This is a genomic window from Reyranella sp. (assembly GCF_965279465.1).
Lineage (GTDB): Bacteria > Pseudomonadota > Alphaproteobacteria > Reyranellales > Reyranellaceae > Reyranella.
This window is the reverse complement of sequence record NZ_OZ257242.1, coordinates 1,676,530-1,785,905: the sequence shown is the minus strand read 5'-3', so window position 1 is coordinate 1,785,905 and position 109,376 is coordinate 1,676,530. Positions and strand designations below refer to the sequence as shown.

Annotated in this window: 112 protein-coding genes, 2 tRNA genes and 1 riboswitch (1 of these 115 running past the window's edge); of the genes, 50 read left to right on the top strand and 64 right to left on the bottom strand. The window is 65.8% G+C overall.

Annotation, left to right across the window (positions count from 1 at the left end):
* Window positions 1–151 carry the final stretch of an AAA family ATPase gene (locus ACQY8M_RS08740; protein WP_428670900.1) on the top strand. 356 nt of this gene lie to the left of the window's left edge, so the window shows 151 of its 507 coding nt (coding positions 357–507); the start codon falls outside the window, past its left edge; the stop codon is at window positions 149–151.
* A gap of 89 nt (window positions 152–240) precedes the next feature.
* Here the strand turns inward: ACQY8M_RS08740 and gloB are convergent, their stop codons facing one another.
* Window positions 241–1,017, bottom strand: a complete 777-nt coding sequence (gene gloB, locus ACQY8M_RS08735; RefSeq protein WP_428670898.1) for a hydroxyacylglutathione hydrolase — start codon at window positions 1,015–1,017, stop codon at window positions 241–243.
* Between the two features lie 35 nt (window positions 1,018–1,052).
* Between gloB and ACQY8M_RS08730 the strand changes: the two genes are divergently transcribed.
* Genes ACQY8M_RS08730 through ACQY8M_RS08700 form a run of 7 tightly spaced genes read left to right on the top strand, consistent with a single transcriptional unit; the run spans window position 1,053 to window position 5,162 of the window.
* Window positions 1,053–1,829: a class I SAM-dependent methyltransferase gene (locus ACQY8M_RS08730; protein WP_428670896.1), complete on the top strand. Its 777-nt coding sequence runs from the start codon at window positions 1,053–1,055 to the stop codon at window positions 1,827–1,829.
* A 12-nt stretch (window positions 1,830–1,841) separates the two neighbouring features.
* Window positions 1,842–2,774 carry a DUF1932 domain-containing protein gene (locus ACQY8M_RS08725; protein WP_428670894.1) on the top strand — a complete coding sequence of 311 codons (933 nt, stop codon included), beginning with the start codon at window positions 1,842–1,844 and terminating at the stop codon, window positions 2,772–2,774.
* Entirely contained in the window at window positions 2,764–3,252 is a 489-nt protein-coding gene (locus tag ACQY8M_RS08720) for a YbaK/EbsC family protein (protein ID WP_428670892.1), read from the top strand. Before ACQY8M_RS08725 ends, ACQY8M_RS08720 begins: the two co-directional genes overlap by 11 nt.
* A 22-nt stretch (window positions 3,253–3,274) precedes the next feature.
* Window positions 3,275–4,018 (top strand): signal peptidase I, encoded by a 744-nt coding sequence (gene lepB / locus ACQY8M_RS08715; protein WP_428670890.1) that lies wholly within the window; start codon window positions 3,275–3,277, stop codon window positions 4,016–4,018.
* Window positions 4,019–4,030: 12 nt separating this feature from the next.
* On the top strand, window positions 4,031–4,474 hold the full coding sequence (locus tag ACQY8M_RS08710; RefSeq protein WP_428670888.1) for a GNAT family N-acetyltransferase: 444 nt from the start codon (window positions 4,031–4,033) through the stop codon (window positions 4,472–4,474).
* Between the two features lie 36 nt (window positions 4,475–4,510).
* A complete protein-coding gene (locus tag ACQY8M_RS08705; RefSeq protein ID WP_428670886.1) occupies window positions 4,511–4,753 on the top strand; it encodes a hypothetical protein in 243 nt (80 codons plus the stop codon).
* A 1-nt stretch (window position 4,754) separates the two neighbouring features.
* Window positions 4,755–5,162 carry a putative toxin-antitoxin system toxin component, PIN family gene (locus ACQY8M_RS08700; protein WP_428670884.1) on the top strand — a complete coding sequence of 136 codons (408 nt, stop codon included), beginning with the start codon at window positions 4,755–4,757 and terminating at the stop codon, window positions 5,160–5,162.
* On the opposite strand, the gene metW is transcribed toward ACQY8M_RS08700, so the two are convergent.
* Both metW and metX read right to left on the bottom strand, forming a co-directional pair.
* Window positions 5,163–5,774 (bottom strand): methionine biosynthesis protein MetW, encoded by a 612-nt coding sequence (gene metW / locus ACQY8M_RS08695; protein ID WP_428670882.1) that lies wholly within the window; start codon window positions 5,772–5,774, stop codon window positions 5,163–5,165.
* Entirely contained in the window at window positions 5,771–6,919 is a 1,149-nt protein-coding gene (gene metX, locus ACQY8M_RS08690; RefSeq protein ID WP_428675341.1) for a homoserine O-acetyltransferase MetX, read from the bottom strand. Before metX ends, metW begins: the two co-directional genes overlap by 4 nt.
* 82 nt (window positions 6,920–7,001) lie before the next feature.
* Window positions 7,002–7,077: riboswitch (SAM riboswitch) on the bottom strand.
* A 92-nt stretch (window positions 7,078–7,169) separates the two neighbouring features.
* Here metX and ACQY8M_RS08685 point away from each other — a divergent pair.
* The 4 genes from ACQY8M_RS08685 (at window position 7,170) to ACQY8M_RS08670 (ending at window position 10,705) form a co-directional block, all read left to right on the top strand.
* Window positions 7,170–8,021 (top strand): chorismate mutase, encoded by an 852-nt coding sequence (locus ACQY8M_RS08685; protein ID WP_428670880.1) that lies wholly within the window; start codon window positions 7,170–7,172, stop codon window positions 8,019–8,021.
* Window positions 8,022–8,045: 24 nt separating this feature from the next.
* Complete coding sequence (hisC, locus tag ACQY8M_RS08680) at window positions 8,046–9,137, top strand: histidinol-phosphate transaminase (protein ID WP_428670878.1); 1,092 nt, start codon at window positions 8,046–8,048, stop codon at window positions 9,135–9,137.
* A gap of 8 nt (window positions 9,138–9,145) precedes the next feature.
* Window positions 9,146–10,018, top strand: coding sequence for a prephenate/arogenate dehydrogenase family protein (locus ACQY8M_RS08675; protein WP_428670876.1), 873 nt, complete (start codon window positions 9,146–9,148; stop codon window positions 10,016–10,018).
* Window positions 10,019–10,150: 132 nt separating this feature from the next.
* Window positions 10,151–10,705: a gamma-glutamylcyclotransferase gene (locus ACQY8M_RS08670; RefSeq protein WP_428670874.1), complete on the top strand. Its 555-nt coding sequence runs from the start codon at window positions 10,151–10,153 to the stop codon at window positions 10,703–10,705.
* A 66-nt stretch (window positions 10,706–10,771) separates the two neighbouring features.
* On the opposite strand, the gene ACQY8M_RS08665 is transcribed toward ACQY8M_RS08670, so the two are convergent.
* Window positions 10,772–11,392, bottom strand: a complete 621-nt coding sequence (locus tag ACQY8M_RS08665; protein ID WP_428670872.1) for a TetR/AcrR family transcriptional regulator — start codon at window positions 11,390–11,392, stop codon at window positions 10,772–10,774.
* Window positions 11,393–11,546: 154 nt separating this feature from the next.
* Between ACQY8M_RS08665 and ACQY8M_RS08660 the strand changes: the two genes are divergently transcribed.
* From ACQY8M_RS08660 to ACQY8M_RS08650, 3 genes are all read left to right on the top strand, one after another.
* Window positions 11,547–12,701: a trans-sulfuration enzyme family protein gene (locus tag ACQY8M_RS08660; RefSeq protein WP_428670870.1), complete on the top strand. Its 1,155-nt coding sequence runs from the start codon at window positions 11,547–11,549 to the stop codon at window positions 12,699–12,701.
* 269 nt (window positions 12,702–12,970) lie between these two features.
* The gene (locus tag ACQY8M_RS08655) at window positions 12,971–14,122 is read left to right on the top strand and encodes a hypothetical protein (protein ID WP_428670868.1); all 1,152 of its coding nucleotides are present in this window, start codon (window positions 12,971–12,973) and stop codon (window positions 14,120–14,122) included.
* The gene (locus ACQY8M_RS08650; protein ID WP_428670866.1) at window positions 14,119–15,369 is read left to right on the top strand and encodes a DNA cytosine methyltransferase; all 1,251 of its coding nucleotides are present in this window, start codon (window positions 14,119–14,121) and stop codon (window positions 15,367–15,369) included. The genes ACQY8M_RS08655 and ACQY8M_RS08650 overlap by 4 nt, the downstream gene beginning before the upstream one ends.
* Here the strand turns inward: ACQY8M_RS08650 and ACQY8M_RS08645 are convergent.
* From ACQY8M_RS08645 to ACQY8M_RS08635, 3 genes are all read right to left on the bottom strand, one after another.
* Entirely contained in the window at window positions 15,359–15,730 is a 372-nt protein-coding gene (locus tag ACQY8M_RS08645) for a very short patch repair endonuclease (protein WP_428675340.1), read from the bottom strand. The genes ACQY8M_RS08650 and ACQY8M_RS08645 overlap by 11 nt on opposite strands.
* Window positions 15,731–15,921: 191 nt before the next feature.
* The gene (locus ACQY8M_RS08640) at window positions 15,922–16,899 is read right to left on the bottom strand and encodes a proline racemase family protein (protein ID WP_428670864.1); all 978 of its coding nucleotides are present in this window, start codon (window positions 16,897–16,899) and stop codon (window positions 15,922–15,924) included.
* A complete protein-coding gene (locus tag ACQY8M_RS08635; RefSeq protein WP_428670863.1) occupies window positions 16,896–18,059 on the bottom strand; it encodes an acyl-CoA dehydrogenase family protein in 1,164 nt (387 codons plus the stop codon). The genes ACQY8M_RS08640 and ACQY8M_RS08635 overlap by 4 nt, the downstream gene beginning before the upstream one ends.
* Before the next feature lie 46 nt (window positions 18,060–18,105).
* Here ACQY8M_RS08635 and ACQY8M_RS08630 point away from each other — a divergent pair.
* The 4 genes from ACQY8M_RS08630 to ACQY8M_RS08615 all read left to right on the top strand — a co-directional run bounded on the left by ACQY8M_RS08630 (window position 18,106) and on the right by ACQY8M_RS08615 (window position 22,181).
* Window positions 18,106–18,180: transfer RNA gene (locus tag ACQY8M_RS08630), tRNA-Gly, on the top strand.
* Between the two features lie 525 nt (window positions 18,181–18,705).
* Window positions 18,706–19,410 (top strand): hypothetical protein, encoded by a 705-nt coding sequence (locus ACQY8M_RS08625; RefSeq protein WP_428670861.1) that lies wholly within the window; start codon window positions 18,706–18,708, stop codon window positions 19,408–19,410.
* On the top strand, window positions 19,407–20,474 hold the full coding sequence (locus tag ACQY8M_RS08620; protein WP_428670859.1) for a GSCFA domain-containing protein: 1,068 nt from the start codon (window positions 19,407–19,409) through the stop codon (window positions 20,472–20,474). Before ACQY8M_RS08625 ends, ACQY8M_RS08620 begins: the two co-directional genes overlap by 4 nt.
* 435 nt (window positions 20,475–20,909) lie before the next feature.
* Window positions 20,910–22,181, top strand: coding sequence for an enoyl-CoA hydratase/isomerase family protein (locus ACQY8M_RS08615; protein ID WP_428670857.1), 1,272 nt, complete (start codon window positions 20,910–20,912; stop codon window positions 22,179–22,181).
* A 116-nt stretch (window positions 22,182–22,297) separates the two neighbouring features.
* Here the strand turns inward: ACQY8M_RS08615 and ACQY8M_RS08610 are convergent, their stop codons facing one another.
* The 10 genes from ACQY8M_RS08610 to pyrC all read right to left on the bottom strand — a co-directional run bounded on the left by ACQY8M_RS08610 (window position 22,298) and on the right by pyrC (window position 33,644).
* Window positions 22,298–23,518, bottom strand: a complete 1,221-nt coding sequence (locus ACQY8M_RS08610) for a cation:proton antiporter (RefSeq protein ID WP_428670855.1) — start codon at window positions 23,516–23,518, stop codon at window positions 22,298–22,300.
* 215 nt (window positions 23,519–23,733) lie between these two features.
* Window positions 23,734–24,666, bottom strand: coding sequence for a formylglycine-generating enzyme family protein (locus tag ACQY8M_RS08605; protein WP_428675339.1), 933 nt, complete (start codon window positions 24,664–24,666; stop codon window positions 23,734–23,736).
* A gap of 59 nt (window positions 24,667–24,725) precedes the next feature.
* Window positions 24,726–25,679, bottom strand: a complete 954-nt coding sequence (locus ACQY8M_RS08600) for a helix-turn-helix domain-containing protein (protein ID WP_428670853.1) — start codon at window positions 25,677–25,679, stop codon at window positions 24,726–24,728.
* Window positions 25,680–25,773: 94 nt separating this feature from the next.
* A complete protein-coding gene (locus tag ACQY8M_RS08595) occupies window positions 25,774–26,721 on the bottom strand; it encodes a helix-turn-helix domain-containing protein (protein ID WP_428670851.1) in 948 nt (315 codons plus the stop codon).
* A 108-nt stretch (window positions 26,722–26,829) separates the two neighbouring features.
* Entirely contained in the window at window positions 26,830–27,534 is a 705-nt protein-coding gene (locus ACQY8M_RS08590) for a carbonic anhydrase (protein ID WP_428670849.1), read from the bottom strand.
* A gap of 225 nt (window positions 27,535–27,759) precedes the next feature.
* On the bottom strand, window positions 27,760–29,472 hold the full coding sequence (locus ACQY8M_RS08585) for an arylsulfatase (RefSeq protein ID WP_428670847.1): 1,713 nt from the start codon (window positions 29,470–29,472) through the stop codon (window positions 27,760–27,762).
* A 273-nt stretch (window positions 29,473–29,745) separates the two neighbouring features.
* Entirely contained in the window at window positions 29,746–30,333 is a 588-nt protein-coding gene (locus ACQY8M_RS08580; protein WP_428670845.1) for an ActR/PrrA/RegA family redox response regulator transcription factor, read from the bottom strand.
* 25 nt (window positions 30,334–30,358) lie between these two features.
* Entirely contained in the window at window positions 30,359–31,699 is a 1,341-nt protein-coding gene (locus ACQY8M_RS08575) for an ActS/PrrB/RegB family redox-sensitive histidine kinase (protein ID WP_428670843.1), read from the bottom strand.
* A gap of 24 nt (window positions 31,700–31,723) precedes the next feature.
* The gene (locus ACQY8M_RS08570) at window positions 31,724–32,518 is read right to left on the bottom strand and encodes an NUDIX hydrolase (RefSeq protein ID WP_428670841.1); all 795 of its coding nucleotides are present in this window, start codon (window positions 32,516–32,518) and stop codon (window positions 31,724–31,726) included.
* An 82-nt stretch (window positions 32,519–32,600) separates the two neighbouring features.
* The gene (gene pyrC, locus ACQY8M_RS08565; RefSeq protein ID WP_428670839.1) at window positions 32,601–33,644 is read right to left on the bottom strand and encodes a dihydroorotase; all 1,044 of its coding nucleotides are present in this window, start codon (window positions 33,642–33,644) and stop codon (window positions 32,601–32,603) included.
* A gap of 49 nt (window positions 33,645–33,693) precedes the next feature.
* Here pyrC and ACQY8M_RS08560 point away from each other — a divergent pair, with 49 nt between their 5' ends.
* The 3 genes from ACQY8M_RS08560 (at window position 33,694) to ACQY8M_RS08550 (ending at window position 36,499) form a co-directional block, all read left to right on the top strand.
* Window positions 33,694–34,749 (top strand): serine hydrolase domain-containing protein, encoded by a 1,056-nt coding sequence (locus tag ACQY8M_RS08560; protein WP_428670837.1) that lies wholly within the window; start codon window positions 33,694–33,696, stop codon window positions 34,747–34,749.
* On the top strand, window positions 34,746–35,645 hold the full coding sequence (locus ACQY8M_RS08555; RefSeq protein WP_428670835.1) for an alpha/beta fold hydrolase: 900 nt from the start codon (window positions 34,746–34,748) through the stop codon (window positions 35,643–35,645). Before ACQY8M_RS08560 ends, ACQY8M_RS08555 begins: the two co-directional genes overlap by 4 nt.
* Window positions 35,646–35,788: 143 nt before the next feature.
* Window positions 35,789–36,499 carry an MBL fold metallo-hydrolase gene (locus ACQY8M_RS08550; protein WP_428670833.1) on the top strand — a complete coding sequence of 237 codons (711 nt, stop codon included), beginning with the start codon at window positions 35,789–35,791 and terminating at the stop codon, window positions 36,497–36,499.
* A 7-nt stretch (window positions 36,500–36,506) separates the two neighbouring features.
* On the opposite strand, the gene ACQY8M_RS08545 is transcribed toward ACQY8M_RS08550, so the two are convergent.
* Entirely contained in the window at window positions 36,507–37,700 is a 1,194-nt protein-coding gene (locus ACQY8M_RS08545; protein ID WP_428670831.1) for a glycoside hydrolase family 5 protein, read from the bottom strand.
* A 35-nt stretch (window positions 37,701–37,735) separates the two neighbouring features.
* Between ACQY8M_RS08545 and ACQY8M_RS08540 the strand changes: the two genes are divergently transcribed.
* Window positions 37,736–38,917, top strand: a complete 1,182-nt coding sequence (locus ACQY8M_RS08540) for a hypothetical protein (RefSeq protein ID WP_428670829.1) — start codon at window positions 37,736–37,738, stop codon at window positions 38,915–38,917.
* On the opposite strand, the gene ACQY8M_RS08535 is transcribed toward ACQY8M_RS08540, so the two are convergent.
* Window positions 38,874–39,875, bottom strand: a complete 1,002-nt coding sequence (locus ACQY8M_RS08535; protein ID WP_428670827.1) for a hypothetical protein — start codon at window positions 39,873–39,875, stop codon at window positions 38,874–38,876. The genes ACQY8M_RS08540 and ACQY8M_RS08535 overlap by 44 nt on opposite strands.
* Window positions 39,876–39,946: 71 nt before the next feature.
* Window positions 39,947–40,918 (bottom strand): Bug family tripartite tricarboxylate transporter substrate binding protein, encoded by a 972-nt coding sequence (locus tag ACQY8M_RS08530; protein ID WP_428670825.1) that lies wholly within the window; start codon window positions 40,916–40,918, stop codon window positions 39,947–39,949.
* 59 nt (window positions 40,919–40,977) lie between these two features.
* Between ACQY8M_RS08530 and ACQY8M_RS08525 the strand changes: the two genes are divergently transcribed.
* Window positions 40,978–42,204 carry an MFS transporter gene (locus ACQY8M_RS08525; protein WP_428670823.1) on the top strand — a complete coding sequence of 409 codons (1,227 nt, stop codon included), beginning with the start codon at window positions 40,978–40,980 and terminating at the stop codon, window positions 42,202–42,204.
* On the opposite strand, the gene ACQY8M_RS08520 is transcribed toward ACQY8M_RS08525, so the two are convergent.
* Window positions 42,205–43,185 (bottom strand): quinone oxidoreductase family protein, encoded by a 981-nt coding sequence (locus ACQY8M_RS08520; RefSeq protein ID WP_428670821.1) that lies wholly within the window; start codon window positions 43,183–43,185, stop codon window positions 42,205–42,207. It abuts the gene before it with no gap.
* A 72-nt stretch (window positions 43,186–43,257) separates the two neighbouring features.
* Between ACQY8M_RS08520 and rutA (ACQY8M_RS08515) the strand changes: the two genes are divergently transcribed.
* Window positions 43,258–44,340, top strand: a complete 1,083-nt coding sequence (rutA, locus tag ACQY8M_RS08515; RefSeq protein WP_428670819.1) for a pyrimidine utilization protein A — start codon at window positions 43,258–43,260, stop codon at window positions 44,338–44,340.
* Between the two features lie 40 nt (window positions 44,341–44,380).
* Here rutA (ACQY8M_RS08515) and ACQY8M_RS08510 read toward each other — a convergent pair whose 3' ends face one another.
* The 15 genes from ACQY8M_RS08510 to ACQY8M_RS08440 all read right to left on the bottom strand — a co-directional run bounded on the left by ACQY8M_RS08510 (window position 44,381) and on the right by ACQY8M_RS08440 (window position 60,868).
* Window positions 44,381–45,574, bottom strand: coding sequence for an IS4 family transposase (locus ACQY8M_RS08510; protein WP_428659174.1), 1,194 nt, complete (start codon window positions 45,572–45,574; stop codon window positions 44,381–44,383).
* Window positions 45,575–45,984: 410 nt separating this feature from the next.
* A complete protein-coding gene (locus ACQY8M_RS08505) occupies window positions 45,985–46,926 on the bottom strand; it encodes an acetamidase/formamidase family protein (RefSeq protein ID WP_428670817.1) in 942 nt (313 codons plus the stop codon).
* Window positions 46,927–46,937: 11 nt separating this feature from the next.
* Entirely contained in the window at window positions 46,938–47,693 is a 756-nt protein-coding gene (locus ACQY8M_RS08500; protein ID WP_428670815.1) for an SDR family NAD(P)-dependent oxidoreductase, read from the bottom strand.
* A 27-nt stretch (window positions 47,694–47,720) separates the two neighbouring features.
* Entirely contained in the window at window positions 47,721–48,878 is a 1,158-nt protein-coding gene (locus ACQY8M_RS08495) for an ABC transporter substrate-binding protein (RefSeq protein ID WP_428670813.1), read from the bottom strand.
* A gap of 13 nt (window positions 48,879–48,891) precedes the next feature.
* Window positions 48,892–49,725: an ABC transporter permease gene (locus ACQY8M_RS08490; protein ID WP_428670811.1), complete on the bottom strand. Its 834-nt coding sequence runs from the start codon at window positions 49,723–49,725 to the stop codon at window positions 48,892–48,894.
* Window positions 49,722–50,591 carry an ABC transporter permease gene (locus ACQY8M_RS08485; RefSeq protein WP_428670809.1) on the bottom strand — a complete coding sequence of 290 codons (870 nt, stop codon included), beginning with the start codon at window positions 50,589–50,591 and terminating at the stop codon, window positions 49,722–49,724. Before ACQY8M_RS08485 ends, ACQY8M_RS08490 begins: the two co-directional genes overlap by 4 nt.
* Window positions 50,588–51,718: an ABC transporter ATP-binding protein gene (locus ACQY8M_RS08480; RefSeq protein ID WP_428670807.1), complete on the bottom strand. Its 1,131-nt coding sequence runs from the start codon at window positions 51,716–51,718 to the stop codon at window positions 50,588–50,590. Before ACQY8M_RS08480 ends, ACQY8M_RS08485 begins: the two co-directional genes overlap by 4 nt.
* 1 nt (window position 51,719) lies before the next feature.
* Window positions 51,720–52,799 (bottom strand): pyrimidine utilization protein A, encoded by a 1,080-nt coding sequence (gene rutA, locus ACQY8M_RS08475; RefSeq protein ID WP_428675338.1) that lies wholly within the window; start codon window positions 52,797–52,799, stop codon window positions 51,720–51,722.
* 90 nt (window positions 52,800–52,889) lie between these two features.
* The gene (locus tag ACQY8M_RS08470) at window positions 52,890–53,711 is read right to left on the bottom strand and encodes an ATP-binding cassette domain-containing protein (RefSeq protein WP_428670805.1); all 822 of its coding nucleotides are present in this window, start codon (window positions 53,709–53,711) and stop codon (window positions 52,890–52,892) included.
* A 32-nt stretch (window positions 53,712–53,743) separates the two neighbouring features.
* Window positions 53,744–54,700 carry an ABC transporter ATP-binding protein gene (locus tag ACQY8M_RS08465; RefSeq protein ID WP_428670803.1) on the bottom strand — a complete coding sequence of 319 codons (957 nt, stop codon included), beginning with the start codon at window positions 54,698–54,700 and terminating at the stop codon, window positions 53,744–53,746.
* Window positions 54,697–55,539 carry an ABC transporter permease gene (locus tag ACQY8M_RS08460; protein ID WP_428670801.1) on the bottom strand — a complete coding sequence of 281 codons (843 nt, stop codon included), beginning with the start codon at window positions 55,537–55,539 and terminating at the stop codon, window positions 54,697–54,699. The genes ACQY8M_RS08465 and ACQY8M_RS08460 overlap by 4 nt, the downstream gene beginning before the upstream one ends.
* Window positions 55,536–56,546 (bottom strand): ABC transporter permease, encoded by a 1,011-nt coding sequence (locus ACQY8M_RS08455; protein WP_428670799.1) that lies wholly within the window; start codon window positions 56,544–56,546, stop codon window positions 55,536–55,538. Before ACQY8M_RS08455 ends, ACQY8M_RS08460 begins: the two co-directional genes overlap by 4 nt.
* A gap of 146 nt (window positions 56,547–56,692) precedes the next feature.
* The gene (locus tag ACQY8M_RS08450; protein ID WP_428670797.1) at window positions 56,693–58,300 is read right to left on the bottom strand and encodes an ABC transporter substrate-binding protein; all 1,608 of its coding nucleotides are present in this window, start codon (window positions 58,298–58,300) and stop codon (window positions 56,693–56,695) included.
* Window positions 58,297–59,661 carry an LLM class flavin-dependent oxidoreductase gene (locus tag ACQY8M_RS08445; RefSeq protein ID WP_428670795.1) on the bottom strand — a complete coding sequence of 455 codons (1,365 nt, stop codon included), beginning with the start codon at window positions 59,659–59,661 and terminating at the stop codon, window positions 58,297–58,299. The genes ACQY8M_RS08450 and ACQY8M_RS08445 overlap by 4 nt, the downstream gene beginning before the upstream one ends.
* A gap of 184 nt (window positions 59,662–59,845) precedes the next feature.
* Complete coding sequence (locus ACQY8M_RS08440; RefSeq protein WP_428670793.1) at window positions 59,846–60,868, bottom strand: aspartate-semialdehyde dehydrogenase; 1,023 nt, start codon at window positions 60,866–60,868, stop codon at window positions 59,846–59,848.
* Window positions 60,869–60,994: 126 nt separating this feature from the next.
* Between ACQY8M_RS08440 and ACQY8M_RS08435 the strand changes: the two genes are divergently transcribed.
* The 3 genes from ACQY8M_RS08435 (at window position 60,995) to ACQY8M_RS08425 (ending at window position 63,146) form a co-directional block, all read left to right on the top strand.
* The gene (locus tag ACQY8M_RS08435; protein WP_428670791.1) at window positions 60,995–61,951 is read left to right on the top strand and encodes an ABC transporter permease; all 957 of its coding nucleotides are present in this window, start codon (window positions 60,995–60,997) and stop codon (window positions 61,949–61,951) included.
* On the top strand, window positions 61,948–62,844 hold the full coding sequence (locus tag ACQY8M_RS08430; protein WP_428670789.1) for an ABC transporter permease: 897 nt from the start codon (window positions 61,948–61,950) through the stop codon (window positions 62,842–62,844). The genes ACQY8M_RS08435 and ACQY8M_RS08430 overlap by 4 nt, the downstream gene beginning before the upstream one ends.
* A 65-nt stretch (window positions 62,845–62,909) precedes the next feature.
* The gene (locus ACQY8M_RS08425; protein ID WP_428670787.1) at window positions 62,910–63,146 is read left to right on the top strand and encodes a tautomerase family protein; all 237 of its coding nucleotides are present in this window, start codon (window positions 62,910–62,912) and stop codon (window positions 63,144–63,146) included.
* Here ACQY8M_RS08425 and ACQY8M_RS08420 read toward each other — a convergent pair.
* Together ACQY8M_RS08420 and ACQY8M_RS08415 are read right to left on the bottom strand one after the other, a co-directional pair.
* A complete protein-coding gene (locus ACQY8M_RS08420; RefSeq protein WP_428670785.1) occupies window positions 63,132–64,151 on the bottom strand; it encodes an ABC transporter ATP-binding protein in 1,020 nt (339 codons plus the stop codon). The genes ACQY8M_RS08425 and ACQY8M_RS08420 overlap by 15 nt on opposite strands.
* The gene (locus ACQY8M_RS08415) at window positions 64,148–65,185 is read right to left on the bottom strand and encodes an ABC transporter ATP-binding protein (RefSeq protein ID WP_428670783.1); all 1,038 of its coding nucleotides are present in this window, start codon (window positions 65,183–65,185) and stop codon (window positions 64,148–64,150) included. Before ACQY8M_RS08415 ends, ACQY8M_RS08420 begins: the two co-directional genes overlap by 4 nt.
* A gap of 106 nt (window positions 65,186–65,291) precedes the next feature.
* Between ACQY8M_RS08415 and ACQY8M_RS08410 the strand changes: the two genes are divergently transcribed.
* Window positions 65,292–66,980, top strand: a complete 1,689-nt coding sequence (locus ACQY8M_RS08410; RefSeq protein WP_428670781.1) for an ABC transporter substrate-binding protein — start codon at window positions 65,292–65,294, stop codon at window positions 66,978–66,980.
* A gap of 34 nt (window positions 66,981–67,014) precedes the next feature.
* Window positions 67,015–67,572, top strand: a complete 558-nt coding sequence (locus ACQY8M_RS08405; RefSeq protein ID WP_428670777.1) for a glutathione S-transferase family protein — start codon at window positions 67,015–67,017, stop codon at window positions 67,570–67,572.
* On the opposite strand, the gene ACQY8M_RS08400 is transcribed toward ACQY8M_RS08405, so the two are convergent.
* Complete coding sequence (locus tag ACQY8M_RS08400; protein ID WP_428670775.1) at window positions 67,569–68,459, bottom strand: 2-hydroxyacid dehydrogenase; 891 nt, start codon at window positions 68,457–68,459, stop codon at window positions 67,569–67,571. The genes ACQY8M_RS08405 and ACQY8M_RS08400 overlap by 4 nt on opposite strands.
* 123 nt (window positions 68,460–68,582) lie before the next feature.
* On the opposite strand from ACQY8M_RS08400, the gene ACQY8M_RS08395 reads away from it, so the two are divergent.
* Genes ACQY8M_RS08395 through ACQY8M_RS08385 form a run of 3 tightly spaced genes read left to right on the top strand, consistent with a single transcriptional unit; the run spans window position 68,583 to window position 70,257 of the window.
* Window positions 68,583–68,945: a PadR family transcriptional regulator gene (locus tag ACQY8M_RS08395; RefSeq protein WP_428670773.1), complete on the top strand. Its 363-nt coding sequence runs from the start codon at window positions 68,583–68,585 to the stop codon at window positions 68,943–68,945.
* Complete coding sequence (locus tag ACQY8M_RS08390) at window positions 68,942–69,511, top strand: DUF1700 domain-containing protein (protein WP_428670771.1); 570 nt, start codon at window positions 68,942–68,944, stop codon at window positions 69,509–69,511. Before ACQY8M_RS08395 ends, ACQY8M_RS08390 begins: the two co-directional genes overlap by 4 nt.
* Window positions 69,512–69,525: 14 nt before the next feature.
* Window positions 69,526–70,257, top strand: a complete 732-nt coding sequence (locus tag ACQY8M_RS08385) for a GIN domain-containing protein (protein ID WP_428670769.1) — start codon at window positions 69,526–69,528, stop codon at window positions 70,255–70,257.
* A gap of 78 nt (window positions 70,258–70,335) precedes the next feature.
* Here ACQY8M_RS08385 and ACQY8M_RS08380 read toward each other — a convergent pair whose 3' ends face one another.
* From ACQY8M_RS08380 to ACQY8M_RS08370, 3 genes are all read right to left on the bottom strand, one after another.
* Window positions 70,336–72,675: a xanthine dehydrogenase family protein molybdopterin-binding subunit gene (locus ACQY8M_RS08380; protein ID WP_428670767.1), complete on the bottom strand. Its 2,340-nt coding sequence runs from the start codon at window positions 72,673–72,675 to the stop codon at window positions 70,336–70,338.
* 174 nt (window positions 72,676–72,849) lie between these two features.
* Window positions 72,850–73,488, bottom strand: a complete 639-nt coding sequence (locus tag ACQY8M_RS08375) for an NIPSNAP family protein (protein ID WP_428670765.1) — start codon at window positions 73,486–73,488, stop codon at window positions 72,850–72,852.
* A 15-nt stretch (window positions 73,489–73,503) separates the two neighbouring features.
* Window positions 73,504–74,688: a mandelate racemase/muconate lactonizing enzyme family protein gene (locus ACQY8M_RS08370; RefSeq protein WP_428670763.1), complete on the bottom strand. Its 1,185-nt coding sequence runs from the start codon at window positions 74,686–74,688 to the stop codon at window positions 73,504–73,506.
* A 137-nt stretch (window positions 74,689–74,825) separates the two neighbouring features.
* Here ACQY8M_RS08370 and ACQY8M_RS08365 point away from each other — a divergent pair, with 137 nt between their 5' ends.
* The 9 genes from ACQY8M_RS08365 to ACQY8M_RS08325 all read left to right on the top strand — a co-directional run bounded on the left by ACQY8M_RS08365 (window position 74,826) and on the right by ACQY8M_RS08325 (window position 82,607).
* The gene (locus ACQY8M_RS08365) at window positions 74,826–75,503 is read left to right on the top strand and encodes a hypothetical protein (protein WP_428670761.1); all 678 of its coding nucleotides are present in this window, start codon (window positions 74,826–74,828) and stop codon (window positions 75,501–75,503) included.
* Window positions 75,503–76,024 carry a GNAT family N-acetyltransferase gene (locus tag ACQY8M_RS08360; protein WP_428675337.1) on the top strand — a complete coding sequence of 174 codons (522 nt, stop codon included), beginning with the start codon at window positions 75,503–75,505 and terminating at the stop codon, window positions 76,022–76,024. The genes ACQY8M_RS08365 and ACQY8M_RS08360 overlap by 1 nt, the downstream gene beginning before the upstream one ends.
* Window positions 76,025–76,086: 62 nt before the next feature.
* Window positions 76,087–76,938, top strand: a complete 852-nt coding sequence (locus tag ACQY8M_RS08355) for a sulfite oxidase heme-binding subunit YedZ (protein WP_428670759.1) — start codon at window positions 76,087–76,089, stop codon at window positions 76,936–76,938.
* 13 nt (window positions 76,939–76,951) lie between these two features.
* Window positions 76,952–77,755: a molybdate ABC transporter substrate-binding protein gene (modA, locus tag ACQY8M_RS08350; RefSeq protein WP_428670757.1), complete on the top strand. Its 804-nt coding sequence runs from the start codon at window positions 76,952–76,954 to the stop codon at window positions 77,753–77,755.
* Entirely contained in the window at window positions 77,752–78,438 is a 687-nt protein-coding gene (modB, locus tag ACQY8M_RS08345; protein WP_428670755.1) for a molybdate ABC transporter permease subunit, read from the top strand. Before modA ends, modB begins: the two co-directional genes overlap by 4 nt.
* A complete protein-coding gene (gene modC, locus ACQY8M_RS08340) occupies window positions 78,435–79,493 on the top strand; it encodes a molybdenum ABC transporter ATP-binding protein (RefSeq protein WP_428670753.1) in 1,059 nt (352 codons plus the stop codon). The genes modB and modC overlap by 4 nt, the downstream gene beginning before the upstream one ends.
* A gap of 9 nt (window positions 79,494–79,502) precedes the next feature.
* Entirely contained in the window at window positions 79,503–79,853 is a 351-nt protein-coding gene (locus tag ACQY8M_RS08335; protein ID WP_428670751.1) for a winged helix-turn-helix domain-containing protein, read from the top strand.
* A 30-nt stretch (window positions 79,854–79,883) separates the two neighbouring features.
* A complete protein-coding gene (locus ACQY8M_RS08330; protein WP_428670749.1) occupies window positions 79,884–80,963 on the top strand; it encodes a flavodoxin family protein in 1,080 nt (359 codons plus the stop codon).
* A gap of 21 nt (window positions 80,964–80,984) precedes the next feature.
* On the top strand, window positions 80,985–82,607 hold the full coding sequence (locus ACQY8M_RS08325; protein ID WP_428670747.1) for an FMN-binding glutamate synthase family protein: 1,623 nt from the start codon (window positions 80,985–80,987) through the stop codon (window positions 82,605–82,607).
* Window positions 82,608–82,610: 3 nt separating this feature from the next.
* On the opposite strand, the gene ACQY8M_RS08320 is transcribed toward ACQY8M_RS08325, so the two are convergent.
* Window positions 82,611–83,678: a hypothetical protein gene (locus ACQY8M_RS08320; protein ID WP_428670745.1), complete on the bottom strand. Its 1,068-nt coding sequence runs from the start codon at window positions 83,676–83,678 to the stop codon at window positions 82,611–82,613.
* A gap of 110 nt (window positions 83,679–83,788) precedes the next feature.
* Between ACQY8M_RS08320 and ACQY8M_RS08315 the strand changes: the two genes are divergently transcribed.
* Window positions 83,789–85,018, top strand: coding sequence for a PLP-dependent aminotransferase family protein (locus tag ACQY8M_RS08315; RefSeq protein WP_428670743.1), 1,230 nt, complete (start codon window positions 83,789–83,791; stop codon window positions 85,016–85,018).
* 77 nt (window positions 85,019–85,095) lie between these two features.
* Here ACQY8M_RS08315 and ACQY8M_RS08310 read toward each other — a convergent pair whose 3' ends face one another.
* Genes ACQY8M_RS08310 through ACQY8M_RS08285 form a run of 6 tightly spaced genes read right to left on the bottom strand, consistent with a single transcriptional unit; the run spans window position 85,096 to window position 88,591 of the window.
* On the bottom strand, window positions 85,096–85,515 hold the full coding sequence (locus tag ACQY8M_RS08310) for a VOC family protein (RefSeq protein WP_428670741.1): 420 nt from the start codon (window positions 85,513–85,515) through the stop codon (window positions 85,096–85,098).
* A gap of 14 nt (window positions 85,516–85,529) precedes the next feature.
* Window positions 85,530–86,156 (bottom strand): glutathione S-transferase family protein, encoded by a 627-nt coding sequence (locus tag ACQY8M_RS08305; RefSeq protein WP_428670739.1) that lies wholly within the window; start codon window positions 86,154–86,156, stop codon window positions 85,530–85,532.
* Between the two features lie 14 nt (window positions 86,157–86,170).
* A complete protein-coding gene (locus ACQY8M_RS08300; protein ID WP_428670737.1) occupies window positions 86,171–87,367 on the bottom strand; it encodes a serine hydrolase domain-containing protein in 1,197 nt (398 codons plus the stop codon).
* A 3-nt stretch (window positions 87,368–87,370) separates the two neighbouring features.
* A complete protein-coding gene (locus ACQY8M_RS08295; protein ID WP_428670735.1) occupies window positions 87,371–87,829 on the bottom strand; it encodes an SRPBCC family protein in 459 nt (152 codons plus the stop codon).
* Entirely contained in the window at window positions 87,826–88,452 is a 627-nt protein-coding gene (locus ACQY8M_RS08290; protein ID WP_428670733.1) for a YceI family protein, read from the bottom strand. The genes ACQY8M_RS08295 and ACQY8M_RS08290 overlap by 4 nt, the downstream gene beginning before the upstream one ends.
* A gap of 1 nt (window position 88,453) precedes the next feature.
* A complete protein-coding gene (locus ACQY8M_RS08285; protein ID WP_428670731.1) occupies window positions 88,454–88,591 on the bottom strand; it encodes a hypothetical protein in 138 nt (45 codons plus the stop codon).
* 152 nt (window positions 88,592–88,743) lie between these two features.
* Between ACQY8M_RS08285 and ggt the strand changes: the two genes are divergently transcribed.
* Window positions 88,744–90,351 carry a gamma-glutamyltransferase gene (gene ggt / locus ACQY8M_RS08280; RefSeq protein WP_428670729.1) on the top strand — a complete coding sequence of 536 codons (1,608 nt, stop codon included), beginning with the start codon at window positions 88,744–88,746 and terminating at the stop codon, window positions 90,349–90,351.
* Between the two features lie 147 nt (window positions 90,352–90,498).
* Here ggt and ACQY8M_RS08275 read toward each other — a convergent pair whose 3' ends face one another.
* Entirely contained in the window at window positions 90,499–92,088 is a 1,590-nt protein-coding gene (locus tag ACQY8M_RS08275) for a flavin-containing monooxygenase (protein WP_428670727.1), read from the bottom strand.
* 51 nt (window positions 92,089–92,139) lie between these two features.
* On the bottom strand, window positions 92,140–92,478 hold the full coding sequence (locus ACQY8M_RS08270) for a YdhR family protein (RefSeq protein WP_428670725.1): 339 nt from the start codon (window positions 92,476–92,478) through the stop codon (window positions 92,140–92,142).
* Window positions 92,479–92,600: 122 nt separating this feature from the next.
* Here ACQY8M_RS08270 and ACQY8M_RS08265 point away from each other — a divergent pair, with 122 nt between their 5' ends.
* Window positions 92,601–93,509 carry an LLM class flavin-dependent oxidoreductase gene (locus tag ACQY8M_RS08265; protein WP_428670723.1) on the top strand — a complete coding sequence of 303 codons (909 nt, stop codon included), beginning with the start codon at window positions 92,601–92,603 and terminating at the stop codon, window positions 93,507–93,509.
* Window positions 93,510–93,533: 24 nt separating this feature from the next.
* A complete protein-coding gene (locus tag ACQY8M_RS08260) occupies window positions 93,534–94,472 on the top strand; it encodes an LLM class flavin-dependent oxidoreductase (protein ID WP_428670721.1) in 939 nt (312 codons plus the stop codon).
* Window positions 94,473–94,490: 18 nt separating this feature from the next.
* Here ACQY8M_RS08260 and ACQY8M_RS08255 read toward each other — a convergent pair whose 3' ends face one another.
* Genes ACQY8M_RS08255 through ACQY8M_RS08245 form a run of 3 tightly spaced genes read right to left on the bottom strand, consistent with a single transcriptional unit; the run spans window position 94,491 to window position 97,986 of the window.
* Window positions 94,491–94,676, bottom strand: a complete 186-nt coding sequence (locus ACQY8M_RS08255; protein ID WP_428670719.1) for a hypothetical protein — start codon at window positions 94,674–94,676, stop codon at window positions 94,491–94,493.
* 19 nt (window positions 94,677–94,695) lie between these two features.
* Window positions 94,696–96,363: a flavin-containing monooxygenase gene (locus ACQY8M_RS08250; RefSeq protein ID WP_428670717.1), complete on the bottom strand. Its 1,668-nt coding sequence runs from the start codon at window positions 96,361–96,363 to the stop codon at window positions 94,696–94,698.
* Between the two features lie 60 nt (window positions 96,364–96,423).
* A complete protein-coding gene (locus ACQY8M_RS08245) occupies window positions 96,424–97,986 on the bottom strand; it encodes an acyl-CoA synthetase (RefSeq protein ID WP_428670715.1) in 1,563 nt (520 codons plus the stop codon).
* Between the two features lie 72 nt (window positions 97,987–98,058).
* Here ACQY8M_RS08245 and ACQY8M_RS08240 point away from each other — a divergent pair, with 72 nt between their 5' ends.
* Window positions 98,059–100,359 (top strand): xanthine dehydrogenase family protein molybdopterin-binding subunit, encoded by a 2,301-nt coding sequence (locus ACQY8M_RS08240; protein ID WP_428670713.1) that lies wholly within the window; start codon window positions 98,059–98,061, stop codon window positions 100,357–100,359.
* On the top strand, window positions 100,356–100,949 hold the full coding sequence (locus ACQY8M_RS08235; RefSeq protein ID WP_428670711.1) for a DUF938 domain-containing protein: 594 nt from the start codon (window positions 100,356–100,358) through the stop codon (window positions 100,947–100,949). The genes ACQY8M_RS08240 and ACQY8M_RS08235 overlap by 4 nt, the downstream gene beginning before the upstream one ends.
* Here the strand turns inward: ACQY8M_RS08235 and ACQY8M_RS08230 are convergent.
* Window positions 100,946–101,170, bottom strand: a complete 225-nt coding sequence (locus ACQY8M_RS08230; RefSeq protein ID WP_428670709.1) for a hypothetical protein — start codon at window positions 101,168–101,170, stop codon at window positions 100,946–100,948. The two genes, ACQY8M_RS08235 and ACQY8M_RS08230, sit on opposite strands and share 4 nt — an antisense overlap.
* Window positions 101,171–101,376: 206 nt before the next feature.
* On the opposite strand from ACQY8M_RS08230, the gene ACQY8M_RS08225 reads away from it, so the two are divergent.
* Together ACQY8M_RS08225 and ACQY8M_RS08220 are read left to right on the top strand one after the other, a co-directional pair.
* Complete coding sequence (locus ACQY8M_RS08225; RefSeq protein WP_428670707.1) at window positions 101,377–101,952, top strand: TIGR00645 family protein; 576 nt, start codon at window positions 101,377–101,379, stop codon at window positions 101,950–101,952.
* A 631-nt stretch (window positions 101,953–102,583) separates the two neighbouring features.
* Window positions 102,584–102,772, top strand: coding sequence for a hypothetical protein (locus ACQY8M_RS08220; RefSeq protein WP_428670705.1), 189 nt, complete (start codon window positions 102,584–102,586; stop codon window positions 102,770–102,772).
* 96 nt (window positions 102,773–102,868) lie between these two features.
* On the opposite strand, the gene ACQY8M_RS08215 is transcribed toward ACQY8M_RS08220, so the two are convergent.
* The 9 genes from ACQY8M_RS08215 to rsmI all read right to left on the bottom strand — a co-directional run bounded on the left by ACQY8M_RS08215 (window position 102,869) and on the right by rsmI (window position 109,350).
* Window positions 102,869–103,147 (bottom strand): PepSY domain-containing protein, encoded by a 279-nt coding sequence (locus tag ACQY8M_RS08215; RefSeq protein WP_428670703.1) that lies wholly within the window; start codon window positions 103,145–103,147, stop codon window positions 102,869–102,871.
* A 188-nt stretch (window positions 103,148–103,335) separates the two neighbouring features.
* On the bottom strand, window positions 103,336–103,578 hold the full coding sequence (locus ACQY8M_RS08210) for a hypothetical protein (RefSeq protein WP_428670701.1): 243 nt from the start codon (window positions 103,576–103,578) through the stop codon (window positions 103,336–103,338).
* 843 nt (window positions 103,579–104,421) lie between these two features.
* A tRNA-Arg gene (locus ACQY8M_RS08205) sits at window positions 104,422–104,498 on the bottom strand.
* A gap of 668 nt (window positions 104,499–105,166) precedes the next feature.
* Window positions 105,167–105,637: an alternative ribosome rescue aminoacyl-tRNA hydrolase ArfB gene (gene arfB / locus ACQY8M_RS08200; protein WP_428670699.1), complete on the bottom strand. Its 471-nt coding sequence runs from the start codon at window positions 105,635–105,637 to the stop codon at window positions 105,167–105,169.
* Window positions 105,634–106,188 carry an ankyrin repeat domain-containing protein gene (locus ACQY8M_RS08195; RefSeq protein WP_428670697.1) on the bottom strand — a complete coding sequence of 185 codons (555 nt, stop codon included), beginning with the start codon at window positions 106,186–106,188 and terminating at the stop codon, window positions 105,634–105,636. Before ACQY8M_RS08195 ends, arfB begins: the two co-directional genes overlap by 4 nt.
* A gap of 10 nt (window positions 106,189–106,198) precedes the next feature.
* Window positions 106,199–107,161 (bottom strand): glutathione synthase, encoded by a 963-nt coding sequence (gene gshB / locus ACQY8M_RS08190; RefSeq protein WP_428670695.1) that lies wholly within the window; start codon window positions 107,159–107,161, stop codon window positions 106,199–106,201.
* 57 nt (window positions 107,162–107,218) lie between these two features.
* Entirely contained in the window at window positions 107,219–108,064 is an 846-nt protein-coding gene (locus tag ACQY8M_RS08185) for a SirB1 family protein (RefSeq protein ID WP_428670693.1), read from the bottom strand.
* A gap of 3 nt (window positions 108,065–108,067) precedes the next feature.
* Entirely contained in the window at window positions 108,068–108,433 is a 366-nt protein-coding gene (locus ACQY8M_RS08180; protein ID WP_428670691.1) for a YraN family protein, read from the bottom strand.
* A gap of 2 nt (window positions 108,434–108,435) precedes the next feature.
* Window positions 108,436–109,350 (bottom strand): 16S rRNA (cytidine(1402)-2'-O)-methyltransferase, encoded by a 915-nt coding sequence (gene rsmI / locus ACQY8M_RS08175; RefSeq protein ID WP_428670689.1) that lies wholly within the window; start codon window positions 109,348–109,350, stop codon window positions 108,436–108,438.
* Window positions 109,351–109,376 lie beyond the last annotated feature (26 nt).

The window sequence follows — 109,376 nt, the reverse complement described above, 5'->3', positions numbered from 1 at the left end:
GCGCTGGCGCCGGGTAAGCAACCGCAACGACGCCCGGGGCGAGACCTACCGCGTGACCGTCACCCGTCCGATGTTCGATTTCATCGAGTCGATCTGGCAACCCCCGTCGACCGACGAGATGGCCGCCCTCGACGGCGTAAGAGTGGCTTGATGATTCGCATGAGGACCCAATGCCATCCCGGCCGCGACACCGACCCTCGCGTTCGATGATGTCGCCGCGACCACTAATGGCAACGCCAACTACCGGAACACGTCCTTCCGGTGACGCACTTCGGCAAACACCTGGATCGGGTCGCCACCGGGCATGCCGACGGCGTTCTGGACCGACGGCTGGTCCGCGCGCAGGAACGGGTTGGTCTGCTTCTCCTCGCCGAGCAGGCTGGGGACCGTGGCCTCGCCGCGGGCGCGGGCGGCATTGACCGACGCCGAGCGCGCCATGAGCTGCTGGTTGTCGGTCTCGATCGTCACCGCAAAGCGCGCGTTCGATTGCGTGTATTCGTGCGCGCAATAGACTCGCATCTCGTCGGGGAGTGCACGCAGCCGCTCCAGCGACCTCCAGAACTGTTGGGGCGTGCCCTCGAACATCTTGCCGCAGCCCAGCGCGAACAGCGTGTCGCCGCAGAACAGCGCCCGCTGTTCCTTGAACGCATAGGCGCAATGCCCGATCGTATGGCCCGGCACGAAGATCACCTCCGCCTCGGCCTCGCCGAAGCGGTAGCGGTCGCCGTCGTCGACCGTCACGTCGATGCCTGGAATCCGCGCCTTGTCGCGGCCCAGTCCGACGATGGTGCAACCCGTCGCCTCCTTGATCTCGCGGTTACCGCCGACGTGATCCCCATGATGATGTGTGTTGAGGATGTGCGTGATCTTCCAGCCGCGCTTGTCGGCCTCGGCCAGGACCGGGCCGGCAACGGCCGGGTCGACCACACCCACGGAGCCGCTCTGTGGCTCGCGCATCAGCCAGACGTAGTTGTCGCTCAGGACCGGAATACGGACGATTTCGAGGCTGGTGCTCATTGGTGGGTGCCTTTGCAGGGTGCTAGACTGGCAATATGTGGACAGACGTCCTCGACCTCAACGAGTTCTACGCCAGCAGCCTGGGCCAGACCACGGTCCGCCTGCTGCGGGCTCGGCTGCGCGAGGTATGGCCGAGCGTGCGCGGCGAGACCGTGCTGGGGCTAGGCTATGCCGGACCGTTCCTGCGGCCCTTCATGGAAGAGGCCGAGCGGACCCTGTCCTTCATGCCCGCCCCACAGGGCGTGACCCGCTGGCCGCGCGAGGGCCGCAACCATACCGCCCTGGTCGACGAGCTCGACCTGCCGCTGCCCGACCGCTCGGTCGATCGGGTCCTGCTGATCCACGCCATCGAATGCACCGAGCAGGTGCGGCCGTTCCTGCGCGAGATCTGGCGGGTCATGGCCGACGGCGGCAAGCTGATCACCATCGCGCCGACTCGTGCCGGCCTGTGGTCCCAGCTCGACCGCTCGCCTTTCTACCAGGGCCATCCTTACTCGCCCGGGCAGGTCGCCGCCCTTCTGCGCGCCAACATGTTTGCGCCGATGCGCCAGACCCGCGCGCTGTTCATGCCGCCGACCCGCTCGCGGCTGGCAATGCGCATGGCGCCGGCGGTCGAGCGCTTCGGTCATCGCTGGCTCGGCCGCTTCGCCGGCGTGAGCGTCATCGAATCGGGCAAGCAACTCTATGCCGCCATCACCGAGCGCACGGCCCAGCCCGAGCTCGCCGTGGTGCGGCCCAAGCTGCGCATTGCCCATTCGCGCGACACGCAAGCCGCGCGCAACTCAGAGGACGGCGAAGCGCCCGCTTCCTGATACGCTCTTCCGATGAACATCGACCCCAAAGTCATCGCCCTGCTCGGCTTCGGCGAAGCAGGTTCGGCCATCGCGCGCGGCCTTGCAGCCGAAGGCGGCTGGCGCGGCCCGTCCCAGCCCGGGGACAACGCCCCACGACGCCTGATCGCCATCGACCCCGCACTCGACAAGGACGCGCGCGGCGCGGCGCTGGGCAAGGAGGCGCACCGGCTCGATGTCGCCATTGCCGATCGCTATACGGAGGCACTCAGCGAAGCCGATCTCGTCATCTGCGCGGTGCAGGGCGATCATGCGCTCGAGGCTGCGACCTCGGCTGCGCCGTTGCTCAAGAAAGGCGCGCATTATCTCGATCTCTGCACCGTCACCGGCAAGATGTCGGACGAGGACCGTGCGCCGATCGAGGCCGCGGGCGGCCGCTACATCGACATTGCCGTCATGGGCGGCTTCTTCAAGAGCGGCATCAAGGCGCCGATGCTGGTCGCCGGCGAGGACGTCGAGCCGGTCGTCGCCTGGATGAATGCCAACGGCTTCAACACCAAGGTATTGGGGACCAAGCCCGGCAACGCTTCGTCGGTGAAGATGCTGCGCTCGGTGATCGTGAAGGGCATCGAGGCACTGGCGGTCGAGTCGTTCGTCACCGCCGAGCGGCAGGGCATCCTGAAAGAGGTGATGGGCTGCCTGGGCGACATCGATGCCGGGACTTTCGCTGGCTCGCTCGCCATGCTGACGCAGACCCATATCGTGCATGCGCATCGCCGCTGGGAGGAGATGGGCCTGGTTGCACGCACCTTGCGCGAGACCGGCGTCGAGCCGCTGATGACCGAGGCGATCGAGAGGAGCCATCGTCGCACGGTCGACGCCCACGTCGCGCCGGCTGACGGCAAGGTGCCGCCGCTCGACGAGGCGCTGAAACTCCTGTCAGAAAAGGTCGTCCGTGGCCTCTGACGTCTTCGAGCGGATCGTCGCGCTGCTGACCGAGGCCAAGGCGAACTTCAGGGTGATCGAGCACGAGGCCGAGGGTCGCTCGGAGAAGATCAGCGTCATCCGCGGCAACCGGCCCGACCAGGCGGCCAAGGCTATGGTGCTCGACGTGCGCGGGGGTGGCGGCGGCCGCCGCCATGTGCTCGCCGTCCTGCCCGGCAGCCGCAAGCTCGACTTCAACGCCGTCGCCGCCCTGTTCGAGGCGCGCAAATGCGGCTTCGCCTCGCCCGACACGGCGCAGGCGCTGACCGGCTGCGTCATGGGCGCGGTGCCACCATTTTCCCTCAATCCCGATCTAACCATCGTGGTCGAGGAGGGCCTGCTGGCGAACGAGACCTTGTTCTTCAACGCCGGCCGGCTGGACCGCTCGATGGAGCTCGACACCAAGGACTGGATGGCCGTGGCCAAGCCGCGCGTGGCCAGGATCGCAGCGCAAGCCTGACGGCCGAGGAGATTTTTCCGCCATGACCGACGATCCGTCCTCCCTTCGACAGCGCGCGATCGGCTGGGCGCGCCAGCTGCCGTCGATCGCCATCGCGCTCGGCCTGGTGCTGGCCGTGCGCACCGTGGTCGCCGAGCCCTATCACGTACCGTCGCCGTCGATGGTGCCGACGTTGCTGGTCGGCGACGAGCTGATCGCCAGCAAGTTCGCCTACGGCTGGGGCAAGTATTCCTCGCCGATCGGCCTGATGCCGGATTTCTCCGGCCGGCTGTTCGGCCATGCCCCGAAGCGTGGCGACGTCGTCGTCTTCCGCCTGCCGCGCGATCCCGCGACAACCTACGTCAAGCGCCTGATCGGCCTGCCCGGCGACCGCATCCAGATGCGGGAAGGACGGCTCTACATCAACGATGAGATGGTGCCGCGACGGCCGGCCGGCACCTTCGATGGCGACGCGCGCTACGTCGAGACTCTACCCGGCGGGCGCGAGCACGAGGTCGTCGAGATCTCCGACACCGACCGGTACGACGACACGCCGGTGTTCGTCGTGCCGGAGCGGCACTACTTCATGATGGGCGACAACCGCGACAATTCGCTGGACAGCCGCATCTCGTCCGCCGAGGGCGGAGTCGGCTTCGTGCCGGAAGAGAACCTGGTCGCCCGCGCCGACCGGCTGCTGTTCTCGAGCGACCCGTCGGTCGGCTGGCTCGACGTCGCCGCCTGGCCGCATGCCTTCCGCCTGGCGCGCCTGTTCGGACGCATCGAATAGCGACACGAGCGGATGACGAGCGCCTGGCGTTTCGGCGCCGCGAGCGAGGCCGATTTCGAGCCGCTGCTGGCGCTGCGCATCGACGTGATGCGCGAGCATCTCGAGCGCGTCTTCCGCTACGATCCCGAGCGCGCCCGGCGCGTCTTTCGCGAGCACTTCCATGAGCCGGGCCTGCGCCTGATCCTGGCCGGCGATGCGACGATCGGCTGTGTCGGCTTTCGCGTCGGTGCCGGCGAGATCAGGCTCGACTCGTTCTATCTCGACCGCCGGCATCACAATACAGGCCTCGGCACCGCGATCCTGAAGGTCCTGCTGGCCGAAGCCGATGCGCTCGGCCTGCCGATGCGCCTCGAGGTCCTGAACGGCAGCAAGGCCGACCGCTTCTACCTCCGCCACGGCTTCGTAAAGCTCTCCGAAGACACCATCGAAGGCACCTATGAGCGGGCGGTGCGTTAGGCGGCACTTTTCTATATGCTGGCCATTATGCGCTCCATGACCGTCAGGGAAGCAAAGGCCTCGTTCGACCGCATGCTGGAAGCAGCGAAGCGCGAGGGCGTGGTGCTGCGTGACGACGGCAAGGATGTGGTCACGATCGTGTCATCCCGCGAATATGCGCTATTCCGCCAATGGCGGGTCGACGGCCTGCTCAAGGCGATGGACAAGCTTGCCGCGGAAGCTGCCGCCAATGGGCTGACCGAGGAAAAGCTCGCGGAGCTGTTGAAGCAGTCCGACTGACGTGGCTCTTGTCTTCGACACCAACGTCCTGATCAGTGCGGCGCTCCAAGCGGTATCGATCCCTTCTCGTGCCGTTAGGCATGCCGTCCGGGCTGACACAATTCTGGTATCGACTGCGACACTGTCCGAACTCGCCAGAACGTTGGAACGATCGAAATTCGACCGATATGTGAGCCTTGCGGCGCGACGCGAATTCGTTGTCTTCGTCCACATGGCGTCGCGGATGGTGGAGATCGATAGATTGATCCGCGCGTGCCGGGATCCGGCGGACGACAAATTCCTCGATGTTGCGGTCAACGGGGGAGCCGAACTAATCGTAACCGGCGATGCCGACCTGCTCGCGCTTCATCCCTTCGAAGACGTCGAGATCATTACGCCTACCGCCTACCTCACGCGGGTTGGCGGTTGATCAATCCCTTCTCAACATGAAGACCGCCTGCTCGCCGAACAGGTTTCCGAGCAGCGGCGGCAGGTTGATCGGGCGGCTGTTGCGGTTGAGCACGATCGCGCGCTCGATCCGCACGCCCATGTCGCGGCACAGCGCGCGGAAGTCGTCGATGCTGCAGAGATGGATGTTGGGCGTATCGTACCACTTGTAGGGCAGAGATGCGGTCTCGGGCATGCGGCCGCCGAACACCAGGCGCAGGCGGACCTGCCAATGCGCGAAGTTGGGGAACGAGACGATCGCGCGCTTGCCGATGCGCAGCATCTGCTTCAGCACCTCGCGCGGCTCGCGCGTCGCCTGCAGGGTCTGGCTCAGGATCACGTAGTCGAAAGCATCGTCGGGATAGGCGTGCAGGTCGGTGTCGGCGTCGCCCTGGATCACCGACAGGCCGTTGGCGACGCAGGCATTCACGCCGGCCTGGCTGAGCTCCATGCCGCGTGCATCGACGCGCTTGAAGTCCGTCAGGTAGGCGAGCAGCGAACCGTCGCCGCAGCCGACGTCGAGCGCTCGGCCGCCCGGCTGCACCATGTCGGCGATCAGCTGCAGGTCGACGCGGATCGGGGCGACGACGCTCATTTGAGACCCCGCGCCGAGGCGGCGCCTTTGAGAAAGCCCGACAGCGTGCGGAACATCTCCGGCTCGTCGAGCAGGAAGGCGTCGTGGCCCTTGTCACTGTCGACCTCGACAAAGGAGACGTTGGCCGCCGCCGCGTTCAGCGCGTGCACGATGTCGCGGCTCTCGTGGGTCGGGAACAGCCAGTCGCTGGTGAAGGACATCAGGCAGAAGCGGGTCGTCGAGCCCTTGAAGGCGTTGGCCAGAACGCCGCCATGCGCGCCCGCAAGGTCGAAATAGTCCATCGCTCTCGTGATGTAGAGATAGCTGTTGGCATCGAAACGATCGACGAAGGTCGAGCCCTGGTGGCGGAGATAGCTCTCGACCTGGAAGTCAGCGTCGAAGCCGAAGCCCAGCGCGTCGCGGTTCTGCAGAGTGCGGCCGAACTTGCGCTGCAACGCCTGCTCCGAGAGGTAGGTGATATGCGCGGTCATGCGCGCCACGGCGAGGCCGCGCGCGGGATTGGTCGCGTGCAGGCGGTAGTCGCCGCCATTCCAGTCGGGATCGGCCATGATCGCCTGGCGGCCGACCTCGTGGAACGCGATGTTCTGCGCCGAATGGTGCGCGGCGCAGGCAATCGGCACGGCCGAGAAGACACGCTTGGGATAGCTCGCGGCCCATTCGAGCACCTGCATGCCGCCCATCGAGCCGCCGATCACGCAGAACAGGTCGGGGATGCGCAGGTGATCGAGCAGGGCCGCCTGCGCGCGGACCATGTCGGCGATGGTCACGACCGGAAAGCGCAGGTTCCACGGCTGGTTGCTCCCCGGGTCGCGCGCCGACGGCCCGGTCGTGCCCATGCAGTGGCCGAGCACGTTGATGCAGATGATGAAGAAGCGCGCCGGGTCGAGCACCTTGCCGGGGCCGACCAGGCTGTCCCACCAGCCTTCCTTGCCTGTCACCGGATGGCTCTCGGCAACAAACTGGTCGCACGTGAGCGGATGGCAGATCAGCACGGCATTCGACTTGTCGGCATTCAGCATGCCGTAGGTCTGGTAGGCAATGCGGTACGGCCCCAGCTCGACGCCGCAGTCCAGGCGCAACGGCCGCTCGACGCCCAGGACCGCGTGGCGGCATTGGGCGAGCGCCTTGCGTTCGGCTTCGGTCAGATCCTCGAGCACCTGCTGCGCCCCAACCTGCTGCTCCACGGCCGCTCCAACGAAAAAGCCCCCGACCGGAAGGGCGGGGGCTTTTTCAAGCACTCCGACCTTTTAGCGAGGATTAACGTGGCCGCAAGCCGGTCGGCTCAAATTCCACGGGGCCTCTCTATAGGGTCGTTGGCGGGCGCACGCAAGCGCCGCTTTGGCGCGCTTGTTTGCCTTTACGCGAGGCAGCCGGACGTAGTATCGCCGCAGCTCCATGGATGCACCCAAGCTGAATGCGTTGCGGCAGGAAATCGACGCCATCGATGGCGACCTGCATGGCCTGATCCGCCGTCGCGCATCGCTGGTCGGCGAGATCACGGCCTCGAAGCCGCCGGGCGGACTCGCGCTGCGGCCGGGCCGCGAGGCTACGGTGATGCGCCAGCGCCTCGCCGCACACGACGGCGCCTTCCCGGCCGCCGCCGTCTATCGCATGTGGCGCGAGATGATGAGCGCGTTCTCGCTGATGCAGACTCCGGGCCTCAAGATCGCCGTCTGCCGGCCGGCCGACCAGCCGGGCTACTGGGATCTCGCGCGCGACCATTTCGGCTGCCAGGTGCCGCTGCTCGGCTACGAATCGCCGATGCAGGTGCTGGCCGAGGTGCGCGCCCATCCGACCACCATCGGCGTCGTGCCGTCGCCGATCGAGACCGATACCGCCCCGTGGTGGCCACTGCTCGCCAGCGGCGAGCCGACCCTGCCCAACGTCGTGGCCCGCCTGCCCTTCCTGGTGATGCCCAATGCCCGCGCCCGCGGACTCTCCGCGCTGGTGCTGGCCCGCATCGAGCCGGAGGAAAGCGGCGAGGACCGCGCGCTGATCTCGGTCGAGGTGCAGGAAGGCATCAGCCGCAACCGCATCGCCGGCGCCCTGACCAAGGTCGGGCTACCCGCCTTCTCTTCGGCTATGGACCAGGTCGTGGCCGGCGTGCATCACTATCTGCTCGAGCTGCCGGACGTGATCGGCGACACCGATCCGCGCCTGCGTGCGCTCGAGACGGCCCTGGGGCTGAACCGCGGCAGCGTGGCCGCACTCGGTGCCTATGCCGTTCCCGCGACCGCGCGGACCTGATCGGCTTTCAACAGGAGACTGGCCATGACCGCGCTTACCCCGCGTCCCGGCATCATGAAGATCGCGCCCTACGTTCCGGGCAAGGACTCGGTCGACGGCAAGGAAACGATCGCCAAGCTGTCGTCCAACGAGGGCGCGCTCGGTCCGTCACCCAAGGCGATGGCGGCCTATGCCAAGGCAGCGGCCGAACTGCACCGCTATCCCGATGGCGCGTCGGAGAAGCTGCGCAACGCGATCGGCCGGCATTACGGCCTCGATGCGGCGCGCATCATTTGCGGCTCGGGCTCCGACGAGATCCTGAACCTGCTGGTGCGTGCCTACTGCGGGCCGGGCGACGAGCTGCTCTACAGCCAGTTCGGCTTCCTTATGTATCCGATCAACGCGCTCGGCGTCGGCGCCACGCCGGTTGCGGCGCCGGAGAACGACTACCGAGCCGATGTCGATGCGATGCTGGCCAAGGTCACGAACAAGACGCGCGTCGTGTGCCTGGCCAACCCCAACAATCCGACCGGCTCGTACGTCACCAAGGACGAGGTGCGCCGCCTGCAGGCCGGCCTGCCGAAGGACGTGCTGCTGGTGATCGACGCGGCCTATGCCGAGTATGTCAGCCGGAACGACTACGAATCGGGCGTCGAGCTGGTCGACCAGGCCGAGAACGTGGTGATGACCCGCACCTTCTCGAAGATCTACGGCATGGGCGGATTGCGGCTCGGCTGGATGTACGGCCCGGCCGGCGTCGTCGATGTGATCAGCCGACTGCGCCAGCCGTTCAACGTCAACCTTGCGGCGCAGATGGCGGGTATCGCGGCGCTCGAAGACATCGCCCACACCGATGCGAGCCGCACCAACAACGACATCTGGCTGCCCTGGCTGTCGGCCGAGGTGAGCAGGCTCGGGCTCAAGCCGCTGCCCAGCGTCGGCAACTTCCTGACGATCAGCTTCGGCTCGAAGGAGCGCGCCGCCGCCGCCAACGACTGGCTGATGAGTGATGGCCTGATCCCGCGCATGATCGCCGGCTACGGCATGCCCGAGCACCTGCGCATCACCATCGGCACCGAGGCCGAAGTGAAGGCGGTGCGCGACTCGCTGCGGCGCTTCGTCTCCAACCACAAGTGACCCAGCCGATGTTCGAGAAAATCGCCCTGATCGGCATCGGCCTGATCGGCGGCTCGATCGCACTGGAAGCACGCAAGCGCGGGCTGGCGAAGTCGATCGTCGCGGCGACGCGCAGCGCAGAGACGGCGGCCACCGCCAACCGGCTGAAGCTGGTCGACCACTGCGGCACCGATCTTGCCGCCGCGGCGAAAGACGCCGACCTGGTGATCGTCTGCACGCCGGTCGGCGCCTGCGGCCCGGCGACGAAGACGATCGCGCCGGCGCTCAAGCCCGGCTGCATCGTGTCTGATGTCGGCTCGGTGAAGCAGACCGTGATCGCCGACATGGCGCCGCACATTCCGGCCGGGGTGAATTTCGTGCCGGCCCATCCGGTTGCCGGCACGGAGAATTCCGGCCCCGAGGCGGCTCTGCTCGATTTGTTCCAGGGGCGCTACTGCATCCTGACGCCGCTGCCCGACAGCGACGCTGCTGCAGTCGACAAGCTCGAGGCGTTCTGGAAGGCGCTGGGCAGCGAGGTCAACCGGCTCGACCCGGCGAACCACGACCGCATCCTCGCCATCACCTCGCACCTGCCGCACCTGATCGCCTACACGATCGTGGGAACGGCGGACGATCTCGGCGGGCATCTCAACAGCGAGGTGCTGAAGTACGCGGCCGGCGGCTTCCGCGACTTCACGCGAATCGCCGCGTCCGATCCGACGATGTGGCGCGACGTGTTCATGAACAACAGGGAAGCGGTGCTCGAGGTGCTGCAGCGTTTCCAGGAAGACCTCTTCTACTTGCAGCGCGCCATCCGCTGGGGCGAGGGCGACAAGCTGTTCGACCTCTTCACCCGCACCCGCGAGATCCGCCGCGCACTGATCCACCTCCATCAGGCGTGAGTGCCTCATGCGAGCGCGCCACTTCAGTGGCGCCACCTTTGGTCTGCTGGGAGCGCGGCTCTCCAGAGCCGCTCTTCAGATTGCCACATTCCATGAGCGGCTCTGGAGAGCCGCGCTCCCAGCACCCCGATCATGGCCACTAAAACGACTAAAGCTGGCGCCAATGAACCTCCCCTTTGGGTCTTCGCCTACGGCTCGCTGATGTGGAATCCGGGCTTCGCGGTGCGCGAGACGCAGCCCGCGCGCCTGCACGGCTTTCATCGCGCCTTCTGCATCTACTCCGAGCACTATCGCGGCACGCCGCAGAAGCCTGGGCTCATCCTCGGCCTGCTGGCCGGCGGCTCATGCCGTGGCCTTGCCCACCAGCTGCCGGCAAAGGACTACGACGCCGTGCGTCGCTATCTCTGGACGCGCGAGATCGAGAATGACGGCGTCTATGTCGAGGAGACCCGGCCGATCCATCTCGCCGACGGCCGCACCGTGCTGTCGCTGGTCTATCTCGCCGACCGAGCCCATCGCCAGTTCGCCGGCAAGCTGCCGCTCGCCAAGGCCCTGGAACACGTGCGCCAAGGAACCGGCGCAACCGGCACGAACATCGAATACGTGCGCAATACGCTCGCGCATCTGCGCGAGCTCGGCCTGCGCGATAACGGCCTGGAAGAGCTGGCGAGAAGAGCCATCTCATAGGAGCGCGCCACTCCAGTGGCGTTCACAAATCCGAGCGCCACTGGAGTGGCGCGCTCCTATGAAAGATCACTTGCCGTTGAAGATCGCCTTGACGATGAAGCGCCATTCCTCGCGGGCCTGCTCGACCGTGAGGCCGAGCCGCTCGCGCAGCACGATCCAGCTCTCGGGCGTCAGCGCCATCGCGAGTGCGTTCAGGGTGCGCTCTCGATTCTCGCCGGGCAGCGTCGTCAGCTCCTGGCCGAAGCATTCGGCGAGCTGCTCGCGGTTGTCGGTGTACATCTGCGTGACCTGCTCGCCCGCTTCCGACGAGCGGCGTTGCAGGGTCTCGACGAAGGTCCACATCGGCAACAGCTTCTCGTAGTTGCCGGCGCGCTGGCCGATCACCTCCGAGATGCGCTCTTCGAGCTCGCTGTCCGCCGAAGCCGGCTGTGCCTCGGCCCCGCGCAGGTTCGTGAGCACACGGCCCAGCACGGCGACATAGAGCTCGGCGGTGTCGGCGAAGTGCTGAAACACGGTGCGCGCCGACACCCCCGCCAGCTTGGCGATGTCGCGCACGATCGGCGCAACCTCGCCCTCCATCGCAAGCGTCAGGGTTGAGGAAACGATCGCCTCGCGCGTGCGGGCAACACGATCGCCGCGGCCGGCATGTTGCAGTTGCGGCTGCGTTCCCGACAGTTCCATTTCCATTTTTCTGATCCTCAGGCGAATGAACGCAATTCGATGATTTATCTTGGCCCTTCCCTCTCGCAAAAAAAAGAAGAAACAGCGCCCTGCAACGCATATACAGCGATGCGACAAAAGCATCAGACGTAAGTCTTTCGTAAGCTTTCAGGGGTGCGGCATGGCAGAGAAAAAAGTCACAGCGGCATCGCTCGCAGCCCAGGCCATGGGCTGGGTCGATCCGGTGACCAAGGCCGTCGTGCCGCCGATCCATATGGCGAGCACCTATCAGCGCGACGAGGATAACGGCTATCGCTCCGGTCGCATATACGCGCGCGCCGACAATCCGACCTTCGACCAGGCCGAAGCGACCCTGGCGGCGCTCGAGGGCGGCGCTAAGGCTCTGGTCCTCTCGTCCGGCATGAGTGCGGCGACCGCCTGCTTCCTCGCCCTCGCCCCTGGCGACCACGTCGTCGTCCCGAAAGTCATGTACTGGTCGCTGCGCAACTGGCTCGCCAGCTTCGCGACGCAATGGGGCCTCGAGGTCGAGTTCGTCGATGCCGACAGGACCGACGCCATCGCCGCCGCTGTCCGGCCGAACACGACCAAGCTCGTCTGGCTCGAAACGCCGGCCAACCCGACCTGGGCGGTCAGCGACATCGCCGCAGTGGCCGAGATCGCGCACGAGGCAGGTGCGCTGCTCGCCGTCGATTCGACCGTGGCCACGCCGGTGCTGACCCGGCCGATCGAGCATGGTGCCGACATCGTCATGCATTCGGCGACCAAGTACCTCAACGGCCATTCCGACATCATCGCCGGCGCGCTGGTCGGCGCGCGCGACGATGCGCATTGGGCGAAGCTGCGCGCGATCCGGGCCCAGCTCGGCACGATCCTGGGCCAGACCGAGGCCTGGCTGCTGATGCGCGGCATGCGCACGCTGTTCCCGCGGGTCCAGTGGGCCTGCCGCTCGGCCGAGACGCTGGCCCAGAGGTTCGCGGCGCATCCCATGGTCGAGGAAGTGCTCTATCCAGGCCTACCCTCTTTCGCGGGACACGCCGCGGCAAAGAGGCAGATGACGGGTGGTTTCGGCGGCATGCTCTCGGTCCGGGTCAAGGGCGGCGAGCGCCTGGCGATCGCCACCGCGGCTCGCGTCGAGCTGTGGAAGCGCGCGACCTCGCTCGGCGGTGTCGAAAGCCTGATCGAACATCGCGCCAGCATCGAGGGTCCCGGCACGCCCTGCCCGCCCGACCTGCTGCGGCTCTCAGTCGGCGTCGAGGACAGCGGCGATCTGTACAACGACCTCGACCAGGCACTCAGGCGTGCGCACAATTCATAGGAGCGCCCCACTCCAGTGGCGCGTCCTCTCAAGCTCATTGGACTGCAGGTTTCCAGGCAGTACACCGTCTTGAGCGCAGGATGCGTCCGGTCCGGGAGTCAACACGGCGCGTTGCAACGCACGAGGGCTGGCGTATCCTCCTGAGATAGGAGCGACAGCTCCATAGATCGGCAGACTGCTCCACGCATGAATTCTTGCGACCGCCAATGATCCCGGGACTTCGGACCTACGGCGTCAGCGCGAGGGCGCGCCGCCCTCTCGTAGATTACATGATAAGCGCTCTGCTCGACGCGGGCTGCAAGATCATTCACAGCTCGTCGCCGGACCAAGCTCCCTTTATCGTTGTCTTCGAGACCGCGACCCGCGAGCGGATGGGTATCGTGGCCTACGCTTTTCTGGCCACGCGAACCCCAACTAAGAACCGTCCTGCCGATGAGAGAAGCTTCCAGATCAAGTATGGCGGCAAGGCAAGCTACGCCGCCGACAATACGCATGAGCTCTGGCAAGATCCGATGGGCATGTTCACGACGTTGCTCGTCGGGATCGAACCCGAAAGCGGCTTGTGCGTTTCGGCCGACCCGATAGTCCATAGCCCAACCAAGTTCTTCATCAGGCTCGAGTTCAAGGATGAGCATGCCGAGGCTACATTCGACCAAGGTTGGCATGCGTGGCAGCGGATCAAGCGAAATGCGTCAGTCGACGGGCTTCGTGTGGAGACACTAGTCGGCACGATGAAGACCAAGTTTCTGGACCTTATCCGCTTTGAGCGGGCCGCTCGCGGCCTGGATCCGGGCAACCGGCTGATTCTGGCCGAAAGCCAGAGCCTCGCGTTGCCAACATCGCGTGTGCGTCGACCTGATGAAGACGCCGGAGTCATGCAAATGGCCGCCGAACATCCTCTCGTGAAGCAGTTCGGGATGGCCTCCAACGAGATCCTCGACCTCATCGCCGGGGCGCGTCGGCTGAAGATGGCTGTTCGTGGGTGGGTCGCCGAGGAGCATTTGCGAGGCGCGCTCGCCGAGGTGCCGGGCGTCACCCATTGCGCGCGGCTCGATGGAGAGGGTGGCCCCGACCTTGAGATCGGATATCGGCACGGCCCATTGCTGACCGTGGAGTGCAAGAACGTCGCGCGCGAGACTGATTGTTTCGGCAATCCGAAGATGGACTTCCAGCGCACGCGGGCAGCCAAGGGCGATCCGTGCTCGCGCTACTACCGACCGGCAGAGTTCGACATCGTCGCTGCTTGCCTTCATGCCGTTTCGGCAAAGTGGGACTTCCGCTTCGCACTACCGGGCGCACTGCCGCCGCACAAGACATGCGCGGGCCGCATTGCCAGTAACATTCGCGTGGATAACCACTGGCTTGCTGACGTTCGGGAGATGTTCCTGCGGGCTTATGCAGCTAAAGGTGTGTCGGTATGACTGAGCTTACCGCGATAAGCCTGTTCACTGGCGCCGGAGGGCTCGACTTCGGGTTCGAAGCGGCGGGTTTCCGCACGGCCGTCGCCCTAGAAGTCGACGATCGTTGCTGCGCCACGCTCCGGCACAATCGGAGCTGGCCGATCATCGAGCGCGATATTGCCGCCGTGCCAACGAAGGAGCTGCTGGATCGCGCCGCACTGCAGCCCGGCCAAGCCGACGTGCTTATCGGCGGCCCACCATGCCAACCCTTCTCGAAATCCGGATTCTGGGCAACTGGTGATGCCAAGCGGCTCGACGATCCCCGGGCAACGACGCTGGAAGGCTACTTGAGGGTTCTAGCGGAAGCCCGCCCTCGCGCGTTCCTGCTCGAGAATGTCGAAGGGCTGGGTTTCAGAGGGAAGGACGAAGGTCTTCAGCTCATCCACGCCCGTCTTGCCGCGATCAACGAAACGCATGGCACGCAGTATCGGGCGACGATCGCCATCCTGAATGCTGCAGACTACGGCGTGCCACAGCTCCGGAGGCGGATCTTCGTCATCGGAGCGCGCGACGGAACGCAATTCAATTTTCCGGCAGCCACCCATCGTCCAGCTAGCGAGGATATCGCTGCCGAGGCAGATTGGACTGACGCTCGTCCTCGCCATTTGACTGCCTGGGACGCGCTGCACGACTTGCCCGAACCCAATGATCCCGACGTGCAATTGAAGGGGAAGTGGGCCGAGCTGTTGCCCACGATTCCGGAGGGAAACAACTATCTTTGGCACACGGACCGGGGTGGTGGTGAACCACTGTTCGGATGGCGTCGTCGGTACTGGTCATTCCTGCTGAAGCTGGCAAAGGATCAGCCTGCGTGGACCATTCAGGCGCAGCCAGGCCCGGCCACGGGCCCGTTCCATTGGAACAACCGTCGTTTGACAATGCGTGAGATGGCCCGCTTGCAGACATTCCCGGACGATGTCGAGATTCTGGGCACGATCGCCGACGCGCAACGGCAGCTTGGAAATGCCGTTCCGTCTCACCTTGCTGAGATGCTGGCACGCGCGATCGCTTGGCAACTTCTCGGCGCAAGAGATTGGCCCCCGCCAGTAAAGCTCGCCATCCTGCCCGCAAAGAACGGCCCACTCCATCCGGCAGTGACCCTGCCACTTCCCTCGAGATTCCTCGCCTTGCGGGGTAAGCACGAAGCTCATCCCGGGACAGGCAAGGGCAAGCGAGCCGCCGCGCGCATGCTTGCGCCTAGCGAATAGGCACCCTGCGAAGACGACGGGCCAGAGCTTGTCGGTCTTTCGTCTCGCACTCCCAGACGACGAACACGCGCCAACCCGCGGTCTTTAGGGCGTCCTTCGCTCGCACATCGCGCTCGGCATTCCGTGCCAACTTCGGCAGCCAGTATTCGGGACGCGCGCGCGGGAGCTTGGCGTGCTTGCAGCCGGCATGCTGGTGCCAGAAGCATCCGTGCACCAGAACGGCAGCCCGGTGCCGGGGCAGGACAACATCGGGTGTGCCCGGAAGGTCGTGCCTATGCAGGCGGAAGCGCAGGCCCATTGCGTGGAGGACCCGCCGTACAGTCAGCTCCGGGCGGGTGTTCTTCTTGGTGATGGAGCGCATTATACGGGAGCGCAGAGGCGAGATCGCAGTCGCTAGCGTGCTGTTCTTGCGGCTCATATGCATGTTCCGGCAATCGGCTCCGTTCCTTCCGGCTCGCTATCCTACTCATATAACCTGTCGTCCTGAGCGAAGCGAAGGACCTCACGCCGGCCCCAGAATCGCTTATCGTTCCGCCAGATCCTTCGCTTCGCTCAGGTTGACAGGCTGAAGCCGTCGCGCAGCGGATCGTCCGGATCGAACCGGAACCGCGCCTCGCTCGTGAAGTGGGCGACGCCGCCGACTTCCACGATCACCGCCTTGCGCGGGCCGACCCGCGGCGCTTCGCGGACTGCCGTTCCGGTGAAGAGCGACCCGGTGCAGCTCTCGAACCGGCGTTGATCGCCCAGACGCGCCTGACGCCGCGCCACCTGCAGCGCCATTCGCGCCGAGACTCCGCTGCCGGTCGGGCTGCGATCGATCTGCCGGCCGGCGAAGATGCAGACATTGCGGCTGGGCGTCTCGGCACCGTCGCCGCGGTCGGTCAGGATCGTGCCGTAGAGGAAGGCGAGATCGGGTTCGTCGGGATGCTCAATCGGCACGGCCTTCGAGACCGCCCGCGCAATCTCCTCGCCCGCATCGACGATCGCCCGCATCGGCGACCGGTGCAGGTCGAGGCCGATCGTATCGGCCGGCAGGAAGGCATAGAACGCGCCGCCATAAGCGACGTCGACCGTCACCGGACCCCAGGTCGCGGTCGGCGCGATGCGGTCGAGCGCGTAGGCAAAAGACGGCACGCTCTCGAAGCGCACCCAGCCGTCGGCCGCGACGCTTGCCACCACGAGGCCGCACGGACATTGCAGGCGTACCGTCGGGCCTTTCACCCGCCCGCTCTCGACCGCCCAGCGCGCGAGCGCGATGGTCGCGTGGCCGCACATCGTCGACCAGCCCTCGTTGTGCATGAACAGCACGGCGAGATCGGCGTCGGAATGATCGGGCTCGACCAGCAGCGCGCCATACATGCCGTCATGGCCGCGCGGCTCGAGCATCAGGCCGCGGCGCAGGTGATCGAAGCGCTCCTTCGCCTCGCGCCGCTTGTCGAGCAGGGTCCTGCCCGCGAAACGCGGCCAGCCGTCGACGACGATGCGCGTCGGCTCGCCGCCCGTGTGCATCTCGACGGTCGAGAGGATCACCCGAAGATCTGCGGCAGAGCCGCGCCGATCCGCTCGTTCATCATCTCGATCGACCCGTCGGTGTAGGCGGCGATCTTCGCACCGGCGAGGTGGCGGGCCAGCGGATAGTCGGCGCGCAGGCCGTTCGCACCCATCGCCTGGATGCAGTCGGCAATGCGCTGCACCGCCATGTCGGTCGCAAACTTCTTGGCATAGGCGGCGGGGAGCACCGCGTCCTGGCCCGCGTCGATCAGGCGCGCGGCGCGATAGGTCAGCAGCCGCGCCGCTTCGAGATCGGCCGCGGCGTCGACCAGCTTCCAGCGCACGCCCTGATGATCGATCACCGCCTGGCCGAAGGTCTTGCGCTGCTGCGTGTAGCGCACCGCCGTCTCGAGCGACGCCTGCAGCATGCCGCAGCACATGGCGGCGACGTAGGCGCGCGCGCCGTTGATGCCGGCCAGTGCCGCCTTGAAGGCCGCGCCCGGCGGATGCAGCACGGCCTCGTCCGGCGCGATGTAGTCGACCAGCCGGAAACCGCCGACGCCGATCGCGTGGCCGCCATGCAGCTCGAACGGCGGCTCGCGATGGAAGCCCGGCCGCTCGGCCTCGATCGCGAAGCAGGCGATGCCGCGATAGCCGTGGCTGCGGTCGGTCTGGGCATAGGCAACGGACAGTCCAGCGACGGCCGCATTGGTGATCCAGGCCTTGGCGCCGTTCAGCTTCCAACCGCCCTCGATCTGCTCGGCCTTCATCTCCAGGCCGCCGAAGTCGCTGCCCACGCCGGGCTCGCTCAGGCCCGCGCAGCCGATCAGCTCGCCGGTCAGCAGGCGCGGCAGAAGGCGTGCGACGTGTCCGGGCTGGCCGTCCCTGGCGAAGCGCGCACAGGCATTGTGGTGGTTGATCAGCGCGAAGGCGAAGGCGAAGTCGGCCTTGGCGATCTCCTCGAACGCGCGCAGCTTGCAGGAAAACGAAAGCCCCTGGCCGCCATGCGTCTTCGCCAGCTCGATGGTGTTGAGCCTGACGGCGCAGGCAGCCCGGATGGTTTCGAGCGGATAGCGCCGCTCCCATTCCCAGCGAGAGGCATTGGGCGCGACATGATCGGCGGCGAAGGCCTTGGCCTTGGCGACGACGGCGCGTTCTTCGGGCGTCAGGGTCTCGTCGAGCATGGGCCTGAGATACACGATTGGACCTTGGCGGCGCCAGCGGGCGCGCTAGAATGGCTCCTGCGCGGGTGTAGCTCAGGGGTAGAGCGTCGGCTTCCCAAGCCGTAGGTCGCGGGTTCAAATCCCGTCGCCCGCTCCAGATTCTCTTACGGAAGCGTTCAACTTGGAACGGTCCCTCGGGGCCGTTTTCTAATTCCCCATCCCGAAGATCAAAATCAGGATGGATGGGGAGGCAATAAGCCGGTCATAGCGGACGTGCGGCTCTTCGTTAGCCGGATAGCGCCATTGATGCACCGATAGTGCTGACATTCCCGAAGACACGCTGTAACACGTCGAGACGTTGACCTTGTTGGCTCCTGGCGACCGCCACCCGGCCGATCAAGGTGCAATTGACAGGGCTAACGAGGGAAGTGCCTGAAGTCGGCCAAACCTTGATCTCAAGCCTCGAACGGAGCGCCGCCTTTCGACGTGAATTCGTCAAGCCATTGTCAAATTGATCCGCAAGGAGGCCCGGAACACAATTTGGCAATTCCAGAGACTGATGTCGCCTGAACTCGCCATCCAGTCCGGCAAGCTCGCAGCCCTAGTGACCATTGGCAGGACCCACGTTCCCTGTTGAGTTTGCGGGAAACCTCTATATGTTTCTGCCCATGTGGAGAGACAAATGCGTTTTATCCTTGTTGGAGCCAGCCATTCTGTCGCGATACTAGAGGCGGCCGAGGCCAGCGGCATACCAGTAAGATTCTTTCATATAAAGAAAGCAATCTCGAGATCCACTCCGGGACCTGTTCTTTCTCCCAAGTTGAGATCGTCGTTGGACAACTGCAGCGACACAATATTCTCATCAATTGGTGGAAACGCCCACAACAATTTCGGTCTAATAGAGCACAGCAAGCCATTTGACTTCATACACCCGGACTTTCCCGCCTTGCGTCGCCCTGGCGCCAGCGGATTTGAGTGGATTCCCTATTCCGCAATAAAGGACCGGATGAAGAAAGCGGTTGGGCTCTGGTTGGATAGTTTAAGAACTTTAGCAGAGCTTTACCCAGGGAGAGTTAAACACCTCGAGTCTCCTCCCCAGATCGAAGACGAAACATTCATTCGCAACCATCTGCATGCTCGGCGGCTACGCTATCTAGGCAACAAGCCATATCAGATATCGGATCACCATCTTCGCTATAAGCTGTGGAGACTAAATTCGGATATCTTTGCCGAAAGTTGCAGGGAATGCGGCATTGAATTTATTCCGGTGCCACCTGAATCGATGGACGGGAATGGTTTTCTACGTCCTGACTTTTGGTCCAACCCGACGCACGCAAACGCCGCCTACGGAGCCCTGGTAATCAAACAAATGGTGGACGCGCAATGAAACATCCATATTCCAACGCGCCAGCCTACCGTCGATGGAGCCGTGCGATGGGCGGCGTATCGCGGGAGGATGTTGATCCGGTTGTATCATTCCCCTTCAAGATCAGTCGTTCCGACAATATCGTTACCGCGGGAAGTTGCTTCGCTCAACACATAGCAAGATATCTGACCAAGGCTGAATTCCAGCATTACGTTGCCGAGCCAGCGCATCCACTGCTGTCACCCGAGATAGCCGAAGCACATAACTACGGAATGTTTTCCGCGCGCTATGGCAATATCTATACCTCACGGCAATTGCTTCAGCTGCTCGAACGAGCCTATGGCAAGTTCACCCCTGAAGAGGATAGCTGGGCGCACGGAGATCGATTTGTCGACCCGTTCCGCCCGTCGATCAATCCGGATGGCTTCCGCACGGTAGAAGAGCTGCGGCTTGACCGTGACCAGCACCTCACCAAGGTGAAACTCGCCATACGCCGGGCGAAAGTTTTCGTCTTCACACTTGGTCTCACTGAGACATGGAGCAACAAGAAGGACGGATCTGTATACCCAGTATGCCCGGGCGTCTCCGGTGGCGTTTTTGACCCGGACAAGTACGGATTGCTTAATTTCAGTGTAAACGAGGTCGTGGCGGACATGAAGCGCGCGATACGCATAATGCGCGCGAAAAACCCCAAGGTCCGTATTATCCTGACGGTTTCACCCGTGCCGCTCGCCGCCACGGCAGAGGATCGTCATGTGCTGGTCTCCACGACAGTCTCCAAAGCTCGGCTGCGAGTGGCAGCGGACATCCTGTGTCAGGTTCTGCCAGACGTGCACTACTTTCCTTCATTCGAGATCATCACCGGGCAGCATTCCCGGGGAGACTATTTCGACGACACCCTTCGGAATGTCACGGATGATGGCGTCGAGCACGTAATGAGCCTGTTCTTCCGGCATGCGACAGACCAAAGCAGTGCTCCTCCGATACCGAGAAGGAAGAGATCGTCCATCGTTGCAAGACAAGACAGGCAACGGCAACGCGTGTCGGAAGTGCTTTGCGACGAGGCGCAACTGGATGTCGCATAGTCCGGGGTAACCGTCCTCGAACGGGAAACTGAACCGAAGACACATTCCGGCTCATTGGCGTGCTCTCCAATACCGTGTCGGATCGGTCGCGCGGCGTCGCGATTGACTGGTCCGGCATCTGTCGTGCCCCGATCGCGTCGGGTTGGCACGGCGGCGGTAGCCGTCAAGCCTAGCAATCGGCGACTGTTCGTGCGGTCGGTAGTCCTTCGGCATCGGTTATGGCGAGTGGCGGCAGCCGGTCCACAATAGGCACGTGATATCGGCTCGATTCCGGAACGCCACCGACCCGGCGCAGCACGCCGTCACGAGCGGGCTTTGCGCCGAATCTGGCCTGGCAGGCGCTTCATGCTCCACGAATTTTTTCGGCCTTCTCACCTGGAAGGAAGAGTAAGAATCCCGCTTCAGGACCGACATGTTCAGAAAAGGAAGGTCTCCATGGACACGGCCGTGGCAGCGCCGAAAACAAGCGACGACTACAACGCCGATGTGGCGGCCTTTTCCGCCTTTTGGCGCGGCGCGCCGGACAAGCAGGCCGCACGCGAAGCCCGCCATGCTTTCCTGCGTCGCCATGCGCGCACGCTCTACGACAGGCTGACCGACGGCCGGCGGAAGTTCGTGCGCGTCGAGCGGCTGGTCTACGGCGCTGCCGCGGCAGTGCCCGGCCTCGCGCCGACCAAGGCCGAAGTCGACGCCGAATCGGAGCTCAAGCAGGCGGACAAGCAGGGCGTCGAGATCGACCAGGGCATCCTCTCCAACCAGTTCCTCGCCGACCCGGAGTGCGGCCGCCATCTCTGCCACGCCATGCTGCTGCCGCGCGAGGAGTCGGTCGAGGCGCTGGCCAGGTTCCGGCGCGACGGCGTGCTCGATCTCGGCACGGCGCGGGTCGAGCGGCACGGCAAGGCCGCGGTGCTGCTGCTGTCCAACAAGCGTTTCCTCAATGCCGAGGACAATGCGACGCAAACCGCGACCGAGATCGGCGCCGACGTCTGCATCCTGGACCCCGACAGCCAGGTCGCGGTGCTGCGCGGCGACGTGGTGCCGTCCGGCAAGTATGCCGGCCGCCGCGTGTTCAACGCCGGCATCAACCTGACGCATCTCTACCACGGCAAGATCCCGTTCCTGTGGTTCCTGATCCGCGACCTGGGTTTCGTGAACAAGATGTTCCGCGGGCTGGCCAAGCCCGATGTGCCGCCCGACGAGGTCTCGGGCGATTCGATCGAGAAGCTCTGGATCTCGGCGGTCGAGACCTTCGCGATCGGCGGCGGCTGCCAGATCCTGCTTGCGACCGACTTCAACATCGCCGCGCGCGACGCCTACATGACCCTGCCGGCGCGCAAGGAAGGCATCATTCCCGCGATGGCGAACCTCCGCCTCGCGCGCTTCGTCGGCGACCGCATCGCGCGCCAGGCGATCATGTACGAACGCCGCATCGAGTGCGATTCCGACGTCGGCCGCATGATCTGCGACGAGGTCGTGGCGCCGGACGAGATCGACGCCACGATCGAGCGGGTGATCGACCGCCTGACCGGCTCGGGCGCGGTCGGCGCGATCGGCAACCGCCGTGCGCTGCGGCTCGCCGCCGAGCCGTTCGACCTCTTCCGCCAGTACGCCGCCCTCTATGCGCGGGAGCAGGCGCGCTGCCATTTCAGCCCCGCCCTGATCTCCAACCTTGAACTGTTCTGGAACGCCCAGAACAGGAAGGCGTAGCGTACCGGCGCCGCCGAGAGCCTTTGAATCTCTCTTACTTACTGCTGGGAGCGCGGCTCTCGTGGGCGCTAGCTTTGGTGCGACCTGCCCGCTACGGCGGCTCTCGACGTCCGGCCTTATGCTCTTTGGGTGAGCGCCATCCGGCGGGCGAATCGCTGTGTGAGCAAAGGCCCTAAGGTTGAGCTTACAACAAGCATCACCAGAACGGCGTTGAACATTGGCTTGTCGAGAAGCGGCTTCCCCGCCGCATTCGTCGTCTGCAGAGCCACCAAAGCCGCCGCCAGGGTCGCTGCGACCTGCGGCAAGGTAAGCGACCACATAGTTAGCCGCGCGTCTCCGCAATAGCCGAAGCTTCGACCCGCGAGCTCTGCGGCCAGCCATTTGCCAACCAGCAAGGCAGCAATTATTCCAGCTCCGGTCCAAAAATGGTCAACGATGCTTTGGACGAATAGAACCGGGTCGATCACGAACCCGGTCACAAAGAAGAAGATTGGAACGAAAAAGGCATTGCTCAGGAACTCGAGCTTTCCGGCAGCAGGTTTGTCGTGCACGGCCGAATTCACCGCAAGACCGGCGAGGAAGCTGCCGACGATTCCCGGAAGGTTGATCGCTTCCGCCAGTACCGCAGCCGTCGCAAGGATTGCCAGCAGGAGAATGAAGTAACCGCCTTCTTCATCTTCCAAGCGACGGAGGAGTCGTGCCCCGAGACGGCTGAGGCCGAAAAGTATCACGGGCACGAACACCGCAATCTCCACGAGTTGCAGCAATAATCCGCTCACGGTGAAGCCACCCACAAAGATCGGGACACAGATGGCAAAGACTACCAGGGAAAGCGTGTCCGAAAGCACCGTCGCTCCGACGGCGATCACCACGGGTTCAGAACCGGTCAGCCCCAGCCGAGCGACGATCGGGACGGCCAGCAATGTGTGAGAAGCCAACAGAGAGCCGATCACAACGGCTGGCACAACTTCGTAGCCTAGAGCAAGCGCAACGCCCGTACCCAGGAGCAACGGCATGCCGGTCGTGAGCACCCCAAAGATTATGGACCTTACCCGCTTCTGTCGAAACAGCGCGAGGTCGATGCCAAGTCCGGCGAAGAACATCAGCAACAGCTTGCCCAACTCTCCAAGAAAATCTGCGATTGGCCGTTGATCCTTGAAAAGGTCCAACACACTTGGTCCAAAAGCGACACCTACCAGCAAGAGACCCACGACGTCCGGTACGAGCGCGCGTCGACAAAGTCGTGGCACAATCACGATGAGTGCCATTCCGATTGCAAACTTGGCTATCGGGGGCAATGCACCCATATGGGCGCGGATGAAGTCAAAGGCGGACATCAACAACGCGCACCGATGTCATTTCGAATGAGTAGTAGCTACTGACAGAACCCGGCTGGAACGCCGAACATGCGCGTCAGGGGAGTGCAGCGCACGGCGATGCGTTGATGTGCCTGCACCGATGGGCTGACGGCGTGTCGTGTCGTTCAGTTCTTCGTTCCTCAGGCTCGCCCCCGTGCTGGTGCGCCGTGATAGCGGGGAGCCTTTCCGCGCAGCTATGCAGATTCGGCAACATCGCGGCTCCTCGACACACAGCGAAACCCGACATGGCTCGTCGATGTATCGACCGGCTCGGCATGACGCGCGGCCGGACGGTAACGGCGGCAGTAGTTCGGGGCGCAGAGATGCGAGCCGCCCTTCAGCACCTTGCGCGGGATACGGACATTCGGCTCGCGAGGGTCGTAGCTGCCCTTCATCGGCGCGCCACGCGGGTTCTCCGGAATGCAGCACGCCTTCGGTGCGTCGGCCGTGTGGCGGGCCGAGTACCAGTCGGCGGTCCATTCCCAGACATTGCCGATCATGTCGAAGACGCCGTAGCCGTTCGGCGGAAAGGCGCGCACAGGCGAGGTGCGCGCCCAGCCATCCGACTTCTCGTTTTCAATCGGGAAATTGCCTTGCCAGGTGTTGGCCATGTGCCTTCCCTCTGGCGTCAGCTCGTCGCCCCAGGCGAACTCGGCGCCTTCCAGCCCGCCTCGAGCGGCGAATTCCCATTCGGCTTCGGTCGGCAGCTGCTTCCCTGCCCATCTCGCATAGGCTTCGGCGTCCGTGTAGGCGATCTGCACCACGGGATGCTCGTCGAGCCCGCCGATGTGACTACCCTTGCCGCGCGGGCGCTTCCAGGTCGCGCCGAAGGTGAAGCGCCACCACTGGGTCCAGTCGCGCAAATCCACGACCTTCTTCGGTGGGGTGAACACGAGACCACCCGCCTTGAGCATATGCGGCAGGGCGTCGGGATAATCCTTGGGATCGGGATCGAGCTCAGCCCAGGTGACATACCCGGTAGCGCTTACGAAGGCACGGAACTGTGCGTTGGTGACCGGCGTCGCATCGATCCAGAAAGGATCGACGCTGACACGATGCGACGGCGCTTCCTCGGGATAGTGCCCATCGGAGCCCATGCGGAACGTGCCCGCTGGAATCTCGATCATTCCGGAGAGTGTTGCGCGTTCCACCACATCTTCCCGAAGGGACAAGTCACGGTCGGCTTTCATGTCGAAGAAGCGCCCTTCGGTCGCGCCAGGGTTTCCAGGGGTGCTTCACCGAAAAGCGCCCGATAGGCGACGGCGAACCGGCCGGGATCCGAGAACCCGATAGACCGTGCGATCTCGGCGACGCCGGTCACACCCCTGTCCGCATCACGCAACGCCGAGCGTGCCAGATTGAACCGGCGCAGGCGAGCATACTCCATCGGACTGCAGCCCAGAAAGTCCGCGCAATAGACCCGCAAGGTCCGTTCGGGCACGCCTACAGCCGCGCAAAGTCCAGGCAGCGACAGCCCAGGCCCGCCTCCCGCCAGAGCTTCCTCGAAACGTACCATGGCGGCGGCGCGCCGATTGCGTGTGGCGAACCGTCGATCAGGCTCCGCGGAGCCCAGCGCCGTCACGACTGCATGTATGAGGTCCTGCTCGAGCGCGCGGGCGACCTCGGCGCTTGCCAACAGCGCTGGTTTCCCTCCCGCGAGATGGGCTCCCTGCGCGATCAGCCGCCGCAATCTTGCGCCGCTGCCGGTGCACGGATGCACAAGCCCGTAGAAATCGAAAGAGGAGCTGCCGCCGAGCAGGGCACGGCGATGGCGTGCCAAGTCCGACGATGAGAGCAGGAGCAGACCCCAGTGCGCGGCACCCGTCACCCGCTGGTAGAATTGGTCACCCGGCCGATGCAGCACCAGACCGTTGCGCTGCAATGCAATTCCGTTCCACACCAACGAAGGCTTGCGCGAAAAGCTAAACGAGATCGCCACCGATGCCGGCGGTAAGGAGATGAACGCCAGACGAGGCGCGCCTTCCTCGACCACGAGCAGGCGGAGACATCGCATGTCGATCCATGACAGCCGCGCCGCGAACCGCGCACGGCCGGTCACGACAAAGCGGACCTCGGCGCTCGCGAGGCGAGCGCTAAAGTCGTCCGGGTCAGCGAAGCTATCGGTCCCGAACCCTGCCATCCACCTTCCGCTCGCGTGCGGGCGACCCCCTTTTCGCGGGCAGTATGGTCCCCCCCTCGAGCTCGGCTATGCAAAAACGGAAGGCCGTACCTCACTACGCAACTTTTCGGCGTAGCGATTCGGATGGTAGTTCGCCGAACAGCCCGCGGTACTCGACGGAGAAGCGGCCGAGTTCCCAGAAGCCATGCGCGGTTGCAACTCGCGTGACGGTGATCGCCGCGGGCTCGGAACGCAGGAGCATTTGGCGTGCCAGATGCATCCGTCGGAGCCAGAGATAGCGCACGGGGCCGACGCCCAGCGCTTCCTGGCAGCAGGTGCGTAGCGTGCGTTCGGACGCGCCAACCGCCGCGCAGATCTCCGGGAGATAGACGGGTTCGTCATGCTTCGCCTCGAGGAACTCGAGAAAACGGCAGACGATCTTCGCGTGCTGCCGGGGCTGCCGCCGTCGCTCGCCCGCTGCATTGGCCGTCAGTGCCGCGACCATGGCATGCGTGAGCTGCTGTTCCAAGGCCTTCGCCACGCCGGGCATCGCAAGCGTCTCGGCTGCCGTTCTGGCGAGTTCGATCGCTTGTGCGTGGAGCACCCGAATGTGCGCAAGCAACGCGGGCAGTACCCGAAGAAGATAGGTATCCGTCGGACAAGTGAGTTCGCGACCAGCGATCGCCTCCCCGGCGGCTGCGAGATCGGCATGCGCAAGGGACATCGCCCCCCAGTCATAGGCTCCGTCGGCGCGCACCACGCTCGTGGCGCCCACGCCGAACACGGCGAAGTCGTCCGCCTTCATTTCCAGCCCGCCGAGCCGCGAGGGGGTCTGCCCATCGGAGACGAAGTTCACCACCGCGCGCTTCATGTCCATCGTAGAGCGAGAAATTCTCGGCAGGTTGTCGGAGCCTGACTGAATCCACAGTCGATCGAAATCGACGCGCGCCAGTTCGGCCCGGAAGTCGCCGCGGCCGAGCGACAGGATGGTCGCGTGGCTGGCGCGGACCTTCTCCTGGTAGGCATCGGGATCGGTGAAGGTAAAGACCCGGCTCTGTGCCATTGTCGGCCCCCGCGCGTATCTCCAGTTTAGTCCTTCAACGTGGTATGGCGGCTGACACTATTGGCGTTCGCGAGGAGCTAGCCAAGGATATTCGCGGTGTCTCATCACCTAGACCAGCGCGACCTTACCGGTGGCCAGGTTGTAGACGGCACCGACGATGCGAAGCTTCCCTCCGACAACGAGGTCGGCGAGGATCGGCCTGGCCTCGACGAGGCGCTGGACGGTGTAGCGCACGTTCGCGACGGCGGCCCGCTCGGGCAAGTCGTCGCCCGACTCCTTGAGGACAGGCGCAATTCCGGGCTTCATGGCCCGCACGAGATCGGCGATGTGGCCGGGCAAGTCATTGCCCTTTTGCAGCGCGCCGACCGTGGCATTCACGGCGCCGCACGCCGTATGACCAAGGACCATGACGATCTTCGTTCCGAGAACGGCGGCGCCATACTCCAGGCTCGCAAGTCCATCGGGCGTCATGAAATTGCCGGCGACACGCACCACGAAGAGGTCGCCCGGCATTCGGTCGAAGGCGAGCTCGGGCGCGACCCGGGAGTCGGCACAGCCCAGAATGGCCGCGAACGGCGCCTGGCCCTGCGCCCGAGCCGCGCGGCTGGCGGAGAAATCCCGCTCGTTCAACCGGTTCGACGCATATCGCTCATTTCCTTCCAGCAGGAGGTTGAGCGCCGCATCGGGAGTTTCGGCCGCTCTGACGGGTTGCGACTTTGCTGGGCCGATGCAGGTCGTGACCGCCGCTGCAGCCAGTCCACCGCCCAAGACAAGGCGTCGGGACAAACCGCGCGCAAAGCAGGCATTGCACATCGCCGGAGCTCCTTCATCGCGACATCTGAGCTATTGCAAGGCTGGCGCCGCAACCAACCTCGTATCGACGGGTGTCTGATTGCATTCGGGCGCTAATCGAGGTGAGCAAACCGCCGGAGGCGCAATGCGCTTCCGGCCGCGAAGGCGGTGATGACCCGCTTTGCGGCGCCATCAATCGGCGGGCGCCACTTCCCTGGCGCCCGCCGTTATGGCTCGGCACACCAGCTATTCACTCGGGTTGCGGTGTCCGTCTTTCTTCATCCGATCCAAAATGGCCGACAAGTTGTAGCTCGATGGGTCCTGGAGCGGTGGGAATGCGGCGTAAGACTCGAGCTCCTTCGTCCACAGCAACTGGCCGATCGGCAGGATGTTCCAGTTGTAAAGGTAAGCGGTGCTCGGACCGGCTAACGCGCCGCCATATCCCATCGTGGTCTTGTCTTGGGTGGCGACAGCGATCTCGAAGGGGTCGCGCAGAATGTTCCCAATCTGGGTCCAGTGATAGGTCGTGGCCCCTGTTATTCCCCCTGTCGAGGTATCGGGGAACATCGTGTAGTAGAACTTCCAGTTCTTGTATCGAACGGCCGACGGTACGGGGCCGGTGTAATAGAAGAACGTATCCCGCGCCGATTTCTCGCTCTTCCCTTCGAGATAATCGCGCTGATCGAAGCCATCGAGCGTCGTCTTGACGATGCCGGGGTACGTGCCCGCTTCGATCTGCTTCTTCAACGCGTCGCCCTTTGGTCCGCCGGCGGCGTTCACCAATGTCGGCAGCCAATCGAGGGACGCAAACATTTCCTTCTTGACCGTGCCTGGCTTGATGTGATTCGGCCAGCGCACGACGAGCGGCGCGCGCATGCCGCCTTCCCAAGTGGTGAGTTTTCCGCCTCGGAATGGAGTCGTGCCGCCGTCTGGATAGGTAATGACTTCCGCACCATTGTCGGTCGTGAACACGACGATCGTGTTGTCGAGCTGGCCCATATCTTCCAGCTTTTTCAGCACGTAGCCGATGTTGTCGTCCATCTGCTTCATGCCGGCTTCGTTGATGCCCCAGTCCTTGCCGCCCTTCTCGCCCATCATGTCGAGGTACTTCGGCGGCAACACCGTCGTAATGTGCATACGCGCAGGGTTGTACCAGACGAAAAACGGCTTGTTGGTCTTCTTGGGATCGTTGCGGTCGAGATAATCGATGACCTTCGCCGAGATCTCCTCGTCCACGGTCTTCGAGCGCTCGAGCGTCAGCGGCCCCTCGTCCTGGCAGGTCTGGTTCTTCGCCGTTCCATCGGAAGACTTGCAAGCGAGAACCGGACGCGGCGGCGTCAGGCAGGTCGCGGTTCTGGGATCCACCGCGCCCGGGACCTCGGGAAGACCCGGTATTGGCGTGTTCCTGCACGGCGGAGCGATGCCCTGTTCGGCAGGGCTCTTGTTGATGTCGAAGAAGCTGACGCCCTGCATGGCGTCGAGGTGATACAGATAGCCCCAGAATTCGTTGAAGCCGTGCGCGGTCGGCAGTGCGTCGGTGTGATCGCCCAAGTGGTTCTTGCCAAATTCACCGGTGTTGTAGCCAAGGTCGTTCAGGAACTTGGCGAGCGCCGGCGTCCCTGGCTGCAGGTAGGACGGGCTGCCAGGAAGCTGCGGCGGGATCATCCCAGTGCGCAGCGGATGCATTCCGGTGAAGAAGGAATTGCGGCCCGCGGTGCAACTCTGCTCCGCGTAGTAGTGCATGAAAATCGCGCCTTCGTTGCCGATACGGTCGATGTTCGGCGTTTCGCCGACCATCAGCCCGCGATGGTAGATGCTCGGCTGCATCCAGCCGATGTCGTCTCCCATGATGAAGAGGATGTTGGGCTTCGCCGGTGCCTGGGCGCCGGCAGGTGATGTCGCGAGCACAGCTGCCACGGCAGCACTGCTTGCGGAGAGGAGCAGTCGCTTAAGGTCCATCTCTCGAACCTCCTTTGGGCTGACGAAACATGAGGGCACAGCGCACCGGATGAGTCGGATCGCTGCGCAGGATCACTGAGGAACCAGCGATGCGTGATCGTCCTCTCGCACCGTGCGAGCGGCTATGCATTTTCGGCAAAGTGGGATGTGGAGCACGCGGCCAATGACGACGGTGCTCAAGACACGCGCGCGCGTCAGCACTTACGAGGCGGAGCGTTCTCCCAACGTCGAAATGCCGATAGAGTCCGGGTATTCGACGGTGCTGCAGCCCGGCTAATGCTCCCTGGGCGCGTGCTTGCCCAGGATGCGCTGCAACGTGCGCCGGTGCATGTTGAGGCGCCGCGCCGTCTCCGAGACATTGCGGTCGCACTGCTCGAAGACGCGCTGGATGTGCTCCCAGCGCACCCGGTCGGCCGACATCGGGTTGGAGGGCGGCGGCGGCAGCTTGCGGCCGTGCGCGGTCAGCGCCTGCTCGATGGCGTCGGCATCGGCCGGCTTGGCGAGATAGTCGACCGCGCCTTCCTTTACCGCTGCGACGGCGGTGGCGATGTTGCCGTAGCCGGTCAGCACGACGATGCGGATGTCCGGCCGCGCCTGGCGCAGCGGTCCGACCAGCTCGAGCCCGTTGCCGTCGCCCAGCCGCAGGTCGAGCACGGCGAACGCCGGCGGCCGCGCGGTCTGGGCCAGCGCTTCGGCGACCGACCCCACGGCCGTCACAATGAAACCACGCAGCTCGAGCGCGCGCGCGATCCGGTTCCGGAATGCCGCATCGTCGTCGGCGATCAGCAGCGTCCGGTCCTTGGCATTCGTCGCGCCAACCAGGATGGGCGAGACTGGGCGGGGGGCGCCTATGTCACTCATGACCTCTCCTTGGACATTTTCGCCGCTATGTAGCCCTGAAGACCGGATTTGGCCAGCGCACCGCCACGGCGGCTCCCCCCGGCCCCTCGCTGCGATTTCCGAAGCTCACCGAGGCGCCGGTCCGTTCCAGCAGCGTCTTGGCGATAAAGACCCCCAGGCCCATGTGGCCTTCCACACCTTGCCGGGTCGAAATGAAGGGTGTCCCGAGTTCGTCCAGCAGGGCCTCGGAGAAGCCGGGCCCATCGTCCGACACCTCGACCTCCGACCATTCCGTGGTCCAGCGCGTGGCGATATGAATCTCCCGGTTTGCAAAGGACACGGCGTTCTGAACGATGTTGCCGATGCCCTGCAGGATCTCCGGGCTCCGCAGCTGGATCGGCGCGGTGGTCGGCACGGCTTCGCCGATCGGCCCCGCCTCGAAGGTGATGGCAATGCCCTCGCGCTGGTAATTCTGCGCGGCAGCTTCGATCAGTGCCGGCAGCGGCACCAGCACATAGGCGTCCGATACGTCGCCGGCCGGATCGACCGACAGCCGCGCCAGGATGGAGCGGCAGCGCTCGGACTCGGCCGCCAGGAGCTCGACATCCTCGCGCAGCGGATCGTCGGGCTCGACCTCGCGCAGCATCTCCTTGGCGACGACGGCGATGGTCGACAAGGGCGAGCCGAGCTCGTGCGCCGCCGCCGCCGCCAGCGCGCCCAGGGCCGACATGCGCTGCTCCTGGGCCAGAGCGGCCTGTGCGGCCAGCAGGGCGGCGTTCATCTGGCGCGCTTCTTCCGCCAGCCGCCAGCCGTAGAGCGTGACCAGAAGGGTGGTGAGGCTGAGGCCAACCCAGGCGCCGGCCTGGTAGATGTCGGGCAGTTCCGGCGGCGTGCCCGTCCAGGGCAGTGGCTGATGCAGCACGCCCAGCAGGCCGATGCTGACGATGGTCAGCAGCGACAAGGCGATGTTGCTCGCCAGCGACAGGATGGTGGCGCCGATCGCGACCGGCGCCATTAGCAGCAGCGAAAACGGATTGGTGAGACCGCCGGTCAGGTAGAGCAGCACGGCGAGCTGCACGATGTCGAAGGCCAGGAAGATCGTGGCCTCGCGGTCGTCGATGCGCGCCGAGGCCGGACGGCCGAGGCTGACCGCGAGGTTGAGCAGGGCCGACAAGGCGATGGTGCCGCCGACCGGCAGCAGCGGCAGGGTGAAGCCCAGGCCCCAATGGACGACCGACACGGTGAAGAGCTGGCCAGCGACGGCACCCCAGCGGATCAGCACCAGCGTGCGCAACCGCACGCCGCCACGCGGCGGCAGGCCGGGGCTGGACGAGGCCAGCGGCGCTGGACCGGCGGGCGGCGAGGATTGCTCGACGCGCGCGGCCATAGGCTATGCCTCGATCATGAGGGGCTATTCCTCGATCATGAGATGCTTGCGATGCACCGTGATGAAAAGCGGGATCTTGCGCTGCTGCGTGCGGTCGGGCGGTTCCTTCACCAGCCGGCCGATCTCGCCCAGGATCAGCCCGGTGATGGTCGGCAGCGGCAGCTCGCGCGCCTCGTCGAGCTTGACCCAACGGATGTCGCCCATCTCGCTCGAGTGGCGGATCTCGCCACTCGCGTCCTCGGCCCGCGCCATGAAGAAGCGCGCGTTGAAGCGGCGCGGCCGGCCGGGTGGCGTGACGGCGCGCGCGATCAGGTCGAGCGAATCGAGAGCGGGCGCCAGGCCCTGATCGAGGAAGCCCTTCCAATGCTCGCCATAGTCCTTCTTCGGCGCACCGCCGGCGAGCGGCTTGCCGAGGATCAGGCCGCTCTCCTCGAAGGTCTCGCGGATGGCCGCGACGCCGAGCGCCTTGGCGCGCTGCTCGCTCGCGGCATGCAGCAGCCGCTCCTTGACGTGCGGGTCGAACGGCGTGGCGACCGGGACATGGGCATCGGGCTTGTCAACGCGCCCGCCCGGAAAGACGTAGCGGTTCGGCATGAAAGCCGACTTGGCCGCGCGGCAGCCCATCAGCACCTCGGGCGTGTCGCCCTTCATGCGCACCAGGATCAGCGTCGCGGCATCGCGCGGCCGCATGTAGGGGTAGCTCTCCTCGACCTTTTCGACCGGCCGCTCCTGGCCGGGCGTCAGCGGGATATCGCCGTGGACATAGCCTTTGTCGGTGCCGCGTACGACGGCGCCTTCGGGGATGGTTGGTTTGCTCATGGGCAAGACGATAAAGCATATGTCGCCCCGAGCGAAGTGAAGGACCTCAACCTCCACCACAGACTCGGTGATCGATAGGAAGCTAGAACGACCACCCCACTGCCGTATCCGGCCGGAACACCACGATGCTCTTGTTGCCGCCGGGTACCTCGACCTGCTCCGGCGCTTCCATCGGCTTGGCTTGCAGGGTAATGCGCGCCTCGTTGGGTGGCAGGCCGTAGAAGCGCGGGCCGTTCAGCGAGGCGAAGGCCTCGAGCTTGTCGAGCGCGTTCTCTTCCATGAAGATCTGGGCATAGACCTGCATCGCCACCGGCGCGTTGAACACGCCGGCGCAGCCGCAGGCGCATTCCTTGGTGTCCATCGTGTGAGGTGCGGTGTCGGTGCCGAGGAAGAATTGCGCGCTGCCCGAGGTCGCCGCCTTGCGCAGTGCGAGACGGTGCTCCTCGCGCTTGGCGATCGGCAGGCAGTAGAAGTGCGGACGGATGCCGCCCTTGAAGATCGCATTGCGGTTGTAGCTGAGATGATGCGGCGTGATCGTCCCGCCCAGCCGGCCGGGATGGGCCTCGACGAACTGCACGCCCTCGCGCGTAGTGATGTGCTCGAGCACGACCTTCAGGCCCGGATGGCGCTTCAGCAGCGGCGCCAGCACCTTGTCCAAAAACACCGCCTCGCGGTCGAAGATGTCGACCTCGGGATCGGTGACCTCGCCATGCACCAGGAGCGGCATGCCGGCCTTCTCCATCGCCTCGAGGCCGCGGGCGATCGCGTCCATCGAGGTCACGCCATGGGCCGAGTTGGTCGTGGCGTGGGCCGGATAGAGCTTGGCGGCGACCCACACGCCCTCCTCCTTGCCGCGCGCCAGCTCGGCCGGATCGGCGCCGTCGGTCAGGTAGCAGGTCATCAGCGGCTCGAAAGCCAGCCCGGCCGGAACCGCTCTGCGAATACGCTCGCGATAGGCGGCGGCCTCGGCGACCTTCGTCACCGGCGGCACCAGGTTGGGCATGATGATGCCGCGGGCGAACTGGCGCGCCGTGTGCACCGCGCAGGCAGCCAGCATCGCGCCGTCGCGCAGATGGACGTGCCAGTCGTCGGGCCGGCGGAGAGAGAGCGTCGTGGGCTGGGACATATGCGTTTCTACGCTTGCTCCCGCACCCCCTCCAATGTTGATTGCGGGCATGACCGACCTGAAAGATGCCATTGCCTTCGCCCAGTCCATCGAGTCCAAATGGGCGGCGGACATGAAGATGCCCGACGGGCAGTTCGTGATGACCTGGGATTCGGGCGAGAAGGCGCCGGACGACGAGATGCTGGGGCCTGTGGCCCACCGGGGCGGCCATTCCGGCATCGTCTATCGCGGCGGCAAGCTGCTGGCCGAATGGGGCGACACCAACCGCGCCGACATGACCTTCAGCGTCGCCAAGAGCTTCCTCTCTCTGCTGGCGGGCCTCGCGGTCGGCGACGGGCTGATCCGGAGCCTCGACGACAAGGTCGCCGACTACAAGCTGGATGACGGCTTCGCCAGCGCGCAGAACAAGGACATCACCTGGCGCCACCTGCTGACCCAGACCAGCGAATGGTCGGGCACGCTGTTCGGCAAGGAGGACCGCATCGACCACAACCGCGTGGTCGGGCTGCAGGTCGCCGAGGGCCCCAAGGGCACGCGCCGCGCGATGAAAACGCCGGGCAGCTACTACGAATACAACGACGTGCGGGTGAACCGGCTGTCGCTCTGCCTGCTGCAGCTCTTCAAGGAGCCGCTGCCATCGGTGCTGAAGCGTCGCATCATGGATCCAATCGGCGCCTCGAACGGCTGGCGCTGGGAAGGCTATCGCAACTCGACGGTGACGATCGACGGCAAGCCGATGGTCTCGGTTCCGGGCGGCGGCCACTGGGGCGGCGGTATCGTGATCTCCGCCCGCGACCTCGCGCTGATGGGCCTGCTGGTGGCGCAGGGCGGCGTCTGGAACGGCCAGCAGCTGCTGCCCAAGGGCTGGACCGCGGAGCTGGTGAAGCCCTGCCCCGTCGCGCCGTTCTACGGGCTGATGTGGTGGCTCAACACAGACCGGCGCCAGTTCGCGGCAGCCTCGGAGCGCAGCTACTTCGCCTTCGGCTGGGGCAGCCACATCGTCTGGATCGATCCGGACAACGATCTCGTCACCGTGCTGCGCTGGGTCGAGCGCAAGCAGGCCGGTGGATTCGTCGACCGTCTTCTGGGTGCCCTCAAGCAATGAGCATCGACTACTCTGCCGTCCCGCGCATGCCGGACGGCCGCACGGCCCTCGAAACCATCGAGGCCGTCGCCGCCACCGCGCGCACCGTCAAGGTGCCGATGGGCCCCAGAAGCGCCGGAGGAAACGGCCAGCAGATGTGGCACATCTGGGGCGAAGGCTCCGGCAAGCCCGCGCTGCTCCTGTTCCACGGCGGCTCGGGCTCGTGGATCCATTGGATCCGCAACGTGCAACCGCTGTCACAGCATTTCACGGTCTACGCCTACGACGCGCCGGGGCTGGGCGACAGCGACCCGCCCGACGACGTGCGCGACATCTGGTCGGTGACGCACTGCGTCGATCACGCCGTACGGGAATTGCTGCCGAAGGACGAGAAGTTCTTCCTCACCGGCTTCTCGTTCGGCGGCATGGTGTCGGGCCATCTTGCGACGCTGATGCCCGAGCGCATCAGGCGCATCGTGTTCGTCGGCGCCGGCGGGCTGAAGGCGACGCGCAAGCCGACCGAGAAGCTGCATAAGCTGCTGCCCACGATGGCGCCGCAGGTGCTGGCCGACGAGGCGCGGCGCAATCTCGAGCTGCTGATGCTGCACGACCCCAAGAACGTCGACGGCGTCGCCATCCACATGCAGATCATGAATACCACACGCGCCAAGACGCGCAGCCGCGACATGGGCATCGCCGGCGCGCTGTCGAACGTGCTGCCGCAGGTGAAGACGCCCTTCACCGGCATCTGGGGCGAGTTCGATTCGACGACCTATCCCTACATCCAGGAACGCATCGACCTGTTCACGGCGCTGCAGCCGGACTTCCGGATGCACCTCATCCCCGGCGCCGGCCATTGGGTCGCCTACGAGGCGGCCGACGCCTTCAACGCCAAGCTGCTCGAGGTGCTGCGCTAGTGCGCACCGTCGAGCCAAAGGCACCGTGTCATCCCGAGCGCAGCGAGGGATCTATGGAACCAAGTGCATAGATCCCTCGCTGCGCTCGGGATGACACGATCCTGCAATTGCGGACGGGGCTCGGAAGGGCCACGCTGCGGAACATGAAAACCGAAGTCACCGAGATCGCCGACAAGATCTATCGCCTTTCGACCCTGGTCCCTCAGATCGGGCCGAACGGCTTCACCTTCAACCAGTTCCTGGTCGACGCCGACGAGCCGCTGCTGTTCCACTACGGCCATCGCGCGATGTTTCCGCTGATCAGCGCGGCGGTGAAAAGCGTGATCCCGCTCGACAGGCTGCGCTGGACGACCTGCAGCCACGTCGAGGGCGACGAATCGGGCGCGATCAACGAATGGCTGGCGGCGGCGCCCAATGCCACGCCGGCGCACGGTCAGGTCGGCATCAACATCTGGGTCACCGACATGGCCAACCGCGCGCCGCGCGTGCTGAAGGACGACGAGGTCATCGATCTCGGCGGCAAGAAGGTGCGCTGGCTCGACACGCCGCACGTGCCGCACAACTGGGATGCCGGGCTGATCTACGAGGAGACGACCGGCACGCTGTTCAGCAGCGATCTCTTCACCCAGATGGGTCCCTGCGAGGCGACGACAAGCGGCGACATCGTCGATGCCGCGATCGCCACCGAGAAGGCGATCCCCTACATGCCGAGCACGCCGCAGGCCGAACCGACCTTGCGCCGGCTCGCTGCACTGTCGCCGAAGACGATCGCCCTGATGCACGGCCCGACCTTCAAGGGCGACGGCGCCGCTGCTTTGACGGCGCTGGCCGAGTACTACGCAGCAAAGCACTGACCTTTCATTACGGCGCTGCCTTCAACCCCAGCGACTCGAGATAGCTCCAGCGCACGGTCGCGTTCGGCAGGCGCATGCCGTCGAGATATTGGGTCAATGCCCGCTGGATCAACGCGTCGGACGGTTTCACCGCAGTACGGCCGTCGGCGAAGGCGACGATCTCGTTCCAACCGTCAGGACGCGGGATCGAGACGACGGTCGAGGGCGTATCGAGGTTCTTGTAGGTCCAGAACGACCAGCCGATGCCGTGCGTCTCATGCAGCGCGCGAAACTGCTCGTTCCATTCATCGGTCAACTCGCCGGTCTCGCCGAGGAAGAGCGGCACGTTGTAGCGATTCGAGAAGTTGAGATGGCGCTGGATCGAGTCGCGCTCCGTGCTCGCCCAGAATGAATGATAGGTGTAGGCAAGATTGTCGGTGAAGGGTGGGCCGAACATGTCGAAGCTCGAGCTCCACTGCCCACCGGCAAGGATCACGACACGCCCTGGATCGACCGAACGGATCGCCTCGGTCACCTTCCTGTAGAACGGCTCGAGCCTTGGATTGAGCGTCGCCACGTCATGATAGGGCGCGATCGGCTCATTCAGGATGTCGTAGCCCAGGATCGCCGGATTGCCCGCATAGCGCCTGGCGATCGCCTGCCAAAGGGCGACGGTGAGGGCGCGATGGCGCGGCACGTAGAACATCAGCGGGTAGCCCGGCCCGTCGTCATGGTTGATGCCGGTCTGGCCGCCGGGTGCGGCATGCAGATCGACGATCGCGTACAGGCCGGCCTCGCGCACCCAGCCCAGCACGCGATCGAGCAGTGCCCAGCCGGGGCCGGTCATCGAGCCGTCGGCCGTCATGAACAAGCCCCAGTGCAGCGGGATGCGCACCGTGTTGAAGCCGACCGACTTGATGAACCGGATGTCGTCCTCGGTGATGTAGCGCTCGCGGAAATCGGTCCAGAACACGCGCGCCCGTTCGGGACCCAGCAGGCGCTCGAATGCGCCGTAGATCTGATTCGGTGCCTTGGCGACCTCGAACTTGAACATGTAGCCTTCGGGCATCAGCCAGTTGCCGAAGCTGATCCCCTTGATGTGCAACACCTTGCCATCCGGCGCGACGAAGCTCCTGCCTTGCGTCCGGACCAGTCCGGTCTCGGCCGTCGCCGGGACAGCGAGCGAGAGCACGATCATCAGTGCAACAAGCAGCGAACGCATGACGCAACTGTAACAGACGCATATTGTCGGGCCGCATGATTCTCGCCGCCTTCCTGTTGCCGGTTGCCGTCGTCGTCCTCGTGATTCTCATCCAGCGCTTCGGACTGCCTGTGTTCCTCGCATTGATGACGATAGTGGCGGGCTACGGCATCGCCGCGGACATGACCTTCCAGTCGATCGGCAAGGCCTTCGGCCTGGGCTTCGCCGCGACGCTCGAACAGACCGGCCTGCTCGTCATGGCGGGTGCGCTGGCGGGAATGCTCGCCATCAGCCAGCCCTTGCGCGGACCGATGGCGGGCGCGGCCGGCGTCGTGGCCGGACTGGGCGGGACGGCGGCCGGCGGGCTCGCGCTGCTGCAGCCGGCAGGCAACGGAGCCCCGCGCCGCGCCATCGGGCTGGCGATGACGTTGCTCATCGTTCACGCGCTCGTGGTGCCTTCACCGCTCGCCGTCGCGGCCGCCTCGGTCACCAAAGCAGATTTGAGGACGATGGCCTTCGTCGCCATTCCCGTTGCTGCCATCGTCGCCGTCCTCATCTGGCTGCTGGTCACCCGCGGCGATCCGACCCGTGGCGCGCTGCCGGTCACGTGGCTGGCGATCGCGATCCCGCTCGCGCTGCTCGTCCTCCAGTCGATTGCCCAGATGCCGAGCGAGCCGCTCGGCAGAGGCGGCGCGCGCGAGTTCTATACCGGCATCAGCCGGCCGTTGATCCTCGCCGTGCTGGCGATCGCGCTGGCGCTGGTGCTCTCGCGCCGCTGGCAGCCCGCGGTGCTGGCCGACACGCGTTGGGCGCCCCTGCTGCTGACGGTCGGTGCCGCCGGCGGCTTCGGGCGCGTGCTCGACGAGACCGGCATGGCGGAACTGCTGGCAGAGCGCGCGCTCGATGCGCGCCTGGGCCTGCTGGCGCCGTTCCTCGCGGCGGCGATCGTCAAGACGATGCAGGGCAATTCGTTGAGCGCGGTGCTGACCGCCTCGGGCATGATCGAGCCAATGCTGCCGGCACTCGGGCTCGACAGCGCCACCGGCCGTGCGCTCGCAGCCGCCTCGGTCGGCGCGGGCTCGATCGCGATCTGCCACGTCAACGACCCTTTTTTCTGGATCGCCGCCCATATGGCAGGGCTGCCGCCACTCGGCGCGCTGCGTGCGATCGCGCTGGGCAGCCTGGCGGTCTCGCTTACTGCGCTGCTGCTTCTGTCTGCGGTTCGTCTGGCACTGTGAGGCCGGCGCGGTGGATCTGGGCGGCAAGCAGGCACAGGCATCCGGCAACCTCGCAAAGCGGTGCGACCGCCGCCTGAAGCATGTCCGCGCCGACAACGGATGAGCCTTGCGTCAGGTGGGCTTGCGACAGGGCATCCTCGGTTTGCTTCAGTAGCCAGCCGAGCGGCAGGCTGGCGCCGTTCAGCCAGGGCACGTCATGGCGTAGCCAGACGTCGAGATCCATCGCCAGCTCGTGAGCCGCGTCGCGCGCCGAGGCGACGTCGAAGGCCGCGGCCAGGAGCTGCGCCGGCTGTTCGGGCTTCGCGGGCGCAGCGGGCACGTAGAGGAGCAGCGGAGCATCGATCAGGGCGGCACAGAACTGCAGCAGCGCCGGATCGCGATCGTCGCCCATCACCATCTGGCGGATGCCGCGCACCAGGCCCGGCAGGTGATGCTGCCGTCCCTGCCGCACCAGGGTGGCGAGATCGGCCAGGACGTTGGCCGCCTGACCGAGATCGCCCAGCCAGCGTGCCGCCAGCGCTTCGGTCGCGCCGCCGCGGTCGGAGAACAGCGCGGCGATCTGCCGACCCCGCAGATCGCGGGCGCGGGCATTGTCGACGTGATCGATCGGCGCCGCCGTCTGCTCGACCTCGGCTGGCGCCACGACGCCCTGCGGATCGAATTCACGGCTGCTGCCGATCACCTGTCCCGACGCCGCGACGACCATGTCCGTGCCGCGCCAGGTCACGTTGACCTTGAGAATGGTAGGCGCGCGCAGGCGCAGGTGCACCGTACGCACCACGATCGGCTGATAGCCCTCGCGCTCGAGCGCGACCCGCAGGCGGCCGGACGGCTTGCCGCGGACCACCAACGTACGCTGACCGTCGCTCTTGCGCAGAAGAGTCTGCGTGACCGCCGGCGGCCAGGTGCTGATCTGCAGTTCGGCAAAGAGGCTGCCGTCGGCCAGGCTGTCGACCATGGTTCCTCGGATCGGTTGGTGAAGGAAACCTATGGCCCGGCACGGCCGCCGGCTTTGCGCTGGATCAATCGTCAGTCGAGCTTCACCCCCGACGCCTTCAGGGCCGGCTCCCACGCCTTGCGGTCGGCGGCGAGGAACTCGGCGAAGCCAGCGCGGCCGGCGGGCGGCAGGTCGAGGCCGAGATCGTCCTTCCAGCGCTTCTGGATCTCCGGATTGGCCAGCGCCTCGCCGATTGCGGCCTCGAGTTTCGCGATGATCGGCTCGGGCGTGCCGGCCGGCGCGCCAAGCCCGTACCATGATGTCGCGACATAGCCCGGCAGCGTCTCGGCGATCGCCGGAATGTCGGGCGCGGCGGCAGAGCGCTCGGCTGAGGTGACGCCCAGGCCCTTCACCTTGCCGCCGCGCACCTGCGGCAGCATCGAGGGCATGTTGGCAAACATCATGTTGACCGTGCCGGCGATCAGGTCGCCGTAGGCGGCGCCCGCGCCCTTATAGGGCACGTGGATGATGTCGACGCCCGCCATCACCTTGAACAGCTCGCCGCTCAGATGCAGCGAGGAGCCGGGACCCGACGAGGCGAAGGAATATTTGCCCGGCGCCTTCTTGCAGAGTGCAATCAGCTCCGCGACGGTGTTGGCCGGCAAGTTGGCAGTGACGCCGAGCAGGTTCACCAGCAGCGCCAGCCGCGACACCGCGATGATGTCCTTGTCCGGATCGTAGGGCAGCCTGCTGTAGAGCTGCGGATTGATGGTGTGGCTCGCCACCGAAATGAGGCCCAGCGTGTAGCCGTCGGGCGCGGCGCGGGCGATCTCGACCGTGCCGATGTTGCCGCCGGCACCGCCCTTGTTGTCGACCACGAAGGACTGCCCAAACGTCTTGCTGAGCTGGTCGCAGATCAGCCGGCTGACGCCGTCGGTGCCGCCGCCCGGCGCGAAGGGCACGATGAAGCGCACCGGCTTGGCGGGCCACGCTGCCTGCGCGCGCGCCGCCTTCAGCGGTGTCGCGGCAGCAAGGCTGCCAAGCATCAAATGACGGCGCTTCATCGATTTCCTCCTGAATTCTTCTTGGCTGCAGCATATCTGCGGCGATAGCGTGCGACCCAATGAATTCGCCGGAGGACGCACCGACGGAACGGCAGCCCGCGGTGCGAGAGTTGCTGCGCAAGCCGGACTTCCTGCGACTGTGGCTGGTCGGCGGCTTCGCCAATGCGATGCGCTGGCTCGAGCTGCTCGCCTCCAGCCTGTTCGCCTTCGAGGTCACGGGATCGGCGCTGGCGGTGACCGGCGTGGTGGCTGCACGGCAGTTGCCGCAACTCGTGTTCGGGGCCTTCGCCGGCGCGGTGTCCGAAGCGGTCGATCGCAAGCTGATCGTCATGTTGGCCCTGCTCGTTCCGGCCGCCGTTTCGACCGTGCTGGCGACGCTCGCGACTATCGGGCACCTGGCCTTGTGGCACATCGCGTTGGGCAACCTGGTGGCCGGCACAATGTGGGCGACCGAGATGTCGACCCGCCGCCGCATGGTCGGCGAGGCGGCCGGGCCCCATCGCATCATACCGGCAATCGCGCTCGATTCGGCGACCGGCGCCGCGACCCGCATGATCGGCCCGCTGCTCGGCGGCTTCGCCTTCGAATGGCTGGGCATGAAGGGCGCCTACACGGTATCGGCTCTGGTGCAATTCGCCTGCGCCTTCGCCCTGGCGGGCCTCACCCATCGACAGATCACGCGCCGCCTGGCTCTGGGGCGCATTCCGGCCGACATCGCCGAGGGGTTGCGCTTTGCCCGCACCAAGCCGCTGATCCTGCTGGTGTTCGGCGTCACGATCGTGACCAACGCCTTCGCCTTCTCCTACCAGGGACTGGTGGCGCCGCTTGGGCTCGCCGAGTTCCACGTCTCGCCCGGCCTGGTCGGCCTGCTGGCGGCCGCGGAGCCGCTTGGTGCCCTGCTTGGCGGCGCACTCATCGCGGCCGGCGTGCTGCGCATGGACCGCCGGCTGCTGTTCGCCGGCGGCTCATCGCTGTTCATGGTGATGCTGCTCGTGGTCGCGCTCTCGTCGTCCTACTGGCTCGCCCTCGCCGTCCTGATCATCGGCGGCTTCGGCACGGCGGGCTTCAGCAACATGCAGACGACGCTGATGCTGACCGAGGCGCCAATCGAGATGCGCTCGCGGTTGATGGGAATCGTCACGGTCGGCATCGGCACCGGCCCGCTCGGCGTGCTGCTCGCCGGCACGATCGCCCGCGAGCTCGGGCCGCGCGGCGCCGTATTCGTGATGGCGAGTCTGGGACTGGCCGCGACCCTTGCTCTCGTCGTCGCCCTGCGGCGGCGCTGATCAGGTCGTCTTCAGCAGCAGCTTGCCGGCAACCTGGCGGCCTTCGAGACGGCGGTGCATCTCGGCCGCCTGCGCCAGCGGGAATACGCCCTCGATCGGCACCTTGAGCCAACCTTCCGACAAGCCTTTCAGGCAATGTGCGACGCCGGCCTCCCATTCAGGCGAGCGCTGGTCGACATGGCCGAGATGCAGGCGGGTGAAGGTCTGCGAGCGCGGCAGGATGCGCTCGCGGATATTCTTGAACGGCTGGCCCTCGGCCTCGCCGATGCTGATGATGTGGCCGAGCGGGCGGACCACGCCGAACACGCGGTCGAGCATCGAGGCGCCGTAGGAATCGATCGCGAGATCGACGCCCTTGCCGCCGGTGAAGTCGAGCACCGCCTTCTCGAAATCCTCGGTCGCGTAGTTGATCACCCGCGAGGCGCCGTAGTCGAGCGGCCGCCTCTCCTTGCCGGCAGTTCCGGTCGTGCCGATCACCTTGACGCCCGCATGCACCGCGAGCTGGGTGACGGCGAGGCCGACACCGCCGCCGATCGCGCTCACCAGCACCGTGCTGCCGGGCTTCAGCCGGCCGTGGATGGTGTGGAGCATGTGATAGGCGGTCAGCGCCGTGATCGGGAAGGCGGCGCCGACATCGAGCGGTACATCGTCCGGCAGCTTGATCAGGCCGGCGGCACCCGCCACACATTTCTCGGCATAGCCGCCGCCCTTCTCCGGAAAGGTCGCGACCCGGTCGCCGACCTTCACGTTGGTGACGCCCGGGCCGAGCTTCGACACGGTGCCCGAAACCTCGAAGCCCATGACCAGCGGATAGACCATGGGATGCGGGTAGATGCCCTGGCGGACCTGCGTGTCGGCCCAGTTGCAGCCGGCATAGGCTGTGTCGATCACCACCTCGCCCGGACCCGGCACGGGATCGGGCATGTCGGCCAGCACGAGCTGGTCGGGACCGCCTTTGTCATGGATGACGACTGCCTTCATCGTATGCTTCCCTGGACTGAATTGGCATGGTGCTTGCTTAATTCACACGTTCCCGCTGTGTAGGAGAGTGTCATGGATATCGGTGTGTTCATTCCGATCGGCAACAATGGATGGCTGATCTCCACGACGTCACCGCAATACATGCCGACCTTCGAGCTCAACAAGCAGATCGTGCTGAAGGCCGAGCATTACGGGCTCGATTTCGCGCTGTCGATGATCAAGTTGCGCGGTTTCGGCGGGCAGAGCGAGTTCTGGGACCACAATCTGGAATCCTTCACGCTGATGGCCGGCCTCGCCGCCGTCACCAAGAACATCCAGCTCTATGCCTCGGTCGCGGTGCTGACGATTCCGCCGGCGATCGTGGCGCGCATGGCGTCGACCATCGATTCGATCTCGAACGGCCGCTTCGGCATCAACATCGTCTCCGGCTGGGCCAAGATGGAGTACGAGCAGATGGGACTGTGGCCGGGCGAGTCTCACTTCGCCAAGCGCTACGACTACAGCACCGAGTATGCCACGGTCCTGCGCGAACTGTGGGAGAAGGGCTCGTCCGACTTCAAGGGCGAGTACTTCAAGATGGAGGACTGCAAGCTCAGCCCGCGTCCGCAGGCCGACATGAAGATCGTCTGCGCCGGCCAGAGCCCGCGCGGCATGGAGTTCGGCGCGACCTACGGCAACTACAACTTCGTTCTCGGCAAGGGCGTCAACACCCCGACCGCCCACACGCCAACCAACCTCGCCATGCTCGAAGCCGCGAAGAAGACCGGTCGCGACGTCGGCAACTACGTGCTGATGATGGTGATTGCCGACGAGACCGACGAGGCGGCGATGGCCAAATGGAAGCTCTATAACGAGGGTGCCGACATGGGCGCGCTTTCCTGGTTGACGGGCGAGGCGAATGCCGATCCCAACGCTGCCGACGACGGCACGGCAAAGCGGATCTCCGCCCCCGAGGGCGCGATCAACTTCAACATGGGAACCTTGGTCGGCTCCTACGCCACGGTGGCGAAGCTGCTCGACGAGTGCGCCACGGTGCCCGCGACCAAGGGCATCATGTTGACCTTCGACGACTTCCTGATCGGCATGGACCAGTTCGGCCAGCGCATCCAGCCGCTGATGAAGACCCGCGCGGATCGGCTCAAAGTCGCAGCCTGAGGCGTCTGAAGCTTTGCCTCCCCCGCTCGCGCTGTTGGATTCACACATTTCGAAGCCCGAGGGTGGTGCCGTATTTGATGTCGTTGAACTTTGCGAGACCGATGCGCATGAGCTTTGGCCCGGGCTTACCGTAGTAGCCGGTCCAGCCGCCGAGGCGGGCGATGACCCAAGCAGCGAAGGCCAAGCTGCCTGTGGGATGGGGATTGCGTTGGCGCGCAGTCTTGCCTTCGAGCCTTGCCGAGACGGCCTCGAGGATGGGCCGGTCGTCGGGATCGAAGGCATCGCCAAGCTGTCGATCGGTGTTGCCGTCGCGGGCCTGCACGAGTTGCTTGATTGTTACGGAGGCAATCGTGGCGGCGGCGACGAAGTTGATCATGGCCTGCGGCTCGCCGATGTCGGCGTCTTCGATGTCGAAGCCAGCGGTCTTGAGGGTGCGGAAGAACTCCTCGATGGTCCAGCGCTGGCGATACAGGTCAATGACGCGCCGTACCTGGCCGCACTCTGCGACCGGATGGGTCGTCAGCAGTCGCCAATGTATCGGCTTGCCGTCGGGCGGTGTCGAGATCTCGCGGACATCGACCAGCGTCAGGCCGACTGTCGCAGGCAATGCCGGATCGGCGCCATGCAATGGCCGGCGCAGAGCCACCGGCGCAAAGCGCAGGGCCAGTTCAGCGTGACGCTTTGCTCGTCCGGGGGCGGCCGGGATGGTCGTGGCGAAGCGGCCCTGCTCGGGTTGGCCGTCAATCATCCCGAACAGCAAGCCGTCCGCCGGCTCTTCGGTCAGCCGTTCGATCCGCCGGTTCTGGCAGGCGCGCACGATCAGATGCACGTTCGCCGGCCGGCGCGCGAACAGCTCGTAAAAGTCGCTCTCGCGGTCCGATACCACCGTGATGCAGCGCGCCTCGGCCAGAACCTCGCCGGCCTGCTGCGCTCCCTCGATCCAGCGACGCGACTCCTTGGCCGCCGTCGTCCGTCGGCGCCGCGGCGCCAACTCGGCCCGGCCGCGGTTCCACACCTGCATCGACACCAGGCCGAGCAGTCCGCCGCTCCCCGCTTCCACTGCCAGCACCGGATGAAGCAGCAAACCGCTCAGCACACCGCCCTTGCCGACCGCGCCATAGCCCGCCTGCCGGGCCCGACGGCCGCCCAGCACCAGTTCGCTGGTATCCTGGATCGCGACAACATCGCGCCCTGCGACGCGCTGCGCCGTCAGCGCACCGGCGTGCCGCGACATCGCCCCGGCCGTCACCGACCGGTTGCGCAGAAAGCGGGTGAACTGAATCTCACGGGCCCGCGTGCCGCCAAGCCGACGGATGCAAGACCCAGGATCGCCAACCAGAGCCGCGTGCAGGCAGGCCCCCCTTTTTCCAGGCGGCGGTCGCCAAACCGCCCCAGTCCGTACTCCACAACAGACATCGACTTCTCCCATCGCCAAAACGGCTTCAGGGAATCGACGTTCTGCCTCCCGCGCAACTACGATGTGTGAATACGATAGCCCGCTCGCGGGGGAGGTGTCAGCGTCTTACGCTGACGGAGGAGGCATTGCACACGGCCTTGCCTTCCGACCCCTCCGTCGCGGATTACCGCGACACCTCCCCTTCGGGGAGTCCGCGAAGGGGAGGAAAGCTTTGAGAATAAGCGCTTCTATTCCAGCACGATCCGCGGGAAGTAGAACGAGACCACCCAGTTCGGCACATCGACGATCGAGCTGATGCGCAGGTCGGCGCAAACGCTGCACAGCATGTAGGCATCGATCGCCGAGTAGCCGTAGCGCCTGCCGAGCAGGTCGATCATCTCCGATACGGCCGTGCGCGCGCCGGTCATCAGGTCGGGGCCGATGCCGGTGGTGACCTCGTAGCCCTTCTTGTCGAAGTGATCCGTGATGGGCCCGGGCGTGGTGTAGCGCGGCATCTTGAGGTTGGCGCCCTTCACCAGCTCGAGCTTCAGCGCCACGTCGATCGGACTTTCGATCGCCGTGCCGCAGACCTCGCCATCGCCCTGCGCGGCATGGGTGTCGCCGACCGAGAACAGCGCGCCGTCGACCTCGACCGGCAGGTAGAGCTCGACGCCCTCGACGATGTCGCGCACGTCCATGTTGCCGCCGACATTGCGCGGCGGGACGATGCTGTGCAGGCCCGGAGCGGCCGGCGCGAGGCCAATCGTGCCGGGGAACGGGCGCAGCGGCACACGCCCGCCCGGCCCGTACATCGCGGGCGTGAGGCCGGGGTCGTAGTTCCAGTGATGGATCTTGGCGTCCGGGAACTGGTCGGCGAGCAGCCCGAAGCCCGGGATGTTGGCCGTCCAGCCCCAGCCCGACGGCTTGAAGTTCAGCACCGTCACCTTGACCGCGTCGCCCGGCTTGGCGCCGTCGATGAAGACCGGCCCGGTCACCGGGTTGACGCGACCCAGATCGAGCTTGGTGACATCGCCCGCGGTCGAGGTCTTAGAAAGCTGGCCCGACGAGGCGTCCTTGGTCTCGAAATGGATGGTCTCACCCGGCGCGATCTTCAGGACCGGCGGGAAGGCGTTGTTCCAACCGTGATGGAAGTGATCCCGATGGATCGTATGTTTGGGATGGCTATGCATGGGAGATGCTCCTACACGGCAACCGTGAGGGCGCCATCGATCACGAGGTTGGTGCCCGAGATGCGACTCGCCACCGGGCTGGAGAGGAAGATCACGCCGTTGGCCACCTCTTCCGCCGTGCCGAACTTGCCGGTCGGATTGACCTTCACGGTCGAGGCGAAGAGGTCGGGCATGTTCTTCTCGATGTTCTGCCAGATGCCGCCGTCGAAATAGGTGTTGCCGGGCGACACGCAGTTCACGCGGATGCCCTTGCCGACAAGCTGGCGGCTGAGGCCCTTGGCGTAGTGGATCAACGCCGCTTTCATCGCGCCGTAGGAGCCCGCTGCGAAATCGACCTCGAAGCCCGAGACGCTGGAGATGAGCACGATCGAGGCGCTCGACGACTCTTCGAGAAACGGCACGGCGGCGGCCACGGCGTTCACCGTGTGCATCATGTCGGTCTTGAACGACTTCTCCCAGGTTTCGGCCGAATCGCCCACTGCGAGCGCGCTCACATTGCAGACGAGTGCGTCGATGCCGCCCAGCTCGCTGCCAGCGCCGGCAATCCAGCTCTTCAAGGCATCGGCGTCGGCGACATCGAGCGCGCGACCGAACGCCTTGACGCCCTTTGCCTTCAACGCCGCGACGGTCGCCTCGACCTCGACCGCGTTACGCGCGCAGAGCGCCACATCGGCGCCCTCGCTGGCGAATGTATCGGCGATCGCGCGGCCGATACCCTTGCTGCCGCCGGTGACGACAGCTTTCTTGCCCTTAAGCCCAAGATCCATACGGCCCCCGATCAGGCGGCTCAGAGATCAGGCCGCCAGGAATTCATTCCACTTCTCCGTATAGTACTCCAGATTCTTCGGCCGGGTATTCCAGACATAGACGCGCTTGGCGCGCTCCTCGAGCGAGCCACCGTCGCGGCCGACACCGCCATAGACTTGCTTGATCAGCTCGGGCTCGAGGTACTTGTCGTAGCCGGCGGAGGTCGAGAAATAGCCGATCTTCGACTGCTGCGCGCCCGGATAGCCGTCCATCCAGTAGTTCAGCCACTCGTATCCAAGGTCGACATTCTTGGAACTGGCGGCAATGCCGTAACCGTTGCACCAGGCGCGGTAGCCCTCCTTGGCGACGGCGTAGTGCACGGGAATGCCCTTGCCCGAGACCTCGACGATGACCGGCCACCAGGCGTCGGCGATCCAGACCTCCTCCGAGGCCATCAGGTTCACCAGCTCGCCATAGGCCTTCCACATGGCGCGGAAATGGCCCTCCTTCTTCTTGTCCTTGAGGAAGAGGATGACGGTATCGACCTCCTTTTCGGTCATGCTGCTCATGTCGACCGGCTTGAACAGGCCGAGCGCCTGCATGCCCATGGCGGCATTCAGCATGCCGAGCCAGTCGATGCCGTACATCGCAACCTTGCCGCGATACTTCGGATTGAACAGGTCGCCCCACGACAGCGAGTTGTTCTCCGCCTGGATCTTGCCGGCGTTGTAGCCGATCGAATCCATCTGGAAGAACGCAGGCATGAACGAGATCTTCGTCCTCGCGTCATCCAGGTACATCATACGACCAGGATTGGCGCCGAGACCGAGCGGCGCCCCAGGCGCGGCCTGGCCATCCTTGAGCAGCGGATGCATCTTGTCCCAGCCCTTGAGCTTGGACGTCTCGATGGGAAGCAGCAGCTTCTCGCTGTTGGCGTATGCCGCGAACGGCGCATCGAGCAGCACGCAGTCGACTGGCGCGGTGCGCATGCGGTCGACGCGGGCCTGGGTCGAAGGGCTGACGAAGGGCCGCGGCGTGACGCTGGTGCGCTTGGCGAACTCGCCCAGGATCGCGTCGCGCATGTCGTAGCTCGCGCCCGCCAGGAAGATCTGCTTGGACTGCGCTGACGCGGGCGTGAGGATCGACGGAGCGGCGAGCGCAGCGGCTCCCGACGCGGCGAGCAGCGAACGGCGTTTGATCAGCATGGCCTCTGTCTCCTTAGGTCTTTCGATACGAGGTCGATCGCCGCATCGCCCACAGGGCCGACGTGCAGAACAGCACGGCGATCAGGGAAAAGACGGTCGTGGTGGTGCCGATGGCGTAGATCTCGGGCGTGAGCTGCCGATCGAGCTGACCCATCACGGCAAGCGGCAGCGTCTGGTCCGGCCCGGTGGTGAACATGCTGCGCGGATATTCGTCGTAGCTGAGCGAGAAGCCGAACAGGCCGGCGCCGATCACGCCGGGCAGGATCAGTGGCAGGGTGATGCGCCGGAAGGTAGTGATCCGCGAAGCGCCCAGGGTCAACGCCGCCTCCTCGATCCGCGAGTCGAAGCGGTTGAACACTGCGAGCATGGTCAGAAAGCCAAACGGCAGCGTCCACGAGACATGAACCAGGAAGGTCGTGGTGTTCCAGGCAAGCTCGACGCCCAGCAGGCGCATCATGATGGCGAAGCCGAAGCCGACCAGGATACCGGGCGCCATGATGCCGAGCAGCATCAGGTAGAAGAAAGCGCTGTTGCCGAGGAACTTGCCGCGCATCGCCTGCGCCGCCATCACGGAGAGAACGATGGTGGTGAGCGCGCAGGCCGCCGCGAGCAACGAGGAGCGCACCAGCGGCGGCTTGAAGTCGTTCATCACCGTCGCCTTCCACAGCTCCTCGTACCAATGGAAGGAGACGCCGTTCATCGGAAAGGTCGTGCCGCCGGTCGGGCCGGCGAAGGACAGCAGGCCGAGGGTCAGGATCGGCAGCCACTGATAGGCGAGGAAAATCACGGTGATCACGCCCAGCGCCCAGCCGACGAGGTTCGACCGCAGCTTCCAGTCGAGCTTCATCGCTCGGTCCCGAGCCGGCGGATATCGACCACCTTCATGGCGGCGATCACGCCAATCAGCATGCAGGCCATCAGCAGGACGGCAACGACGGACGCCGCGCGATGCTGCGAGCCTTCGTAGAACAGCAGCACGAGGTTGGGCAGCATCGCGTGCTTGTTACCGCCGACGGTGGCCACCGTGGCGAAGTCGGCCATGACGTTGAGGAAGACCAGCACCTGGCCGATCACCACGCCTGGCAGGGTGAGCGGGAAGACGATACGCCAGAACACGACGAGCGGCGGCGCCTTGAGCGTCATTGCTGCCTCGCGCAATTGCGGCGCGATGTTGTTCAGCATGTAGATGACCGGACCCGCCGCCATCATTGTATAGAGCGAGACCTGCGCCAGGCTGATGCCGAAGCGCGAATAAAGGAAGGCCTCGACCGGCGAGCGCGTGGCGCCGGTGAACATCAGCGCCTGGTTGATCACGCCATTGACGCCGAGGAACGGAACCCAGGCGATGCCGCGGATCAGCGTCGAGGTCCAGAATGGCACGACGAAGGCCAGGAACAGCACCAGCCGCCAGGCCGGATGCTTGACCTTCATGGTCATGAAGTAGGCGATGGCGTAGCCGACCACACCGGTCACGGCCATCAGCATCACGGTATGCGTCACGGTCGACAGCGCGAGCTGCAGATAGGTCTTGTTTGCGAAGAACTTCGCGTAGTTGTCGAGCGTCAGCGGGCTTGCCGGCGAGAAGCTTCGCCCACCCCACAGGGAGACCCAGCCGAGCAGCACGATCGGCACGACCACCACGCCCAGCATCCACGCCGCCGCCGGAACAGCCAGCCAGTAGCTGGCGGCGGAGCGGACGCGGATCGTGCTCATCCGGCGCCGCCCGTATGGAGCACCGCGTCCTCGGGACGCCAACCGAGCTCCGTCACCTGCCCGGCGGCGATGCGCGCGGCCTGGGCACCGAACTGGTCGTATTTCAGGATTTCGCCGTCCGGCCGCTCGAAGATGTGCCGGCGAACCGAGCCGAAATACTCGACTGCCGTGCAGCGCGCCGTCAGCCGGTTCAGATGGCGGTCGCCGACCATGTCGGTGATGTTCTCCGCCCGCACCGAGAACGACACGGTCGAATCGATCTGCCCGGAGCCGGGTACAAGGAAGCTACCCGAAGGCGTATCGACCTTGAGCACGCCATCGGCCGACTGAACCACCTTGCCGTGGAAGACGTTGTTGCCCTGCACGAAGCTCGCGACGAAGGCCGTCGCCGGTCGCTGCAGGATCTCCTCCGGCGCGCCCTGCTGCTCGATCTTGGCGTGGTTCATCACTACGACGAGGTCGCCGAGCGAGAAGGCCTCGTTCTGGTCGTGCGTCACCCAGATGAAGGAGATGCCGGTGCGCTGCTGCAGGAGCTTGAGCTCGAGCATCACCGTCTCGCGCAACGAGTAGTCGAGCGCACCGATCGGCTCGTCGAGCAGCAGGATGCGCGGCTCGGTGATCATGGCGCGGGCCAGCGCGACCCGCTGCCGCTGGCCACCCGAGAGGCTGCCCGGTTTGCGGTCGGCAAGCGCGGCGATCTCGAACGACTTCAGCACCTGCTGCACGCGCTCGGCGATCGCAGCCTTGGGCTTCTTCAGCATCTCCAGCCCGAAGGCGACGTTCTTCGCCACCGTCATGTGCGGGAACAGCGCGAAGTCCTGGAACATCATGGCGATGTCCCGCTCCCACGGCGGGTCCTTCGTGACTTCCTTGCCGCCGATCAGGATGTCGCCGTCGTCCGGCTCCTCGAGCCCGGCGATGCAACGCAAGCTCGTGGTCTTGCCGCAGCCCGAGGGACCGAGCAGGCAGACGAACTGGCCCTTCGCGACCTTGAGCGAGACGCCATCGACAGCGATGAAGTCGCCGTATCGCTTGCGGATGCCGCGTAGCTCGAGGTCGAGCTGGGGTCGGGCAATCGCCGGCAGTGCCGCCTCGCCTCCCGTCACCGTGTGGGCCAGCGTGTCCACTTCAGGCAGCCAAGGCGATGTTCTGGCGGCTGCGCATCAGGGGCTGGATGCGCTGGCCGAACTGCTCGATGCCGATCACGAAGTCGTCGAAGGTCAGCATCACGCCCGCGAGCCCTTCGATCTCCGACATCTCGTCGAGCAGCCGTGCGACCGTGGCGTAGGAGCCGATCAGGCGCGAGCCGCCGAACGGCACACCGGTCCGGCGCTGGATGCGGCCGGCGGTCGAATTCTCCGACGCGTTCTTGTCGCCGCTCGCCTGGGCGCGGCTCCATTCGACCGCCTCGTGATCGGTGCCGGCGACATAGTGCTCCCACTTGGCCATCGCCGCTGCGTCGGTCTCGTCGGCGATGATCATGGTGAGCGCCAGCGCCTTGGTGTTGGTGCCGGCTGCGGCGGAGGCCGCCTTCAGCTTCGTCACCGTTTCTGCGCAGTCGTTTGGATCGTTGATCTTCCCCGCGCCGCTGCAGAAATTGTAGGCACAGAATTTCGAGGCGAAGGAGATGCCGGGATCGCTGGTCCCCGCGCAGATCAGGGGAATCTGCCGCGAGGGCAGTGGGCCCAGGCGGCAATCGTTCATGGTGTAGAATTTTCCCTTGAGGTCGGAGTGGCCGGTCGCCCACAGCTCCTGCATCACCGTCGCGTACTCGGTGAGCAGGTCGTAGCGGTGCTTGTAGTGCTCCTCGCCCGGCCACAGGCCCATCTGGTCGTATTCCGCCTTCTGCCAACCGGTGACGAGATTCACCCCGAAGCGACCGTGGCTGATCGAATCGATGGTCATCGCCATGCGCGCGCACAGCGCCGGCGGCAAGGTGAGCACCGCGACGGTCGCCATCAGCTCGATGCGCGAGGTGATCGAGGCGAGCCCCGCCATCAGAGTGAAGGATTCGAGATTGTCATCCCAGAAGCGCGATGGGCCGCCGAAGCCGTGCAGCTTGATCATCGACAGCGCGAAGTCGAAGCCATATTTCTCGGCGCGCAGCACGATCTCCTTGTTGAGATCGAAGCTCGGCGTGTATTGAGGCGACGTCGTCGAGATCAGCCAGCCGTTGTTCCCAATCGGAATGAAGACGCCAATCTCCATCATGCACCTCAACGTGATCGTTATACGCTGCGATGCAGCAACTCCTATGCCACCCGATACGTGCGCGCATTTTCCGATGAAGGCTCGCGCCTAGGCGCGACGCGCTGCACCGACGGAGGCAGTCTGCACGGCAGGGAGTCCATCGGACGTGCGTCGTCCGGTCAGACGCGGCGCTGCATTCAACAGTTCGCGTGTGTAAGAATGTGCCGGCTTCGCGAAGACATCCTTCGCGGCTCCCATCTCGACGATCTTTCCGAGATGCATGATGGCGACGCGATCGGAGAGACGCTCGACCACCGACAGGTCATGGGAAATGAACAGGTAAGTGAGGGAAAATTGTTTGCGCAAATCCAGCAGTAGATTGAGCACCGTCGCCTGAACCGACATGTCGAGGCCCGACGTCGGCTCGTCGAGAATCAGGACGCGCGGCTGCAATAGCAGGATGCGCGCGAGCGAGACACGACGCAGCTGGCCGCCCGAGAACTCGTGCGGGTAGCGCCGCGCCGATTCCGGATCGAGGCCGACCGCCGAAAGCATCGCCCGAACGCGCTCCATGCGCTCGGCCGCGTCCTTCGCGCCCTGGATGAGGAGTCCCTCGGCAAGCGTGCGGCCGATGTTCCACCACGGATCGAGCGCGGCGCCGGCATCCTGATGGACATACTGGATCGCCTTGCGGGCACGACGCGCGGCGTCGGGCGGCAGGCCGGCGACGCTCTTGCCGTCGAGCAGGATGTCGCCGGCGGTCTCGCGTTGCAGGCCGAGGATGGTGCGCCCAAGCGTCGTTTTGCCCGAGCCCGACTCGCCGACAAGCGCGAGAATCTCGCCCTCGTTCAAGTCGAGGCTGACGCCGTTCACCGCCTTTGTCGGCAGCACCGTCTTGCGCAGAAAACCGCGTCGGCCGCCGAGCAGCACCGACAGGTCGCGCACGGACAGGATCGGCTCTCTCATGAATATTGGACGCAACGCACTGCGGCGCCTGAACGCGCACGGCCATGTGCCGGTGTGGCTTCGCGACAGATCGGTCGCACATCGCCGCAACGCGGCGCGAACAGGCAGCCGGCCGGTCGCGCCAAGGGCGACGGCACCATGCCCGGAATGCCGACAAACGAGTCTGCGCGGTCGGGATGGCAGGCGAGCAGCGCGCGCGTGTAGGGGTGGGACGGCGCCTCGAGGATCGACTGTACGGTGCCGGCTTCGACCGTCTGGCCGGCATAGATGACACAGAGGTCGTCGCACAGCTCGGCCACGACACCGAAATCGTGGGTGACGAACAGGAGGGAAATGCCGAACTCGGCGACCAGCTCGCGCAGCAGCAGGAGAATCTGGTGCTGCGTCGTGACGTCGAGCGCTGTCGTCGGCTCGTCGGCGATCACCAGGCCGGGCGCGCAGGCGAGGGCCGCCGCGATCAGCAGGCGCTGGCGCTGCCCGCCGGAGAACTGGTGCGGATAGCGTTCCAGTGCGTTCGCCGGGTCGGGCACCTGCATGCGGCCGAGCAGCATGACGAGGCGTGCGATGTGGTCCCGCCGGGTGCCCGGCGCGTGCCAGCGCATCGCCTCGAGAAGCTGCGTGCCGATCTTGAAGACGGGATTGAGCGCCTGCAGCGGGTCCTGCGGAATGAACCCGATGCGGCTCGCCCGCACGCGCTGGTTCAGCTCCTTCTCGGAGAAGACCAGCAGGTTCTCGCCCTCGAACCAGACTTTCCCCGCATCGACCGAGGCGCCTCTCGGCAGGATGCCCATGATCGCGCGGATCAGCGTGGACTTGCCGCAACCCGATTCACCGACGACGCCGACGATGCGGCCGCTTTCGAGCGTCACGCTGACATCGTCGAGCACGCGCGCAATGCCCTCGTCAGTGCGAATCGAAACCTTCAGACCGTCGACATGGAGCGCGGGAATCATCGCGAGCGCCGGATGCGGGGGTCGACGATGTCGCGCAGGCCGTCGCCCAGCAGATTGAACCCCATGACCGTGATCAGGATCGCGAGGCCGGGGAACGTCGCGTACCACCAGGCGCGCGGCAGGTAGGTGCGGCTCTCGGCGATGGCGAGGCCCCAATCGGGTGCCGGCGGGGTTGCGCCCATGCCGAGGAAGCCAAGCACCGCCGCGACCAGGATGGTGAAGCCGAGCCCGATGGTGGCGCGCACGATCACCGGCGACAGCGCATTGGGCAGGATATGCAGGAAGACGATACGCGGCGTGCTCGCGCCGACTCCGCGCAACGCATCGACGAAGACGGCTGACGAGAGCCGCCGCGTCTCGGCATAGACGATGCGGGTGAAGAACGGCCAGTAGGTCAGCGACAGGGCGAGCATGGCGCTCTCGATCGACGGCGACATGAGCTGCGCCAGCGCGAGCGCCAGCACGAGCTGGGGAATCGCCAGCACGACGTCGGTGATCCGCATGATCGTTTCGGAAAGCCAACCGGCGCGATAGCCGGCGAGCAGGCCGAGCGGCACGCCGACCAGCATCGCCACACCGACGACGGTGAGCGCGATCGTGAGCGCGCCCCTGGCGCCCAGGATCACGCGAGAGAAGATATCGCGGCCGAGATTGTCGGTGCCGAAGGGATAGGCTTCGCTCGGCGGCTTGAGCCGGCGCAGCAGATGGGACGCGGACGCGTCGCCTGGATAGGGTGCAATCAGCGGGCCGAACACCGCCAATATCAGCACGAACAGGACAATCGCCAACCCGAGCATCGCCGGAACGTCGCGCGACAGCTTGTGGAGGATCGCGCTCACCCCTGCTCCATCAGGCGCGGATCGAGCAGGCCATGCACGACATCGACCAGGATGTTGACGATCGCATAGACGGTGCCGACCAGCAGGGTCACCGCCAGCATCACCTGCTTGTCGCCGGTCAGGATGGCCTGCACAGTGTAGGACCCAATGCCCGGCCAGTCGAAGATCGCTTCGACCACCACGCCGCCGGCGATCAGGCCGCCGAACAGAAGGCCGATCTGCGTCACTGTTGCCGTCACCGAGTTGCGCAGGATGAAGACCCAGACGAGGCGCAGCCAGCGATAGCCCATGGCGCGCTCGTAGAAGACGAAGTCCTGCTGCAGCGTATCGAGCACGCCTGCGCGCGTGAAGCGCACAATGGTGGCGAGGCCGCCCAGCGACAACGTCACCGCCGGCAGCACGAGATGGCGCAGGTGGTCGAGGTAGACGTCCCATCGCCCGGCGAGCAGCGCATCGAGCGACAGGAAGCCGGTGACCCGCGGCGGCCGCGTCATGGTCGAGGTGAGATCGCCGCGCAACGGCAGCCAGCCGAGGTCCATGGCGAAGAAGAGCTGCAGCATGATCGCGAACCAGAAGGCGGCAACGGCGATGCCCAGCACCGAGAAAACGCGCAGAACATAGTCCGGCCAGGTGTTGTGGTTCAGCGCAGACAGCACGCCGAGCGGCACGCCGAGCAGGATCGACAGCGTGAGCGACGCGAAGGTGAGCTCCAGGGTGGCCGGCAGGCGTTGCAGGATGTCGGTCGCGACCGGCCGCCGCGAGAAGACGCTCTCGCCGAAGTCGAAGGTAACGGCCTTGCCGACGTAGACGAAGAACTGCTCCCAGATCGGCCGGTCGAGGCCGTACTGCGCACGCAGCCGCGCGATCTGCTCCGGCGTGCCGGCATCGCCCGCCATCGCCACGGCGGGATCCGATGGCACGCTATGGATCAGCAGGAAGGTGATCAGCAGCAGGCCGGCGAGCGACGGCAGGACGAGGATGCAGCGCCGGAGGACGAACCGCAGCATTCTAAGCGAAGCCCCGAAAAAGGCGGTCTCGATGCCACTGCATGGCGCACTGTGTCATCCCGAACGAAGTGAGGGATCTATGGCCGGTGTTGGCATAGATCCCTCGCTGCGCTCGGGATGACACCGTGTTCTCGTGCTCAATCATCTCACGACGCGAGCGTGATCCAGCGCACCTCCGCGCCCTGGCCGACGGTGCAGAAGCGCCGGCCCTTGACCCGCTTGTTGAAGCCCTGGAGCTGCATGGAGTTGTAGATCCAGATGTCAGGGCTGTCGGCCATGATCTTGCGGATCGCTTCCTGGTAGATCGGGTCGCGCTCCTCCTGCTTCACCGTCGCCCGCGCCTTGCGCAGCAGCGTGTCGACCTCGGGATTCTTGTAGTAGGCCGAAGCCTTCCACGTGCCGTGGAACTGGCTGTCGTACATCTGGCCGACCCAGTTCTCGGGATCGACGAAGTAGGTCGAGACCCAGTGGACCCACATGTCGGGCGTCGTCTCCGGTTTGGCGGCGGCCGCGGTCAGGGTCGACCAGATGCTGCCGACGACCTTGAGGGTGATGCCGATCTGCGCCAGGTCGGCCTGGAAGAGCTGCGCGCCCTGCACGCTCTGCTCGTTCTCGGACTGCACATGGATCTCGAAGGCCCGCTTCATCGGCGCGCCCTCGGCGACGGCCTTGGCGTAGTACTCCTTGGCCTTCTTCAGGTCGTAGTCGTAGCCCTTGGCGTCCTTGGGGATGCCCCAGAGATTGTCCGGCATGGGGTAGGGGTCGCGCGTGGCGTAGCCGCCCAGGATGTCGTTGATGAAGCCCATGTAGTTGAAGGCATGGGCAAAGCACTTGCGGGCATTGACGTTGTCGAACGGCGGTTTGGTGTTGTTCATGCGAATGACGAACGTCTTCATGACGACGTCTTTCTGCACGAAGGCGATCTTCGAGGCATTGATCTGCTCGACCTGATCGGCCGGCATGTTGCCGTCGGTGCAGTCGACCGAGCCGTTGAGCAGCGCCAGCAGGCGCGTCGAGCTTTCCTTGGCCGGCCGGTAGGCGATCTTCTTCACCGGCTTGGGATTGTCACCCCAGCCCATGAAATGGCCCTCGTTGATCTCCATGTCGAGGTATTCGAGCGGCCGGTAGCCGGTGGGAACGATCTTATAGGCGCCCGAGCCTGCGCCGTTGGAAGCGAGCCAGCTCTTGCCCCAGTCGTTGGCCTTCACATTGGGCTCGATCGCGCGCGGATTGACGATGGAGATGCTGGGGATCGCCGCGAAGAACGGCGCATAGGCGGTCTCGAGCTTGAAGCGCACGGTGAGCGGGTCCACCGCCGTCACGTTCTCAGGCTTCAGGATCTTGAGGAACGCGCCGGCCGGCGCCAGCGCCAGCGCCAGCACGCGGCGGAAGCTGTAGACCACGTCGTCGGCGGTCAGCGCGCTGCCATCGTGGAACTTGACGCCGGGCTTGAGCTTGAACTCCCAGGTCAGGCCGTCGTCCGACACCGTATGGCTCGCCGCCAGCCACGGCACGATCTGCGGCGGGTCGTTCTCGTAGCGATAGAGATTGTCGTAGGCGTTCAGCATGATCCCCTGCATCGGCACGTCGTAGACCTGATGCGGGTCGAGGTTGATCGGCAGCCCGGCGGCGGTGATGAAGGTCGAGGCATCCGCCGCCTGGGCGGTGCGCACCGAACCGAGGGCAAGAGGGCCGGCGACGAGCGCGCCGGCCGCAAGTCCGCCGACCTGGCGGCGGCCGAGCACGCGGCTCATTGAGCGGCCCCGGCGAGGCGTTGCAGGTGATGACGATTGATCGGCTTGGGAAGGCCGAGGTTTTCACGAAGCGTCATGCCTTCATACTCCCTGCGGAAAAGCCCCCGGTGCTGCAACTCGGGGATCACGAGGTCGACGAAGTCCTTCAGCGAGCCGGGCTGATAGGCCGGCATCACGTTGAAGCCGTCGGCCGCGCCGTCCCTGAACCAGTGCTCCATCTCGTCGGCGACCTGCTTGGGCGTGCCGATCGACAGCACGTGCCCGCGCGGGCCGGCATTGGCGAGGCAGAGTTCCCACAGGGTGAGCTTGTCGCGCCTGGCTTGTTCCAGCAGCAGGCGCTGCCGGCTGAGCGGGCCGTTGGTGTCGGGCATTTCCGGCACCGGCCCATCGAGCGGCAGCTTGTCGAGATGATGCACGCCGATCGTGTGCTCGAGCACCGAGAGCCCGACCGGGACCTGGATCAGCGACTGGAGATAATCGTACTTCTCCTGCGCCTCCGAGGCCGTGGGGGCGACGACCGGGTAGAAACCCGGCATCACCTTGACCTCGTCGGGCGAGCGGCCAAAACGCGGCAGGCGTGCCATGACGTCGGAATAGAACTCCTTGCCCTGCTCGAACACGGTCTGCGCGGTGAAGACGACCTCGGCGAGCCGGGCGGCGACATCGCGACCCGTCCCCGACGCCCCGGCCTGCACCAGCACCGGGCGGCCCTGCGGCGAGCAGGCGACGTTGAGCGGCCCGCGCACCTGGAAGTGCTTTCCCCTGTGGTTCAGCACATGCATCTTCGCGGTGTCGTAGAAGAGCCCCGACTGCTTGTCGCGGACGAAGGCATCCTCGTCCCAGCTGTCCCACAGGCCGAGGACGACCTCGGCGAACTCGACCGCCCGCTCGTACCGATCGGAGTGGGACATGTGTTCGTCGCGGCTGTAGTTCAGCGCGTCCTGCTCGTTGTTCGAGGTGACGAGGTTCCACGCTGAGCGGCCGCCGTTGATCTGGTCGAGCGAGGCGAACTGGCGGGCGAGCGTATAGGGCTCGTTGAAGGTCGTGGTCGAGGTGGCGACGAAGCCGAGATGCCTGGTCACGGGAGCCAGAGCCGACAGGACCGTCATGGGCTCGAACTTGACCACCTTGCCCATGCGGCCGCGCGCGTCGGCGCTGCCTTCCAGATTGACCGCCGCGGTGTCGGCAAGGAAGAGGAAGTCGAACTTGCCCCTCTCGGCGAGCTGCGCAGTCTCCACCATGTCGGAGAAGCTGGTACCCGAATGATAATGGGCATCGGGATGCCGCCATGCGGCGACATGCTGACCGGTCTCGTGCACGAACGCGCCGAGATGCATCATACGTTTGGCTGGCGTGGACACCCTTCGCTCCCTGCGGCTGTTTTGCGGACAGCGTGGAGCATCACGCAAGTTCCGTGCCGCAGGAAGGGACCGAAGCCTTGGAAATCCCGGTCAGGATGGCGGTGTCATGATCTTCCGGACCGCGAGCCTCTGGCTCGCTCAGGATCATGAGCGAGCCAGAGGCTCGCGGTCCGGAAGAGGAAGACTACTCGGCGGCGAGCACTTCCAGCTTGGCGAGCTCCTCGGCGATCTGCACCGCATTCCAGGCAGCGCCCTTCAGCAGCTGATCGCCGGCTACGAACAGTGCCAGGCCATTCGGGTTGGTGAGGTCGCGGCGGATGCGGCCGACATGGACATCGAGATCGCCGCTCGCCTCGATCGGCATCGGGAAGTGATTGGTCGCCGCATCGTCGACCAGCTTGACGCCCGGCGCACGGCTCAGCAGCTCGCGCGCCTCCTCGGGCGACATCGGCGCGTCAAGTTCGAGGGAGATCGACTCCGAATGGGCGCGCAGCACGGGCACGCGCACGCAGGTCGGCAGAATCGCAAGGTCGGGCGCGTGGAACATCTTGCGCGTCTCCTCGACCACCTTGTTCTCTTCGTCGTTGTAGCCGTTCTCTGCAATCTTGGTGTTGTGCGAAAAGACGTTGAAGGCGATCTGGTGCGGGAACACCGAGCGGGTGATCTCCCTGCCCTCGGCGAACTCGTGCATCTGGTCCTCGAGCTCCTGCATCGCCGCGGCGCCCGCGCCCGACGCCGACTGGTAGGTCGAGACCACGATCTTGCGGATGCCGACGGCCTGATGGATCGGCCACACCGCCGTGCACAGGATCGCCGCCGTGCAGTTCGGGTTGGCAATCACGCCCTTATGGCGCTTGAGGTCGCCTGGATTTACCTCGGGCACGACCAGCGGCGTGCTCGGGTCCATGCGGAAGGCCGACGAGTTGTCGATCACCACCGCGCCCGCGGCCTTGGCTGCCGGCACGAATTCGCGGCTGCGCGTGGCGCCGGCCGAGAAGAAGGCGATGTCGACGCCCTTGAAGGACCCGGCGGTCAGCTCCTCGACCGTGTACGGCTTGCCTTTGTATTCCAGGGTCTTGCCGGCCGAGCGCTTGGACGCCAGCAGCTTCAGGCTGGCGACGGGGAAGTTGCGACGCTCCATCACGCGCAGGATTTCGACGCCGACAGCGCCGGTTGCGCCGACCACGGCAATGTTCTGGGGCCTCATGACACCGACCTTCGGTTTGGCAATAACACTGGCCGTCGTTTTATCCGGCCCTATGATGGCCAACAACAAGAACGGGCCTAATGGCCCACGATAGACGGCCTAAGGGAGGCGGCACTTTGAGGCGAAATGTATAGCTACATTGCCCGCAGGCTGGCGTTCGGCCTGCTCACCGTGATCGGCGTATCGATCATGGTGTTCGTCATCATGCGCATCCTGCCGGGTGATCCGCTGGTCGCGATTTTCGGGCCGGACGGCTTCACCAAGCTGAGCGAGGAGCAGCGCGCCAACTATATGCGGGAGCTCGGGCTCTCCGACCCACTATGGGTGCAGTATCTGGCCTGGATAAGACAGATCGCGGAGGGCAATTTCGGCCGCTCGTTCTTCCGCTCCGAGAGCGTCGCGGACATGCTGGCAAGGCGCGCACCACTGACCGCCCAGATCGCCCTCCTCTCAGTGATCATTTCGTGGGTGGTGGGTATCCCGGTGGCCATCATCAGCGCGCTCAAGCCCAACACCATGGCAGACAGCGCCGCCCGCTTCATCAGCATCCTGTTTCTGGCGGTGCCCGGATTTTGGGTCGGCATGCTGATCGTGCTCGGCCTGCTTTTCTGGTTCGGCTATCGCGCACCCCTCACCGGCGCGTCGCTGTTCACCGATCCCTGGGCGAACTTCGAGCTGGTGATCGGGCCGGCGGTCGTGCTCGGGCTGGGACAGGCCGCCTACATCGCACGCATGGGCCGGTCGAGCCTGCTCGAGGTGATCCGCGAGGACTATGTCCGCACCGCCCGCGCCAAAGGGCTGAACGGAAGGCTGGTGATCGCCTGGCATGCCCTGCCCAACGCGCTCCTGCCGGTGATCACCCTGTCGGGCGTGCTGATGGGCCTGGTGCTGGCGGGCTCGGTGCCGGTTGAGCGCGCCTTTGCGACGCCGGGGCTGGGCTTCGCGATGTTCATCGCCGTGAGCGAGCGCGACATCTTCGTGATGCAGAACCTGGTATTCCTCTACGCTGCGGTGTTCGTCCTGCTGAATATCCTGATCGACGTGGCGATCGCATTCCTCGATCCAAGGATCCGGCTCCGATGACCACCACGATCGCCACCGCGCTGCCCGCGCCGCCGTCACGCCTGCGCACCGCGTGGCGCGGCTTGGGATACTTCTTCCGCCGCGCGCCGCTGTCGGCGTTCTGGGGCGTGATCGCAGCCCTGATCGTCGCCATGGCGGTCGCGGCCCCCGTGGTCGCGCCCTATCCGCCGCTCAAGTCCGACTTCCGCGCGATGCAGAAGCCGCCGAGCGAGAAGCACTGGTTCGGCACCGACCAGATCGGCCGCGACACGCTCTCCCGGGTAATCCACGGCAGCCAGACCTCGCTCACAGTGGCGTTCGGCGCGGTGCTGTTCGGCACGACCCTCGGCGCGCTGTGGGGCCTGGCCTGCGGCTATTTCGGCGGCCGCTTCGACATGGTGAGCCAGCGCATCATCGAGTTCCTGCAATCCTTCCCCGACCTGATCCTCGCCATGGCCATCGCCATGGCGCTGGGCGGGGGGATCACGACGGTGATCGTTGCCATCGCGATCACCCGAATACCGTTCGGCGGCCGGGTCATCCGCTCGGTCGTGCTGTCGCTCAAGGAGATGCAGTACGTCGAGGCCGCCCGTGGCATCGGCGCCTCGCACGCGCGCATGATGTTCCGACACATCCTGCCGCAATGCGTGGCGCCCTTCCTGATCCTGGCGACCACCCATCTCGGCGTCGCCATCGTGATCGAGGCGTCGCTCGGCTTCCTCGGCGTCGGCATCCCGCCGCCGATGCCGACCTGGGGCAACATGCTGTCCGACGCGCTGAACGCCGGCCTCGTTCCGCCTTGGTGGCTCGTCCTGTTCCCCGGCCTCGCCATCACCCTGACGGTGCTCGCCTTCAACCTGCTCGGCGACGGCATCCGCGATCTGCTCGATCCAAGGCTGAGAGGCTCGGTCTGAACTCATGCCAGCTTGAATTTCAGACGTGTCGTCTCATGTCTCTCCGACCGAGACGCGGAGGGGCCATGCCTGTCGTCACCGTTCAAATGGAAAAGGGTCGTCCGCTGGAGATGAAGCGGGCACTCGCCGATGGCGTAACCACAGCAGTCGCAGGGGCTCTCGACGTGCCGGCCGATTGGGTGACCCTCATCATCAATGAGGTCGAGCGCGAGAACTGGGCGGTCGGGGGCCGGCTGCAACTCGACAAGCTCGGCCCCGGCTACGGCATGATCGGCGTCGACACGTCGTCAGTTCGCTCCTAGCGGGAACTTCACGCCACCGTCGTGCAGGTGGCAGGCGGCGACGTGGCCGGGCACGAGCTCGCGCAGCACGGGCACGTCGACCTTGCAGCGTGGCATGGCGTAAGGGCAGCGGGCGTGGAAGTGGCAGCCGGGCGGAGGGTTGATCGGGCTCGGCACATCGCCCGTCAGGATCACGCGCTTGCGGGTTCGCGCGCTCGCCTTCGGGATCGGCACGGCCGACAGCAGCGCCTCGGTGTAGGGATGCAGCGGCATCTCGAACAGGCTCTGCCGGTCGGTCATCTCGACGATGCGGCCGAGATACATCACTGCGACCCGGTGGCTGATATGCTCCACGACCGCGAGGTCGTGCGCGACGAACAGGTAGGAGAGGCCGAACTCGTCCTGCAGGTCCATCAGCAGGTTGATGATCTGCGCCTGGATCGAGACGTCGAGCGCCGACACCGGCTCGTCGCCGACGATCAGGTCCGGGTTGAGCGACAGCGCGCGGGCGATGCCGATGCGCTGGCGCTGTCCGCCCGAGAACTCGTGCGGATAGCGATGCGCCGCCTCGGGCCGCAACCCGACCCTGTCGAACAGGCTGGCGACTTTCTCGCGCCGCTCGGCCGACGTGCCCATCTGGTGCACCACCATCGGCTCGCCGACGATCTCGCCCGCCGTCATGCGCGGGTTCAGCGACGCATAGGGATCCTGGTAGATCATCTGCATGCGCCGCCGGTAGGGCAGCAGGTGCGGGCCGTCGAGATGGGTGATGTCCTCGCCGCCGATGCGCACCGACCCTGAGGTTGGCTCGAGCAGGCGCAGGAGCGTGCGGCCGACCGTCGACTTGCCACAACCGCTCTCGCCTACCAGCCCCAGCGTCTCGCCGCGACCAATGCTGAAGGACACGCCGTCGACGGCGTAAACCTGGCCGGAGACCTTGGAGAACACGCCCTTGTGGATCGGGAAATGCTTCTTGAGGTCATTCACCTCGAGAAGGGGGGCCTCGAGCAGGGGTGCGTCGGTCACGTGGCCTCCCAGCAGGCTATGAAGTGGCCCGGCCGACGTTCTTCGAGGGGCGGCGCCTCAGCCCGGCAACGATCGGTGGCGAGTCCGCAGCGCGGCGCGAAGCTGCAGCCTTTCGGGAGATTGAACAGCGACGGCACCATGCCCTTGATCTCGTTGAGCCGCGTGCGCCGCGCGCCATTGCGCGCCACCTCGTCGAGATGCGGGATCGAGCCCAGCAGCCCGACCGTATAAGGATGGCCCGGCGTGTCGAACAGCGTCGCGGCCGGCGCCTCCTCGACCTTGCGGCCGGCATACATCACCACCACGCGGTCAGCATTCTCCGCCACCACGCCCATGTCGTGCGTGATCAGGACGATGGCGGTGCCGTAGGTTTCCTGAAGGTCGCGCATCAGGTCGAGGATCTGTGCCTGGATGGTGACGTCGAGCGCCGTGGTCGGCTCGTCGGCAATCAGCACCTTGGGATTGCACGACAGCGCCATCGCGATCATCACCCGCTGGCGCATGCCGCCGGAAAGCTGGTGAGGATAGGCGTGCGCGCGCTTCTCGGGTTCGGGGATGTAGACGCGCCGCAGCATCTCGACGGCCCGGTTCCAGGCCTCCTTGCGCGACAGCCCCTGGTGCAGTGCGATGGCCTCGGCAATCTGTCCGCCCACCGTGTAGAGCGGGTTGAGGCTGGTCATCGGCTCCTGGAAGATCATCGAGATCTCGTTGCCGCGGACCTTCTCCATTTCCGGATCGGAGAGATCGAGCAGGTTTTTGCCTTCGAAGCGGATCGCGCCACCGACGATGCGGCCCGGCGGATTTGCGACCAGCCGAAGGATGGAAAGCGCCGACACGCTCTTCCCGCAGCCCGATTCGCCGACCACGCCCAAGGTCTCACCGGCCTTCAGCGCATAGCTCACGCCGTCGACCGCGCGGACCGTGCCGACGGTAGTGAAAAAGTGCGTCTGGAGGTTGTCGATTTCCAGCACCGTGCGCGCCGGCACAACGGCCGGCTCGCCCACGACGCGCAGCGCCGACTGGCGAGAATTCAATGCGAGACTCCCTATGAATGGCCTGTTAGTTTTGGTCCACGATGATGGACAAGCCATCACAGCACATTGTGCGTGGTCTGCAAAAGACCAAATGGGAGGAAGCGTCATGGACAACGGTAAAGAGCGTACCGGCGTAAATCGTCGTGCCTTCGTCAAAGGCTCGGCGGCATTAAGTGCAACCGTCTTCGGCATGCCGTGGCAGGCCCTGGCGCAGGGCGTGCCCAACGAGTTCGACGGCTCGAAATTCCAGCTCAAGGCACCGGAGCCCAATGCCAAGCCGGGCGGCGTCATGAAATACGCCATCACCTCGCGCCCGCCGCATTTCGACATGCATCAGTCGGGCACGATCAACAGCCTGGGCAGCCAAGGCTGCATGTTCGACAACCTGGTGCGGCGCGACCCGCGCGATTCGGGCAAGACCATCATTCCCGATCTCGCCCACAGCTGGGAGATATCAAAGGACGGCAAGACCTACACATTTCATCTGCGCGAGGGGGTGCAGTTCCACGACGGCGCCGACTTCACCTCCGACGACGTAAAGGCAACCTACGACCGCATCCGCAAGCCGCCGGCCGGCGTCAGCATCCCGCGCTCGACGCTGTTCACGACGGTCGAGGAGATCACCACGCCGGACAAGAAGACCGTGGTGTTCAAGCTCTCGGAGTCCAGGCCCGCGAGCTTCATGATGGCGGCTTTCGCCAGCGGCTGGAATACGATCGTTCGCAAGAAGACGCTGGAAGACAACCAGTACAACCTGCGCCGAGTCGTCGACATCCCCGGGACCGGCCCGTTCAAGAGCAAGCGCCGGGTCGAGAACGAGATCTGGGTGATGGAGAAGAACGCCAACTACTGGAACAAGGGCCTGCCCTATCTCGACGGCATCGAGTTCTATCACGCGCTGCCGTTCTCGCCCGAGCTGGGCTCGGCGATCCTCTCCAACCGGGTGGACTACGCCCGCATCGTCGATCCGGTCACGTCGCGCAAGGCCAAGGCAACCCCCGGAATGTCGTCGACCGACTTCTACCAGAGCGTCATCCAGGGCACCTGGATGAACAGCAAGAAGAAGCCGCTCGACGATCCGCGGGTCCGCCGCGCCATCCATCTCTGCCTCGACCGCCCCGTGCTTGTCGACGTCGTGAAGGACGTGGCGCCGATGATGATGGGCGGCATGATCTACCCGTTCTCCGAGTTCGCGACTCCGATCGACCAGCTCAAGAAGCGGGTAGGCTATCAGGACGACACGACCGCCGCGGTCAAGGAAGCCAAGTCCCTGATGGCCGCTGCCGGCTACGGCAGCGGTTACAAGGGCTCGCTCGACTACATGGTGCGCGAGGTGGCGACCTTCAAACTGTGGGCGCAGGCCGTGCAGGCCATGTTGCAGCAGGGTCTCGGCCTCGACGTGAAGCTGCGCACGGTGGTCGAGTCGGTGTGGTTCGACGACGTCAAGTCGGGCAACTTCGATCTCGCGGTCGGGGCGGTCGTTTCGACCCTGCTCGACCCGTCGGACTACTTCAACGCGTGGTACAAGAAGGACGGCCCGCAAAATTACGGCTTCTGGGACAACAAGACCGTCAACGATCTTCTGCCCCAGATCGACCGCGAGGTCGACGCCAAGAAGCGCCTCGACCTGATCCGCAAGGCCGAGGACGCGATGGAGCAGGACCCGCCGGTGCTGCCGCTGTCGTGGGAGAAGATCAACGATGTCTGGTACAACTACGTGAAGGGCCACAATCCGAAGGAATACTTCGGCATCTACGATTGCGTCCGCTTCGACACGTTCTGGCTGGACAAATAGCAGCGGCAGCCGCCATCGTCGGGGGATGATCATCTTGTATCTCTCCCCCGGTTCGAGCTCGATGGCGACGCACATCGCCCTCAATGAAGTGGGCGCGCCCTTCGAGACGCGCCCGCTGACATTGCAGAAGGGCACGCGTGCACCCGAATTCCTCAAGATCAACCCGAACGGCAAAGTGCCCGCACTCGTGGTGGACGGTACCGTCCTCACCGAGGTGGCAGGCACGCTGTTCTACCTGGCGCGCGCCTTCCCGCAGGTCGGCCTGATGCCCGCCGGCGCGCTGGGCGAGGCCGAGGCGGTTTCGTGGATGTCCTTCGCTGCCTCGATCCTCCATCCGGCGGCCGGCCAGGGGCCGGAACGGGTCTCGGAGGTCTGGCGCATCGCCGAGCAAAAGCTTGCCGGCAAGGAATGGTGCGTCGGCGGCAAGTACTCGATCGCCGACATCCACCTCTTCCGTCTCTACTGGCGGTTCAAGGACCGGTTCGGGCTCAAGCCCGCCGACCACCCCTCCGTTCAGGCGCTGCACGACCGCATGCTGCAGCGTCCCGCGGTCAAGAAGACGATCGAGGCCGAGGCGAAGATCGTCCCCTAGCCTTTGGCAGCGAGATCGATCGCGCGGCGATACATCGTCATCGCCGCCTCGGGCGTATTGTAGCCCGCGTGCGACGTCAGCGTGACGTTATCGAGCGCGAGCAGCGGCTCGTCCGGCGCCGGTGGCTCTTTGGAGAAGACGTCGGTCGCGTAGTGGCCGACATGCCCCGACTTCAGCAGCTCGATCAGCGCCGGCTCGTCCACCACTCCGGCGCGTGCCGTATTGACGACGATCACGCCCCGCTTGGCCTTGCCGAGCCGCTCGCGGCTCAGGAAGCCGCGCGTTGCGTCGTTCAGGCCGAGATGCAGGCTGATGATGTCCGCCGTCGCCAGCAGCTCGTCGAGCGCGACCGTTCCCGGCTTGGGCGTACGATTATAGGCGATCACCTTCAGGCCGATGCCGGAGGCGATGCGCGCCATCTCCGCGCCGATGCCTCCCAATCCGACGATGCCCAGGGTCTTGCCGCGCAGCTCCATGCCCTGCATCGGACGCCAGCCGCCGCCACGCATCATGCCATGCATGGTCGCGATATGGCGCGCCGCTGCGAACACCAGCCCCATCGCATGCTCGGCCACGGTCGTATCGCCATAGCCGCTGATGGTCGAAACCTTGATGCCGAGCTTCTGCGCTGCCGCGACGTCGACGAAGCTCGATGCGCCCGTGCCGAGGAAGACGATGTGCTTCAAGTCCTTGCACTTTTCCAGCGTCGGGGCGCTGAAGTAGGTCGCGTCGTTGATCACCGTGTCGTAGCCCGCCGCCCTCGCCGGCACATCCGCCTCACCGACCGGGCCCATGGCGACCGTTATCGGAATGTCCCCGGCGCCGTGCACCTTTTTCCAGACTGCGTCGATATCGGGTGTCGAGTCGATGAACAGCGTCTTTGGCACCTTGGCAATCCTCCGAGTGGATATTGCTTCTAGCACGCCGCCGCAGTCCGGACTCGACAACTCGGCTCGGCGCCACTACCTTGTTGTACAAGGTACCATGCAACAGGTGAGGGTGAAGGTGTCGTGAGCGAGTCGCTGCTCGTCCAGCTTCGCAAGGGAGTGCTCGACATGTGCGTGCTGGCCATGCTCGCGCAGCAGGACGGCTACGCCTACGACATCGCGAGCCGCCTCGCCGAGGGGATCGGCATGGGCGAAGGCACGATCTATCCGCTGATGCGGCGCATGCAGGCCGACGGGCTGGTCAAGACCTACCTCGAGGAATCGAGCAGCGGCCCGCCGCGCAAGTACTACCAGCTCACCCGGGCCGGCCATGCCGCCCTCGCCGCTCAGCAGGCCGAATGGAACGGCTTCGTGGCGTCGGTGGCCAAGGTGCTGTCCGACGCCAAACCTTCAACGACCGCGAAGACTGCCGGAGCTGGCCGATGACCAAAGCCGAATTCCTCGACAGATTGAGCCGCCGCCTCACCGGTCTCCCGCCGGACGAGATCGACGAGCTCGTCGGCGACTACGCCATGCATTTCGCCGAAGGCATGGCCGCCGGCCGCAGTGAAGCCGAGATCGCTGCCGCATTGGGCGATCCACAGCGCCTCGCGCGCGAGCTGCGCGCCGAGGCGGGCTTGCGGCGCTGGGAGACGGCGCGCACGCCCGCCAATTTCTTCGGCGCGATGGCGGGCTTCCTGGCGCTGATCGCCGTCGACTTCGTCTTCCTGTTGCCGCTGCTGGCTGCGCTGGCGCTGGTCACCTTCGTCGCCGGTCTGGCGATGCTCGGCCTCTGCATCGCCGGCTTCGCCCTGACCCTGAAGCTGTTCCATCTCGATCACGGCCTGTCGCTCGGCTACCTGACACGCATCCTGAGCGGGGTCGGGCTGCTGGGACTGGGCGTCGGCGGCGGCGCGCTGCTCCTGATGGCGATCGACTACGTCGTTCGCCTGCTTGGCCGCTTCGCGCGGTTGCATTACGCGCTGCTCGCGCGCACCGACGCCACGGCCTGAGCAGGAGAGCCGCCATGTCCACCCTCGGAAAGATCGCTCTTGGCGGGATCGGCGTCGGTGTCGTTTCGCTGTCGCTTGCCTGGACCCTTGGCGGGCGCGAGCTGGGCCAGATCGTCGCCGAGCGCGATTTCAGCTGGCGATCGTGCAATGCCGGCAAGATCGCCGTCGCTGCGTCGGAGCGCCGCCTGCCCTGGAACGGAGACGGCACGTTCAGGCTCTCACTGTCGATGCCGGTTCGCCTCGTGCCCGGCACGGGCAACGATGTCGTGCTGCGCGGGGCACCCGAGACGATCGCACATCTCGACCTCAAAGGCGGACGCCTGCGGGCCGACTGCCGCAACCTGACGGATCGGCAGACGATAACGGTCGAGCTGCCATCCCGCGCCTTGCAAGATGTACGGCTCTCGGGTTCCGCCACAGCCACCATCGGACCGCTCGACCAGCCGGCTCTCGCGCTCACCGTCATCGGCAGCGGCAACGTTCAGGTCAGCGGCACGATCGAGCGCATGTCCGTTACGATCCGGGGCTCAGGCGACATCCGGCTGAACGACGTGGTCATGAAACACCTGACGGCCAGGATCGCCGGCAGCGGCAATCTCGAAGCCGCCCCGAAGGAAGAGGCGGACATCACGATCGCGGGCTCCGGCAACGTTCGGCTTCTCAGACGGCCGACCACCCTGAATACCCGGATCGCCGGCTCGGGCCGCATCACCCAGCCGCCGGTCGAGGCAGCCGACCGGAAGTAGCTGCTCATGCGCTTCCGGACCGCGAGCCTCCGGCTCGCTCATGCGCACGAGCGAGCCGGAGGCTCGCGGTCCGGAAGACTATGACTCATGCACGCCGTTCAGCACCCGCCAGATCTTCTCCGGCGTCACCGGCATGTCGATGTGGGTGATGCCGACCTCGGACAGGGCGTCGACCACGGCGTTCATCACCGAGGGCAGCGCGCCGGCGCAGCCCGCCTCGCCGCAGCCCTTCACGCCGAGGCGATTGGTCTTGCACGGCACCGAATGGGTCTCGATCGAAAAACCCGGTGCGTCGGTTGCGCGCGGCAGGGCGTAGTCCATGAACGAGCCGGTGATCGGCTGACCCTGCTCATCGAAGCGAGCGTGCTCCATCAACGCCTGGCCGATACCCTGCACCACGCCGCCATGCGCCTGGCCCGCGACCAGCATCGGATTGATGACCGTGCCGAAGTCGTTGACCATAAAATAGCGCACCACCTCGATCGTGCCGGTGTCGCGGTCGATCTCGACCTCGCAGACATGGCAGCCGTTCGGAAACGAGAACGGCGGATTGTCCGAGATGTGGCTGACGTTCAGCGACTGCGGGATGTCCGGCGGCAGGTTCAGCCCCTGCCGCAGCCGCTCCGCCAGCTCGAGCACGCCGATGCCGCGATCCGTGCCGGCGATGGTGAAGCGGCCGTCGGCGAACTCGATGTCGACCACCGCCGCCTCGAGCACGTGCGCGGCGATCTTTTTGCCCTGCTCGATCAGGATGTCGCCCGCTTCGAGGAAGGCCTGGCTCCCGACCAGCGCCGACTTCGAGCCGCCGGTGCCGCCACCGACCTTGAGCTGGTCCGAATCACCCTGCAGCAGCCGGAACTTCGTGACCGGGATGCCGAGCTGTGCGCCCAGAACCTGGGCGAACGGCGTGGCGTGGCCCTGGCCGTAGTCGAGCGTGCCCGACAGCATGGTGATGGTGCCGTCGTCCTCGAACCGGATGCCGCCATACTCCTTGCCCGGCGGGCCGGTGACCTCGAGATACTGGCCGATGCCGCGGCCGCGCAGCTTGCCGCGTTTGGCGCTCTCGGCCTTACGCTTCTCGAAACCGCGCCAATCGGCGACGGCCACCGCCTTGTCGAGGATGGCGGTGAAATCGCCCGAATCGTAGTTCATGCCGGACGGCGCCTTGTAGGGCATCTGCTCGGGCGCGATGTGATTGCGCCGCCGCAGCTCGATCCGGTCGATACCCATCTCGCGGGCAGCCGTATCGATCAGCCGCTCCATGTAGTAGTTGCCCTCGGGCCGACCGGCACCGCGATAGGCCGCGATCGGCGTCGTGTTGGTGAATACGACCAGCGAATTCACCTCCATCAGCGGCGTGGCGTACACGTCGATCAGGTTCTTCACCGAGTTGCCGGTCGCCGGCATCGGCGGGAAGATGTAGGCGCCGGCATTGGCCGTGCCGCTCAGCCGAACGGCGAGGAACCGGCCGTCCTCGTCGAGCGCCAGCTCCGCCACGCGCTGGTGATCGCGGCCCTGATTGTCGCTCAGGAAGCTCTCGGAGCGCTCGTCGGTCCACTTAACCGGTCGCCCGAGCTTCTTCGCGGCGAGCAGCAGGGGCCCGTATTCGGGATAGAGCTGGCTCTTCATGCCGAACGAGCCACCGACATTGCCGGTCAGGATGCGCACCTTGTCGGGTGTCGTCTTGAGGACGTCCTTGGCCAGGCCGCCGCGCAGGCCCATCACGCCCTGGCAGCCGACCCGCAGCACCCAGCGGCCGCTCTCGATCGAGCCGATCGCCGAGCGCGGCTCCATCGGGGCGACGACGACGCGGTTGGAATTGATCTCCAGCCGCGTGACGTGGGCGGCTTCGGCGAAGGCCTTCTTCACGGCTTCGGCGTTGCCGTAATGGAAGTCGAGCACCAGGTTGCCCGGCGCCTCGTCATGAATCTGTACTGCGTCCGCAGCGAGCGCCTGGGCCGGCGTGGTCGCCGCCGGCAGCTCCTCGATCTCGGGCTCTACGACTTCGGCGGCATCCTTGGCCTGTACGGCCGTCTCGGCGACCACGCACGCCACGACCTCGCCGACATAGCGCACGCGGTCCTTGGCCAGAGAGTGGCGCGGCGGCGATTTCATCGGCGACCCGTCGCGCTGCGGGAAATTCACGGCGCACTTCATCGGCCCGAAACCCGCAGCCTCCATGTCGGCATAGGTCAGGATCGCGAGCACGCCGGGCATCGCTGCGGCTGTCGTGCTGTCGATGCGCTTCAGGATGCCGTGCGCATGCTTGCTGCGGACCATGACCGCGTAGGCCTGGCCCGGCAGGTTCTGGTCGTCCGTATAGCTGCCCTTCCCGCGCAGAAGGGTCGGGTCCTCCATCCGCGACACGGGCTGGCCGACGCCGAACTTCATCAAGGAAAAGGCGGTGTCGTCGAACATGTCCATTACGCTACCCCTTCAAGAACTTTCCTCCCTGCGCGACGCGCGGGGAGGTGTCGCGGTCATCCGCGACGGAGGGGTCATGGGCCACGGACTGCGGCCATGACCCCTCCGCCCTCGTATGACGAGGGCACCTCCCCTTCGCGGACTCCGCGAAGGGGAGGAACGAAAACTCTACTTCAACGGCGAGTAGTTCGTCGGCAGCAACAAGGTCGAGAACATCGACTGCAGCTTGGCCGGGCCCTTGGCGAGATAGGCCTGCCACGCCGGGTCCTTCATCGCGTCCGAACGCGCCTTGAACCGCTCCTCGAGGTTCTTGTAGCGCCACATGTGGAGCCACTCGTTGGGCTGCGGGAACTCGCCCGTCCACGCACCCCAGATCGGCGAATACTTCTCGCGCGCCGCCTGGACCTCCTTGAAGTCCTTGCCGTACTGCACGGCGCCGCCAAGGTTGCAGGTATAGATGCGCAGCTCATAGACGTTGCCCGTCGTGCCGTCGGAGGGCTTGATGTCGACCACCGGGTTCATCAGGCGCAGGTCCTGGCGCTGGACGCAGGTCTTCACGATCGGAACGTACTTCTCGGTCCAGTCCTTGTTCTTCTGCAGCTCGTTGCGCAGGCGGGTGCGCTCCTCGTAGCTGTCGTACTTCCAGAGATGCCAGATCTGGTTCAGGGCGCCGAACTCCGACGTCCAGTAGCCGTGGTTGACACCGTAGTTGTTGCCACGGGCCGGCCGGCCGATCGTCTCGGCAGCCTTGAGATATTCCGGCATCTTGCCGGGAATGAGTGTGTAGGTACGAAGCTCGTAGACCATCTCGGTTTTCCCCTCTTAAGGATGCGGGTTCTTCGGCGGATGCGCCTTGACCGCCTCCTCGTTGATGTCGGCACCCCAGCCCGGCCGGGTCGGCACGATCAGCTCGCCATTCTCTATGACTGGTGGATGCGTGACCAGATCGTCCTTCCACGGCACGTCGTCGATATCGATTTCCATGATACGGAAATTGGGCATCGCGGCGCACAGGTTGGCGCTCATGAGGGTCGACATGTGGCCATAGAAATTATGCGGCGCACAGTTGATCTCGTACGCTTCCGCCATGGTCGAGATCTTGTAGGACTCGGCCAGCCCGTTCCACGGCACGTCGATGATCGACACGTCGATCGAGCGGTTCTCGAAGAACGGCCGGAACTGGCGGCGGCTGAACAGCGATTCGCACGAGGCGATCGGCATCGAGGCGCGGTCGCGGATCAGGCGCAGCCCCTCGGGATCGTAGGAGTCGATCTCGAGCCAGAACAGGTTGTACGGCTCGCAGGTCCGCGCGACCTTGATGTAGCCTTCGGTTTTGAAGTTGAAGTTGGTGTCGAGCAGGATGCCCATCTCGTGGCCCGCGCCCTGGCGGAACGCCGCCAGCCCGTCGCTGATCGCCGCAAGCGTGGCGCCGTCGGCATTGAGCTCCGGCCCGCCCGGCGTCCGCCCGAAGCCCGGCTGGTGCATGTTGGCCGGGGTGAGGTCGAAGCGGAAGATATTCGTCTTCAACGCCTTGAAGCCGCGTTCCTTGACGTGCTTGCCGAGCTTGACCACGTCATCGAGCGAGCGCACCGGCTCGACGCCCATCATCTCGGCATTGCGGAATCGATAGCTGCCGCAATGCGACCAGTAGAGCGGCAGCCGGTCGCGCACCTTGCCGCCGAACAGCTCGTAGACCGGCACGCCGAGCGACTTGGCCTTGACGTCAAGCAGCGCATTCTCGACCGCCGCCATGGCCTGCTGGTTGATGCCGCCCGGCGCCTGGCGGGTGATGGCATACTGCATCGACATGATGCGCTCGATCGCCCGCGGGTTCTCGCCGATCAGGCCGGCGGCCATGCGGCGGATCACGGCGGTGATGCCGGCGCTGCCATAGCCCTCGTTGTATTCAGACCAGCCGACGATGCCGTCGTCGGTGGTAATCTTGAGAAACGAGAAATCGCGCCAGCCGGCGTCGCAATGCAGATCTTCGATCTTGGCAATCTTCATGGTGTTTCCTCCGCCTGGACAGACTAGCGCATCGTGTCCGGCCTGGTCCCGTCAGATCGCGTCATTTGCGCTATGTTCGAATGACCGGCACCGAAAGGAGACTTCTGCATTTGAGGCAAGCAGCGTAGACTGAGGCCATGCCTCTGCACGGCAAGGGAATGCTGATCGTGTACAACGAGGTGAAGCCGCCCCACGAGCGCGACTTCAACGAGTGGTACAATCGCGAGCATATCGACGAGCGGGTGAACCTGCCGGGCTTCCATCGTGCCCGCCGGTATGTCGCGGTGCGCGCCTCGCCCAAGTACCTTGCAACCTACGAATGCGATACCGTCGCCGATCTGGCGACGCCCGGCTACCTTGCGCTGCTCGCCAACCAGACGCCATGGAGCCAGGCGGTGATCGCCCGCTTCACGTACTTCCGGCGGCTTACGCTCCGCATCCAGATCGACCTGGCACACGGCGCGGGCGGGGCACTCACCACAGTGCGCTTCGTGCCCGATCCGGCCATGCACGCACCGTTGCTCGACTGGTTGCGCGAAATCCTTCCGCGCGCGATTGCCTTGCCCGGCATGACAGGCGCAGCCGTTGCAGAGAACGACCTGGAGATCGCCAACGCGCCCCTGCAATCAAGGAGCATGGACAATCCTCGGGCGGACGAGGTCGAATGGGTGGTCCTGCTGGAAGGTTCGGATCCCGCGGCGACGGGAGCGGCGGCCCGCTCGCTGTTCAAGATGGCCGCCCTGAAGCCATTCGGCACCCGAACGGCGCCGGTCGTCGGCACCTACCGCTTTCTGTTCGGCAACGACCGGCCGTGATGCTGCGAGCCGCCCGCCTGACGCTGCGGCGTTGGCGGGAGACGGATCGCGACGCCTTCGCCGCGCTGAATGCCGATCCCGAGACGACCTGGGATCTTGGCGGACCTCTCGACCGAGCCCAAAGCGACGCCAAATTCGACCGCTATGTCGCGGCCTTCGAGAAGCGCGGCTTCTGCCGATGGGCACTCGAGGATGCGCAGCAGCTTTTCCTGGGTTACGCGGGCGTGATGCCGCGGCCGCCGGATCATCCGCTCGGCCCTCATATGGACATCGGCTGGCGGCTGGCGCGGTCGGCGTGGGGTCGGGGCTACGCGACGGAGGCGGCAGCCGCGGCCCTGCTCGACGTGTTTACCAGGATCGGCCTCGGCGAAGTGCTGGCCTACACCTCACACGACAATGCGCGATCGCAGGCCGTCATGCGACGTCTCGGCCTGCAGCGCGACCCGGCGCGCGACTTCTCCCACATGTACGACGGCAGGCCGTGGCATGGCCTGGTCTGGGCTGCGCGACCTGTGGCGTGATTGCGGCAGGTGCTGACGCAAGTTTGAGCGCCTCGTGCGCGCCGATACTCTAGAGTTGGCCGATGTCTATCGTGAAAGTGGTCTTCTGGCTGCGTCTGGTGACGCTGATCGGGCTTTGCCTGCCCGCCCTCGACCTGGCGTGGCGCTGGTACAGCGACGATCTCGGCGCGCGCCCGGTGACCGAGGCGACCCATATCACCGGCGACTGGGCCGTCGTCTTCCTGCTCTGCTCGCTGGCGCTCACGCCCGCGCGCAGCGTCTACGACTGGATGCCGCTGACGCAAATCCGCCGCCGGGTCGGCGTTGCCGCCGCGCTCTATGCCGGCCTGCACTTCTTTATCTACGTGGCCGACCAGAAATGGGACCTCGTCGTGGTCGCGCTGGAGATCGTGAAGCGCTTCTATCTCACGATCGGCTTCGCAGCGCTGCTGGTGCTCGCAGCGCTGGCCATCACCTCGACCAACGGCTGGCAGCGGCGGCTGCGGCGCAACTGGAAGCGCCTGCACTGGCTGGTCTATCCAGCCGCCGTGCTGGCCATCCTGCATTTCTTCATCCAGTCCAAGGCCAATGTCGGCGAGGCGACAGTGGCGGCCGGCCTGTTCGCCTGGCTGATGATCTGGCGCTGGATGCCTACGACGCTGCGTACACGCTGGTTCGGCCTGCTGCTGCTCGCGGTCGGCGCGACCGTGGCTGCCCTCGCCTTCGAGATCGCGTGGTACGGGCTGGTGAACCACGTCGATCCGATGCGCATCCTCAAGGCCGACATCGATCCCGACCTCGCGCCCCGGCCGACGCTGAAAGTCCTGCTGGCCGGGCTCGCGGTCGTCGCGCTGGCCGGACTGCAGCGTCTCACCTTCTTCCTCAAACGCCTCTGGACGAGTCGCTATATCCGAGGGACTATACCGACGTCCTGAAGGGAGGCCGTGTATGGGTTTGTCGATGAAGCGCCGCGAATGGCTGGGTCTTGCCTTGGCGACGGCCGTGGTGCCGGCAGCGGCGGCACGGGCGCAGGCTCGCAGCCTTGTGGTCTTCGCCGCTGCCAGCCTCAAGAACGCGCTCGACGAAATTGCCAGCGGCTGGGCCAGGGACACCGGCAAGCCGATGCCCAGGATCTCCTACGCGGCGAGCTCGGCGCTCGCCAAGCAGATGGAGCAGGGCGCGCCGGCCGACCTGTTCATCTCGGCCGATCTCGACTGGATGGACTATGTCGCCAGGAAGGACCTGATCAAGGCCGATACCCGCGTGAACCTGCTCGGCAACAAGATCGTGCTGATCGCGCCCAGGGATTCGAAGGCCACGGTCGAGGTGAAGCAGGGCTTCGACCTCGCCAAGGTGCTGGCCGGCGGCAAGCTCGCCATGGCGAATGTCGATGCCGTGCCGGCCGGCAAGTACGGCAAGGCCGCGCTCGAGAAGCTCGGCGCCTGGGATGGCGTGAAAAGCAACGTTGCCCAGGCCGAGAATGTGCGCGCGGCGCTCGTGCTGGTGGCGCGGGGCGAAGCGGCCCTCGGCATCGTCTACGCAACCGATACTGCTGCGGAGCCGAACGTGAAGATCGTCGGCAGCTTTCCCGAGGATTCCCATCCGCCGATCATCTATCCGGCGGCGGTGACCAGGGAGGCGAAGTCCGCCGACGCCAGGCCGTTCCTGGACTACCTCAAGACGATCCAGGCGCGACCGGCCTTCGAGAAGCAGGGCTTCACGGTTCTGGTGAAATCCATCACCTCGGCATGACGGAGGAGGAATGGACGGCGGTCCGGCTCAGCCTGCTGGTCGCCGTCACCGCGACGGCGGCGAGCCTGCCCCCCGGCGTCGCCATCGCCTGGCTGCTGGCGCGCCGGCGGTTCTGGGGCAAAGGCCTGCTCGACACCGTCGTGCACCTGCCGCTGATCATGCCGCCGGTGGTGACCGGCTATCTGCTGCTGATCCTGTTCGGCCGGCGCGGCCCGATCGGCGCCTTCCTCGACCAGACGTTCGGCATCGTGTTGGCCTTCCGCTGGACCGGCGCGGCGCTCGCCTGCGCGGTCATGGGCTTTCCGCTGATGGTGCGCGCCATCCGACTTTCGATCGAGGCCGTCGACACGAAGCTGGAGAGCGCGGCGGGCACGCTGGGCGCCAACCCGATGTGGGTGTTTGCCACCATCACCCTGCCGCTCTGCCTGCCCGGCGTGATCGCCGGCGCGATCCTGTCCTTCGCCAAGGCGATGGGCGAATTCGGCGCCACCATCACCTTCGTGTCGAACATTCCGGGCGAGACGCAGACCCTGCCCTCGGCGATCTACACCCTCACGCAGATCCCAGGCGGCGACGCCGGCGCCTTGCGGTTGACCGCAGTGTCGATCGCGATCTCCATGGCTGCCCTCCTCGGCTCGGAACTCCTCGCTCGCCGCATCGGCGCCCGGCACCTGGCGGCATGAGCCTCGACATCGACATCGAGCACACGCGCGGCACCTTCCGGCTCGCCGCGCGCTTCACGTCGCAGCCGGGTGTGACGGCTCTGTTCGGCCGCTCGGGCTCGGGGAAGTCGAGCCTGGTCGACATCGTGGCCGGCCTGATCAAGCCCCAGCGCGGCAAGGTCGCGGTCGACGGACAGACGCTGGTCGACACCGCGCGCGGTGTGTTCGTCCCGAAGCACCGGCGCCGCATCGGCTACGTTTTTCAGGACAGCCGCCTCTTCCCCCATCTCACCGTGCGCCAGAACCTGCTCTATGGACGCTGGTTCTCGCGCGGCGATGGCGGCGCCGCAGGCGACTTCGGCTCGATCGTCGACCTGCTGGGCATCGCCGCCCTGACAGAGCGTAAGCCGGATTCGCTGTCGGGCGGCGAGAAGCAGCGGGTGGCGATCGGCCGCGCGCTGCTCGCCCATCCGCGCCTGCTGCTGATGGACGAGCCGCTCGCCTCGCTCGACGAGGCGCGGCGGGCGGAAATCCTTCCCTACATCGAGCGGCTGCGCGACGGGACGGGGGTACCGATTCTCTACGTCAGCCACTCCGTCGCCGAGGTGGCCCGGCTCGCGACCACGGTCGTCATCCTGAGCGAGGGCAAGGTCACCGCGGTCGGGCCGGTGCTCGACATCCTGCCGCTCGCCGACGCGAGCGACGGCGGCAGCGTGCTCGAAGCAGTCGTGGCCGGACACGACGAGAGGTTCCAGCTCACCGCGCTCACGTCGGCAGCCGGCGAGCTGCAGGTGCCGAAGCTCGCAGCCGCCGTCGGCGCAAGCGTACGCGCCTACATCCGCTCGCGCGACGTCATGCTCTCGCTGCAGCCGCCACAGGACATCAGCGCGCTGAATGTGCTGGCCGGCAAGGTCGTCGGGATTTCCGAGAGCGGCGCACAGGCCGATGTCCGACTCGACTGCAACGGCACCACTCTCATGGCCCGCCTGACCACAAAATCGGTTCAGCGCCTGGCGCTCGCCCCCGGGCGGCCGGTGTTCGCCGTGATCAAAAGTGTTTCCTTCGAGCGTAGCTAGGAGCCAACGATGCCTCGTCTCAGCATCCGCATCGATTTCGACGACGAGGGCCGGCTCGGCCCCGGCAAGGTCGCCCTGCTCGAGCAGATCGAAAACGAAGGCTCGATCTCCGCAGCGGGTCGAGCCATGAGCATGTCCTACAAGCGAGCCTGGGAGTTGGTGTCCGAGATCAACCGCACCTTCGAGGAGCCATTGGTCACTGCCCAGACCGGGGGCCGGGCGGGCGGCGGCGCCGTGCTGACCCCGCGCGGCCAGGAGCTCATCCGCCATTACCGCGCGATCGAGCGCAAGGCGCTGTCCGCGACCGCCACGCACCTCAAGGCCCTGCAGGCGATTTCCCGGAGCCCGCGCCGGGCCTAGGCGTTATCCTCCCCTGGCCAGGGAGGTCGTATGGCAAGAATAACCGTCCGCAAGGGCATGCCGAGCGTCCAGCTCGACAAGGCGCAATTCGCCGAACGACTGAAGCAGCGGTTCCAGGATCCGGCATTCGAGCCGCTGCAGGCCGAGATCGGCAAGATCGTCGACGCCGCCTGGGACGTGTACGACGACAGCCGAAAGGCACCTTACACGCGGCCAGCCGGGTCTGGTTACGCCGATCCCGCGTACGAGCTGTCGGTCGAGTGGCTGGCGCAGCGTGATGCGATCCATGAAGCCGAGCGGCGGCAGAAATCCCCCTCGTCGAAGTCGCGCATCCTGCTGATCGACGGCTCGCCGCGCAGCGACCAGACCTGTCCGGGCGAGATGTCCAAGAGCTTCCGGCTGATGGAGATCGCCGAAGAGGTGATCGCGCGCGAGCCCGATTTCGAGGTCGAGCGGCTCGACCTAAACCGGCTGACCTCGGAGTTCGGCCGCCACATCCATCCCTGCAAGGCCTGCGTGTCGACCGCGATGCCGCTCTGTCACTGGCCGTGCTCCTGCTACCCCAACCATTCGCTCGGCCAGACCAACGACTGGATGGGCGAGATCTATCCCATGTGGGCGGCCGCGCACGGCGTCATGATCGTGACACCGGTGCACTGGTATCAGGCACCAACTGTACTGAAGGCGATGATCGACCGCCTCGTGTGCGCCGACGGCGGCAATCCGGACCCGACTTCGACCTCGGGCAAGGACCCGGAGAAGGCCAAGGAGATCGAGATGAAGGGCTGGGATTTCCCGCGCCATCTCGCCGGCCGGGTATTCTCGGTCGTCGTGCATGGCGACTCTGCTGGAACCGAGAACCTGCGCCGCTCGCTGTCGGACTGGCTGGGCGACATGGGCCTGATCGGCGCGGGCCACGCCGCCGAGATCGACCGCTATATCGGCTACTACGAGCCGTATGCCGAAAGCCATCAGGCACTCGACGCCGACCGCGCATTTCAGGAGGAGACACGCAACGCCGCCCGTGCCTTGGTGGCGGCGGTCAAGCTGATGCGGAGCGGCCGTCTGCCGAAGCCCGATTCCGGGCTGCCTGATCCAAGACCGAAATAACGTCCTCCGGGGGGAGCGAAAATGTCCAGACTGTTCCTGATGTTCGAGATTCGATATCTGCCGTTCGTCATGGCGATCGTCCTGAGCGCGGCTTTCGCCGTGGCGCTGGCGCTGCATCCAAATCACATCTGGCTTTGGATCGGCTTCGGCATCGCCGTCTTCTTCCTCGCGGTCGGCCTGCGCGACCTCTGGCAGAAACCTAGCGCCGTTCTGCGCAACTATCCGATTGCCGCGCACCTGCGCTTCATCCTCGAATCGATCCGTCCGGAACTGCGGCAGTATTTCTTCGAGGACGAGAAAGACGGGCTGCCGTTCAGCCGCGACAAGCGCGCCATCGTCTACCAACGTGCCAAGCGCGTGCTCGACGTGCGTCCGTTCGGCACGACTTACAACGTCTATGAGCCGGGTTTCGAATGGATCAGCCATTCGATGTCGCCGACGGCGCCCAGCAAGGAGCCGTTCCGCGTCACCATCGGCGGACCGGATTGCACCAAGCCTTATTCGGCGTCGGTGTTCAACATCTCCGCCATGAGCTTCGGTTCGTTGTCGGCCAACGCGATACGCGCGCTGAACGGCGGCGCCAAGCTCGGCGGCTTCGCGCACGATACCGGCGAGGGCGGCTACAGTCCCTATCACCGGGAGGGCGGCGGCGACATCGTGTGGGAGATCGGCTCGGGCTATTTCGGCTGCCGCAATCCCGACGGCACCTTCTCGGCCGAGAAGTTCGCCGCGACCGCCTCCAACGAGCAGATCAAGATGGTCGAGCTTAAGATGAGCCAGGGCGCCAAGCCCGGCCATGGCGGTATGCTGCCCGCGCCCAAGGTCAGCGTCGAGATCTCGCTGACACGGGGCGTGCCGACCGGCCAGGACTGCATCTCACCCGCGCGCCATTCGGCCTTCTCGACTCCGATCGAGATGATGCAGTTCATCGCCGAAATGCGCCGCCTGTCAGGCGGCAAGCCGGCCGGATTCAAGCTTTGCGTCGGCCACGAATGGGAATTCCTGGCGATCTGCAAGGCGATGATCGAGACCGGCATCTATCCGGACTTCATCGTGGTCGACGGCAAGGAGGGCGGCACCGGCGCCGCGCCGCTCGAATTCATCGACCATCTCGGCAAGCCGATGCGCGAGGGCCTTTCCTTCGTGCACAACGCCCTGATCGGTATCGGCGCGCGTCAGCGCATCAGGCTCGGCGCCTCGGGCAAGATCATTTCGGGCTTCGACATTGCGCGCGCCATGGCACTCGGCGCCGACTGGTGCAACGCCGCCCGCGGCTTCATGTTCGCCGTCGGCTGCATCCAGTCGCTGAGCTGCCATACCGACAAATGCCCGACCGGGGTGGCGACCCAGGACCCGGACAGGCAGAAGGCGCTGGACGTCGAGGACAAGCTCCATCGCGTCGCCAACTTCCACACGGCGACGATCCACGCGCTGGCCGACCTCACTGCCGCTGCCGGACTCGATCATCCCAACCAGTTCCGGCTCGTTCACATCTCCCATCGGGTGTCGCGCAGCGACGTGGCGACCTTCGCCGATCTCTATCCGAGCCTGCGCGAGCGGGAACTGCTCGACGGCACGAACAATCCGCGTTGGCGGACTCCGTGGGATATGGCCGACGCCAGGTCGTTCCGCGCCAACGCCTGAGGGTCACCGCGGTCCGACGCCAAACAGGCCGGCGAAGGTTTCGCGCCCGATACGCACCGGCGGAGACGACGTGCCGCGCCGGAACCTCAGCGTCCAGGCCGAGAAGCCGGACATGAAAAAGCGCGGTTCGGCGCCCGCAACGGTATCGCCTTCGTCGGCACCTGTGCCGATTGCCTGCGGATACCAGCTGCCATCCTCGACGATCTGTAGCGGCGGTGACCAGCCGGCCGGATCGCCGGGATCGGCGTTGAAGGTGATGTAGACGCCGCGCTGCACGATGTCAGCATTGCCGTCCTGCGTGCGGTTCAGCAGCATGACGAACAGGTCGAGGGCGCGATTGTAGTGGACGGCCGGCCCCCAGTAGGCGGCCGGGTCTCGGTGACGCCAGCCGCGTGTCACGGCAAAGAGCGGCGTCGCCTCGTCGCCCTGCCACTTCCCGTCGCGCCAGAATTCGAGGCCGGCCGGCTGTTCGCGCGCGGCGACCCGGTAGCGCGCCACCGAGACGCCCTGCCAGCTTTCGTCGGGCAGGTAACAGGAATAGTGCAGGTAGAACCATTGCCCGGCGCGGTCCGGCACGACGCAGAAATCGCCGTAGCCGCCGGCCAGGAAGCCGTTGGCGAAGCTGCAGTCGGCTTCTGCCAGCGGACGGCGTAGGAGATCGCCGAGGAAACGCCAGCTCCGGCCGTCGTCGTGCGAGACAATGGCGCCAATATGCGGCAGGAAGAGCCGCCGGTCGCCGGGTGCCAATTCCTCGGCATGGTACCAGCCGAACAGGGGACCGTCGGGCGCCCGCCAGACCGACTGGATCCACTTGCCCATCTCCGGTGCAGGATCGTCGATGAACCGAACCGGCGACCAGGTGCCGTCGGGCCATCGGCCGGCTGACGCGCAGCGCAGCGTGTGGCCGCGCGGCTGGTAGTGCGACACGAAGGCCAGCGTGTTGCCGACCGTACGCAACAGCGGCGAATTCGAATCCGTGCGCCTGAGCGGCGGCACGTGAAGCTTGAGGGGTTCCGCCGGCACCAGGTCGACGACCCAAGGATCGCTGGGTAAGGGATCGCAGATCGACATGCCGCAGCATCGCCGCGGGCTGCTGATCGGCCATGATCTGAATCAAGTTGCCAAGACGGCGGACTTGCCCCAGCAATTACCCCACAAGGAAAAGCGTTCGAGGAAGCCCGATGACTGCACCGTTCGATGTCGCACCCCTGCTCGCGCCGGGCACACCCGCGCCCGCCGCCAAGTGGAACGGCTTCCCGAAGTACAATTTCGTCGGCGGCCATAACGATGCCGAGAACGTGCCCGTCGATGCGCTGATCGAGGCGGCGACCAGTGTGTTGCGGCGCGAGGGACCGACGCTGGCGACCTACGGGTTGAACAGCGGCCCGCTCGGCTACCGGCCGCTGCGCGAGTTCCTGTCGGCCAAGCTCAAGGGCCATGCCGGCATCGAGTGCTCGCCCGACGAGATCCTGGTCACTTCGGGCTCCCTGCAGGGACTAGACCTCGTCAACACGCTGCTGCTCGGCAAGGGCGACACGGTGTTGATCGAGAAGGAAACCTATGGCGGCGCGCTGACCCGGCTGGCCAAGTTCGGCGTCAATATCATCGGCATCCCGCTCGATTCGGACGGCATGCGCATGGATGCGCTGAAGGCCAAGCTCGAGGAGCTCAAAGCCAAGGGCATCAAGCCGAAGTACATCTACACCATCCCGACCGTGCAGAACCCGACCGGTTCGATCATGCCCGAGGCGCGGCGCAAGGAGCTGATCGCCATCGCCCGTGAATACGGCGTGATGATCTTCGAGGACGAATGCTACTCCGACCTCGTCTGGAACGGAGAGCGGCCGCGTTCGATCTACTCCCTCGCCGGCGGCGATGGCGTGATCTTCGTCGGCTCCTTCTCCAAGTCGATCGCTCCGGCCCTGCGGGTCGGCTACATCGTCGCCAAATGGGAGATCCTCGCCCGCATCCTCGGGCTGAAGCAGGACGCGGGCTCAGGCGCGCTCGAGCAGATGGTGCTGGCGGAGTTCTGTGCCAAGCACTTCGCCAGCCACGTGCCCAAGCTCAACAAGGCACTGAGCCATAAGCTGCAGGTGCTCCGCGAGGCGCTGGCCGAGCAGTTCGGCACCGCGGCCGAGTTCGGCGATCCGCCGGGCGGCATCTATCTCTGGATCAAGCTGCCCGACAACGTCGACACGGTGAAGCTGGGCCAGGCCGCGCTGGCCGCGGGCGTGTCGCTCAATCCCGGCCCCGAATGGTCGACTGACAAGGAATACGCCCGCAGCCGGCTGCGGCTTTGCTTCGCCAACCCGGACCCCGAAACCATCAAGAAGGGAGTCGAGGTCCTGGCCGAAGTCTGCCGACGCGAGTTCGGCGTGCCGCTGCGCAGCGCCAACATCGACAAGGCGTAGAGCACGACGCATCTCGCTTCCCTCTCCCGCGCGGCGGGGGAGGGAGGCTAAATGAAGTCAATTTCTGAGGTTCAGCCTCAGCCCATCGGCTTGGCGTTGATGACCATCCATGACATGCCGAACTTGTCCGCGACCATGCCGAAGCGGCTGGCAAAGAAGGTCTCGGCGAGCGGCATCTGAACCTGCCCGCCCTGTCCAAGCGCCGCGAAGAGCTTGTCGGCCTCGGCGTCGCTGGTGGCGTTGATGGTGAGGGTGACGCCCGAGAAGGTCGGCTTGCCGTCGCAATTGCCGTCGGACAGCAAGATCGACGAATCGCCGACCTTGATGCAGGCATGCATCACCTTGCCGTCGCTGCCCGGCGGCATCATCGACTTCTGGTCGGGCGGCATGTCCTTGAAATGCATCAGCATCTCGACCTTGGCGCCGATCGCGCCCTTGTAGAACTCGATCGCTTCTTCCGACTTGCCGCCGAAATACAGATAGGGCTGCACGTTCATTGTTTCTCCTCTGGCTAGGGTTGGGCAGGTGCATTGTCGCGAAACACCTGCATCTGTGCCTCGAGCGCTCGCCCGAAGGCGGGACGCGCCTCGCAGCGCTTCCGGTAGGCGTCGAGCACTGGGAAGCGCGCGAGCGTGCCGGAATCGACCAACTCGCGCAGCACTGCGGTCATCATCAGGTCGCCGGCAGTGAAGCGGCCCTCGAGATAGTCCTTGCCGTCGAGCCAGGCCGAGAGAGGTTCCAGCCGCCGGTTCAGCAGCGACTCGGCCTGCACCCTGCTCTCCTTGAAATGGATCAGCATCTGCGCGTAGGGCTCGATCGAGTTGAGCGCTGCGATCACCCACGCCGTGGTGCGCGCCCGCCCCGCCTCGTCGGCCGGAGCCAGCGCCTCCGACTTCGCTGCGATGTGCAGCACGATCGCGCCCGATTCGAACAGCTCAACCTCGCCATCCCGATAGGCCGGCACCTGGCCGAACGGCTGCCACTGCCGGTAGCCGGCAGACGCGCAGGCCTGCTGGTCGACGAGCGCCGCCTGGTAGGCCAGCGCCGCTTCCTCCAGCGCCCAGCGGACGCGCAGGTCGCGCACGTAACCTTGCGCAAACGGCGGAACCCAGCGGAAGGCGCTCACTTCGATCGACATGGCACGTTCCCCGGTCAGTCGTCGAAGGCCTGATAGGCCGAGGTCCAGAAATCGCGGAACACGCGCGGCGGCACCGGCGCGTCCATCATTCGCTGGGTCATCAGGATGCCGATCATGTCCTCGGCCGGATCGAGATGGGCCGAGGTGCCATAGCCGCCGTCCCAGCCGAAGCGGCCCGGCGTGGCGAAGATGTCGGTGCGCCGCGTCACCACCGCGCCGCCCATGCCCCAGCTCGCGCCATGGCCGAAGAACAGTTCGGCGCCCTGCTTCTGGGACTCGGTGAGCTGGTCGGAGGTCATCAGCGCGACTGTCGGCCGCGCGAGGATGCGCTCGCGCCCATGCACGCCATCATTCATCAGCATGCGATAGAAGGCGTGGAAGTCGTCGACCGTCGACACCAGCCCCGAGCCGCCCGCCGCGAACGGCGGCGGCTTGCTCCAGCGGCTGTTGGCGGCATCGTCGAAGAAGGCGAGCGCCTTCTTCTGCGGGTCCATCAGGTACGCGCTGGCGAGGCGATCGAGCTTGGCGGCCGGGACGTGGAAGCCGGTGTCGCGCATACCGAGGGGCGCGAACAGCCGTTCCTGCAGGAACGCCTCGAGCGACTGGCCGCTCGCCCGCGCGATCAGCACGCCGAGCACATCGGAGCCGGTGTGGTAGAGCCAGCGCTCGCCCGGCTGGTAGACCAGCGGCAAGGTGCCGAGCCGCTTCATGAATTCGTCGGCCGTGATGTCGAGCTGGAACGGGCCGGGCGCCAGCCCCAGGTCGGCCGCAGCCTTCTGGATCGGATGCCTGGCGGGCCACACCATCACCGCGCCCATGCCGAAGGTGAAGGTGAGCAGATCGCGCGTCGTGATCGGTCGCTTCGCCGGCACCGTGTCGTCGACCGCACTCTCGAGGCTCTTCAACACCTGACGGCTGGCAAGCTCGGGCAGAAAAGCGTCGACCGGATCGTCGAGGCGCAGCTTGCATTCCTCGACCAGCATCAGCGTTGCGGTGGCGATCACCGGCTTGGTCATCGAAGAGATGCGGAAGATCGTGTCGCGCCGCATCGGCACGCCGCCGAACGACTGCGTTCCGACCGCCTCGACCCAGGTCTCGCCGCACCGGCTGACCAGCGCGACGAGGCCCGGCATGTCGCCGGCGGCAACGTGCGCGGCCAGCGCAGGATGAAGACGCGTCAGGCGATCCCGGGAAAATCCGCCGCCGGCCATGGCTCAGTCCGCTGACGTGAACTGAACGAGCCGTTCCAACGCGCCGGTCCAGCCGCCGGTATGGCTGAGGCTCGCTGCACCGGACTGGAATGCCTCGTGGCGCAGGGTGAGCCGCGTCCGCCCGCCGAGATCCTCGAAGGTAACGGTCACCAGGGTTTCGGCATCGACCGTGCCGTCGGCATGCTCGGTGTTGTAGGTGAAGACCAGGCGCTCCGGCGACACGATCTCGCGATATTCGCCCCACTTGGCGATCACGCTGCCGTCGCGGCCGCGCATGCGCCGGTGCCAGCCGCCGCCCGGTCGCACGTCCATCTTGCACGAGACCAGGGTCCACTCCTGCGGCATCCACCAGCGTACCGCCTGCTCGGGATCGGTCCAGGCCGCGAAGACGCGCTCGCGCCGCGCCTTGAGATCGCGCGTCAGCTCGAGCGCGTGGTCGGCGGGCTGCAGCGCGACGTTCATGGCGCCCTCTCGAACTCGGCGTCGACGACGATCTCGATCGCGGGACCGAACAGCGCCGGCAATCCAAAATCCTGCGGTTTGATGGAGGCGACGGCGTGCACGCCCATCCGCGGCTTCTCGGCCCAACCCTTGCCGACGCCGACCAGCTCGACATCGAACGTCACTGGTTTGGTGACGCCCATCAGCGTGAACTGCCCGTCGACCTTGCCGTGCGTGTCGTCGGTGCGGTGGAAGGCCGTCGACACGAACGTCGCCTCGGGGAACTTCGCCGCCTTGAGGTAGTTGTCGCCCGCCAGCTCGTAGGCGAAGTCCTTGACGTTGGAGGTGATCGACTCGGTCCTCACCGCAACCGACAGCGTCGACTTCTCCGGCGCCGCCGGATCGAAGGTGAGCTTGCCGCTCGCCTGATTGAAGCGGAAGACGCTCCACGAGTAGCCGATGTGCGAGACCCGTGCGAGCACCGAGCAGTGGTCGGGGTCGATCGTATAGGTGCCGGCGCGCGCATCGGCGAGCGTCTTGCCGCCCATGAAGACGCCCGGCGGCAGCTCGGAGGAAGACTGCGCGGCGACGCCGCCGGAAATGGCAGCCAGCGCGAGACCGAGGAGAGCGATTCGTGTGATCATGTCACCTCTCTGCGATTGCCTTGAGATTCTGCAAGCCGACTTCGAAGTCCTCGCCGAGCATTGCCCAGGTGACGGTCGTGTTCGGGCCGCGAGGGTCGAAGGTGAATTCGGCGACATTGTGGGCTTTGAACGGCCTCATGAACCGCACGCCGATACGCCTTTTCGACGAGGTCGGTGACTCGAGAATCTCCATGCGGCACTGCGAGCCATCCAATGGTTAACTTATGAGTTAAGCGTTAAGCCGAGGCCTCCGACCTGTCAACCGCGCACGAAACGACTTAAGAACTTCTCATGACAGAGATACGTACGGGCCGTCCGGCCACGCTCGCGCCGAACGGCATGGTGACCTCTCCGCATTCGCTGGCGAGCGCCGCCGGCGTCGATGTGCTGCGCGCCGGCGGCTCGGCCGTCGACGCCGCGCTCGCCACGAGCGCCGCCTTGTCGGTGCTCTATCCGCACATGACCGGTATCGGCGGCGACGCCTTCTGGCTGATCCATGACGCGAAGGCGAACAAGGTCCGCTACATCGACGGCGGCGGCCGCGCCACGTCCGGCGGCACGATCGACGCTTTCACGGAGCGTGGCCTCACCGAGGTGCCTTATCGCGGCGTGCTGCCGGGAACGCTCACCGTGCCCGGTGCCGTCGCAAGCTGGACCGAGGCGCATGCTTCGTACGGTCGCCTGCCGCTGAAGCGTTGCCTCGACAGCGCGATCGGTTACGCGCGCGACGGCTTCCCGGTGACGGCGCGGCTCGCCACCTTCCGCAACATCGCGCGCCCTGAACTGGAGAAGAGCCCGGAAGCCGCGGCGATCTTCCTCCCGCGCGGACCGGTGCTCAGGAACCCGAACCTCGCGCGCACGCTCGAAGCGATCGCCAGCGACGGCTGGCACGGGTTCTACGACGGCGAGGTGGCGAAAGAGCTGGTGCGCTGGTCGCAGGCCAACCGCGGCTTTTTCACCGCAGGCGACCTCAAGGCGCAGCAGGCGCGTTGGGGCGAGCCGATCGTGGGCACCTATCGCGGCGTGACGATCTACGAGACGCCGCCGCCGACCCAGGGCTTCGCGGTGATCGAGATGCTGAACCTGCTCGAACCGCTCGACCTCCGCAGCAAGCCGTTCCTCGGGCCCGACTACGTGCACCTCATGATCCAGGCCAAGCAGCTCGCCTATCACGACCGCGACCGTCACATCGGCGACCCGCGCTTCAGCAACGTGCCGATCGAGCGTCTGATCTCGAAATCCTACGCCGACGAGCGCCGCCCCCTCATCGACCCGGCGCGAGCACTGCCGTGGGACAAGGTCCCGTCCTACGGCAGCCTTTCCGGCGACACGGTCTACATTGCCGCCGTCGACAAGGAAGGCAATGCGGTCTCGCTGATCCATTCGCTCTACGGCATCTTCGGGTCGGCCGTCGTTGCCGGAAGCACCGGCGTGGTTCTCCAGAATCGCTCGGCCTATTTCTCGCTCGACCCGAAGAGCCCGAACAAGGTCGAGCCGGGCAAGACGCCGCTGCACACCCTGATCGCCTCGCTCGCCTTCCGCGACAACAAGTTCTGGGCCGCGGTCGGCTGCATGGGCGCCGACGGCCAGCCGCAGATCCACCTGCAGACCTACGTCGCCATGATCGACCACGGCCGCGACATCCAGGAGGCGCTCGAAACGCCGCGCTTCCTGTCGGGCCGTTTCGGCCTGCTCGAAGCACGCGATACGTTGCACATGGAGGCCCGATTCCCGCCCGGCACGATCGACGCGCTCGAGCAGCGCGGCCACCTGGTCAACCGCTGGGGCGATTGGAGCGAGACCGCCGGCCACGCCCACGGCATCACCATCGACCCGGCGAGCGGGCTACGGATCGGCGGCTCCGATCCGCGCAGCGACGGGGCCGCGATCGGCTACTGAGGACCCACAGATCGTGATCTCGATGAGCCCGTCATGCTTTTCCGAACCGCGAGCGTCTCGCTCGCTCAAGCTCATGAGCGAGCGAGACGCTCGCGGTCCGGAAGAGCATGAGCATATGCGTTTTGTTGGTGACGCGTCTTGCAGTGCTCAGGTGAGCGAAAATCCCTCATAGCCGCCTGCCACCACGGCCTCGCAGCGCTCGATGTAGGCCGGCAGGCCGCCGATATAGGGCATGAACACCCTCGGCTTGCCGGGGATGTTGGCGCCGACGTACCACGAGCTGCAGGTCGAGCGCAGGGTGATGTTGGCGACCGAGCCGACGTGGACGTTCCAGGCTTCCTGCGCCTCCGGCTCCGGCTCGATCACCGCCACGCCCTTGGTCCGCAACGCCTCCATGCACTCGGCGATCCAGTCCACATGCTGCTCGATCGACGGCAGCATGTTGGTCAGCACCGACGGGCTGCCGGGTCCGGTGATGGTGAACAGGTTGGGGAAGCCGACGACTGTCAGGCCAAGATAGGTTTTCGGCCCCTCGCTCCATGTCTCCTGGAGCGAGATGCCGCCGCGGCCGCGGATATCGACCTTGAGCAGCGCGCCGGTCATGGCGTCGAAGCCGGTCGCCAGCACCAGGCAATCGAAGGTGTAGTCCTGCCCCCTGGCGCGCGCGCCCGTCGGCGTGATGCGCTCGATCGGCTCGTCGCGGATATCGACCAGCGTCACGTTCGGGCGATTGAACGTCTCCCAGTATCCGCTGTCGACGCACAGCCGCTTGCAGCCGATGATGTTCGTCGGCGTCAGGATCTCCGCCGTCCTAGGATCCTTGACGATCTCGCGGACCTTCTCGCGCACGAACTCGGCCGCCGTCTCGTTCGACTCGTCGTTCAGCAGCAGGTCGTTGAACGAGGCCATGAAACCCAGCCCGCCGTAGTCCCAGCGCTCCTGGTACTGGCGCCGGCGCTCCTCCTCCGGCGTCTCGATCGCCGAGACGTTGTTGATCCTCAGATCGATGCCCGCCGGCAGGGTCTTCGCCCGCTTGCGCATCTCGCGATAGTTCGCCTTCACCTCGCGCACATGGTCCGGATCGAGCGGCCGGTTGTGCGCCGGGATCGTGTAGTTCGCGGTGCGCTGGAACACCGTCAGGTGCCTGGCCTGCTGCGCGATGATCGGGATCGACTGGATCGCCGACGAGCCGGTGCCGATCACGCCGACGGTCTTGCCGGTGAAGTCGACGCCTTCGTGCGGCCAGTTGCCGGTGTGATAGGTCGGGCCCGCAAAGTCGGCGAGGCCGGGGATCTTCGGCGTGTTGGGCGAGCTGAGGCAGCCCATCGCCGTGATGACGAAGCGCGCCACGATGCGCTGGCCCTTGTCGGTCTCGACCACCCAGCTGTTGTTGGTCTCGACGAACTCGGCCCGGGTGACCCGCGTCTCGAACTGGATGTCGCGGCGCAGATCGTAGCGGTCCGCGACATGGTTCGCGTATTTCAGGATTTCGGGCTGGGTGGCGTAGCGCTCGGTCCACTCCCATTCCTGCTCGAGCTCGGGCGAGAACTGGTAGGAATACTGCACGCTCTCCACGTCGCAGCGCGCGCCGGGATAGCGGTTCCAGTACCAGGTGCCGCCGACGCCCTTGCCGGCTTCGATCACGCGGGCGGAGAAGCCCTTCCCGCGCAGGCGATGAAGCATGTACATGCCGGCGAAGCCGGCGCCGATGATCACGGCATCGAGATTGGCTGTCATGCCGTTTGGATAAGCGGGCGCTGCGCGACGCGCAAGCGCGGTCAGGACGGCCTATTCCGCAGCCATGCGGGCGGCGAGGCCCGGGACCGGCGCATGCGTGATCTCGCTCTGACGGGCACGCACGTCGAAGGTCCGGATCTGCAGGTCGGCGAGCGCCGTGTTGGCCTTCATGCGCGCCACGATTGGCCCTTCCACGTAGGCTTGCGCTGTCGCACGGTCAGCGAAGCAGTAGATACCGCCCGAGAGCTTTTCGTCCTCGCCGTCGAGCCAGATCTTCCACTGCAGGCCGTCGACCGACAGGAAGGGCTTGGCCGTCTCGTCTGAATAGCGGGCATCCCATTCGGCCTTGGGCATGTCGGGGCGGCGATAGTTGATCTGGACGATGACCATTATTTCCTCCGGTGTGACGGCGAAAGACCGCGAGTCGGTACCACGATTGCGGCGGGTCTGGCCATGCCGCCCGGGGGCGCTACGATGCGGCTCCGAACCGAAATGCCCAAGGAAACGCCCCGATGCCCGAACAGCTTCCCGCGCTCTGCCTGATCGCCATGCCAGGCCGGCGCCGCCGGACCATCGAGCTCTGCCAGGAAGCCGAACGGCGCGGCTACGCCGGCATCTACGTGCCGAGCCCGACCGGCAACATGTCGATGTGCGAAGCGCTGTCGTGGCAGACCGAGAAAATCCGCTTCGCCACCTCGATCGTGCCGATCTACCAACGTACCATGGTCGACTTCACGCAGAGCGCCGCCATGATGCATGAGGTCTCGGGCGGTCGCTTCAGCCTGGGCATCGGCATCGCACACGGGCCCTCCTATGTGCGCATGGGCGTGACTCCGGGGAAGCCGCTCGCCGATACGCGCGCCTTCATCGAGAAGTTTCGCGCCGAGACCAGCTTCGGTCCGCTGCCGCCGATCATCGTCGCAGCGCTGCGCCACAAGATGGTGGCGCTGGCGGGCGAGCTCGCGGAGGGCGTGGTGTTCGCGAATGTCTGCCGCAGCCACATGGACAAGTCGCTGGCCGCTCTGCCGGCGGCGAAGCGAAATGCGCCGGACTTCTTCATCGGCAACATGATCCCGACCTGCATCAGCGACGACGTCGCCGCGGCCAAGGAGGTGAACCGGCGCACGCTGACCCGCTACGCCTCGCTGCCGAACTACCGCAACTACTGGAAGGAGGCGGGCTACGTCGAGGAGATGACGGCGATCGAGAAGGCGCTGGCCGAAGGCCGGGGCGACGACGTGCCGAAGTACCTCACCGACAAGTGGCTCGCCGACAACACGCTGTTCGGGCCTGCGGCGAAGGTACGCGAGGGTGTCGCCGCCTGGCGCGACGCCGGCGTGCACACGCCGATCCTGGTGCCGTCCTCGGCGGCCGGCAATCAATTGAAGGCGATCGAGGAAGTCTTCGCGACGTTCGGCTAAGCTCGTCGGCAAAGAGGAACGCCCATGCCCAAGCTTGGATATTTGTTGCCGACGCGTGAGCGCGTCATGGAGAACCACCACGAGACCGGCTCGCTGCTGGCGCTCGCCGAACGCGCCGAGGCGCTGGGCTTCGATTCGATCTGGGTCGGCGATTCGGTGACGGCACGGCCGCGCCACGATCCGCTGACCCTTCTGGCCGCCGTCGCCGCCCGCACACGCAGGGCGGAGCTGGGCACGGCCGTCCTGCTGCCGGCGCTGCGCAACCCGGTGCTGCTGGCCCATCAGGTGGCGACGGTCGACCGCATCGCCGAAGGCCGCCTGATCCTGGGCATCGGCATCGCCGCCGACATGCCGGCTATTCGGCGCGAGTTCCAGGCGATGGGCGTGCCGTTCGACAAGCGCGTGGGCCGCATGAACGAGGCCATGCGGCTGTGCAAGGCGCTGTGGAGCGGCAAACCGGTCGACTGGGACAAGCTCTGGACGGTGAAACAGGGCACGGTCGGTCCGACGCCGCACAATCCCGGCGGCCCGCCGATCTGGTTCGGGGGCGGCCTGCCAGCAGGGCGCGAGCGCACCGGACGGCTCTATGACGGCTGGTTCCCCAACCTGCCGACACCCGAGGAATATCCGGCGCAGATCGCGGAGGTGCGAGCGGCCGCCAGCGCGGCGGGTCGCGATCCGAAGGCGATTACCGGTGCGATGTATCTGACACTCGCGATCGACGACAATGCGGCGCGCGCCGATGCGAAGATCAACGACTATCTCGCGCATTATTACGGCGTCCCGGCTGCCGGCATGCGCGCCCGCCAGCGTAGCTACGCAGGCGCCGCCGAGGGGGCGGCCGCATGGCTCAAGAGCTATGCCGATGCCGGCGCCACCCACCTGATGCTGCGCTTCGCCGGTGACCACGAGCGGCACCTCGAGCTCGCCGCGCGCATCAAGCGCGATCTGGGCTGGTCGTGAGCCCATGCCCAAGCTCGGCTACCGCCTGCCGACGCGCGAGCGCGTCATGAAGGCTATCCTGAAGCCGGCCCGCTGCAGGCGCTGGCCGAGAAGGCCGGGGGACGGGGCTTCGACTCGATCTGGGTCGGCGATTCGCTGACGGCGCGGCCGCGCCACGAACCACTCGCCCTGCTGGCCGCGGTCGCTGGCAACAACGAACGCCATCTCGACATCGCCGCCCACATCAGGCGCGCGTTGGGCTGGTGACGCCCATGGGACCGTGCGCCGGAGGAGGCGCGCCACCGGCCCCCAGCGAGACGTCCGGATAACCCTTGGCCGCGGCCGAGTTGATAATGCCGACGTACTTTGGCGAGCCGCCATTGTAGACGAGGTAGCGGATGGTGCCCTGCTCGTGGCCCGGGACATTGGAGTTGTAGCCGGTGAACCATGACTTGGCCTTGCGCATCAGCATCATGGCGTACATGCCGGTGACGTGATCGGTCCAGCGCTTCTCGGCCGCTTCCGTCGCCTCGAAGCGGGTGTAGCCCTTGGCCCAGACGTGCTCGAGGAAATCGGTGCACCAGTTGACGCCCGTCTCGATGCCGCGCGGGTAGTTGGTCGACGCCGAGCCGCTTTGCGGGCCGGCCGGCATCAGCAGGTTCGGGAAGCCGTGGATCATCATGCCGAGATAGCTCGAGATGGTGGTCCGCCACTTGTCGGCCAGCGCCTCTCCGCCCACGCCCCGGATGTCGATCTTGTCGAAGGCGCCGGTGATGGCATCGAAGCCGGTCGCGTAGACGATGATGTCGAACTCGTAGTCGCGCTCGGTGGTGCGCAGGCCCGTCTCGGTGATCCTCACCAGCGGCGTCTCGCTGATATCGACCAGATGGACGTTCGGCTGGTTGTAGGCCTCGAAGTAGCGGGTCTCCATCGGCACGCGCTGCACGCCGAAGCCATGATCGCGCGGGATCAGCTTCTCGGCGACCTGCGGGTCCTTGACCCGCTTGCGGATGCGGTCGGCGATGTATTCCGAGAACTCGGCGTTGGCCTTCTCGTCGGTGAAGATCTCGCGGAAGTTGGCGAGCCAGATGCCGAAGCCGGGCTCGTCATACAGCTTGTCCCAGAGCGCCAGTCGCTCCTCGCGCGTGACCTCGTAGAAGCCGCGGCGGTCTGGCTCATGCTCGAAGCCGCCCGGCGAGCGGGCGCAGGCGGCGAAGATCTCGTCGTAGCGCCGACGGATGTCCGCCATCTGCTCGTCGGAGATTGGGCCGTTGTTGAGCGGCGCACTCCAGTTCGGCCGACGCTGGAAGACGGTGAGGTCGCCCACCTTGTCGGCGATCTCGCCGATCACCTGGATGCCGGTCGCGCCGGTGCCGATCACGGCGACGCGCTTGCCGGCCATGTCGACCGGCTCCTGCGGCCAGTGGAAGGTATGGAATGATTGGCCCTTGAAGCTCTCCATGCCCTCGACCCGCGGCAGGGTCGGCATCGACAGCAGCCCGAGCGCGAGAATCAGGAAGCGGCAGGTGAGCTCGCGCCCGTCGCTTACCCGCAGGCGCCACAGGTTCTGTGCCTCGTCGTAATGCGCCGCGTCGACCCGGCAGTTGAACTGCATGTACTTGCGCAGGCCGAACTTGTCGGCGACGTGGTTGAGGTAGCGCAGGTTTTCGGGCTGGCCGGAGAAGCGCTCCTTCCAGTGCCATTCGTCGAGCAGCTCGCGCGAGAAGGAATAGCCGTAGGTGTAGCTCTCCGAATCGAAGCGCGCGCCGGGATAGCGGTTCCAGTACCAGGTCCCGCCGAGGTCGCCGCCCGCTTCGAGCACGGTGGCCTCGATGCCGAGATCGGCCAGCCGCTTGATCTGGTAGATGCCGGCGACGCCCGCGCCGACGACGATAGCTTCATAGTGGGTCATGCCGCGCAGTCTGCCACGAAAGCGGCAGCGACGCGCCCCCGCAGTGCGGATTTGGCCCGATCAGCTCACCTGCCGGTCCTGGCCCGCCCAGAAAGGCTTGCGCAGCTCGGTCTTGAGTATCTTGCCGGCTCCGGACAGCGGCAGGGGGTCGGCGCTGAAGCTGACGCTGCGCGGCAGCTTGTAGTTGGCGATCAGGGCACGGCAGTGGGCAATGAGCTCGTCTTCCGTCGTCGCGGTGTTCGGCTTGCAGCGGACGACGGCGTGGACCCGCTCGCCCCATTGCGGGTCGGGCACGCCGATCACGGCGCATTCCGCCACCGCCGGGTGGCCGTACAGCGCCTCCTCGACCTCCGCGGAGTAGACGTTCTCGCCGCCGGTGATGATCATGTCCTTCACCCGGTCGACGATGAAGATGAAGCCTTCCTCGTCCATGTAACCGCCATCGCCGGTATGCAGCCAGCCGTTGCGCAGCGTCTGCGCGGTCAGCGCCGGCTGGTTCCAGTAGCCCTGCATGACGATGTTGCCGCGGGCGCAGACCTCGCCCACCGTGCCGCGCGGCACCTCGCGGTCCTCCTCGTCGAGGACCGCGACCTCGCAGCCGATCACCGCCCGGCCTGCCGATTTCAGGCGCCCCGCGAAGGGACCGCTGAAGCAATGGTACTTGTGCGGGATGAGGGTCAGGACGGGCGATGCTTCGGACTGGCCGTAGGCCTGGATGAAATTGGCCTTCGGCAGGACCTCGAGCGCGCGCCGGATCACTGCCTCGGGCATCGGCGAGGCACCGTACAGCAGGTACTGCAGGCTCGACAGGTCGTGCCGCGCCACGTCGGGATGATTGACCAGCATGTTGATCATGGTCGGCACCAGCAGCGCATGGGTCACGCCCTGGGCGGCGATCAGCTTCATCAGCGCCAACGGATCGAAGCGCGGCAGGAAGCAATGGGTGCCGCCGAACGCCGTGATCAGGAAGGTCATCGCACCGTCGGCGAGATGGAACATAGGCGCGGCGTGGACGTAGTGCGCATCGGTGTCGACCGCGACCTCGCGCAGCATGTTGAGCGCATTGCCGACGATGTTGTCGTGGCTCAGCATCACCCCCTTGGATCGGCCGGTCGTTCCGCCGGTGTAGAAGATGCCGGCAATCTCGCTGCCGCCGCGGCCGACATCGGCGGCGGGTGCCGCCGAAGACACCAGGGTTTCGTAGGCCAGCAGTCCGGCCGGCGTCGGCGCATCGCCGATATGGACGACATGGCGCAGGCCGGGAACGCCGGCGGCAATCGCCGGCAGCACCGGCACGAACGCGTCGTCGATCAGCAGGCCGGTGCAGCCGGAATCGGCCAGCCAAAAGACCATCTCGGGCGGCGCGAGCCGGGTGTTGATCGGCACGAAGATCACGCCGGCGGTCGCCAGGCCGAAGAAGGATTCGAGGTAGCGGTCGGCGTTGAGCGCCAGGATACCGATGCGGTCACCCGGCCGGTAGCCCAGCTCCTGCAGCGCGCCGGCAAGCCGGGCGACGCGACCGGCGAACTGATGCCAGCTCTGCGTGCGCTCGCCACAGACCGTCGCGACGTCCTTGCCGTTGGTCTGCACGGCGCGGCGAAGGAATTGCGTAATCTGCGTCATGGTCGTTTCCCCAGATCGTTTGCGCGAGAGTAAGTCCTCCCCCACGCTTTTGGAATTCGATACAGTCGGCGCATGAGCAGATCCGTCATCGGCGATTCCCCGCGGCGTCGCGAGGATGCCCGCTTCATCACCGGCCGCGGCGCCTATATCGACGACCTGAAGTTCGAGAACCTTGCGCGCGCCGTGTTCCTGCGTGCGCCGCATGCCCATGCGCGCATCCGATCGATCGACACGGACGCGGCGCAGCACGCGCCGGGCGTGCTCGCCGTGCTGACCGCTGCCGACGTCGCGGCCGACGGACTGAAATCGCTGCGGCCCTATGCCGAGGCCAACGTCCAGACCGGCGAGCGCTTCATCTTCGACGAGCAGCCGCTGCTGGCTGCCGACAAGGTCCGCTTCATCGGCGAGACGGTGGCCATGGTCGTGGCCGAGACGCTGGCCCAGGCGCTCGACGCATCGGAGCTGATCGCAGTCGACTACGAGCCGTTGCCGGCCGTCACGTCCGCATACGCCGCCATCGCGTCGGGCGCACCCCAACTGTCGCAAGACGTGCCGGGCAACGTCTGCATGGACTGGAAGGTCGGCGACGCCACGGGCGCCGATGCTGCCTTCGCCCGCGCCGCTCACATCGTCTCGCTCGATCTGGACAATCATCGCGTGACGACCAATCCGATCGAGCCGCGCGGCTCGGTCGGCACGTTCGATCCGGCAAGCGGCCGCTACACGCTCCACATCTCGAGCCAGAGCATCCATGCCAACCGCAACCACGCCGCCCGTGCCTTGGGCGTCGAGACCAAGGACCTGCGATTCATCGCGCCCGATGTCGGCGGCGGCTTCGGGGCCAAGAACTTCATCTATGTCGAGCACGTGCTGGTCGCCTGGGCCGCGCGCAAGGTCGGCCGGCCGGTGAAGTGGATCGCGACCCGCAGCGAGGTGTTCCTCGCCGACCATCCGTCGCGCGACATGCAGGCCAAGGCATCGCTGGCGCTCGACGCGGCAGGCAAGTTCCTCGCGCTCAAAGTGGCGAGCGTCGCCAACGTCGGCGCCTATCTCGCCGGTGTGGGCGGCGGTGTGCCGACTTATCAGTACGTCCACTTGCAGGGCACGGTCTATCGCCTGCCCTCGATCGCGCTGCATGTGCTCGTGGTGCTCAGCAACACCACGCCGATCGGCGTGATGCGGGGGCCGGGCTTCGCCGAGACGGTGAACATCCTCGAACGGCTGATCGATGCCGCGGCGCTGCAGGCCGGCTTCGACCGCGCCGAGCTGCGCCGGCTCAACATGGTGCCGGCGCACGAGATGCCGATGACCAACGCCTTCGGCTTCCAGGTCGACAGCGGCGCCTTCGCCCAGACGATGGACAAGGCGCTGGAGCGCGCCGACCTGGCCGGATTCGAGGCCCGGCGACGGCAGAGCGAGGCGCGCGGGCTGCGGCGCGGGCTGGGCTTCGCCTATCACATCAAGGGCACCGGCGGCGCGCCCGAGGAGAACGTCGACATCCGCTTCGAGGCGGACGGGACGGTCTCGCTGATCACCGGCACGCAGCACATCGGCCAGGGCCACGAGACGACCTTCCCGCAGATCCTCGCCCACCGGCTCGGCGTGGCGAACGAGAAGATCCATCTCCGTCAGGGCGACACCGACCTGATCCCGTTCGGCGGTGGCCACGGCAGCTCGCGCGCGACCTACATGGGCGGCACCGCGATGTGGCGCGCCTCGGATGAGATCATCCAGAAAGGCACGGCGCTCGCTGCGGACATGCTGGAGGCGAGCGAGGCCGACATCCGTTTCGAGGATGGCCGTTTCGTGGTGTCGGGCACCGACCGCGCCGTCGGCCTGCTCGAGGTCGCAGCGCTCGGCCGTGAGAAGGGCAAGCCGCTCGACACCTATCATTTCTGGAAGCGCGAGCATCTCACCTTCCCCAACGGCACGCATGTCGTCGAGGTCGAGGTCGATCCGGAGACCGGCCAGGTGACACTGGAGCGCTACACCGGCGTCGACGACTACGGCGTGCTGGTCAATCCGATGGTCGTCACCGGCCAGGCGCACGGCGCGATGGCGCAGGGCATCGGCCAGGCGCTGCTCGAGCGCACGACCTACGACCCGCAGTCCGGCCAGATGGTCGCCGGCTCGTTCATGGATTACGCCCTGCCGCGCGCCGACGATCTGCCGTCGTTCGACCTGGGCTTCAACGCCACGCGCTGCACCACCAATCCGCTGGGCGTCAAAGGCTGCGGCGAGGCGGGCGCGATTGCCGCCTTTCCGGCGATTGCCAATGCGATCCTCGATGCGCTGGCGCCGCTCGGGGTGACGAACTTCGATGGACCGGCCACGCCGGGCCGGGTCTGGCAGGCGATGGCGGCCGCGCGATGAGGCGCCAGGCACCGGCCGCCGCCCGCAATCGCCAGCCGATCCTCGACGTGCTTGAGCCGCATCTGCCGAAGCGGGGGCTGGTGCTAGAGGTGGCGAGCGGCTCGGGCGAACACACCGCGCATTTCGCGCAGGCGTTGCCCGACCTCACCTTTCAGCCCAGCGATCCGGACGAAAATGCACGTGCCAGCATCGACGACTGGACGACGACGCTAGGCCTCGCGAACGTTCGGTTGGCGCTGGCGCTCGATGCCGCGGCGGAGACATGGCCGATCACTGAAGCGGACGCGATCGCCTGCATCAACATGATCCACATCTCGCCATGGGCTTCGACGGTTGGGCTGATCCGCGGCGCCGCGCGCCTGTTGCCGAAGAGCGGCACGCTGTATCTGTACGGCCCCTATGTTCGCGCCGGCGTCGAGACGGCGCCGAGCAATCTCGCCTTCGACCGAGATCTCCGGGCGCGCAATCCGGCGTGGGGCCTACGACCCATGGAAGAGGTCGTGGCCCTTGCTCAGGCCAACGGGCTCGCCGCGCCGCTCGTTATCGAGATGCCGGCCAACAATCTCTCGCTGGTCTTCAAGCGAAACTAGGACTGCCAGTCCTCGATTTCGAGATTGCCGACCTTGTGATGCTGCAGCGCGTGCTTCTTGGGCATCGTAAATGGAGCACCCTCTTCGGCGAAGAACTGCAGGTGCTCGCCGACCTCGGCAATGTCGTATGAGCCGACCGGCGCAACCAGCGGGCCGCTGGAGCCGTCTTCGTACGAGATCGGACGCAAGACGCGGCCGCGATATTTGCCGGAAGATGCCATCGACGCCTCCACCGCTCCAGGAACCAGAAAGCCCGCACCGACGATCCCGGGCGGGCCTCGCCCCTACCGGTACATCCCAGCTCGGGTCGATGGAGCCGCCAAGAAGCTCCCCCTGTAAACACCGCGGCCGGGACAAAGTTGCTCACATGACAGTGTAACTGCGATCGGGTACCGAGAGCAGCAAAGAGATTGGGAGACACAGATACATGGCAAGGCAGGAGCCAGCGGAGGGCACGCCTCCATTGCTGCCCGGCAGCTTGCGGCCCCTGCCGCGGCTGATTTTTGCCTCACGCTGGCTGCAGGTTCCACTCTATCTCGGGCTGATCGTGGCGCAGGTCGTCTACGTCATCCTGTTCCTCAAGGAGCTTTACCACCTCGTCGGCCACAGCTTTTCGGTCACCGAGCAGCAGGCCATGCTGGTCGTGCTGGGGCTGATCGACGTGGTGATGATCTCCAACCTGCTGATCATGGTGATCGTCGGCGGCTACGAGACCTTCGTCTCGCGCATGGAGCTCAACAAGCATCCCGACCAGCCGGAGTGGTTGAGCCACGTCAATGCCAGCGTGCTCAAGATCAAGCTGGCGATGGCGATCATCGGCATCTCGTCGATCCATCTGCTGCGCACTTTCATCGAGGCCGGCAATCTCGGCACCGACAAGGCGGCCTTCACCGAGGCCGGCATCATGTGGCAGGTGATCATCCATGGCCTGTTCGTGCTGTCCGCCGTCGGTATTGCCGTGGTGGACCGGATCAGCCAAGCCCCTGCGGGAGACCGTCACTGACTTGAAGGATGCTCCGGCCCACAGAAAATCCGCATATCGAAAGTAATATTTGCATCTAACTCGCATGCTCGGCCAAAGCCGGTATGATCCGCGTTGGAACGGGCTGATCACCACGTTCTCTCTTCGAAGTCATTCAATCGTACCAAAGCCTTTGCCCGCCACCCATGAGGTGGCGGGCTTTTTCGATCGTCCGGCGGCTTGGGGGATGCAGTGGGTGAGCGTCGTGCGCGGCCGGCAGTCAAAGCCGTCAGTTTCGTGACCATCCGTCAAATCCAGAAAGAGAGAGTGGATCGAGCCAGCTCGTCAGTCGCCGCCGGCGCGAACTCGCCTCGACACTCGAGGTGCCGGTGTCGTTCCTCATCGAGGGACTGACGCCGACTGGCACAGTCGCGGATAACGCCGCGTTCGCCCCTGCGGAAGCCGGCCGCTGGCTTATTTCTACCGGACCGTGGACGATCGAATACTTGCAATTCAGCCCGCACGCTCGTCCGGACCTTGGCACGGTGGGCGCCGCGCTGCATTCCTCCCACGAATGCGTGACTTTCGCAGGAGTTGCAGGCTGCCGCTCTCGCCGACACACTGCATTGGTCGGGAGAAAGTTCCCAGAGGGCTGGGCACATTGGGGATGACAATGGATGATCAAGAGTTCGTCGCTGCGGTCGCGCGCAACCTGTACTGGGGATACCTCAAGGACACGACAGGCACGCCTGGCAAATGGTCCGACCTCGATCAGGAAGACCGCAAGTTGTGGAGAGCCATGGCCAGACGGGCGATACGCCGGATCGACGAATTGCGGGCAACCGAGAACGGCGCCCAGTAGCGAGCTGGGCACCGAGATGGCGGCCGAGCTGCCCGCGAAGCTGGGCGCCGGCGTAGGGCGCGCGGGGATCGGGGGCCGCTCTGCCGTGGGCGCCCTCTAGTCAAGCTTCTTGCTGAGCAGCTTCAGGTCGGGGTCGAACGCCAGATCATACTTCTTGCCGTCTTGGCAGGTGGCGTCGTCGACTTCGAACTTGCCGTTGGGATGGGTCGCACCCTTGTCGTCGTCGAACTCCGCTTTGCCGCCGCTGCATCCCGCCTGCTTCAGGGCGGCCTCGAGCTTGGGCTGTTCTTCCGCCGTCACTGGCCGATCCTTCGCGAGGGCGCCTGCGGCCGAAAGACAAAACACGGCTACTACGGCAGGGATGACGAGACGCATGGCATACCTCACGCGCTTTGGATTTCAGTGACAATGAATTCCGGGGCGAGAGGTTGCGACGGTGCTCGTCGAGAAGGAAATGGGCGCCGCGGGGAGAGGTCGGGAAAGCGGTCGCAGTCGACGTGCTGGCGGCTTGGCTCGCGGAGCTGCGGCAAGGCGCTCGTGTCAGGCGGGAAGAGCGGCGTGAGTCATCGGCGTTTGCGCGGCTTGATCTCGCTGCCAGGCACCGCGTAGACGCCACCGCGCCCACGCCCTTTGGGACTCTCGCGCCGGACGTTCCACCAGCCCGGCCCGACCAGCGATGGCCCGGCAATCTCACCGGCCCATTCCAATGCGTCCTGGCGTTTGCTCCCTTTGCGCAGTTGCCAGATCGGAAGGCCCCTGTTGACCGTGACGACCGTTACCAGGTCGCCGGGCTTCCATTCGCGCATTGCCCCCTCTTTCTGGTCCGCCTGTCGGAGCCCGATGGTAACGCGCCGGTTTCGCAATCGCTCCACGATGGGAAATACTTCCTTCGCTAGAAAATGATCTGGCCGGCCGTCCTCGAGCCTTTCCGCGTCGGGCGAATTCGGTACCGGTCGACGACCAGCATCGCCGCGAGGGACAACATACAGAGTCCGGAGACCGCAATAGAGACCAGAATCACCCAAGCCAGTACGCCATCCGTGCCCGGCCGAAGAAAAAAGCTTTCCATGTACGATAACGTTCTCCATTGCGCGTGGAACGAGCTACGGAGGAAGCCCTACGGCGGATTTCAGCCGAATCTCCGGTCGCCTAAAGGCCACAAGGTGGTAACGGCCCCAGTGCTTTCAGGCCCACCAAGCTGGCCGCCGGGGCCGCAAAAAGAAAAGGCCCGATGAGCAGGGTCAGTGCATCGTCGGGGAGAGAGCAGCCCGCTTCGGCCAGTGTCGTGACGTCGGGCCCCTGGTTGGCGTCCAGTGTTCCCATCCCTCATCAGGCTCGGCAAAGCCATCGTCTTCGGCGGGATCGTCTTCTCGCGATCAGGATCGTGGATGCAGCTGCCCGCTGCCCAAGCGCTTGATCGATGTCGCTATCGGAAGAACCGAGCGGCGGTTCGCCGGCGATGCCTTCGCCCGGATCGTCCTCCTCGATGTCGGCGAAATCGGGCTCGTAAGCCGCGAGCTCGTCGAAGGATCCTGGCTGTCACGGTGACGAGTAGCGAATGGCTCGGCGGCGAGACAGCGTGTCAGCAGCACCAGTCGGGCAGAATCAGCCTGTTTTGCTGCAACTTCTTGAGCCTATTGCGCATTTGTTGGCGTCCCCGAGAGGATTCGAACCTCCGACCTCCGGTTTAGGAAACCGCTGCTCTATCCGGCTGAGCTACGGGGACGTGGCCCGCGATATAGCATCCGGCTCCCATGGCGTCTGCCTTTTTGAAGGGCCACAGCAGAAGCCGTTCGGCCGATCCACCAGACAGGGCTGCGCTCAGGCAAAGTGCCCATTTTCTGTTGCCCCCCGCCCCGGCCGTGCACTGCCACCCGGCGATGCACCGGATCGAAGAGCTGGCGCGTATCCGAACAGCTCGACGCTCCTGGGCGGCGCTTGTCACCGGTCCTCGTCGCGCGCCGCCATCGAGCGGTAGCGCCTTCACCGGACAGTGATTCGAAGAGATAGTGGTCTGCCGCGGAGCGCCATAAACTACCTGCACGCAACGGGAGGACCAACGTTGACTGACCAAGAAATGATCACGGCGATCGCTCGCGACTTATGCTGGGGCTACTTCAAGAGAACGACAGGCACTCCCAGAAAATGGTCCGAGCTGAATGGAGATGATCGCAAAGTTTGGCTGGCCGCCGGCAAGCGAGCGCTACGCAAGGTTGATGAGTTGAGGCCGCCGGGATCCGACAGCGCCACAAGCGCATGACCGGAGGTTTTCCAAAGGCGTCCTCTACCCCGGCTCGATCCTGATCAAATGCGTTCTCGGACGATTTTGCCGTGTGTCGGCGCGAGCCGCCGACCTCGACGTTTTGATTTGCCACTCGACGCGGGTACGTCTGGTCAGTCCGAATGCGCGCGGCGCAGCGCCTTGATGGCGCCGCGCTTCTTCTTGTCGTCGACCCTGCGGCGCTTGACGGACTTGCTCGGCTTGGTGGCTTTGCGCGGCGTCGGCGGACGGGCGGCGGCACGGACCAGCGCCACCAGCCGCGCCAGCGCATCCTCGCGGTTGCGCAGTTGGCTGCGGTGGCCCTGGGCGTGCAGCACCAACACGCCGTCGTTGGTCAGGCGGCTGCCGGCGAGCTGTTCCAGCCGACGGCGCACGTCGTGCGGCAGCGATGGCGAATTGCGCACGTCGAAACGAAGCTGCACGGCCGACGAGGTCGTGTTGACATGCTGGCCACCCGGACCGCCGGCGCGCACGAAGCTCTCGCGGATCTCGGCCGGATCGAGGGCGAGCGTGCCGGTGATCCGGATCGCGGTCGCCCGGCTGCGGCCACCCGCACCGGCCTCAGGAGGCTCGGGGTCCGTCATTCACGGGCGCCGGCCTTGCGCAGCAGCGTCTCGATGCTGGCCCGGTTGCCCTGCCTGGCGTAGGTGAGCGCGGTACGGCCGGTGAAATCGGGCACGTTGGGATCGGCCTTCCTGGCGAGCAGCATGCGCACGATCTCGGCGTGGCCAAGCCGTGCCGCGAGCATCAGCGCCGTCACGCCTTGACGGGTCTGCGCGCTGGGCCTTGCATTGCGCTTCAGCAGCAGGTCGGCGATGTCGACGTCACCCCGCTCGGCGGCGCGGAGCAGCGACGTGTAACCCTCGCGATCGAGGGCGTCGGCCACGGCTCCGCCCTTCAGCAGCGCCTCGACGACAGCTACCTGGCCGTCCATCACGGCGATCATCAGCAGCGGCCGTCCGCTGGCATCGATCTGGTTGGGATTGTCACCCTTGAGCAGCAGCTGGCGCACCTTCTCCTCGTCGCCTTCGCGCACCGCCTTGACGATCGGCTTCTGCGTCATCGTATCGAACTGCGCGAGCGCCGGACCTGCCGCGCCGGCGAGCGCAAGAGCCAGGACGCTGCGGCGGATCATTCTTGCCTCCTCATGCATGACCCCCGCGCGTTTCCTGATAGCGGACCTCGATGCGGTCCCAGATCTGCGCTTCCAGCGACACGCCGTCGAAGCGGTTGATCTGCTGCAGGCCGGTCGGCGACGTAACGTTGATCTCGGTGAGCCAGTTCCCGATCACGTCGATGCCGACGAAGATCATGCCGCGCTTTGCGAGTTCCGGGCCGATGATCTCGCAGATCTCGTGGTCGCGCCTGGTGAGCGTGTCCTTCACCGCCTTGCCGCCGACGTGCATGTTGGAGCGCGCCTCGCCTTCGGCCGGCACGCGGTTGACCACCCCCGCCGCCTTGCCGTCGACCAGGATGATGCGCTTGTCGCCCTGCCGCACCTCGGGAAGGTAGCGCTGGGCAATCACGGGCTCCCGGCTGCGCTGCGAGAACATCTCGAGCAGCGAGGCGAAGTTCTCGTCGCCCGGCCGAAGGCGGAACACGCCCGCGCCACCGTTGCCGAACAGCGGCTTGATGATGATGTCCTGATGCTCGTCGCGGAACTCGCGCAGGGCGCGCGCATCGGCAGTGATCAGGGTCGGCGGCATGACGTTGTCGAAATGCGTGACGTAGAGCTTCTCCGGCGCGTTGCGAACGGCGGCCGGATCGTTGACCACCAGGGTCTTCGGATGGATGTGCTCCAAGAGATGCGTGGTCGTGATGTACGACATGTCGAAGGGCGGATCCTGGCGCAGCAGGATGACATCGAATGTCGAAAGGTCGACGATCTCGGCCGCACCCAACGTGAAGTGATTGCCTTTCTCGCGCCTGAGCTTCATCGGCTGGGCGCGCGCCATCACCTTGCGATCGCGGAAGATCAACTCGGGCGGCGTATAGTGCCAGACCTCATAGCCGCGCCGCTCGGCTTCCAGGCCCAGCACGAAGGTCGAATCGCCATCGATGTCGATCGTCGACACATGGTCCATCTGGATGGCGACCTTGAGCTTCATCTAGTTCTCCGACGCATTCCATTTCCTCCTCATGTGAATGGGGAGGACTCTCTTCATTCAGTTAAGCCCGCGCCGCAGTTCCTGCAACAGGGCAGAGGCACGCTGGCGAAGCTCGCCATCGGCCCGCGCCGTCGCCGTCGCCAGGAAGCGCTCGAAGGCGGCGATCGCGGCGCGGCGCTTGTCGAGCCGCGCATTGATCTGGCCGGCTTCGAACAGCAGCTCCGCCCGGTCAGGCGCGATCGCCAGCATGCGGTCGAGCGAGCGCGACGCCCCGGCCCAGTCCTCGCGCTTGGCAAGACGCAGCCGCACGTTGTTCTCCAGCCGCAGCAGCACGTCGCGGTCGGGCACGCCATCGAAATGCTCGGGGCTGAGATCGGCCTGGGGCCCCAGCACGCGTTGCAGCAGGCCTCGCATCTCTGCGGCGTCGCAGGCGAGCCCGTTATTGAACGGGTCGAGCACGTGCCGGGCGCCGTCGATCTCGATCCGGATCAGGAAATGGCCGGGAAAGGCCAGGCCCTCGGACTCCCAACCCTGGGCGCGCGCGACGTGCAGATAGAGGATCGACAGCGCGACCGGCAAGCCCTTGCGGCGCTCGATGACCTTCGCGAAGTCGGCGTTCTGAAGATCGTCATAGGTTTCGCTGTCGCCGCGATAGCCGTAGGCGCTGGCGATCACGTCGGCCAGGCGGTCGGGCTGCGCGCCGCGCCGGCGCACCAGGTCGGCGAGGTCGCGCGTGATCGCCATGACGTGCTGACGCAATGGCGCGAGATCGATCGCCTCGTCGCGCTGCAGGATGCTGAGGATCAGCGCCGCCTCGAAAAGATCGACGCGCTCGCCCTCGCCATCACACAGTTCGCGCAACCGGGCGAGATGCGCGTTGGTCTCTGCAGAGTCGAGCGGCACCGACTATTCCGGTGCGCGCCAGACGTCCTGCAGGTGGCGCGGCCACAGCCCGACCACCAGCATGGCATCGTAGCGCAGCGAATGCGCGGCATAGTGCGGATGGCGCGCCACGAACAGGCTGGCTGCCGCGGCAACCCGGCCGAACTGCCGGCCGTGGAGCGAGAAGCCCGCAGTCTGGAGATCAGCGCGCGCCTTGACCTCGACGAAGGCCAGCACCCCGCCCCGCCGTGCCACGATGTCGATCTCGCCGAGCCTGGTCTTGTAGCGGCGCGCCAGAATCGAATAACCCGCCAGTCGCAAACGCCACACCGCCCGCCATTCGGCCGCATGGCCCAGGCGATTGGCTTGCCGGCGGGTCTCGATATTCATGATCAGCCCTTGCGCTTGAGCTCGAGAGCGCGAGCATAGACGTCGCGGCGCTTAAGTCCAAAGCGCGCTGCGATTTCGGCTGCGGCATCCTTGACCGAGGCGCCCGCCATCGCTTGTCGCAATGCAGCATCGAGCGCTTCGCCCGGCGGTGCGGCGGCTTCGCCCGGTGGCCCGATCACCAGGACGATCTCGCCCCTCACCTCGGCCTGCGCGGCGTAGTGCGCGGCGAGATCGGTCAGGGGCGCCCGGCGCACCTCCTCGAACATCTTGGTGAGCTCGCGCGCGACCGCGGCCGGCCGCTCTCCCAGAAGTTCTCCGAGATCGGCGAGCGACGCCGCCAGGCGATGCGGCGCCTCGAAGAAGACGAGCGTCGCCGGCACCTGCGCCGCCTCTGCAATCGCGCGGCGCCGCTCCGCCGGCTTCGCCGGCAGGAAGCCGCCGAAGTAGAAGCGGTCGGTCGGCAGGCCCGCCAGGGCGAGCGCCATCGGCACCGCCGAGGGGCCCGGGGCCACGGTCACGGCGTGACCGCCGGCCACTGCCGCGCGCACCAGGCGATAGCCGGGATCGGAGATCAGGGGCATACCGGCGTCGGAGACCAGGGCCACACGCTTGCCTTCGGCGAGCGCACGCAGCAGGCGCGGCTCCGAGGCATCCTGCGTCGCATCGCTGTAGGACACGGTCGGCACGGCGATCCCGTAATGGCCCGCCAGCTTGGCGAAGACGCGCGTGTCCTCGCAGGCTATCAGGTCGACGGCGCGCAACACGTCGAGCGCCCGCAAGGTGATGTCGCGCAAGTTGCCGATCGGGGTCGCGACGATGTGCAGGCCCGGCCCGACCCGCTGCTCCGATCGCCGATCCGGTGGCGGTTTACCTTGGGCCTCCCCGCCGCTAGCTTGTAAATACTCGTTGCTGTCCATCTGCACCCGTCCGCCGGAGTTCTGCG

What these genes read in the sequence shown, in the direction of transcription:
- gloB (WP_428670898.1), bottom strand. Translation starts at nt 1,017, where the DNA reads ATGAGCACCAGCCTCGAAATCGTCCGTATTCCGGTCCTGAGCGACAAC.
- ACQY8M_RS08730 (WP_428670896.1), top strand. Translation starts at nt 1,053, where the DNA reads ATGTGGACAGACGTCCTCGACCTCAACGAGTTCTACGCCAGCAGCCTG.
- ACQY8M_RS08725 (WP_428670894.1), top strand. Translation starts at nt 1,842, where the DNA reads ATGAACATCGACCCCAAAGTCATCGCCCTGCTCGGCTTCGGCGAAGCA.
- lepB (WP_428670890.1), top strand. Translation starts at nt 3,275, where the DNA reads ATGACCGACGATCCGTCCTCCCTTCGACAGCGCGCGATCGGCTGGGCG.
- ACQY8M_RS08710 (WP_428670888.1), top strand. Translation starts at nt 4,031, where the DNA reads ATGACGAGCGCCTGGCGTTTCGGCGCCGCGAGCGAGGCCGATTTCGAG.
- ACQY8M_RS08705 (WP_428670886.1), top strand. Translation starts at nt 4,511, where the DNA reads ATGACCGTCAGGGAAGCAAAGGCCTCGTTCGACCGCATGCTGGAAGCA.
- metW (WP_428670882.1), bottom strand. Translation starts at nt 5,774, where the DNA reads ATGAGCGTCGTCGCCCCGATCCGCGTCGACCTGCAGCTGATCGCCGAC.
- ACQY8M_RS08685 (WP_428670880.1), top strand. Translation starts at nt 7,170, where the DNA reads ATGGATGCACCCAAGCTGAATGCGTTGCGGCAGGAAATCGACGCCATC.
- hisC (WP_428670878.1), top strand. Translation starts at nt 8,046, where the DNA reads ATGACCGCGCTTACCCCGCGTCCCGGCATCATGAAGATCGCGCCCTAC.
- ACQY8M_RS08675 (WP_428670876.1), top strand. Translation starts at nt 9,146, where the DNA reads ATGTTCGAGAAAATCGCCCTGATCGGCATCGGCCTGATCGGCGGCTCG.
- ACQY8M_RS08670 (WP_428670874.1), top strand. Translation starts at nt 10,151, where the DNA reads ATGGCCACTAAAACGACTAAAGCTGGCGCCAATGAACCTCCCCTTTGG.
- ACQY8M_RS08665 (WP_428670872.1), bottom strand. Translation starts at nt 11,392, where the DNA reads ATGGAAATGGAACTGTCGGGAACGCAGCCGCAACTGCAACATGCCGGC.
- ACQY8M_RS08660 (WP_428670870.1), top strand. Translation starts at nt 11,547, where the DNA reads ATGGCAGAGAAAAAAGTCACAGCGGCATCGCTCGCAGCCCAGGCCATG.
- ACQY8M_RS08655 (WP_428670868.1), top strand. Translation starts at nt 12,971, where the DNA reads ATGATAAGCGCTCTGCTCGACGCGGGCTGCAAGATCATTCACAGCTCG.
- ACQY8M_RS08650 (WP_428670866.1), top strand. Translation starts at nt 14,119, where the DNA reads ATGACTGAGCTTACCGCGATAAGCCTGTTCACTGGCGCCGGAGGGCTC.
- ACQY8M_RS08645 (WP_428675340.1), bottom strand. Translation starts at nt 15,730, where the DNA reads ATGCGCTCCATCACCAAGAAGAACACCCGCCCGGAGCTGACTGTACGG.
- ACQY8M_RS08625 (WP_428670861.1), top strand. Translation starts at nt 18,706, where the DNA reads ATGCGTTTTATCCTTGTTGGAGCCAGCCATTCTGTCGCGATACTAGAG.
- ACQY8M_RS08620 (WP_428670859.1), top strand. Translation starts at nt 19,407, where the DNA reads ATGAAACATCCATATTCCAACGCGCCAGCCTACCGTCGATGGAGCCGT.
- ACQY8M_RS08615 (WP_428670857.1), top strand. Translation starts at nt 20,910, where the DNA reads ATGGACACGGCCGTGGCAGCGCCGAAAACAAGCGACGACTACAACGCC.
- ACQY8M_RS08610 (WP_428670855.1), bottom strand. Translation starts at nt 23,518, where the DNA reads ATGTCCGCCTTTGACTTCATCCGCGCCCATATGGGTGCATTGCCCCCG.
- ACQY8M_RS08605 (WP_428675339.1), bottom strand. Translation starts at nt 24,666, where the DNA reads ATGATCGAGATTCCAGCGGGCACGTTCCGCATGGGCTCCGATGGGCAC.
- ACQY8M_RS08600 (WP_428670853.1), bottom strand. Translation starts at nt 25,679, where the DNA reads ATGGCAGGGTTCGGGACCGATAGCTTCGCTGACCCGGACGACTTTAGC.
- ACQY8M_RS08595 (WP_428670851.1), bottom strand. Translation starts at nt 26,721, where the DNA reads ATGGCACAGAGCCGGGTCTTTACCTTCACCGATCCCGATGCCTACCAG.
- ACQY8M_RS08590 (WP_428670849.1), bottom strand. Translation starts at nt 27,534, where the DNA reads ATGTGCAATGCCTGCTTTGCGCGCGGTTTGTCCCGACGCCTTGTCTTG.
- ACQY8M_RS08585 (WP_428670847.1), bottom strand. Translation starts at nt 29,472, where the DNA reads ATGGACCTTAAGCGACTGCTCCTCTCCGCAAGCAGTGCTGCCGTGGCA.
- ACQY8M_RS08580 (WP_428670845.1), bottom strand. Translation starts at nt 30,333, where the DNA reads ATGAGTGACATAGGCGCCCCCCGCCCAGTCTCGCCCATCCTGGTTGGC.
- ACQY8M_RS08575 (WP_428670843.1), bottom strand. Translation starts at nt 31,699, where the DNA reads ATGGCCGCGCGCGTCGAGCAATCCTCGCCGCCCGCCGGTCCAGCGCCG.
- ACQY8M_RS08570 (WP_428670841.1), bottom strand. Translation starts at nt 32,518, where the DNA reads ATGAGCAAACCAACCATCCCCGAAGGCGCCGTCGTACGCGGCACCGAC.
- pyrC (WP_428670839.1), bottom strand. Translation starts at nt 33,644, where the DNA reads ATGTCCCAGCCCACGACGCTCTCTCTCCGCCGGCCCGACGACTGGCAC.
- ACQY8M_RS08560 (WP_428670837.1), top strand. Translation starts at nt 33,694, where the DNA reads ATGACCGACCTGAAAGATGCCATTGCCTTCGCCCAGTCCATCGAGTCC.
- ACQY8M_RS08555 (WP_428670835.1), top strand. Translation starts at nt 34,746, where the DNA reads ATGAGCATCGACTACTCTGCCGTCCCGCGCATGCCGGACGGCCGCACG.
- ACQY8M_RS08550 (WP_428670833.1), top strand. Translation starts at nt 35,789, where the DNA reads ATGAAAACCGAAGTCACCGAGATCGCCGACAAGATCTATCGCCTTTCG.
- ACQY8M_RS08545 (WP_428670831.1), bottom strand. Translation starts at nt 37,700, where the DNA reads ATGCGTTCGCTGCTTGTTGCACTGATGATCGTGCTCTCGCTCGCTGTC.
- ACQY8M_RS08540 (WP_428670829.1), top strand. Translation starts at nt 37,736, where the DNA reads ATGATTCTCGCCGCCTTCCTGTTGCCGGTTGCCGTCGTCGTCCTCGTG.
- ACQY8M_RS08535 (WP_428670827.1), bottom strand. Translation starts at nt 39,875, where the DNA reads ATGGTCGACAGCCTGGCCGACGGCAGCCTCTTTGCCGAACTGCAGATC.
- ACQY8M_RS08530 (WP_428670825.1), bottom strand. Translation starts at nt 40,918, where the DNA reads ATGAAGCGCCGTCATTTGATGCTTGGCAGCCTTGCTGCCGCGACACCG.
- ACQY8M_RS08525 (WP_428670823.1), top strand. Translation starts at nt 40,978, where the DNA reads ATGAATTCGCCGGAGGACGCACCGACGGAACGGCAGCCCGCGGTGCGA.
- ACQY8M_RS08520 (WP_428670821.1), bottom strand. Translation starts at nt 43,185, where the DNA reads ATGAAGGCAGTCGTCATCCATGACAAAGGCGGTCCCGACCAGCTCGTG.
- rutA (WP_428670819.1), top strand. Translation starts at nt 43,258, where the DNA reads ATGGATATCGGTGTGTTCATTCCGATCGGCAACAATGGATGGCTGATC.
- ACQY8M_RS08510 (WP_428659174.1), bottom strand. Translation starts at nt 45,574, where the DNA reads ATGTCGCGGCACGCCGGTGCGCTGACGGCGCAGCGCGTCGCAGGGCGC.
- ACQY8M_RS08505 (WP_428670817.1), bottom strand. Translation starts at nt 46,926, where the DNA reads ATGCATAGCCATCCCAAACATACGATCCATCGGGATCACTTCCATCAC.
- ACQY8M_RS08500 (WP_428670815.1), bottom strand. Translation starts at nt 47,693, where the DNA reads ATGGATCTTGGGCTTAAGGGCAAGAAAGCTGTCGTCACCGGCGGCAGC.
- ACQY8M_RS08495 (WP_428670813.1), bottom strand. Translation starts at nt 48,878, where the DNA reads ATGCTGATCAAACGCCGTTCGCTGCTCGCCGCGTCGGGAGCCGCTGCG.
- ACQY8M_RS08490 (WP_428670811.1), bottom strand. Translation starts at nt 49,725, where the DNA reads ATGAAGCTCGACTGGAAGCTGCGGTCGAACCTCGTCGGCTGGGCGCTG.
- ACQY8M_RS08485 (WP_428670809.1), bottom strand. Translation starts at nt 50,591, where the DNA reads ATGAGCACGATCCGCGTCCGCTCCGCCGCCAGCTACTGGCTGGCTGTT.
- rutA (WP_428675338.1), bottom strand. Translation starts at nt 52,799, where the DNA reads ATGGAGATTGGCGTCTTCATTCCGATTGGGAACAACGGCTGGCTGATC.
- ACQY8M_RS08465 (WP_428670803.1), bottom strand. Translation starts at nt 54,700, where the DNA reads ATGATTCCCGCGCTCCATGTCGACGGTCTGAAGGTTTCGATTCGCACT.
- ACQY8M_RS08455 (WP_428670799.1), bottom strand. Translation starts at nt 56,546, where the DNA reads ATGCTGCGGTTCGTCCTCCGGCGCTGCATCCTCGTCCTGCCGTCGCTC.
- ACQY8M_RS08450 (WP_428670797.1), bottom strand. Translation starts at nt 58,300, where the DNA reads ATGAGCCGCGTGCTCGGCCGCCGCCAGGTCGGCGGACTTGCGGCCGGC.
- ACQY8M_RS08440 (WP_428670793.1), bottom strand. Translation starts at nt 60,868, where the DNA reads ATGAGGCCCCAGAACATTGCCGTGGTCGGCGCAACCGGCGCTGTCGGC.
- ACQY8M_RS08435 (WP_428670791.1), top strand. Translation starts at nt 60,995, where the DNA reads ATGTATAGCTACATTGCCCGCAGGCTGGCGTTCGGCCTGCTCACCGTG.
- ACQY8M_RS08430 (WP_428670789.1), top strand. Translation starts at nt 61,948, where the DNA reads ATGACCACCACGATCGCCACCGCGCTGCCCGCGCCGCCGTCACGCCTG.
- ACQY8M_RS08425 (WP_428670787.1), top strand. Translation starts at nt 62,910, where the DNA reads ATGCCTGTCGTCACCGTTCAAATGGAAAAGGGTCGTCCGCTGGAGATG.
- ACQY8M_RS08410 (WP_428670781.1), top strand. Translation starts at nt 65,292, where the DNA reads ATGGACAACGGTAAAGAGCGTACCGGCGTAAATCGTCGTGCCTTCGTC.
- ACQY8M_RS08390 (WP_428670771.1), top strand. Translation starts at nt 68,942, where the DNA reads ATGACCAAAGCCGAATTCCTCGACAGATTGAGCCGCCGCCTCACCGGT.
- ACQY8M_RS08385 (WP_428670769.1), top strand. Translation starts at nt 69,526, where the DNA reads ATGTCCACCCTCGGAAAGATCGCTCTTGGCGGGATCGGCGTCGGTGTC.
- ACQY8M_RS08380 (WP_428670767.1), bottom strand. Translation starts at nt 72,675, where the DNA reads ATGTTCGACGACACCGCCTTTTCCTTGATGAAGTTCGGCGTCGGCCAG.
- ACQY8M_RS08375 (WP_428670765.1), bottom strand. Translation starts at nt 73,488, where the DNA reads ATGGTCTACGAGCTTCGTACCTACACACTCATTCCCGGCAAGATGCCG.
- ACQY8M_RS08370 (WP_428670763.1), bottom strand. Translation starts at nt 74,688, where the DNA reads ATGAAGATTGCCAAGATCGAAGATCTGCATTGCGACGCCGGCTGGCGC.
- ACQY8M_RS08365 (WP_428670761.1), top strand. Translation starts at nt 74,826, where the DNA reads ATGCCTCTGCACGGCAAGGGAATGCTGATCGTGTACAACGAGGTGAAG.
- ACQY8M_RS08360 (WP_428675337.1), top strand. Translation starts at nt 75,503, where the DNA reads ATGCTGCGAGCCGCCCGCCTGACGCTGCGGCGTTGGCGGGAGACGGAT.
- ACQY8M_RS08355 (WP_428670759.1), top strand. Translation starts at nt 76,087, where the DNA reads ATGTCTATCGTGAAAGTGGTCTTCTGGCTGCGTCTGGTGACGCTGATC.
- modA (WP_428670757.1), top strand. Translation starts at nt 76,952, where the DNA reads ATGGGTTTGTCGATGAAGCGCCGCGAATGGCTGGGTCTTGCCTTGGCG.
- modB (WP_428670755.1), top strand. Translation starts at nt 77,752, where the DNA reads ATGACGGAGGAGGAATGGACGGCGGTCCGGCTCAGCCTGCTGGTCGCC.
- modC (WP_428670753.1), top strand. Translation starts at nt 78,435, where the DNA reads ATGAGCCTCGACATCGACATCGAGCACACGCGCGGCACCTTCCGGCTC.
- ACQY8M_RS08335 (WP_428670751.1), top strand. Translation starts at nt 79,503, where the DNA reads ATGCCTCGTCTCAGCATCCGCATCGATTTCGACGACGAGGGCCGGCTC.
- ACQY8M_RS08330 (WP_428670749.1), top strand. Translation starts at nt 79,884, where the DNA reads ATGGCAAGAATAACCGTCCGCAAGGGCATGCCGAGCGTCCAGCTCGAC.
- ACQY8M_RS08325 (WP_428670747.1), top strand. Translation starts at nt 80,985, where the DNA reads ATGTCCAGACTGTTCCTGATGTTCGAGATTCGATATCTGCCGTTCGTC.
- ACQY8M_RS08320 (WP_428670745.1), bottom strand. Translation starts at nt 83,678, where the DNA reads ATGTCGATCTGCGATCCCTTACCCAGCGATCCTTGGGTCGTCGACCTG.
- ACQY8M_RS08315 (WP_428670743.1), top strand. Translation starts at nt 83,789, where the DNA reads ATGACTGCACCGTTCGATGTCGCACCCCTGCTCGCGCCGGGCACACCC.
- ACQY8M_RS08310 (WP_428670741.1), bottom strand. Translation starts at nt 85,515, where the DNA reads ATGAACGTGCAGCCCTATCTGTATTTCGGCGGCAAGTCGGAAGAAGCG.
- ACQY8M_RS08305 (WP_428670739.1), bottom strand. Translation starts at nt 86,156, where the DNA reads ATGTCGATCGAAGTGAGCGCCTTCCGCTGGGTTCCGCCGTTTGCGCAA.
- ACQY8M_RS08300 (WP_428670737.1), bottom strand. Translation starts at nt 87,367, where the DNA reads ATGGCCGGCGGCGGATTTTCCCGGGATCGCCTGACGCGTCTTCATCCT.
- ACQY8M_RS08295 (WP_428670735.1), bottom strand. Translation starts at nt 87,829, where the DNA reads ATGAACGTCGCGCTGCAGCCCGCCGACCACGCGCTCGAGCTGACGCGC.
- ACQY8M_RS08290 (WP_428670733.1), bottom strand. Translation starts at nt 88,452, where the DNA reads ATGATCACACGAATCGCTCTCCTCGGTCTCGCGCTGGCTGCCATTTCC.
- ACQY8M_RS08285 (WP_428670731.1), bottom strand. Translation starts at nt 88,591, where the DNA reads ATGAGGCCGTTCAAAGCCCACAATGTCGCCGAATTCACCTTCGACCCT.
- ggt (WP_428670729.1), top strand. Translation starts at nt 88,744, where the DNA reads ATGACAGAGATACGTACGGGCCGTCCGGCCACGCTCGCGCCGAACGGC.
- ACQY8M_RS08275 (WP_428670727.1), bottom strand. Translation starts at nt 92,088, where the DNA reads ATGACAGCCAATCTCGATGCCGTGATCATCGGCGCCGGCTTCGCCGGC.
- ACQY8M_RS08270 (WP_428670725.1), bottom strand. Translation starts at nt 92,478, where the DNA reads ATGGTCATCGTCCAGATCAACTATCGCCGCCCCGACATGCCCAAGGCC.
- ACQY8M_RS08265 (WP_428670723.1), top strand. Translation starts at nt 92,601, where the DNA reads ATGCCCGAACAGCTTCCCGCGCTCTGCCTGATCGCCATGCCAGGCCGG.
- ACQY8M_RS08260 (WP_428670721.1), top strand. Translation starts at nt 93,534, where the DNA reads ATGCCCAAGCTTGGATATTTGTTGCCGACGCGTGAGCGCGTCATGGAG.
- ACQY8M_RS08255 (WP_428670719.1), bottom strand. Translation starts at nt 94,676, where the DNA reads ATGGCGTTCGTTGTTGCCAGCGACCGCGGCCAGCAGGGCGAGTGGTTC.
- ACQY8M_RS08250 (WP_428670717.1), bottom strand. Translation starts at nt 96,363, where the DNA reads ATGACCCACTATGAAGCTATCGTCGTCGGCGCGGGCGTCGCCGGCATC.
- ACQY8M_RS08245 (WP_428670715.1), bottom strand. Translation starts at nt 97,986, where the DNA reads ATGACGCAGATTACGCAATTCCTTCGCCGCGCCGTGCAGACCAACGGC.
- ACQY8M_RS08240 (WP_428670713.1), top strand. Translation starts at nt 98,059, where the DNA reads ATGAGCAGATCCGTCATCGGCGATTCCCCGCGGCGTCGCGAGGATGCC.
- ACQY8M_RS08235 (WP_428670711.1), top strand. Translation starts at nt 100,356, where the DNA reads ATGAGGCGCCAGGCACCGGCCGCCGCCCGCAATCGCCAGCCGATCCTC.
- ACQY8M_RS08230 (WP_428670709.1), bottom strand. Translation starts at nt 101,170, where the DNA reads ATGGCATCTTCCGGCAAATATCGCGGCCGCGTCTTGCGTCCGATCTCG.
- ACQY8M_RS08225 (WP_428670707.1), top strand. Translation starts at nt 101,377, where the DNA reads ATGGCAAGGCAGGAGCCAGCGGAGGGCACGCCTCCATTGCTGCCCGGC.
- ACQY8M_RS08220 (WP_428670705.1), top strand. Translation starts at nt 102,584, where the DNA reads ATGGATGATCAAGAGTTCGTCGCTGCGGTCGCGCGCAACCTGTACTGG.
- ACQY8M_RS08215 (WP_428670703.1), bottom strand. Translation starts at nt 103,147, where the DNA reads ATGCGTCTCGTCATCCCTGCCGTAGTAGCCGTGTTTTGTCTTTCGGCC.
- ACQY8M_RS08210 (WP_428670701.1), bottom strand. Translation starts at nt 103,578, where the DNA reads ATGCGCGAATGGAAGCCCGGCGACCTGGTAACGGTCGTCACGGTCAAC.
- arfB (WP_428670699.1), bottom strand. Translation starts at nt 105,637, where the DNA reads ATGACGGACCCCGAGCCTCCTGAGGCCGGTGCGGGTGGCCGCAGCCGG.
- ACQY8M_RS08195 (WP_428670697.1), bottom strand. Translation starts at nt 106,188, where the DNA reads ATGATCCGCCGCAGCGTCCTGGCTCTTGCGCTCGCCGGCGCGGCAGGT.
- gshB (WP_428670695.1), bottom strand. Translation starts at nt 107,161, where the DNA reads ATGAAGCTCAAGGTCGCCATCCAGATGGACCATGTGTCGACGATCGAC.
- ACQY8M_RS08180 (WP_428670691.1), bottom strand. Translation starts at nt 108,433, where the DNA reads ATGAATATCGAGACCCGCCGGCAAGCCAATCGCCTGGGCCATGCGGCC.
- rsmI (WP_428670689.1), bottom strand. Translation starts at nt 109,350, where the DNA reads ATGGACAGCAACGAGTATTTACAAGCTAGCGGCGGGGAGGCCCAAGGT.